Annotated in this window: 115 protein-coding genes (2 of these 115 cut by a window edge); 56 read left to right on the forward strand and 59 right to left on the reverse strand. The window is 69.4% G+C overall.

The genetic code is table 11. The features are described from left to right. Together DFR72_RS14445 and DFR72_RS14450 are read left to right on the forward strand one after the other, a co-directional pair. Positions 1-490, forward strand: the 3' portion of a protein-coding gene (locus tag DFR72_RS14445; RefSeq protein WP_090065650.1) for an ABC transporter ATP-binding protein/permease. 860 nt of this gene lie to the left of the window's left edge; 490 of the gene's 1,350 nt are visible here — the last part of the coding sequence; the start codon falls outside the window, past its left edge; its stop codon occupies positions 488-490. Beyond that, positions 487-1,788, forward strand: a complete 1,302-nt coding sequence (locus DFR72_RS14450) for an amino acid ABC transporter ATP-binding/permease protein (RefSeq protein ID WP_245982941.1) — start codon at positions 487-489, stop codon at positions 1,786-1,788. The genes DFR72_RS14445 and DFR72_RS14450 overlap by 4 nt, the downstream gene beginning before the upstream one ends. Here the strand turns inward: DFR72_RS14450 and DFR72_RS14455 are convergent. Then, positions 1,720-2,631 carry a glucosyl-3-phosphoglycerate synthase gene (locus tag DFR72_RS14455; RefSeq protein WP_090065649.1) on the reverse strand — a complete coding sequence of 304 codons (912 nt, stop codon included), beginning with the start codon at positions 2,629-2,631 and terminating at the stop codon, positions 1,720-1,722. The two genes, DFR72_RS14450 and DFR72_RS14455, sit on opposite strands and share 69 nt — an antisense overlap. Further along, complete coding sequence (locus DFR72_RS14460) at positions 2,631-2,969, reverse strand: hypothetical protein (protein ID WP_090065648.1); 339 nt, start codon at positions 2,967-2,969, stop codon at positions 2,631-2,633. The genes DFR72_RS14455 and DFR72_RS14460 overlap by 1 nt, the downstream gene beginning before the upstream one ends. A 116-nt stretch (positions 2,970-3,085) precedes the next feature. Here DFR72_RS14460 and DFR72_RS14465 point away from each other — a divergent pair, with 116 nt between their 5' ends. Together DFR72_RS14465 and DFR72_RS14470 are read left to right on the forward strand one after the other, a co-directional pair. Then, positions 3,086-4,582, forward strand: a complete 1,497-nt coding sequence (locus DFR72_RS14465; protein ID WP_090065647.1) for a CocE/NonD family hydrolase — start codon at positions 3,086-3,088, stop codon at positions 4,580-4,582. Between the two features lie 10 nt (positions 4,583-4,592). Further along, entirely contained in the window at positions 4,593-5,645 is a 1,053-nt protein-coding gene (locus DFR72_RS14470; RefSeq protein ID WP_170176267.1) for a winged helix DNA-binding domain-containing protein, read from the forward strand. On the opposite strand, the gene DFR72_RS14475 is transcribed toward DFR72_RS14470, so the two are convergent. From DFR72_RS14475 to dapE, 3 genes are all read right to left on the reverse strand, one after another. Then, complete coding sequence (locus DFR72_RS14475) at positions 5,616-6,149, reverse strand: LOG family protein (protein WP_090065645.1); 534 nt, start codon at positions 6,147-6,149, stop codon at positions 5,616-5,618. The genes DFR72_RS14470 and DFR72_RS14475 overlap by 30 nt on opposite strands. 88 nt (positions 6,150-6,237) lie before the next feature. Continuing rightward, the gene (locus tag DFR72_RS14480) at positions 6,238-7,020 is read right to left on the reverse strand and encodes an LOG family protein (RefSeq protein WP_090065644.1); all 783 of its coding nucleotides are present in this window, start codon (positions 7,018-7,020) and stop codon (positions 6,238-6,240) included. A 17-nt stretch (positions 7,021-7,037) separates the two neighbouring features. Then, on the reverse strand, positions 7,038-8,105 hold the full coding sequence (dapE, locus tag DFR72_RS14485; protein WP_090065842.1) for a succinyl-diaminopimelate desuccinylase: 1,068 nt from the start codon (positions 8,103-8,105) through the stop codon (positions 7,038-7,040). Between the two features lie 60 nt (positions 8,106-8,165). Between dapE and DFR72_RS14490 the strand changes: the two genes are divergently transcribed. From DFR72_RS14490 to DFR72_RS14500, 3 genes are all read left to right on the forward strand, one after another. After that, positions 8,166-8,579: a hypothetical protein gene (locus DFR72_RS14490; RefSeq protein WP_143086707.1), complete on the forward strand. Its 414-nt coding sequence runs from the start codon at positions 8,166-8,168 to the stop codon at positions 8,577-8,579. An 81-nt stretch (positions 8,580-8,660) separates the two neighbouring features. Beyond that, entirely contained in the window at positions 8,661-9,617 is a 957-nt protein-coding gene (gene dapD, locus DFR72_RS14495; RefSeq protein WP_090065642.1) for a 2,3,4,5-tetrahydropyridine-2,6-dicarboxylate N-succinyltransferase, read from the forward strand. A 79-nt stretch (positions 9,618-9,696) separates the two neighbouring features. Continuing rightward, positions 9,697-10,602: a hypothetical protein gene (locus DFR72_RS14500; RefSeq protein WP_090065641.1), complete on the forward strand. Its 906-nt coding sequence runs from the start codon at positions 9,697-9,699 to the stop codon at positions 10,600-10,602. Between the two features lie 2 nt (positions 10,603-10,604). Here the strand turns inward: DFR72_RS14500 and dapC are convergent, their stop codons facing one another. Beyond that, positions 10,605-11,696, reverse strand: a complete 1,092-nt coding sequence (dapC, locus tag DFR72_RS14505; protein ID WP_090065841.1) for a succinyldiaminopimelate transaminase — start codon at positions 11,694-11,696, stop codon at positions 10,605-10,607. A 2-nt stretch (positions 11,697-11,698) separates the two neighbouring features. Next, a complete protein-coding gene (gene fdxA / locus DFR72_RS14510; protein ID WP_030480843.1) occupies positions 11,699-12,025 on the reverse strand; it encodes a ferredoxin in 327 nt (108 codons plus the stop codon). A 161-nt stretch (positions 12,026-12,186) separates the two neighbouring features. Between fdxA and DFR72_RS14515 the strand changes: the two genes are divergently transcribed. After that, positions 12,187-12,900 (forward strand): GNAT family N-acetyltransferase, encoded by a 714-nt coding sequence (locus DFR72_RS14515; protein WP_425459892.1) that lies wholly within the window; start codon positions 12,187-12,189, stop codon positions 12,898-12,900. Here DFR72_RS14515 and DFR72_RS14520 read toward each other — a convergent pair. The 9 genes from DFR72_RS14520 to typA all read right to left on the reverse strand — a co-directional run bounded on the left by DFR72_RS14520 (position 12,876) and on the right by typA (position 25,504). Then, positions 12,876-13,355: a hypothetical protein gene (locus tag DFR72_RS14520; protein WP_090065639.1), complete on the reverse strand. Its 480-nt coding sequence runs from the start codon at positions 13,353-13,355 to the stop codon at positions 12,876-12,878. The two genes, DFR72_RS14515 and DFR72_RS14520, sit on opposite strands and share 25 nt — an antisense overlap. Before the next feature lie 110 nt (positions 13,356-13,465). Next, positions 13,466-14,302 (reverse strand): N-acetyl-1-D-myo-inositol-2-amino-2-deoxy-alpha-D-glucopyranoside deacetylase, encoded by an 837-nt coding sequence (gene mshB, locus DFR72_RS14525; protein ID WP_090065638.1) that lies wholly within the window; start codon positions 14,300-14,302, stop codon positions 13,466-13,468. A 77-nt stretch (positions 14,303-14,379) separates the two neighbouring features. After that, positions 14,380-15,372 (reverse strand): ABC transporter ATP-binding protein, encoded by a 993-nt coding sequence (locus tag DFR72_RS14530; protein ID WP_090065637.1) that lies wholly within the window; start codon positions 15,370-15,372, stop codon positions 14,380-14,382. Continuing rightward, positions 15,369-16,529 (reverse strand): ABC transporter ATP-binding protein, encoded by a 1,161-nt coding sequence (locus tag DFR72_RS14535; protein ID WP_090065636.1) that lies wholly within the window; start codon positions 16,527-16,529, stop codon positions 15,369-15,371. The genes DFR72_RS14530 and DFR72_RS14535 overlap by 4 nt, the downstream gene beginning before the upstream one ends. Then, complete coding sequence (locus DFR72_RS14540) at positions 16,529-17,461, reverse strand: ABC transporter permease (protein WP_425459889.1); 933 nt, start codon at positions 17,459-17,461, stop codon at positions 16,529-16,531. Before DFR72_RS14540 ends, DFR72_RS14535 begins: the two co-directional genes overlap by 1 nt. Further along, the gene (locus tag DFR72_RS14545; protein ID WP_090065635.1) at positions 17,454-18,452 is read right to left on the reverse strand and encodes an ABC transporter permease; all 999 of its coding nucleotides are present in this window, start codon (positions 18,450-18,452) and stop codon (positions 17,454-17,456) included. The genes DFR72_RS14540 and DFR72_RS14545 overlap by 8 nt, the downstream gene beginning before the upstream one ends. Before the next feature lie 93 nt (positions 18,453-18,545). Then, complete coding sequence (locus DFR72_RS14550; RefSeq protein WP_090065839.1) at positions 18,546-20,327, reverse strand: ABC transporter family substrate-binding protein; 1,782 nt, start codon at positions 20,325-20,327, stop codon at positions 18,546-18,548. A gap of 301 nt (positions 20,328-20,628) precedes the next feature. After that, entirely contained in the window at positions 20,629-22,290 is a 1,662-nt protein-coding gene (locus DFR72_RS14555; protein WP_090065634.1) for an ABC transporter family substrate-binding protein, read from the reverse strand. A 1,318-nt stretch (positions 22,291-23,608) separates the two neighbouring features. Continuing rightward, a complete protein-coding gene (gene typA / locus DFR72_RS14560; protein ID WP_090065633.1) occupies positions 23,609-25,504 on the reverse strand; it encodes a translational GTPase TypA in 1,896 nt (631 codons plus the stop codon). Between the two features lie 165 nt (positions 25,505-25,669). On the opposite strand from typA, the gene DFR72_RS45520 reads away from it, so the two are divergent. Then, positions 25,670-25,825 (forward strand): hypothetical protein, encoded by a 156-nt coding sequence (locus DFR72_RS45520; RefSeq protein ID WP_170176269.1) that lies wholly within the window; start codon positions 25,670-25,672, stop codon positions 25,823-25,825. A gap of 183 nt (positions 25,826-26,008) precedes the next feature. On the opposite strand, the gene DFR72_RS14565 is transcribed toward DFR72_RS45520, so the two are convergent. After that, positions 26,009-26,311 carry a YciI family protein gene (locus tag DFR72_RS14565; protein WP_090065632.1) on the reverse strand — a complete coding sequence of 101 codons (303 nt, stop codon included), beginning with the start codon at positions 26,309-26,311 and terminating at the stop codon, positions 26,009-26,011. Between the two features lie 182 nt (positions 26,312-26,493). Between DFR72_RS14565 and trpS the strand changes: the two genes are divergently transcribed. Then, positions 26,494-27,417: a tryptophan--tRNA ligase gene (gene trpS, locus DFR72_RS14570; protein WP_090065631.1), complete on the forward strand. Its 924-nt coding sequence runs from the start codon at positions 26,494-26,496 to the stop codon at positions 27,415-27,417. On the opposite strand, the gene DFR72_RS46865 is transcribed toward trpS, so the two are convergent. The 3 genes from DFR72_RS46865 to DFR72_RS14585 are packed head-to-tail and all read right to left on the reverse strand — an operon-like array spanning position 27,410 to position 30,147. Continuing rightward, a complete protein-coding gene (locus DFR72_RS46865; RefSeq protein ID WP_245982943.1) occupies positions 27,410-28,183 on the reverse strand; it encodes a (deoxy)nucleoside triphosphate pyrophosphohydrolase in 774 nt (257 codons plus the stop codon). The two genes, trpS and DFR72_RS46865, sit on opposite strands and share 8 nt — an antisense overlap. A gap of 9 nt (positions 28,184-28,192) precedes the next feature. Then, positions 28,193-29,449 (reverse strand): sensor histidine kinase, encoded by a 1,257-nt coding sequence (locus tag DFR72_RS14580; RefSeq protein WP_090065630.1) that lies wholly within the window; start codon positions 29,447-29,449, stop codon positions 28,193-28,195. Beyond that, entirely contained in the window at positions 29,446-30,147 is a 702-nt protein-coding gene (locus tag DFR72_RS14585) for a response regulator transcription factor (RefSeq protein WP_245982944.1), read from the reverse strand. The genes DFR72_RS14580 and DFR72_RS14585 overlap by 4 nt, the downstream gene beginning before the upstream one ends. Positions 30,148-30,314: 167 nt before the next feature. Between DFR72_RS14585 and DFR72_RS14590 the strand changes: the two genes are divergently transcribed. Genes DFR72_RS14590 through DFR72_RS14600 form a run of 3 tightly spaced genes read left to right on the forward strand, consistent with a single transcriptional unit; the run spans position 30,315 to position 33,198 of the window. Next, positions 30,315-31,388 (forward strand): LolA family protein, encoded by a 1,074-nt coding sequence (locus DFR72_RS14590; protein ID WP_090065628.1) that lies wholly within the window; start codon positions 30,315-30,317, stop codon positions 31,386-31,388. Next, positions 31,385-32,389, forward strand: a complete 1,005-nt coding sequence (locus tag DFR72_RS14595; protein ID WP_090065627.1) for an ABC transporter ATP-binding protein — start codon at positions 31,385-31,387, stop codon at positions 32,387-32,389. The genes DFR72_RS14590 and DFR72_RS14595 overlap by 4 nt, the downstream gene beginning before the upstream one ends. Then, complete coding sequence (locus DFR72_RS14600; RefSeq protein WP_090065626.1) at positions 32,386-33,198, forward strand: ABC transporter permease; 813 nt, start codon at positions 32,386-32,388, stop codon at positions 33,196-33,198. Before DFR72_RS14595 ends, DFR72_RS14600 begins: the two co-directional genes overlap by 4 nt. Here the strand turns inward: DFR72_RS14600 and DFR72_RS14605 are convergent. From DFR72_RS14605 to DFR72_RS14620, 4 genes are read right to left on the reverse strand one after another with little or no spacing between them, the layout of a single operon-like run. Further along, on the reverse strand, positions 33,195-33,950 hold the full coding sequence (locus DFR72_RS14605; protein ID WP_090065625.1) for an SDR family oxidoreductase: 756 nt from the start codon (positions 33,948-33,950) through the stop codon (positions 33,195-33,197). The genes DFR72_RS14600 and DFR72_RS14605 overlap by 4 nt on opposite strands. Before the next feature lie 11 nt (positions 33,951-33,961). Then, a complete protein-coding gene (locus tag DFR72_RS14610; RefSeq protein WP_090065624.1) occupies positions 33,962-34,915 on the reverse strand; it encodes an ABC transporter ATP-binding protein in 954 nt (317 codons plus the stop codon). Further along, entirely contained in the window at positions 34,915-36,534 is a 1,620-nt protein-coding gene (locus DFR72_RS14615; protein ID WP_090065623.1) for an ABC transporter permease, read from the reverse strand. The genes DFR72_RS14610 and DFR72_RS14615 overlap by 1 nt, the downstream gene beginning before the upstream one ends. Continuing rightward, complete coding sequence (locus DFR72_RS14620; RefSeq protein WP_090065622.1) at positions 36,498-37,499, reverse strand: thiamine ABC transporter substrate-binding protein; 1,002 nt, start codon at positions 37,497-37,499, stop codon at positions 36,498-36,500. The genes DFR72_RS14615 and DFR72_RS14620 overlap by 37 nt, the downstream gene beginning before the upstream one ends. A gap of 136 nt (positions 37,500-37,635) precedes the next feature. On the opposite strand from DFR72_RS14620, the gene DFR72_RS14625 reads away from it, so the two are divergent. Continuing rightward, positions 37,636-37,929: a 4a-hydroxytetrahydrobiopterin dehydratase gene (locus tag DFR72_RS14625; protein ID WP_090065837.1), complete on the forward strand. Its 294-nt coding sequence runs from the start codon at positions 37,636-37,638 to the stop codon at positions 37,927-37,929. Positions 37,930-37,988: 59 nt separating this feature from the next. Next, positions 37,989-38,972, forward strand: a complete 984-nt coding sequence (locus DFR72_RS14630; protein WP_170176270.1) for a glycoside hydrolase family 88 protein — start codon at positions 37,989-37,991, stop codon at positions 38,970-38,972. Here DFR72_RS14630 and DFR72_RS14635 read toward each other — a convergent pair. The 4 genes from DFR72_RS14635 to ychF form a co-directional block, all read right to left on the reverse strand. Beyond that, positions 38,889-40,103: a mannosyltransferase gene (locus DFR72_RS14635; RefSeq protein ID WP_090065620.1), complete on the reverse strand. Its 1,215-nt coding sequence runs from the start codon at positions 40,101-40,103 to the stop codon at positions 38,889-38,891. The two genes, DFR72_RS14630 and DFR72_RS14635, sit on opposite strands and share 84 nt — an antisense overlap. 279 nt (positions 40,104-40,382) lie before the next feature. Continuing rightward, complete coding sequence (locus DFR72_RS45525; protein WP_090007203.1) at positions 40,383-40,538, reverse strand: DUF6131 family protein; 156 nt, start codon at positions 40,536-40,538, stop codon at positions 40,383-40,385. Between the two features lie 63 nt (positions 40,539-40,601). After that, on the reverse strand, positions 40,602-43,340 hold the full coding sequence (locus DFR72_RS14640) for an AfsR/SARP family transcriptional regulator (protein ID WP_170176271.1): 2,739 nt from the start codon (positions 43,338-43,340) through the stop codon (positions 40,602-40,604). Between the two features lie 79 nt (positions 43,341-43,419). Further along, the gene (ychF, locus tag DFR72_RS14645; RefSeq protein ID WP_090065618.1) at positions 43,420-44,499 is read right to left on the reverse strand and encodes a redox-regulated ATPase YchF; all 1,080 of its coding nucleotides are present in this window, start codon (positions 44,497-44,499) and stop codon (positions 43,420-43,422) included. Positions 44,500-44,579: 80 nt separating this feature from the next. Here ychF and DFR72_RS14650 point away from each other — a divergent pair, with 80 nt between their 5' ends. Both DFR72_RS14650 and DFR72_RS14655 read left to right on the forward strand, forming a co-directional pair. Continuing rightward, entirely contained in the window at positions 44,580-45,866 is a 1,287-nt protein-coding gene (locus tag DFR72_RS14650) for a bifunctional transcriptional activator/DNA repair enzyme AdaA (RefSeq protein ID WP_090065617.1), read from the forward strand. After that, the gene (locus DFR72_RS14655) at positions 45,863-46,360 is read left to right on the forward strand and encodes a methylated-DNA--[protein]-cysteine S-methyltransferase (RefSeq protein WP_090065616.1); all 498 of its coding nucleotides are present in this window, start codon (positions 45,863-45,865) and stop codon (positions 46,358-46,360) included. Before DFR72_RS14650 ends, DFR72_RS14655 begins: the two co-directional genes overlap by 4 nt. Here DFR72_RS14655 and DFR72_RS14660 read toward each other — a convergent pair. From DFR72_RS14660 to DFR72_RS14670, 3 genes are all read right to left on the reverse strand, one after another. Beyond that, positions 46,357-46,851: a hypothetical protein gene (locus DFR72_RS14660; RefSeq protein WP_090065615.1), complete on the reverse strand. Its 495-nt coding sequence runs from the start codon at positions 46,849-46,851 to the stop codon at positions 46,357-46,359. The genes DFR72_RS14655 and DFR72_RS14660 overlap by 4 nt on opposite strands. A gap of 357 nt (positions 46,852-47,208) precedes the next feature. Continuing rightward, a complete protein-coding gene (locus DFR72_RS14665) occupies positions 47,209-50,085 on the reverse strand; it encodes an AAA family ATPase (RefSeq protein ID WP_090065614.1) in 2,877 nt (958 codons plus the stop codon). Beyond that, complete coding sequence (locus DFR72_RS14670) at positions 50,082-51,221, reverse strand: exonuclease SbcCD subunit D (RefSeq protein ID WP_090065613.1); 1,140 nt, start codon at positions 51,219-51,221, stop codon at positions 50,082-50,084. The genes DFR72_RS14665 and DFR72_RS14670 overlap by 4 nt, the downstream gene beginning before the upstream one ends. Positions 51,222-51,320: 99 nt before the next feature. On the opposite strand from DFR72_RS14670, the gene DFR72_RS14675 reads away from it, so the two are divergent. The 3 genes from DFR72_RS14675 to DFR72_RS14685 all read left to right on the forward strand — a co-directional run bounded on the left by DFR72_RS14675 (position 51,321) and on the right by DFR72_RS14685 (position 56,464). Continuing rightward, positions 51,321-52,232 (forward strand): DNA recombination protein RmuC, encoded by a 912-nt coding sequence (locus DFR72_RS14675; RefSeq protein ID WP_090065612.1) that lies wholly within the window; start codon positions 51,321-51,323, stop codon positions 52,230-52,232. 89 nt (positions 52,233-52,321) lie between these two features. Beyond that, on the forward strand, positions 52,322-53,044 hold the full coding sequence (locus tag DFR72_RS14680) for a DUF6542 domain-containing protein (protein ID WP_245982945.1): 723 nt from the start codon (positions 52,322-52,324) through the stop codon (positions 53,042-53,044). Between the two features lie 81 nt (positions 53,045-53,125). Beyond that, positions 53,126-56,464: an nSTAND1 domain-containing NTPase gene (locus DFR72_RS14685; RefSeq protein WP_090065610.1), complete on the forward strand. Its 3,339-nt coding sequence runs from the start codon at positions 53,126-53,128 to the stop codon at positions 56,462-56,464. Positions 56,465-56,554: 90 nt separating this feature from the next. Here the strand turns inward: DFR72_RS14685 and DFR72_RS14690 are convergent, their stop codons facing one another. Continuing rightward, positions 56,555-57,499: a 4-hydroxy-3-methylbut-2-enyl diphosphate reductase gene (locus tag DFR72_RS14690; RefSeq protein ID WP_177224544.1), complete on the reverse strand. Its 945-nt coding sequence runs from the start codon at positions 57,497-57,499 to the stop codon at positions 56,555-56,557. A 63-nt stretch (positions 57,500-57,562) separates the two neighbouring features. Here DFR72_RS14690 and DFR72_RS14695 point away from each other — a divergent pair, with 63 nt between their 5' ends. The 9 genes from DFR72_RS14695 to DFR72_RS14735 all read left to right on the forward strand — a co-directional run bounded on the left by DFR72_RS14695 (position 57,563) and on the right by DFR72_RS14735 (position 63,471). Beyond that, positions 57,563-58,093, forward strand: a complete 531-nt coding sequence (locus DFR72_RS14695) for a lipid droplet-associated protein (protein WP_090065608.1) — start codon at positions 57,563-57,565, stop codon at positions 58,091-58,093. Further along, on the forward strand, positions 58,086-59,336 hold the full coding sequence (xseA, locus tag DFR72_RS14700; protein WP_090065607.1) for an exodeoxyribonuclease VII large subunit: 1,251 nt from the start codon (positions 58,086-58,088) through the stop codon (positions 59,334-59,336). The genes DFR72_RS14695 and xseA overlap by 8 nt, the downstream gene beginning before the upstream one ends. Beyond that, positions 59,329-59,670: a sugar ABC transporter substrate-binding protein gene (locus DFR72_RS14705; protein WP_245982946.1), complete on the forward strand. Its 342-nt coding sequence runs from the start codon at positions 59,329-59,331 to the stop codon at positions 59,668-59,670. Before xseA ends, DFR72_RS14705 begins: the two co-directional genes overlap by 8 nt. Beyond that, positions 59,667-59,900, forward strand: coding sequence for an exodeoxyribonuclease VII small subunit (locus DFR72_RS14710; RefSeq protein ID WP_090065605.1), 234 nt, complete (start codon positions 59,667-59,669; stop codon positions 59,898-59,900). Before DFR72_RS14705 ends, DFR72_RS14710 begins: the two co-directional genes overlap by 4 nt. 67 nt (positions 59,901-59,967) lie before the next feature. Then, on the forward strand, positions 59,968-61,008 hold the full coding sequence (gene glpX / locus DFR72_RS14715) for a class II fructose-bisphosphatase (protein WP_090065604.1): 1,041 nt from the start codon (positions 59,968-59,970) through the stop codon (positions 61,006-61,008). Between the two features lie 131 nt (positions 61,009-61,139). Then, entirely contained in the window at positions 61,140-61,910 is a 771-nt protein-coding gene (locus tag DFR72_RS14720) for a S1 family peptidase (protein ID WP_090065603.1), read from the forward strand. Positions 61,911-62,044: 134 nt separating this feature from the next. After that, positions 62,045-62,587, forward strand: coding sequence for a L,D-transpeptidase (locus tag DFR72_RS14725; RefSeq protein WP_245982947.1), 543 nt, complete (start codon positions 62,045-62,047; stop codon positions 62,585-62,587). A gap of 9 nt (positions 62,588-62,596) precedes the next feature. Next, positions 62,597-63,004 (forward strand): L,D-transpeptidase, encoded by a 408-nt coding sequence (locus DFR72_RS14730; RefSeq protein WP_090065602.1) that lies wholly within the window; start codon positions 62,597-62,599, stop codon positions 63,002-63,004. Between the two features lie 56 nt (positions 63,005-63,060). Next, on the forward strand, positions 63,061-63,471 hold the full coding sequence (locus DFR72_RS14735; RefSeq protein ID WP_090065601.1) for a L,D-transpeptidase: 411 nt from the start codon (positions 63,061-63,063) through the stop codon (positions 63,469-63,471). A 41-nt stretch (positions 63,472-63,512) separates the two neighbouring features. On the opposite strand, the gene DFR72_RS14740 is transcribed toward DFR72_RS14735, so the two are convergent. Genes DFR72_RS14740 through DFR72_RS14750 form a run of 3 tightly spaced genes read right to left on the reverse strand, consistent with a single transcriptional unit; the run spans position 63,513 to position 65,739 of the window. Beyond that, complete coding sequence (locus DFR72_RS14740; RefSeq protein WP_090065600.1) at positions 63,513-63,941, reverse strand: hypothetical protein; 429 nt, start codon at positions 63,939-63,941, stop codon at positions 63,513-63,515. A 10-nt stretch (positions 63,942-63,951) separates the two neighbouring features. Continuing rightward, positions 63,952-64,698 (reverse strand): hypothetical protein, encoded by a 747-nt coding sequence (locus DFR72_RS14745; RefSeq protein WP_090065599.1) that lies wholly within the window; start codon positions 64,696-64,698, stop codon positions 63,952-63,954. Between the two features lie 57 nt (positions 64,699-64,755). Further along, the gene (locus tag DFR72_RS14750) at positions 64,756-65,739 is read right to left on the reverse strand and encodes a Glu/Leu/Phe/Val dehydrogenase dimerization domain-containing protein (protein ID WP_090065598.1); all 984 of its coding nucleotides are present in this window, start codon (positions 65,737-65,739) and stop codon (positions 64,756-64,758) included. Between the two features lie 109 nt (positions 65,740-65,848). On the opposite strand from DFR72_RS14750, the gene DFR72_RS14755 reads away from it, so the two are divergent. Next, positions 65,849-66,310 carry an Lrp/AsnC family transcriptional regulator gene (locus tag DFR72_RS14755; protein ID WP_090065597.1) on the forward strand — a complete coding sequence of 154 codons (462 nt, stop codon included), beginning with the start codon at positions 65,849-65,851 and terminating at the stop codon, positions 66,308-66,310. Between the two features lie 19 nt (positions 66,311-66,329). On the opposite strand, the gene DFR72_RS14760 is transcribed toward DFR72_RS14755, so the two are convergent. Further along, complete coding sequence (locus tag DFR72_RS14760; protein WP_090065596.1) at positions 66,330-67,298, reverse strand: NAD(P)/FAD-dependent oxidoreductase; 969 nt, start codon at positions 67,296-67,298, stop codon at positions 66,330-66,332. A gap of 63 nt (positions 67,299-67,361) precedes the next feature. On the opposite strand from DFR72_RS14760, the gene DFR72_RS14765 reads away from it, so the two are divergent. Both DFR72_RS14765 and DFR72_RS45530 read left to right on the forward strand, forming a co-directional pair. Beyond that, entirely contained in the window at positions 67,362-68,756 is a 1,395-nt protein-coding gene (locus tag DFR72_RS14765; RefSeq protein ID WP_090065595.1) for a class II fumarate hydratase, read from the forward strand. Between the two features lie 63 nt (positions 68,757-68,819). Continuing rightward, complete coding sequence (locus tag DFR72_RS45530) at positions 68,820-68,990, forward strand: hypothetical protein (protein WP_170176272.1); 171 nt, start codon at positions 68,820-68,822, stop codon at positions 68,988-68,990. A 112-nt stretch (positions 68,991-69,102) separates the two neighbouring features. Here DFR72_RS45530 and trhA read toward each other — a convergent pair whose 3' ends face one another. Continuing rightward, positions 69,103-69,774, reverse strand: coding sequence for a PAQR family membrane homeostasis protein TrhA (gene trhA, locus DFR72_RS14770; protein WP_090065594.1), 672 nt, complete (start codon positions 69,772-69,774; stop codon positions 69,103-69,105). 77 nt (positions 69,775-69,851) lie between these two features. On the opposite strand from trhA, the gene DFR72_RS14775 reads away from it, so the two are divergent. Further along, on the forward strand, positions 69,852-70,634 hold the full coding sequence (locus DFR72_RS14775) for an isoprenyl transferase (protein ID WP_090065593.1): 783 nt from the start codon (positions 69,852-69,854) through the stop codon (positions 70,632-70,634). Between the two features lie 55 nt (positions 70,635-70,689). Here the strand turns inward: DFR72_RS14775 and DFR72_RS14780 are convergent, their stop codons facing one another. Then, a complete protein-coding gene (locus DFR72_RS14780; protein ID WP_090065592.1) occupies positions 70,690-70,962 on the reverse strand; it encodes a hypothetical protein in 273 nt (90 codons plus the stop codon). 94 nt (positions 70,963-71,056) lie between these two features. Beyond that, complete coding sequence (locus DFR72_RS14785; RefSeq protein WP_245982949.1) at positions 71,057-71,350, reverse strand: hypothetical protein; 294 nt, start codon at positions 71,348-71,350, stop codon at positions 71,057-71,059. Between the two features lie 225 nt (positions 71,351-71,575). On the opposite strand from DFR72_RS14785, the gene DFR72_RS14790 reads away from it, so the two are divergent. Both DFR72_RS14790 and phoH2 read left to right on the forward strand, forming a co-directional pair. Beyond that, positions 71,576-72,826 (forward strand): DUF885 domain-containing protein, encoded by a 1,251-nt coding sequence (locus tag DFR72_RS14790; RefSeq protein ID WP_090065590.1) that lies wholly within the window; start codon positions 71,576-71,578, stop codon positions 72,824-72,826. Positions 72,827-73,214: 388 nt separating this feature from the next. Further along, the gene (phoH2, locus tag DFR72_RS14795) at positions 73,215-74,519 is read left to right on the forward strand and encodes an RNA 5'-3' helicase PhoH2 (RefSeq protein WP_372511259.1); all 1,305 of its coding nucleotides are present in this window, start codon (positions 73,215-73,217) and stop codon (positions 74,517-74,519) included. A 60-nt stretch (positions 74,520-74,579) separates the two neighbouring features. On the opposite strand, the gene DFR72_RS14800 is transcribed toward phoH2, so the two are convergent. The 6 genes from DFR72_RS14800 to DFR72_RS14820 all read right to left on the reverse strand — a co-directional run bounded on the left by DFR72_RS14800 (position 74,580) and on the right by DFR72_RS14820 (position 80,641). Continuing rightward, positions 74,580-75,350 (reverse strand): ABC transporter permease, encoded by a 771-nt coding sequence (locus tag DFR72_RS14800; RefSeq protein WP_090065588.1) that lies wholly within the window; start codon positions 75,348-75,350, stop codon positions 74,580-74,582. Continuing rightward, a complete protein-coding gene (locus tag DFR72_RS14805) occupies positions 75,347-76,300 on the reverse strand; it encodes an ABC transporter ATP-binding protein (protein ID WP_090065587.1) in 954 nt (317 codons plus the stop codon). The genes DFR72_RS14800 and DFR72_RS14805 overlap by 4 nt, the downstream gene beginning before the upstream one ends. Before the next feature lie 4 nt (positions 76,301-76,304). Continuing rightward, positions 76,305-77,744, reverse strand: coding sequence for a GuaB1 family IMP dehydrogenase-related protein (locus tag DFR72_RS14810; RefSeq protein WP_090065586.1), 1,440 nt, complete (start codon positions 77,742-77,744; stop codon positions 76,305-76,307). 48 nt (positions 77,745-77,792) lie between these two features. Further along, positions 77,793-77,915: a hypothetical protein gene (locus tag DFR72_RS47485; protein WP_256239010.1), complete on the reverse strand. Its 123-nt coding sequence runs from the start codon at positions 77,913-77,915 to the stop codon at positions 77,793-77,795. Positions 77,916-78,279: 364 nt separating this feature from the next. Then, positions 78,280-79,059 (reverse strand): GNAT family N-acetyltransferase, encoded by a 780-nt coding sequence (locus DFR72_RS14815; RefSeq protein WP_090065585.1) that lies wholly within the window; start codon positions 79,057-79,059, stop codon positions 78,280-78,282. Between the two features lie 52 nt (positions 79,060-79,111). Beyond that, a complete protein-coding gene (locus tag DFR72_RS14820) occupies positions 79,112-80,641 on the reverse strand; it encodes an ATP-dependent DNA ligase (protein ID WP_090065584.1) in 1,530 nt (509 codons plus the stop codon). A 90-nt stretch (positions 80,642-80,731) separates the two neighbouring features. Here DFR72_RS14820 and DFR72_RS45535 point away from each other — a divergent pair, with 90 nt between their 5' ends. Next, entirely contained in the window at positions 80,732-80,869 is a 138-nt protein-coding gene (locus DFR72_RS45535; RefSeq protein ID WP_170176273.1) for a hypothetical protein, read from the forward strand. On the opposite strand, the gene pdxR is transcribed toward DFR72_RS45535, so the two are convergent. Continuing rightward, positions 80,866-82,215 carry a MocR-like pyridoxine biosynthesis transcription factor PdxR gene (pdxR, locus tag DFR72_RS14825; RefSeq protein ID WP_090065583.1) on the reverse strand — a complete coding sequence of 450 codons (1,350 nt, stop codon included), beginning with the start codon at positions 82,213-82,215 and terminating at the stop codon, positions 80,866-80,868. The two genes, DFR72_RS45535 and pdxR, sit on opposite strands and share 4 nt — an antisense overlap. Positions 82,216-82,262: 47 nt before the next feature. On the opposite strand from pdxR, the gene DFR72_RS14830 reads away from it, so the two are divergent. Continuing rightward, on the forward strand, positions 82,263-83,237 hold the full coding sequence (locus DFR72_RS14830) for a DMT family transporter (protein WP_090065582.1): 975 nt from the start codon (positions 82,263-82,265) through the stop codon (positions 83,235-83,237). A 5-nt stretch (positions 83,238-83,242) separates the two neighbouring features. Here DFR72_RS14830 and DFR72_RS14835 read toward each other — a convergent pair whose 3' ends face one another. Genes DFR72_RS14835 through DFR72_RS14850 form a run of 4 tightly spaced genes read right to left on the reverse strand, consistent with a single transcriptional unit; the run spans position 83,243 to position 86,796 of the window. Further along, the gene (locus DFR72_RS14835) at positions 83,243-83,776 is read right to left on the reverse strand and encodes a hypothetical protein (protein ID WP_143086706.1); all 534 of its coding nucleotides are present in this window, start codon (positions 83,774-83,776) and stop codon (positions 83,243-83,245) included. After that, the gene (locus DFR72_RS14840) at positions 83,773-84,201 is read right to left on the reverse strand and encodes a hypothetical protein (protein WP_090065580.1); all 429 of its coding nucleotides are present in this window, start codon (positions 84,199-84,201) and stop codon (positions 83,773-83,775) included. Before DFR72_RS14840 ends, DFR72_RS14835 begins: the two co-directional genes overlap by 4 nt. 10 nt (positions 84,202-84,211) lie before the next feature. After that, positions 84,212-84,766, reverse strand: a complete 555-nt coding sequence (locus tag DFR72_RS14845) for a hypothetical protein (protein ID WP_090065579.1) — start codon at positions 84,764-84,766, stop codon at positions 84,212-84,214. Between the two features lie 56 nt (positions 84,767-84,822). After that, on the reverse strand, positions 84,823-86,796 hold the full coding sequence (locus tag DFR72_RS14850; RefSeq protein WP_090065578.1) for a thioredoxin domain-containing protein: 1,974 nt from the start codon (positions 86,794-86,796) through the stop codon (positions 84,823-84,825). Between the two features lie 55 nt (positions 86,797-86,851). Between DFR72_RS14850 and DFR72_RS14855 the strand changes: the two genes are divergently transcribed. The 4 genes from DFR72_RS14855 to DFR72_RS14870 are packed head-to-tail and all read left to right on the forward strand — an operon-like array spanning position 86,852 to position 92,023. Beyond that, entirely contained in the window at positions 86,852-88,189 is a 1,338-nt protein-coding gene (locus DFR72_RS14855) for a 3' terminal RNA ribose 2'-O-methyltransferase Hen1 (protein ID WP_090065577.1), read from the forward strand. Next, positions 88,189-90,657, forward strand: a complete 2,469-nt coding sequence (locus tag DFR72_RS14860) for a polynucleotide kinase-phosphatase (RefSeq protein WP_090065576.1) — start codon at positions 88,189-88,191, stop codon at positions 90,655-90,657. The genes DFR72_RS14855 and DFR72_RS14860 overlap by 1 nt, the downstream gene beginning before the upstream one ends. After that, on the forward strand, positions 90,654-91,268 hold the full coding sequence (locus DFR72_RS14865) for a nucleotidyltransferase domain-containing protein (protein WP_090065575.1): 615 nt from the start codon (positions 90,654-90,656) through the stop codon (positions 91,266-91,268). The genes DFR72_RS14860 and DFR72_RS14865 overlap by 4 nt, the downstream gene beginning before the upstream one ends. Continuing rightward, positions 91,265-92,023 carry a nucleotidyltransferase domain-containing protein gene (locus DFR72_RS14870; protein ID WP_090065574.1) on the forward strand — a complete coding sequence of 253 codons (759 nt, stop codon included), beginning with the start codon at positions 91,265-91,267 and terminating at the stop codon, positions 92,021-92,023. The genes DFR72_RS14865 and DFR72_RS14870 overlap by 4 nt, the downstream gene beginning before the upstream one ends. A 465-nt stretch (positions 92,024-92,488) precedes the next feature. Here DFR72_RS14870 and DFR72_RS14875 read toward each other — a convergent pair whose 3' ends face one another. Together DFR72_RS14875 and mca are read right to left on the reverse strand one after the other, a co-directional pair. Next, the gene (locus DFR72_RS14875) at positions 92,489-92,791 is read right to left on the reverse strand and encodes a hypothetical protein (RefSeq protein WP_090065573.1); all 303 of its coding nucleotides are present in this window, start codon (positions 92,789-92,791) and stop codon (positions 92,489-92,491) included. Between the two features lie 2 nt (positions 92,792-92,793). After that, a complete protein-coding gene (gene mca / locus DFR72_RS14880) occupies positions 92,794-93,663 on the reverse strand; it encodes a mycothiol conjugate amidase Mca (protein WP_114773675.1) in 870 nt (289 codons plus the stop codon). 94 nt (positions 93,664-93,757) lie between these two features. Here mca and DFR72_RS14885 point away from each other — a divergent pair, with 94 nt between their 5' ends. After that, entirely contained in the window at positions 93,758-94,180 is a 423-nt protein-coding gene (locus tag DFR72_RS14885; RefSeq protein ID WP_090065571.1) for a DUF4307 domain-containing protein, read from the forward strand. A 183-nt stretch (positions 94,181-94,363) separates the two neighbouring features. Further along, positions 94,364-94,861 (forward strand): transcription elongation factor GreA, encoded by a 498-nt coding sequence (greA, locus tag DFR72_RS14890; protein WP_090007240.1) that lies wholly within the window; start codon positions 94,364-94,366, stop codon positions 94,859-94,861. Positions 94,862-94,889: 28 nt separating this feature from the next. On the opposite strand, the gene DFR72_RS14895 is transcribed toward greA, so the two are convergent. Continuing rightward, on the reverse strand, positions 94,890-95,399 hold the full coding sequence (locus DFR72_RS14895) for an Lrp/AsnC family transcriptional regulator (RefSeq protein ID WP_090065570.1): 510 nt from the start codon (positions 95,397-95,399) through the stop codon (positions 94,890-94,892). A 74-nt stretch (positions 95,400-95,473) separates the two neighbouring features. On the opposite strand from DFR72_RS14895, the gene hppD reads away from it, so the two are divergent. Then, positions 95,474-96,655 (forward strand): 4-hydroxyphenylpyruvate dioxygenase, encoded by a 1,182-nt coding sequence (hppD, locus tag DFR72_RS14900; RefSeq protein WP_090065835.1) that lies wholly within the window; start codon positions 95,474-95,476, stop codon positions 96,653-96,655. Between the two features lie 215 nt (positions 96,656-96,870). Then, positions 96,871-97,113 (forward strand): hypothetical protein, encoded by a 243-nt coding sequence (locus tag DFR72_RS14905; protein WP_051771941.1) that lies wholly within the window; start codon positions 96,871-96,873, stop codon positions 97,111-97,113. 61 nt (positions 97,114-97,174) lie between these two features. Here the strand turns inward: DFR72_RS14905 and DFR72_RS14910 are convergent, their stop codons facing one another. The 3 genes from DFR72_RS14910 to DFR72_RS14920 form a co-directional block, all read right to left on the reverse strand. After that, positions 97,175-98,320, reverse strand: a complete 1,146-nt coding sequence (locus DFR72_RS14910) for a cystathionine gamma-synthase (protein ID WP_177224543.1) — start codon at positions 98,318-98,320, stop codon at positions 97,175-97,177. A 132-nt stretch (positions 98,321-98,452) separates the two neighbouring features. Further along, positions 98,453-99,511 (reverse strand): RDD family protein, encoded by a 1,059-nt coding sequence (locus tag DFR72_RS47490; RefSeq protein ID WP_090065567.1) that lies wholly within the window; start codon positions 99,509-99,511, stop codon positions 98,453-98,455. 90 nt (positions 99,512-99,601) lie between these two features. Continuing rightward, positions 99,602-100,972, reverse strand: coding sequence for a cystathionine beta-synthase (locus DFR72_RS14920; protein WP_090065566.1), 1,371 nt, complete (start codon positions 100,970-100,972; stop codon positions 99,602-99,604). A 119-nt stretch (positions 100,973-101,091) separates the two neighbouring features. Between DFR72_RS14920 and DFR72_RS14925 the strand changes: the two genes are divergently transcribed. From DFR72_RS14925 to DFR72_RS14935, 3 genes are all read left to right on the forward strand, one after another. Then, a complete protein-coding gene (locus DFR72_RS14925) occupies positions 101,092-101,964 on the forward strand; it encodes an SGNH/GDSL hydrolase family protein (protein ID WP_090065834.1) in 873 nt (290 codons plus the stop codon). Positions 101,965-102,055: 91 nt separating this feature from the next. After that, on the forward strand, positions 102,056-103,276 hold the full coding sequence (locus DFR72_RS14930) for an acetyl-CoA C-acetyltransferase (RefSeq protein WP_090065565.1): 1,221 nt from the start codon (positions 102,056-102,058) through the stop codon (positions 103,274-103,276). 163 nt (positions 103,277-103,439) lie between these two features. Beyond that, entirely contained in the window at positions 103,440-103,649 is a 210-nt protein-coding gene (locus tag DFR72_RS14935) for a hypothetical protein (protein WP_143086705.1), read from the forward strand. On the opposite strand, the gene DFR72_RS14940 is transcribed toward DFR72_RS14935, so the two are convergent. Both DFR72_RS14940 and DFR72_RS14945 read right to left on the reverse strand, forming a co-directional pair. Further along, on the reverse strand, positions 103,646-104,056 hold the full coding sequence (locus DFR72_RS14940) for a GNAT family N-acetyltransferase (protein WP_245982951.1): 411 nt from the start codon (positions 104,054-104,056) through the stop codon (positions 103,646-103,648). The genes DFR72_RS14935 and DFR72_RS14940 overlap by 4 nt on opposite strands. A 95-nt stretch (positions 104,057-104,151) precedes the next feature. Continuing rightward, positions 104,152-104,958 (reverse strand): Bax inhibitor-1/YccA family protein, encoded by an 807-nt coding sequence (locus DFR72_RS14945; protein WP_090065563.1) that lies wholly within the window; start codon positions 104,956-104,958, stop codon positions 104,152-104,154. 319 nt (positions 104,959-105,277) lie between these two features. Between DFR72_RS14945 and DFR72_RS14950 the strand changes: the two genes are divergently transcribed. The 3 genes from DFR72_RS14950 to DFR72_RS14960 all read left to right on the forward strand — a co-directional run bounded on the left by DFR72_RS14950 (position 105,278) and on the right by DFR72_RS14960 (position 108,595). Beyond that, positions 105,278-106,666: an MSCRAMM family protein gene (locus DFR72_RS14950; RefSeq protein WP_090065562.1), complete on the forward strand. Its 1,389-nt coding sequence runs from the start codon at positions 105,278-105,280 to the stop codon at positions 106,664-106,666. Further along, a complete protein-coding gene (locus DFR72_RS14955) occupies positions 106,651-107,370 on the forward strand; it encodes a class F sortase (RefSeq protein WP_245982953.1) in 720 nt (239 codons plus the stop codon). The genes DFR72_RS14950 and DFR72_RS14955 overlap by 16 nt, the downstream gene beginning before the upstream one ends. Positions 107,371-107,440: 70 nt before the next feature. Further along, positions 107,441-108,595, forward strand: a complete 1,155-nt coding sequence (locus tag DFR72_RS14960) for a polysaccharide deacetylase family protein (RefSeq protein ID WP_245982955.1) — start codon at positions 107,441-107,443, stop codon at positions 108,593-108,595. A gap of 29 nt (positions 108,596-108,624) precedes the next feature. Here the strand turns inward: DFR72_RS14960 and DFR72_RS14965 are convergent, their stop codons facing one another. Continuing rightward, positions 108,625-109,659, reverse strand: coding sequence for a PQQ-dependent sugar dehydrogenase (locus tag DFR72_RS14965; protein ID WP_090065560.1), 1,035 nt, complete (start codon positions 109,657-109,659; stop codon positions 108,625-108,627). A gap of 289 nt (positions 109,660-109,948) precedes the next feature. On the opposite strand from DFR72_RS14965, the gene pqqA reads away from it, so the two are divergent. The 5 genes from pqqA to pqqB form a co-directional block, all read left to right on the forward strand. Beyond that, positions 109,949-110,071, forward strand: coding sequence for a pyrroloquinoline quinone precursor peptide PqqA (gene pqqA / locus DFR72_RS14970; RefSeq protein WP_114773677.1), 123 nt, complete (start codon positions 109,949-109,951; stop codon positions 110,069-110,071). Positions 110,072-110,150: 79 nt separating this feature from the next. Continuing rightward, positions 110,151-110,846 (forward strand): pyrroloquinoline-quinone synthase PqqC, encoded by a 696-nt coding sequence (gene pqqC, locus DFR72_RS14975; RefSeq protein ID WP_090065558.1) that lies wholly within the window; start codon positions 110,151-110,153, stop codon positions 110,844-110,846. After that, positions 110,843-111,121: a pyrroloquinoline quinone biosynthesis peptide chaperone PqqD gene (gene pqqD, locus DFR72_RS14980; RefSeq protein ID WP_245982957.1), complete on the forward strand. Its 279-nt coding sequence runs from the start codon at positions 110,843-110,845 to the stop codon at positions 111,119-111,121. Before pqqC ends, pqqD begins: the two co-directional genes overlap by 4 nt. Further along, the gene (gene pqqE, locus DFR72_RS14985) at positions 111,114-112,193 is read left to right on the forward strand and encodes a pyrroloquinoline quinone biosynthesis protein PqqE (RefSeq protein WP_090065557.1); all 1,080 of its coding nucleotides are present in this window, start codon (positions 111,114-111,116) and stop codon (positions 112,191-112,193) included. Before pqqD ends, pqqE begins: the two co-directional genes overlap by 8 nt. Then, positions 112,190-112,809, forward strand: the 5' portion of a protein-coding gene (pqqB, locus tag DFR72_RS14990; RefSeq protein WP_090065556.1) for a pyrroloquinoline quinone biosynthesis protein PqqB. It continues 256 nt past the right edge of the window; only the first 620 of its 876 coding nucleotides appear in the window; it begins with the start codon at positions 112,190-112,192; its stop codon lies beyond the right edge, outside the window. Before pqqE ends, pqqB begins: the two co-directional genes overlap by 4 nt.

The raw sequence follows: 112,809 nt of genomic DNA on the forward strand, positions 1-112,809 counted from the left end.
GGACCTCGCCCAGGCCGAGATCGTGCTCGACGGCGTGAGCGTCCGCAGCCTGAAGAACTTCTCGCTGCGCATCCGGCCCGGCGACCGGATCGCGCTGGTCGGTCCGAGCGGTGCGGGCAAGAGCACGATCCTCGGGCTGCTGCTGGGGTTCGTGCGGCCCGACCACGGTCGCGTGCTCGTCGGCGGCGTCGACCTGCGGGAGATCGACCACGGGCAGTGGCTGGCAGCGCTGTCGTGGGTACCGCAACGCCCCACGCTCGTCCCGGCGAACCTCTCCTCCGGCGAGCAGCAGCGGGTCGCGCTGGCCAACGCCCTGGACCGGCGTCGGGCAGGGCTCTTCCTGCTCGACGAACCGACCGCACACCTCGACGCGGAAACGGAGTCACTCGTGCTGGAGGCGACCCGTGAGTTCACCCGAGGCCGGACCGCGGTGATCGTCGCGCACCGGCCCGCACTGCTCGGCGAGGTCGACAGGGTGGTGGAGGTGTGAAGCTCGCGATCGGAGTCGGCACGCTCGCCGAACTCGCCGGCGTCGGTCTCACCGCGACCGCGACCTGGCTGATCATGCGCGCGGCCGAGCACCCGCCGATGCACGCGCTGACGGTGGCGATCGTCGCGGTCCGCACGCTCGCGCTCGCCAAGGGCGCCCTGCGCTACCTGGAACGCCTGTCCAGCCACAAGGCCGTGCTCAGCGAGGCCGTCGAACTGCGCGGCCGGGTCTACGACGACCTCGCGCACCGCAGGCACGTCCCGTCCGGCACGGCGCTGACCCGCATCGTCACGAACGTCGACCAGCACCTCGACACCAGGCTCCGCGCCACCTTGCCGTGGATCACCGCCGCGCTGGTCGGCGCCGTCGTCGCGGTCGCCTCGGGCTTCTCCCTGCCGCTGGTCGCCGGTCTGCTGGTCAACCTCGCCCTGCTCCCCTGGCTCGCCGCCCGCACGCCGCGGGACCTCACCCCGTTGCGCGCCAGGCTGACCGAACAAACCACCGAACTGGTCCACAGCAAAGAAGAACTCATCGCCTACGGCCTGTTCGACGAGAAGCTCCGCACCGCCACCAGAACCGCGAAAGAGCTGTCCCGCAGGGAACGCACGCGAGATCTGACGCCGCTGGCGATCGCCGTCCAGTTCGGCGCGGCACTGCTGATGCTCGCCCAGCACGAACCGGCCTGGCTGGTCATGGCCGCCGTCGCCACGTTCGAGATCACCGTCCCGCTCGCGGCCCTGAGCAGGCCCGTCCCGGAACCCACCGACGAGCCCGAACCGGCCCACGAGCCGGAAACCGTGGAGCTGACCGGCAGAACGGCGATCGTCGGCCCGAGCGGTTCGGGCAAGACGACGCTCCTCAACGCCCTCGCGCGCAAGCTCGAACCGAGCAAGGGCGCGCTGGCCGACGCCCACGTCTTCCACACCACGGTCCGCACGAACGTCCTGCTGGCCAAGCCCGACGCCACCCAGGAGGAGCTCGACAGAGCAGCCGGGATCGCCGAGCTGGACCTCGACTGGGACCGGGTCGTCGGCGAACGCGGCGAGGAGATCTCGGGAGGTCAGCGACAGCGCCTGGTCCTCGCCAGGTCGGTGCTGGCGAACCCGGAGGTCCTGCTCCTGGACGAGCCCACCGAGGGCCTCGACCCGGAACAGGCCGACCGCGTGCTCGGCAAGGTCCTCGACGACTGCCAGGGCACCGCTCTGGTCGTCACGCACCGGGAGGAGCAGCTAGCCCTTTTCGATCACGTGCGTCATCGGGGGCCGATCGGCCACGAGCACGTCGGTCGAGTCGGGTAGCCATTCGCCGCCGACCTGCACGAACTGCGTCAGCGGGCCGGATTCGGCCTCGACCCCGCAGCGCGCCAGCGCCGTTCCCATGATCTGCGACGACATCGCGCCGAGCTGCAGCAGCGACCGGTTCCGGTGCTTGCGCACGCCCAGGTTCACCTGCGCCAGTGCGGAAAGCCCGTGCACCCGGTGCACGTCCAGCAACAGCCCGATCTCCACGCCGTACCCGGCCGCGAACGGCACGGACTCCAAAAAGGACCGGGTGGCCGCGTACTCGCCGCCGAGTGGCTGCACCACACCGGAGAGCTCGGGCCGCAACGTGTTCAGCAACGGCCTCGCCACCAGTTCGGTCACCCGCCCGCCGCCGGAGCTCTCCAGCCGCAACGGCCGGCGGTAGAACCCCTTCACCAGGTGCACGCCGCCGTCCAGCAGCAACGGCCCCAGCAACGCCGTGACGAACGCGGTCTCCGGGTCGACCAGGTCGGAGTCCAGGAACACGACCAGGTCCCCGGACGTCGCGGCGAGCGAGCGCCACAGCACCTCGCCCTTGCCCGGCAACGGTTCCAGCCACGGCACGACGTCTTCGCGCAGCACAACGCGCGCTCCTGCGGCGGAGGCGACCTCCACCGTCCGGTCGGTCGAGCCGGAGTCCATCACCACCAGCTCGTCCACGAGCGTCCCGAGCAACGGCCGGACCACGGAGACCACGTCCCCGACGGTCTCCTCCTCGTTCAGCGCGGGCAGCACGACGGACACGGTCCGGCCGCGCTTCAGCGCCACCAGTTCGGCGGGGGTCCACGACGGCTGCTGCCAGGTGTGCGAGGCGAACCAGGCTTCGACGGAGGGCAGCATCAGGCGAGCGCCCGCAGCGCCCTGGCCGGCGGACGGGTGCCCGTCACGCTCGCGACCATCTCCACGACCTTCCTCGCCTGACGCACGTCGGACGCACGAACGGCGCGTGCTCCGGACATCGCAGCCACTGTGGCAGCCGCGAGCGTGAAGTCCTCGTCCCCCGCGGGGATCGTCACGACGTCCAACGCCTCGGACAGCGACGGCAGTTCCAGCTCACCGTCGAACTCGACCACGTCGGCGCCGGCCTCGACCGCCCCGGCGAGGGCGTCCGCGCTGGTCAGATGCGCAACGACCAGCACGCGGTCTTTCGGCAGCTCAGTGACGCGGAATCGGTTCACGCCACCCAGCGTAGACAGTGAGCTGGCTCACAGCTTCTTGCTACTCATGAGTAGCCAGCTGCTTTACTCCCCGGTAACACCCTGTGTGATCTACGTCATGGTCAAGGAGGACCAGAGTGCGACGGTCACTTGTTCTAGTCCTGGTACTCCTCTCCACCCTGCTCGGTGCTCCGGCCGCCCTCGCGGTGGTCCCCGGACACCAGATCTCGTACCGGTCGATCCCCGGCGTCGGTGGCACCGCTCTGAAGGCCCTCGTCGTCGAGCCGACCGGACAGGGCGACGGCCCTTTCCCGTTGCTCGTCATGCCGTCCAGCTGGGCGGTTCCCAACATCGAGTACGTCGGCGCGGCGGCCAAGCTCGCCAAGCAGTCCGGGTACGTCGTGGTGAGCTACACCAGCCGCGGCTTCTGGGACTCCGGCGGCACGATCGACGTCGCCGGGCCCGAGACCGTCGGTGACGTCAGCTTGGTCATCGACTGGGCCATCGCCAACGCGCGCGCCGACGGCACCAAGGTCGGCGCGGCCGGGATCTCCTACGGCGCCGGGCAGTCGCTGCTGGCCGCGGCGAACGACAGGCGCATCAAGGCCGCGGCGGCGCTGAGCACGTGGACCGACCTGGCCCGCTCGCTCTACCCGAACAGCACGGTCAACAAGCAGGCCGTCGAGGTCCTGCTCGCGGCGGGCAAGGTCACCGGGCGTCCGGGACCCGTCCTCGTCGAAGCCGAGGACGCCTACCGCGACGGCAGGTTCTGGGAGGTCGTGCCGATCTCCGCCGAACGCTCGGCGGCGTCCAAGATCGCCCAGATCAACGCCAACGGCACCGCGGTCCTGCTCGGCAACGCCTGGAACGACGGCATGTTCGCGCCGGGCCAGATCGCGGACTTCTACGGCAGGCTGACCGGCCCGAAGCGGCTCATGCTCTCGCCGGGCGACCACGCCACCGCCGAACTGTTCGGCGCGGCCGGGCTGCCCAACGAGATCTGGGAGTCGGTCGGCCGCTGGTTCGACCGCTACGTCAAGGGCACGGCCAACGGCATCGACGCCGAACAGCCGGTGCAGCTCAAGCCCAACAACGGCGGCACGTGGAAGAAGTTCGGCGCGTGGCCCAACGGCAACGCGGACACCGTGCAGCTCGACGGCAAGAGGATCCACGCCGGCTGGGGCACCGTCGCCGACAGCGGCACGATCCTGCTCTCCGGTGCGCTGCAAGGGTTCCTGAACATCCCGACCGGGGTGTCGCTGCCGTTCGTCGACCGCAACGTCGCGGGCGTGTGGAGCGGGCCGCAGTACCCGAGGGGTGCGACGCTCGCCGGCACGCCGAAGCTCAAGCTCCAGGTCACACCGAGTGCGGAGACGACGACGTTGTTCGCGTACCTGTACGAGGTGGGGCCACTGGGCCTCGGCGCGTTGATCACGCACAAGCCGGTCAAGGTGACGGGTGCGGGCCGCACGCAGACGCTCGACGTGGAGCTGGAGCCGACGGTGTGGGACGTCGGCTGGGGCAACCGGCTCGCACTGGTGATCGACACGGTGGACCCGCGTTACCTGACGGAATCGACGCGTGGCTCAACCGTCACCTTCGGACCGTCGAGCCTCACGGTTCCGAAGGCGTAAGAATGTCCGGGTGGACCTCACCCGGGAACAGGTGCTCCTCCACCGGATCCATCAGCACGAACTGGACCGGCGGATCAGCGACGCGACCGAGCTGGCGGTGTTCTCCCTGGGCGTCCAGGACAACACCTCCGGCTCGGCCCTGCTGAGTCTCGCCGCCCGGCTGGACGCACCGTCGACCGACGACTTCACCGTGACCTGGTCCGTGCGGGGCGCTCCTCACCTGCACCGGGCCGGCGAGCTGAAGGCGTTCGCCCGCGCGCTGTGGCCGTGGAGCGACGCCGACGCCCGTGCCCGCGCCGCACGTCCGAAGGTGGACGACGTGCTGGCGTCCCTGCGGCACATCGCCACCGCCATGCGGTCGATCGTCACGAAGCCGATGACCAAGGGCGAGGTGAGCAAGGCCCTGACCCCGTTGGCGCCCAAGCAGACGATCGAACCGTGCCGGGGCTGCCAGACCGAGCACGTGAGCGACCCGATCTTCCGCCTCGGCGCGCTGCCGGCGGGTCTCCGGATCATCCCGGAGGAGAAGACCGTGACGTTCGAACGCATCCACGGCTGGCCGGGCGTGCCGCGCAAGACGGCGGGCTTCGACGAGCTGGTGCACCGGTACCTGACGCTGCACGGCCCCGCCGGACCGTCCGAAGTGGCCGGTTACTTCGGCACGTCGACCCGCGAGGTCAAGAAGCGGTGGCCGAAGGAGGGCCTGGTCGAGGTGACCGTCGAGGGCGAGAAGGCGTGGCTGCCCGAGGACGTGGAGATCGCCGAAGCCGAACCGCCGGAGATCAGGCTCCTGCCGCCGACCGACCCGTACCTCCAGGCGCGCGACCGCGACCTGCTGCTACCGGACAAGGCCGCGCAGAAGGACATCTTCCGCATCCTCGGCCGGCGCGGCGCTGTCCTGGTGGACGGCGAGATCGCGGGCTCCTGGCAGGGCAGGGTGGTGTCCGGCAAGCGGTTCGAGGTGACGGCGACGCCGTACCGCCCGCTGCCGGACCTCCTGCCGGAGGTCCAGGTCCTGGCGCGGGCGAAGGGGCTAGACGACGCAAGCGTCAAGAGCGACTGACACGTCGTCCGTGACGATCAGCGACTTCAGCGCGGCGTGCGAGACGAACCCCTTGTCCCGCAACTCCATCAGCCACTCGACGAGTCCCTTGTAGTGGTTGTCGACGTCCAGCAGCACCACGGGCTTGCCGTGCATGCCGAGCACACCTGCCGTCCACACCTCGAAGAACTCCTCGGCGGTGCCGATGCCGCCCGGCAGCGTCAGGAACGCGTCCGCCTTGTCGTCCATCATCTTCTTGCGCTCGCGCATGGTGTCGACGACGTGCAGCTCGGTCGAGTCGCGGTCGGCGATCTCCCTGGTGGCCAGGCCCTTCGGGATGACTCCGTAGGTGTGGGCACCACCGGCCCTGGCCTCCCGCGCCACCGCGCCCATCATCGACGTCTGCCCGCCGCCCCAGACGAGGTGCCAGCCACGTGCCGCGATCTGGCGCCCGACCTCGGCCGCGAGGTCGACGTAGCTCTGGGGAACGGTGGCGAGGCTTCCGCAGTAGACAGCGATGTACACGGTCTGAGGTTCTCACTTTTCTCGTTCGAAGGACCAAGGGGCCCGTGACGACGTCCGGGAAGTCGTCCGTGGCCCCTGAACACGGGCTTTAGTGCGCGTCCGCCCACGCCTTGTGCGCGTCCTTGACCACGCGCACCGCGTCGTCGATGTCGTCGGTGAGGTGCAGCAGCGCGAGGTCCTTCTCGCCGACCTTGCCGCCCGCGAGCACCGAGCTCTGGATCCAGTCGTAGAGACCCTGCCAGTACTCGGTTCCGAACAGCACGACCGGGAACTTCGTGACCTTCTTCGTCTGCACCAGGGTCAGCGCCTCGAACAGCTCGTCGAGCGTGCCGAAACCACCCGGCAGGCAGATGAACGCCTGCGAGTACTTGATGAACATGGTCTTGCGCACGAAGAAGTAGCGGAAGTTCACGCCGAGGTCGACCCACGGGTTCAGGCCCTGCTCGAACGGCAGCTCGATGCCGAGGCCGATCGAGAAGCCGCCGGCCTCCGAACAGCCGCGGTTGACCGCCTCCATCGCGCCGGGACCACCGCCGGTGATCGCCGCGAACCCGGCCTCGGCCAGCGCCGCGCCCAGGTCGCGCCCGGTCTGGTACTCCGGGTGGTCACGACCGGTGCGCGCCGATCCGAAGACCGTCACCGCGCTCGGCACCTCGGCCAGTGCGCCGAAGCCCTCGACGAACTCGGCCTGGATCCGCAGCACGCGCCACGGGTCGGTGTGCACCCAGTCCGAGGGGCCGCGGGAGTCGAGCAACCGCTGGTCCGTGGTGGTGGTGCGGTCGTCCTTGCGGTCACGCCGCTCCACGACCGGGCCACGACGCTTCTCCGACGGGCGCTCGTCGACGGCGCCGTTCTTCTTCTCTTCCGTCATCACTGAGATTCTAGTGATCAGTCCAACAGAAATCGCTTAAGCACGGCGAAACACTCGGTGATCTGCCGGACCGGCACGTTCTCCTCCTGGGTGTGCGCCAGCGTCGGGTCGCCCGGCCCGAAGTTCACGGCGGGCATGCCCAGCGCCGCGAACCGCGCCACGTCCGTCCACCCCAGCTTGGCCACCGGGGTCCCGCCGGCGGCCTCCACGAGCTCCTGTGCGGCGGGGGCGTTGAGGCCCGGCAGCGCACCGGCCGCGAGGTCCGTGACGGTGACGTCGAAGCCCTCGAAGACCTCGCGCAGGTGCTGTTCGGCCTGCTCCACCGTGCGGTCCGGCGCGAACCGGTGGTTGACCGTGAGCACGGCCTCGTCCGGCACGACGTTGCCCGCGACGCCGCCGCTGATCTTCACGGCCTGCAGGCCCTCGTGGTAGTGGCAGCCGTCGATCTCGGGCTGCCGCGGCACGTAGGCCTCGAGCCTGCGCAGCGCCTCGCCCAGGCCGTGGATGGCGTTGCTCCCCATCCACGCCCTGGCGGTGTGGGCGCGCTTGCCGGACGTCCTGATCTCGATGCGCATCGTGCCCTGGCAGCCGGCCTCGACCGTGCCGTTGGACGGCTCGCAGACGATCGCGAGGTCGCCCATCAGCCAGTCCTGCTGTTCGCGCTGGATCCTGGTGAGCCCGTTGCGCTCGGCCTCGATCTCCTCGCAGTCGTAGAAGACGAACGTGAGGTCGTGGCGCGCGTCCTGGCTCAGGGCCGCGATCGCGAGCATGACCGCGTCGCCGCCCTTCATGTCGACGGTGCCGCAGCCGTGCAGGACGTCGCCCTCGCGGCGGCTCGGGAAGTTCCGGTTGATCGGCACGGTGTCCAGGTGCCCGGCGAGCACCACCCGGCGCTCGCGGCCGAGGTTCGTCCGGGCCAGCACGGCGTTCCCCGACCGGGTGATCTCCAGGTGGGGCGCGTGGAGCTCCAGCGACCTCTGCACGAGGTCCGCGATCTCCGCCTCCTCCCCGGACACGCTGCGCACATCCACCAGCGAGGCCGTCAGGTCGATCGGGTCGGCGAACAGATCAAGGGTGTCGGACACGCGGCTCACCCTACCCAGGCGGCTTGGGCGCTGGGCCGTTCAGCCGATACCGTGCTCTGCGTGATCAAGCGCACACTCCTGGTCATCTCCCTGCTGCTCACAGCCACCGGCTGCGGCGAGGCTCCCGCCGCGTGCGACCGGCAGTGCGGCGAGATCCGGACGTTGTTCACCGCGCCGTGCGGCTCGCAGCACAGCTTCACCCCGGCCGACTGCGCCGCGTGGGTCGGCGACGTCAGCACCATGACCCGGCAGTTGGACAGGTCCCTGCAGGGCAAGCAGGTCCAGGAGGACGTCAGCGAGGTCCTGCCCCGCCTGATGACCGCCGTGGGCGACTTCGAGGCGCACCGCTGCGCCGAGGTGCGCGTCGACAACGTGTCCAGCACCGACGCGCGCCAGTCCAAGTGCAACGAGGCCCTCATCGCGACTCGCGGCGACCTGGGTTCGCTGTACTTCTCGGCAGAAGTGCCCGACTGACCGGTAGGACCTGTAGCGAGGTCTGCTCCGCGACAGCCGGACCAGACCTCGATACAGGCCCTCGGACTAAGCTCGGTAGCCGTGAGCACCGCATACGGCATCGGCTTGGCCACTGTGACCCCGGACGGCACCGTCCTCGACACCTGGTACCCGTCCCCCGCGCTCGGCGGGGAGGCAGAGCTGGGGACCGTCCGCGTGTCCTCCGCCGAGATCGCGGGGGCCCTGGGTGAGGCCGCCGCGAAGCTGCTCGGCGAGGACCTGGAGCGCGGCGTCGAGGTCGTCGGCGTCAAGGTCGGCGTCGACCTGGACGCGGCACCGGAGAACACCTATGACATCTGGCTCCGCCTGCACCTGCTCAGCCACCGCCTGATCAAGCCGCACGGCGCGAACCTCGACGGCATGTTCGGCCTGCTGACGAACGTCGTGTGGACGAACCACGGCCCGTGCGCGGTCGACGGCTTCGAGCAGACCCGCACCCGCCTGCGCGTGCGCGGCCCGGTCACGGTGATCAGCGTCGACAAGTTCCCGCGCATGGTCGACTACGTCGTCCCGTCCGGTGTCCGCATCGGCGACGCGGACCGGGTCCGCCTCGGCGCCCACCTGGCGTCCGGCACGACGGTCATGCACGAGGGCTTCGTGAACTTCAACGCCGGCACGCTCGGCAGCTCGATGGTCGAGGGCCGCATCTCCGGCGGCGTCGTGGTCGGCGACGGCTCGGACGTCGGCGGCGGCGCGTCGATCATGGGCACGCTGTCCGGCGGCGGCAAGCAGGTCATCAGCATCGGCGAGCGCTGCCTGCTCGGCGCGAACGCCGGCCTGGGCATCTCGCTCGGCGACGACTGCGTGGTCGAGGCGGGTCTCTACATCACCGCCGGCACGAAGGTGACGCTGCCCGACGGCGAGGTCGTCAAGGCGGTCACTTTGAGCGGACAATCGAACCTGCTGTTCATCCGGGACTCGGTGACCGGCACGGTGAAGGTCAAGCCCCGGAAGGGCACCGGCGTCGAACTGAACGCCGCGTTGCACGCGAACGACTGAGCAACTCGGTGCCGCGGGCCCGGTCTGCGCAGGCAGGCTGGGCCCTCGCCACCCGCAGGGCCGGCTCTAGGAGGTGCACGTGCTGAAACAGCGACTGGAGTTGAACGCTCGCGCCGCGATCGAGCGTGCCCTGGAGGGGGCGCAGTCCGAGGACTCCTTCGTGGAGTTCAAGACCCAGTGGCCGATCGACCACGGCAAGGCCGCCCGGCAGATCGCCGCGCTGTGCAACGCCGCGCGCGGGTCGGAGGCCATGTGGATCGTCGGCGTCGACGAGAAGGGCCGGTACGTCAAAGGCGCGCTGGCCGAGGAGCTCTCGAGCTGGTGGCCGCGCGTCGAGAGCCACTTCGACGGCGTGGCACCGGGTCTGACCACCGTCGCGTTCGACTGGGCGCGTGGCCGCACCGTCGTCGTCCTGAGCCTGCAGACCGACAACGCGCCGTACGTGTTCGTCACGAAGAAAGAGCCGTACAGCAGGGAAATCCCGTGGCGCTCCGGTGAGCGCACCCGGTCCGCCCGCCGCAGCGAGGTGCTGGAACTGCTGGTGCCCAAGCTGGACATGCCCGGCTGGGAGTTCGTCAGCGCCCGCGCGACGTTGAGCCAGCACTCGCCGACGCTGCGGTTCGAGGGCGACCTCTACCTGGAGACGAACCAGCCGCTGTCGTTGCCGCACCACAGATGCCACTCGTACGCGACGTACGGGCTCGACAGCGAGACGGTCGACCTGGCGTTCAGCTTCCGCACCAACACGCGGGACGTGCGGGCGGTCGAACGCGTCGTGCGCGTCGCGGAACCGGCCGTGCTGCACGTCAGCGCGGACGCCGACGTGGAGCTGGACTCGTTCGCCGACCTGTGGGACCTGCACTGGCACCTCGTGCTCGGCCTCGGCCTGAGCGGCGAGGAGATCAGCACGTCCGTGCGGCTCACGACGGATGCCGTGCCACCGAACCAGTTCACCCGCAGGGTCTGGTCGGCTCTCAAACCCTGAGATCAGACGCCGAGGCGCTCGGCCGCCGCGCCGATCCGTTCGTCCGTGGCCGTGAGCGCGACCCGCACGTGCTGGGCGCCCGCCGGTCCGTAGAACGTGCCCGGAGCCGCGAGGATGCCGCGGTCGGCCAGCCACGAGATCGTCTCCCAGGCGTCCTCACCTCGGGACGACCACAGGTAGAGCCCTGCCTCCGAGTGCGACACGGTGAACCCGGCCGCCTCCAGCGCGGGCTTCAGGACCTCGCGCCGGGCCAGGTACCGGGACCGCTGCTCGGCCACGTGCGCGTCGTCCTCCAGGGCGGCGCGCATGGCCTCCTGCACCGGCCGCGGCACGATCATGCCGGCGTGCTTGCGCAGTTCCAGCAGGCCCGCGACCAGTTCCGGGTCGCCGGTGACGAACCCGGCCCGGTAGCCCGCGAGCGACGACGACTTCGACAGCGAGTGCACGGCGAGCACCCCGTCGAACGAGTCCACAACGGACGGATGCAGCACCGACACCGGTGAGGAGTCCCACGGCAGCGCCAGGTAGCACTCGTCGGACGCCACGACGGCGCCGACCGCGCGGGCGGCGGCGACCGCGTCCCGCAACTGCCCGGCCGACAGCACGCGCCCCGTCGGGTTCGACGGCGAGTTGAGCCACACCAGCTTCGTGCCGGCGGGCGGCAGCTCCCCGTCGGCCAGGCGGACGACCTCCGCACCCGCCAGCAGCGCGCCCACCTCGTAGGTGGGGTACGCGACGGCGGGCACGGCCACGACGTCACCCGGCCCGACGCCGAGCAGGGTGGGCAGCCACGCCACGAGCTCCTTGGAGCCGATCGTGGGCAGCACCGCCGATGCCTGGACGCCGACGATCCCGTACCGGCGCTCCACCGCGGCGACGAAGGCCGCGCGCAGCTCAGGAGTGCCGTGGGTGGTCGGGTAGCCGGGAACGTCGGAGACCGACGACAGCGCGGACTGGATCACCGCGGGAACCGGGTCGACAGGCGTGCCGACCGACAGGTCGACCACGCCGCCGGGGTGCTTGCGCGCCTTGGCGGCATGGCCGGCCAGCTGGTCCCACGGGAAGTCCGGCAGCGCCGGGCCCCTGCGTGAGATGATCAATGCCCCTCAGCCTGCGGCGCGAGCACCTTCACGAACTCCGGGTCGGCGCTGACCTTGCCGACCTTCGACGCGCCACCGGGCGAGCCGAGTTCGTTGAAGAAGTCGACGTTCGCCTTGGTGTAGTCCTTCCACTCGTCGGGGACGTCGTCCTCGTAGTAGATGGCTTCCACCGGGCACACGGGTTCGCACGCGCCACAGTCCACACACTCGTCGGGGTGGATGTAGAGCATCCGGTCGCCTTCGTAGATGCAGTCGACGGGGCACTCTTCGATGCACGCCTTGTCGAGCAGATCCACGCACGGCTGGGCGATCACATAAGTCACTGCGCTCTCCAACTTCATCGGTCACACCGCGCAAGCCGGAGAGTACGCGGCACGTACGAGTATCACCCGGTCAGGCTTGCCTTAGCTGCACGGTGTGCCACGTCACAACCCCTGCTTGAAGAATCTCTTCCCAACCTAGTCAGGATGGACGCGTGCACACCGTGGATCACCTGGAATCACTCTGCGCGCGAGCATGGCCCGCCCTGGCAGAAGTTCCGCTTGGAGACTGGTTGATGCGTGCCGCAGCGGGCTTCACCGGCCGCGCCAACAGCACGCTGACCTGCGGTGACCCCGCGATGCCCATTCCGGACGCGTTGAGGGCCGTGCAAGGGTTCGCCCGCGAGCACGGGATCAAACCCACGGCGCATGTGGTCAACGGCTCACCTCCGGAACGCGCGATCGAGGCCGCCGGCTGGCGGGTCGATCTGGATCATCCGGGCGGCGCCGAGTCACTGGTGATGACGGGCCCGCTGGAGAAGTTCGCGGACGGCGTGGCCGAGAGTCGTGATCTTCCCGGATGGTGGGAACTCACGGCCGGATCCGAGGTGTCGCCCGCGCAACGGCACGTGCTGGGCAGCGGGAGCGGCGTCTGCTTCGCGAGCACCACCGACGGGGACACCGTGATCGCGGCTGTGCGTGGCGCTGTGGTCGAGGACGTGTTGCACGTCGCCCGGCTCGCCGTGCGGCCGTCACACCGCCGTCAGGGCCTCGCGAGGCGCCTCATGGGCGAGGTGGCGGGCTGGGGCCTGGCACAGGGCGCCACGACGTGCGCGCTGCAGGTGGCCGAGCACAACGACCCGGCGATCAGGCTGTACGAGGAACTCGGCTGCACCGAGCACCACCGCTACCGCTACTGGATCCCGGCGGGCTCGTAGAGGCCCGGCCGGTTCGCCGCGTTGCGCGCCATCACCGCACCCACGGCCACCGCGCCGGGGAACGCGCCGGCCGCGAGCATCAGCAGCCCGCGCCAGTCCTGCAGCAGCAGGACCGGAGTGCTGGCGTTGGAGCCGGGCTCCAGGTAGCCGAACACCATCAGCGTGAAGAACCAGACCAGCAGCGGCAGCGCGGCGGTCAGGACCCGCTGGGACAGCCCGGCCGCCCACGACACCAGCAGGGGCGTCGTGACACCGGCGACGATGATCATGATCGGGAACGGCCAGGCACCCAGGTCCGGCAGCAGCGTGCCGTCGAAGCGCAGGGGCAGGAACATCGTTTCGAGCACGGCGAGCACTGCTGCCTCGACGCACAGGAGCAGCAGGAAGACGACTCGCCAGCCAGTGCGGTGATCACCAACCGTCGCCGCGTTGTTCCGGTGGTCAGACGGGTGCATCGTGGTCCCACCCCCGCGTCCTCATGTCGGGCACATGGGGGCGCGGGGGTGGTACCGCGAGGTGCCCTGCTGAGCGCCGGAACAACCCGGCGGCGATTGTGGTCACCGCACTACCTGTCACCCAGTCCTCCGAACAGATCCGCGGCCGCACCCTCCGGCGAGCCCTTGGCGAGCACGTAGTACTCGGCACCGACCAGCGGCTGCGCGATGTCGTTCGACAACGCGTACCCGCCGTCCCACACACTGACCTGCGTCGAGTGTGCACGCAAAGCGCGGCGCTTGGCCGTCAGGTGCTCCGACACGTCGACAACCGTTGTGATCTCTTCATCCGGCGTCACCGGGAGCTCGCCGGCCTCGGGCAGCCGGAACGCCTCGGGGACGTTCTCCAGCGCGGCCACACCGGCGTTCGTGGCGTCGCGGGACGTCACGGCGTAGAAGACCCGCTCGACCTCGGAGACCTGGGCGCACGCGGCGACCGTGATCTCGTGCGCGCGGATGTGGTCGGGGTGGCCGTAGCCGCCGAACGCGTCGTAGCTCACGACGACCTGGGGCTTGACCTCGCGCAGGACCTCGACCAGCTGGGCGGTCTGGTCGTCGAGCGATCCCTGGACGAACGCGCGCGGCTTGGCGTTGGACGGCACGTCGACCATGCCGGAGTCGCGCCACCGGCCGATGCCGCCGAGGAACCTGTGGTCCGTCACACCGAGTGCGGCGCAGGCCGATCTCAGCTCACCCACCCGGTACCCACCCAGCTGATCGGCGGCGTCCGCGGCGAGGTTCGCCAGCGCGGGCGGGATGATCTCGCCCTCTTCACCCAGCGTGCAGGTGACGACGGTGACGTGCGCGCCGGCCGAGGCGTAGCGCGCGATGGTGCCGCCGGTCCAGAGACTCTCGTCGTCCGGGTGGGCGTGCACGAAGAGCAACCGTGGTGGGGCAGTCAGCGTCACTGAAACAGAGTAAAGGCCGCCCTCATCAGTTGATGAAGGCGGCCTTTGCTAACGGTCGCACTTGGTCGGGAAGATCTTTAAACCACGACTCGTTCCTCAGCGAAGTGGCACGCGGACAACGTTCCCTCTGGCCCACCACGCCTTTCCAGCTTCGGTTCCTCGGTGGCGCAGATGTCCTGGGCCTTCCAGCACCGCGTGCGGAACCGGCACCCGGACGGCGGGTTGACCGGCGAGGGAACGTCACCGGTCAGCACGATCCGCTGGCGCTTGCGCTCCGCCTTCGGGTCCGGCATCGGCACCGCGGACAGCAACGCCTGCGTGTACGGGTGCATCGGCTTGCCGTAGATGGCCTCGCGCTCGCCGATCTCGATGATCTTGCCGAGGTACATGACCGCGACCCGGTCCGAGATGTGCCGCACCACCGAGAGGTCGTGCGCGACGAACAGGTACGCGAGCCCCAGCCGTTCCTGCAGTTCCTCCAACAGGTTCACGACACCGGCCTGCACCGAGACGTCCAGAGCGGACACCGGTTCGTCCAGCACCAGGAACTTCGGGTTCAGCGCCAGGGCACGGGCGATGCCGATGCGCTGCCGCTGACCGCCGGAGAACTCGTGCGCGTAACGGCTGCGGTGCTCGGGGTTCAGGCCCACGAGCTCCATCAGCTCGTTGACCCGCCGTTGCACGCCGCCCTCGACACCGTGGATCACCAGGGGTTCCGCGATGATGTCGTTGACCTGCCACTTGGGGTTCAGCGACGCGTACGGGTCCTGGAAGACGATCTGGATGTCCTTGCGCAGCGGCCGCAACTGCTTGGTGCTCATGGTCGTCAGCTCGCGGCCCTCGAACTTCACCGAGCCCGAGGTCGGCTTGTGCAGTTGCAGGATCGCGCGGCCGGTCGTGGACTTGCCGCAGCCGGACTCGCCGACGAGGCCGAGCGTCTCACCGGGCTGCAGCGCGAACGACACCCCGGACACGGCCTGCACCGTGCCGGTGTTGCGCGGGATGATCCCCTTGCCGCGCACGGGGAACTCCTTGACGAGGTCGGTGACCTCCAGCAGTGGCGCGGTCACTTCGCCTCCTCATCCGTGAGCAGAGACCCGTGCACGGCGGTCACTTCGAGCGACTCGTCGGGGTTGGCCGCGGCGAACGCCGCCGGGTTCTCCACCGTGCCGATCTCGTCGTGCAGGAACAGCTTCTGCGGCGTCTCGATCGTCGCCAGGTGCTCCCAGCGGTGGCACCGCGTCTTGTGGTTCGCGGCGCCGGCCTCCTCCAGCAGCGGTTCCCACTCGTGGCACACGTCGGTGACGAGCGGGCAGCGCGGCGAGAACGAGCAGCCGCTCGGCAGGTTCACCAGCGACGGCGGCGCGCCCTTGATCGGGGTGAGTCGCTTGCCCAGGCTGGCCGGGTTCGGGACCGAACCCAGAAGTCCCACCGTGTAGGGCATCCGCGGGCGTTCGAAGACGTCGTCGACCGGGCCGGACTCGACCACGGTGCCGCCGTACATCACCTGCACGCGGTTGACCATGCCCGCGACCACGCCGAGGTCGTGCGTGATCATGACGATCGCCGCGTCGGTCTCGGCCTGCAGGCGCAGCATGGTGTCGAGGATCTGCGCCTGCACCGTCACGTCGAGCGCGGTGGTCGGCTCGTCGGCGATGATCACGCTGGGGTCGTTGATGATCGCCATCGCGATCACCACGCGCTGCCGCATGCCGCCGGAGAACTCGTGCGGGTACTGCGCCGCGCGCTTGTCCGGCTGCGGGATGCCGACCAGTTCCAGCGCCTCGACCGCCTTGGCCCACGCCGCCTTCTTGGAGACGTCGTGGTGCGCGCGGTAGGTCTCGGCGAGCTGCCACCCCACGGTGTAGACGGGGTTCAGCGACGTCATCGGGTCCTGGAAGATCATCGAGATGTGCTTGCTGCGGAACGGTTGCATCTGCTTGTAGGTGCGACCGTTCAGCTCCTCGCCGCGGTAGCGGATCGAGCCTTCGATGACCGCGTTCTTGGGCAGCAGGCCCATGATCGCCATGGAGGACACGGACTTGCCGGAGCCCGACTCGCCGACGATGCCCAGCACGTCGCCGGGGTTGAGGTCGAACGAGACGTTGCGCACGGCACGGACGTCGCCGTCGTCGGTCGGGAAGGTGACCGACAGGTCCTTGACCGAGAGCAGCGGCGCGGTGGTGTTGGAGGGCAGGAAGTCCTCCGTCAGTTCGGAAACACTCATCAGGCACGCACCTTCGTCTGCCTCGGGTCGAACGCGTCGCGCAGGCCGTCACCGATGAAGTTGACGGCCAGGGAGAGCGACACGAGCACGATGAACGGACCCCAGAACAGCCACGGGCGGTTCATGAACTGCCCGTAGTTCTCGAGCACGATGACGCCGAGCGAGGTGTCCGGGGGCTGGACGCCCAGTCCCAGGAACGACAACGCGGCCTCGGTCAGCACCGCGGCGGCGATCGCCAGCGTGGCGTTCACCGTGATGCTGCCGATCATGTTCGGCACGAGGTGCTTGAAGATGATGCGCGGCGTCGAGGCGCCACACGCCCGTGCCGCTTCGATGAACTCCCGCTGTGCCAGCGAAAGCGTCTCACCGCGGGTGATGCGGGCGATCGACATCCACGCGAACGCGGCGAGCACCAGCGCGACGACGTACCAGCTGCCGGAGAAGCCCTTGACGACGATCGCGGCGACCGCGATCTGCGGGATGATCAGCAGCAGGTCGACGAGGCGCATCAGCACCGTGTCGATGAAGCCGCGCAGATATCCCGCCAGGGCACCGAAGGTCACGCCGATCGCGGTCGCCAGCGCGGCCACGATCAACGCGATCTGCAGCGAGTAGGCCGTGCCGCGCATGAGCAGCGCGAGCATGTCCTTGCCGACCTGGGTGGTGCCGAGCGGGTGGGTGCCGCTCATCGGCTGGTAGGACTTGCTGGTCACGTCCTCGTAGTCGAAGGTCCAGATGAAGGGACCGACGAACGCGAACAGCACGAGGAAGACGAAGACGCCGAGGCTCACCATCGCGAGCCGGTGGCGCAGGAAGCGCCGCATCACGAGCTGGCCCTGCGTGCGGGTCTTGGTGGCGTCGAACTCGTGGGAACTGGACTCGGGAGCGCTGTTCACCACGCCGCCCTCGGACGCCAAGTTGATGTTAGCCAAGGCGAATCCTAGGGTCGAGGATGCCGTACACGACGTCGGCGATCAGGTTGAACAGCACGATCAGGGTCGCCGTGACGGCGAGCCAGCCCATCAGCATCGGCGGGTCGAACTGCCGCACGGAGTTGACCAGCAGCGTGCCCATGCCGGCCCAGCCGAACACGGTCTCGGTGATGATCGCGCCGGACAGCACGGCACCGAAGTTCAGCGAGAACAGCGTGGACACCGGGATGAGCGCGTTGCGGAACGCGTGCCTGAAGATCACACGGCTCTGCGAGATGCCCTTCGCCCGCGCGGTGCGCACGAAGTCCGAGTGCAGGATCTCCAGCATGGAGGCGCGTTCGAACCGGCTGTAGGCGGCGAAGCTGATCAGCATCAGCGCGACCGTCGGCAGCAGGAACGTGCCGGTGTACTTGAAGATCACCTCACCGAAGCTGCCGCTGAAGCCACCCGGCCGGGGGCCCGCGGTGGTGAGCCAGCGGTCCAGCCCCATCGACTCCAGGACGTTGTTGAACTGGATGCCGTAGTTCTTCACGATGACCGCGACGCAGAAGATCGGCATCGAGAACATGAGGAACGCGGTGCTGGTGGCGAGGTAGTCGAAGATCGAGTACTGGCGCACGGCGGCGAGCACGCCGACCGAGACACCCAGGGTGAGAGCGAGGAGCTCGGCGCCGATGACGAGGCGTCCGGTGGTCCACAGCGCGTCGGTGACGGCCGGGAAGACAGCGGTCTTGGCCTGACCGAGGGCGATGCTCTGACCCCAGTCGCCGGACAGGAAGTCGGCGAGCCAGTTCCAGTAGCGGATGAAGACCGGCTTGTCCAAGCCGAGAGCCACCTCGGCCGCCTTGAGGTCGGCTTCGGTGACGCCGGGCCGGAATCGCATTTCCGCCAAGGGGTTTCCGGCGGTGGCGACGAGGACGTAACAGGCGAAGCTGCCGATCAGCAGGATGGGTATGGAGATCAGCAGCCGTCGGATGATGTAGCGGATCACGGCGAGCTCCTAGGGGGCAACCCGGCTCGGGCGGGGCCGGACTCGTGGTCCGGCCCCGCCCGGTCAGGCGTAGCGCACTTCAGCTAAGACGATTTACTTGGTCTGCCACTCGTTGGCGTTCCAAAGCGCGCCGTAGTAGCTCTGGAAGTACACGCGGTCGAGCCCCTTGAAGGCCCACATGTTCGGCATCTGGAAGAGCGGGAGCGAACCGTAGGCGTTCGCGATCTCCTCGTCGGCCTTCTGGAAGTACTTGAGCGAGTCCGCGATCGACGTCTGGGACACGGCCGACTTGAAGGCCTCGTCCGCGGCCGGGACGGTCAGGTTCTGCCAGTTCTGGCCACCGCCCGTCTCGTAGATCGACTTCTTGTCGCTCTTGGTCGGGCCACCGGACCACGCGAACAGCGCGACGTCGTAGTCACCCTGGCTCACGCGCTCGTCGAGGAAGTTGGGGTCGGTGTCGTCCTTGATCTCGATACCGGCTTCCTTGCACTGGCCCTGGACCAGCTCGACAGTCTGCTTGCGCCGCGGGATGTCGGTGTGGCTGATCCGGAAGGAGGCGCGCACGCCGTCCTTCGCGAACACGCCGTCCGCACCCTGCGTCCAGCCCGCGTCACTGAGGATCTTCTTCGACGCGACCGCGTCGCCCTTGGCCTTCTCGGCGTAGAGGTCCTTGTAGCCCTCGTCCTTCGGGAAGAAGATCAGGCTGCCGAGCGGCTTCGCGTCGGCCTGCACCTCGGAGATCAGCTTGTCGATGATGTCCTGGCGCTTGACGCACATGAAGAACGCCTTGCGGATCTCTTCCTTCGAGAGCACCGGGTGCTTCATCTGGATGTCGAAGTGCTCGAACGACAGGCCGGGGCCCGCGCCGAACGTGATGCCCTGGGCGCTGAGGCCCTTCAGCTTCGTCGCCGCGTTCGCGTCGGGCTGGGCCATGGAGTTGACGGCGACCTCGCCGTTCTCCAGCGCCTGCGCCTGCGCGACGGGGTCCGGGACCGCCTTGAGGACGATCTTGGACGGGCCACCGGGCTTGCCGACCCACTTGGGGTTGCGCTCCAGCGTCACCGACTGGTTCGGCTCGAAGGCCGTCAGGACGTAGGGGCCCGCACCCGGCATGAGCGCCGCGGTGAAGCCGTTCCACTTCTCGTTCCAGAAGTCGGCGGCCTTCTGGATGTCAGCGGCCGCGCTGTCCTTGTTCAGCTTCGTGATGTCGGCGACGCCGGCGTTCTTCTCCAGGATGTGCGCGGGGAGAACGTCGTTGTTGAACAGGCCGATGTAGTCCGGGTACGGGTCGGCGAACGAGCCGACGAACGTCTGGTCGTCCTTGCACTCACCGGTCATCAGGTCGTACCCGGTGCTGCCGGCCGGCTTGAAGTACTTGCTGCCGTCGGCCTTCTTGGACGAGTTGCTCTGGGTGAACCACGCCATGTAGAAGTCGTCGCAGTCCCAGGCTTCGCCGTCGGACCAGCTGACGCCCTTCTTCAGCTTCCACGTCACGACCTGCGGAGACTTCGAGGTGACCTCGACGCTCTCCATCACGTCCTTGTTGACGCTGTACTTGTTGTTGCCGTTCAGGATGTGCGCACCCGGCTGTGTGAGAACCAGGGCGAACGTGTTGTAGGACTGGTTGGCGTCCTCGGTCGCGTTGTTGTACGCGGTGAACGCCTTGTCCGTCGACACCACGATCTGGTCGCTCTGCTTCGTCTCCGGCGCGGTGTAGCCGTCCGCGGACTCGCCGCGTGCGACGGCCATCTCCGCCACGGTGGCGTCGCCACCGTTCGCGTCGCTGCTCCCACCACCGCCACCACCGCAGGCACCCAGCACGAGAGACGCGCTGGCGACCAGCGCGATCGCCGGAAGTGCTTTGGTTCTCCTCATCGACACGTGCCCTCCTAGCACTGGGCGGCTGTGGCCTGGTCGGCCAGCACGCCCATAACCGTGATGTGCCATACGCGCCCCGAACCGGCACATCGTGGGCAGCACGGTAAGAACCCGTTGAGGCGGCGGTCACTACCTGGGAGGGGGATCGTGACCCAATGGAAACAGGTTGTAGCAGGCCGCAATGGCCCGATTACCGGGCGAATGCGTTCGTTGACCGGGCGCACGGAATTCTGTCAACGAGAACGGCCGAACGTAGCAACGCGAAAAGTGCGCGCGCAACGCAATTTCGACCCCTCGACTACTTGTCGAGGCGCCGCCATTCGGGTGCACCGCTGAGCACGCCCGCCAGGGGTGCCCCGGTGTCGACACCCGAAACCGTCGGAAGCACACCAAGTAGGTCGACTACTTGGAACAACGGCACCGACACGGCCTGGGCGGCGATCAACGGCTCGACCCTCGCCAGCACGTCGGACACGAGGACCTTGCCGTTGAGGGCGGCCTCGACGTCCGCCTGGATCGCCGGGTCGCAGAAGCCGGCGGCGTTCTGCGGGCTGGGCGTCGCCCCGTCCGGAACGTTCCCGGCACACCCGAACTCACTCGCGAGCGCCGCCGCCGTGTCCCCCGCGTCGACGCGCGGCACGACAGCGATGTCGACGTCCTTCTCGGTGAGCTGCGTGCTGAAGAGGTCCTCGGCACTCGGCGTGACGACCTCGGAGTCGATCCCGCGTTCCTTCAGCTGGACCTTGATCCGGTTCGCGATGGAGACGTACGGCTCGGACTTCTCGGGCGCGGCGATGCGGAGCTTGAGCGCCTTGCCCGCCTTCTGCCACTCGGTGCCGGCCTTCGAGTAGCCGGCCTCGGTCAGCAACTGCTCGCTCGCCGCCGCGTCCAGCGTGTTCCCGTTGATCGTCCTCACGTACCCGGCACGGCTGGGCGGCACCACGTACGAGTCGGCCCGGAACGAGGCACTGGGCCCGCTCTGCGTCCCGGAGGCGATGAGCGCCTCGCGGTCGAGCGCGGCCACGACCGCCTTGCGCGTCTTGACGTCCGCCAGCCGCTCACTCGCCGGCCGCAGCAACACCTGCACGACCTCGTTGCGCGGCACCGGCTTCGTCGTGAGCTTCTCGATCCCCTTGAGCAGGTTCACATCCGCGGCGTCCGCACGCAGGAGCGCGGCCTGGTTGTCGCCTTTGGACAGTGACTCGGCCATCGCGCTGTGCGTGGCCCTGCGGATGACGACCCGGTCGAGCGTCGTCGGCGTTTCCCAGTACCGGTCGCTGCGTTCGAGCACGACCTCGCCACGCGGCTCGTCGAGGCTGCGCACCTGGAAAGGCCCTGCCGTGGCCGGGAACCCGGTGGCGAGCACGTTCGACCACGTACCGGGCGCGTCCTTGAGCAGGTGCGCGGGCAACAGGTTCGAGAAGAGGCTCCGCCACCCGGGGAACGGCTTGCCGAAGACGACCTCGACGACCTTGCCGCCCTCACGGGAACTGACGTTGTTGACAAGCCGGTAACCCGCCGGATCCACAACACCGGGCTCGGCCCGCATACGCTGCCACAGGTAGTAGAAGTCCTCGGCGGCGATCGGAGCGCTGTCCGACCAGCTGGCGTCCTTGCGAATCGTGTAGGTGACCGTGAACGGCTCGGCCTTGGTGACCTTCGCGCTCACCATCAGGTTCCGGTCGAGCTGCGGCGCGCCGTCATTTCCCGGCCTGAACGGACTCGGCAGCAGCAGCGAACTCAACGCGGTCGTGATGGGACTCTGCGCGGCGAGGGCGTGCGGGTTGTAACCGCCGGCCACGTCGTCCACGCCCACCACGATCTCCGTGACCTTGGGCCCCGTGGTGGTGATGACAGGTGCCTCGGACTTCGGGACCAGGGGCGGAGGCGGCGCGTTCGTGCACGCCGCAGCTGTGCCGCACAGGACGGCAGCAGCAAGCACTCCCCCGAGTCGCCTCATGGTCCTCACATTGCCAGAAGGTTGGTGGTGGCGTTCGGGCAACCCAGGTTTTGTCACCCGCGCCACTTGAGGGACGTGCGGTGGTTGGGGCGGGTTGCTCGTTCGGTTAGTAGTACGGCTCACCTGGTCGTGTGGTTCGGCTGGTGTGGGGCGGTGTTGGGCTCGGTTGGTGCTGGGCTGGGACTGGGTGGCGCCTGCCGGGGCCGGGTTGGCAGTGCCGGGCTGGGCGACGGGCTGGGCTGGGACTGGGTGGCGGGGCCGGGGTGGGTTGGTGTTGCCGGGCTGGGGTTGGGCCTGGGTGTCGGGCTGAGCCTGAGCAACGGGCTGGGCCTGGACTGCGGGCTGGCCTGGCAGGTGGCGGGCCAGATACCGAACGGGTCGGCTTGCGCTGGCTGGCGCCGGTTCCAGCGGAGTGCTCACCTGCCGTGCGAGCGGTCACCTTGCTTGAGCGGGTGGGTTGGCAGTGCGCAGGTCGGCTTGCGTGGGCTTGTCGCGTTCCAGCGGGGTGGTCGCCTGCCGTGCGGGCGGTCGCCTTGCGTGGGTGGTTGCTCAGGCAGGACCGGGCCGGTGCGGGTCATCGCCGCTGCGCGTCGATAGCGATTGGGGCTTGACCTTGAGCCTCTGGCGGGATGCTTAAACGGCCGGAAAAGGCCGGGCAAAAAGCGCCCGGCCGTGCCCATGAGGGGAGCATCCCGCCCACTCAAGGTAAAGCCCCAATCGCACAGTGCGTGGGTCACCACCGCTTCACCAGCCCGAAGCAGTTCACACGCCTCGGCTTCGCCATCGCGATTGGCGGCACGGCGGCTCGGCTTCGCCGTTGCTCTGCACGCAGGGAGGGACGCCTCGGCTTCGCTGTTGCGTCGGGCGGCAGGGTGGCTTGCCTTCGGCGTTGCCCTTGCTGCGCGGTTTGAGTTCCACAGCGCCTCGCTCTCAGACCTCGCCTCTGGTCACACCAACCCACCCCCGCATCGGCCGCATCCCGCCATCCAATCGACCCCCGCCAGCTGCCGCTTCCGCCCTCCAGACCGGCCCCGATCGCCTTCCAGCTGCTCCCGCCATCGGCGCCGTCTCTGGCTCACGCCCCACCCGAGGCATTCCTGCCATCTCCGCTACCCGGCCCCGGTCCTTCTGCCGCTTTCGTCATCCGCGCGGCCTCGACCTCGACCTCGCCCGCCAGTCGCTCGGCTCCTCAAGCGCGGCTCGGCCCAGATCACCCCTCCATCGCGCCCGGTCTGCCCCCTGCCAGGCCCCGGACACGACGAAGGGCGGCCGGGCCGGTGGCCTGGCCGCCCTTGTCAGGCGTGCTTGCGTGCTGGTGTCAGCCGCGTGCCTTGAGGCGCGAGCGCTCGCGGCCTCGCAGGTTCGCGTCCAGGGTCACCTTGCGGACGCGGATGACCTCCGGGGCCACCTCCACGCACTCGTCGGAGGCGCAGAACTCCAGCGCTTCCTCCAGCGAGAGCTTGCGGGGGCGGGCCAGGGTCTCCATCACGTCTGCCGTGGAGGAGCGCATGTTCGTGAGCTTCTTCTCGCGGGTGATGTTGACGTCGAGGTCCTCGGCGCGCGGGTTCTCGCCCACGACCATGCCCTCGTAGGCGTCGGCGCCCGGCTCCACGAAGAACGTGCCGCGGTCGGCCAGCTGGATCATCGCGTAGGCGGTGATGGAGCCGGTGCGGTCGGCGACCAGGGAGCCGTTGTGGCGGGTGCGGATCTCGCCCGCCCACGGGGCGTAGCCCTCGGAGACGGCGTTGGCGATGCCGGTGCCGCGGGTCTCGGTGAGGAACTCCGTGCGGAAGCCGATGAGGCCTCGTGACGGGACCACGTAGTCGAGCTTGATGCGGCCGGTGCCGTGGCCCGACATGTTCTCCATGCGGCCCTTGCGGTTCGCCAGCAGCTGCGTGACGGCGCCGAGATGCTCCTCGGGGCAGTCGACGGACAGGCGCTCGAACGGCTCGTGGACCTTGCCGTCGACGGTGTGCGTGACGACCTGGGGCTTGCCCACGGTCAGCTCGAAGCCCTCGCGGCGCATCTGCTCGACCAGGATGGCCAGCGCCAGCTCGCCTCGGCCCTGCACCTCCCAGGTGTCCGGGCGCTCGGTCGGGAGCACCTTCACGGACACGTTGCCGACGAGCTCGGCGTCGAGACGCGCCTTGAGCACGCGGGCGGTGAGCTTGGTGCCGCCGTTGCGACCCGCCAGGGGCGAGGTGTTCACACCGACGGTCATCGAGATGGCCGGCTGGTCGACCGTGATCCGGGGCAGCGCCTCGGGGGTCTCGGCGTCGGCCAGCGTGTCACCGATGGTGATGTCCGAGATGCCGGCGATGGCGACCAGGTCACCCGCACGGGCGAACTCGGCCGGGACGCGGTCCAGCGCCTCGGCGATGAGGAGCTCGGTGATGCGGACCTTGACGGGCTCGCCGTCCTCGCGGCACCAGGCGACGGTCTCGCCCTTGCGCATCGTGCCCCGGTGGATGCGGCACAGCGCGATACGACCGAGGAACGTCGAGGCGTCGAGGTTCGTGACGAGCGCCTGCAGCGGGCCGTCGACGTCGACGTGAGGAGCGGGGATGTGGTCGAGCAGCACCTGGAACAGGACGTCCAGGTTCTCCTCGTCCGGCTGGCCGCCGTCCTCGGGCTGGTTCAGCGACGCGCGACCGGCGCGTGCCGAGGCGAAGACGACCGGCAGGTCCAGCACGGACTCGTCGGCACCTACCTCGGTCGCGAGGTCGAGCAGCAGGTCGTGGGCTTCCTCGACGACCTCGGAGATCCGGGCGTCGGGGCGGTCGACCTTGTTGACCAGCAGGATCACCGGCAGGCCGGCCGCGAGCGTCTTGCGCAGCACGAAGCGCGTCTGGGGCAGCGGGCCCTCGGACGCGTCGACCAGCAGGACGACGCCGTCGACCATCGACAGCGCACGCTCGACCTCGCCGCCGAAGTCGGCGTGGCCGGGGGTGTCGACCACGTTGATGATCACGTCGCCGTCCGGCGTGTGCCTGCGCACAGCCGTGTTCTTGGCGAGGATCGTGATGCCCTTCTCCCGCTCGAGCTCGCCCGAGTCCATGACCCGGTCGACGAGCTCGGCACGCGCGGAGAAGGCGCCAGACTGGCGCAACATTGCATCGACCAAGGTGGTCTTACCGTGGTCGACGTGCGCGACGATCGCGACATTTCGCAGGTCAGTTCGCGTCTGAAGGACAGACGCGGTGGCCGTGGGCACGCAGAACTCCTAGAGCTTCGAAGGCGTTGGAGGGGCTCGCGCCGGACACTTCGATGCGCAGGGCCACTACTGATACTACCGGCTGCGTCGCCATTACCACACAAGAGTGCCAGTGAACTGAGCCTCACCTACTCTAGCGATACGTGGCGGAGTGGAGTTCAACCAGTGGGCAAGAAGCTCAAGAAGAAGTGCTGCCGGTCGAAGCCCCAGTGCAAGCGCTGCCCGGTTCCGTTCCTGCTCAAGGAGCGTGACAAGGCCAGGAAGAAGGCCGCGAAGAAGGCTGAGAAGGCGGCCAAGAAGGCTCTGAAGAAGGCCGTCTGAGGCCCTCCGGAGGGCCGTCGTGCGCGGGTACGGCGGCAGGTCTTCTCCAGCGTCGCTCGACCGCCGGGCGGCCCGCGCACAGGTGTCGAAGCTCACCCCAACAACACGATCGCCGGGTCCGAGGCGCACGGTGCCACCCCGGTCGCCCAGCGCGGCGATCGAGTGGCCGGCCTCACCGGAGCCCTAGGACTGCAGCACGGCCTCGTTCAGCTTCAGGAGTTCGGGCGCCGTTCGCGTCGCCTCGAACTCGCAGATCTCGTACTTCACCAGCTTCTGCTCGGCCCACGGGTCCGTGGCGAGCAGCGCCTCGAGCTTGCCCCGGGGCATGGGCCGCGTGATGATCACGCCGCCCGTCCTCGGCACCTGACGCCCCGAAGCGAGGAAGAGACCTCGCTCGTACTGCTCCTCGACCCAGTTCCGGTGGTCGGGGAGGGCGTAGTCGATCTGTTCCAGTGGCGCGGCGTACTTCAGCAGCACGATGAACATGCGTTGACGGTAGACCTATACTCACCATCGTGCGCACGACGAACGCCTTCTGGTGGGCCGCTTTCAGGCGGCCGGAGTAGCTGCGCGCAGACACCACCACTGACGCGTGCACAGGCCGCCCGGACGGGCGGCTTTTTCGTGCGTGTCGTCCGAGGCGGTCCTTCACGAAAGGACCACTCATCATGATCCGGCTCTCCGCCATCACGCCCTCCGGCCAGGTGCACCTGGGCAACTACCTCGGCGCGCTGCGCACGTGGGCCCGTGAGGGCACCGACGACGACGTGTACTTCATCAGCGACCTGCACGCGATGACGTCGTCGCACAACCCGCAACGGCTGCGATCCATGACGCGGGAGCAGCTCGCGGTGCTCATCGCGTCCGGCATCGCCCCTGCCAGCGTGTGCGTGCAGAGCGATCTGATCCGCGAGCTGGGAGCGCTGAACTGGGTGCTGGAGTGCACCTGCACCTACGGCGAGGCCGCGCGGATGATCCAGTTCAAGGAGAAGTCGCTCGGCCGCGAGTCGGTGCGGCTGAGCCTGCTGACCTATCCGGTGCTGATGGCCGCGGACATCCTGCTGCAGGGCACCGCGGAGGTGCCGGTCGGCGAGGACCAGCTCCAGCACGTCGAACTGGCCCGTGCGCTCGCCCGGCGGTTCAACCACGCCTACGGCGACGCGTTCATCGTGCCGACCGCGGTGGTGCCGAAGGTGGGGGCGCGCATCAAGGACCTCTCCGACCCGGCGCGCAAGATGGACAAGTCGGCGCAGAACTCCGCGGGCGTCGTCTTCGTGCTCGACGACCCGGACCTCGTGCGGCGCAAGGTCCGCAGGGCCGTGTCGTCCACCGAGGGCATCGCGAACCTGACCGAGGTCCTCGCCTCCTGCACCGGCAAGGAGCCCGAGGACTACACGAGCAGGTTCTCCGACCTCAAGAACGTCGTGGCTGAAGCGGTGATCGAGGAGCTCCGTCCCGTGCGCGACCGCACGCTGGAGCTGCTCGCCGACCCCGCCGAGCTGGACCGGATCAGGGCGTCCGGCGCGGAACGGGCCCGTGAGCGCGCCCAGCACCGGCTGAACGCGGCCCTGCGCCTGTCCGGGCTCAGTTGAGGAGATCCTGAAGGGCCGGCACCAGCACGCGATCGGCGGGCAGCCAGTCCAGGCCGGGAAGCTCGCCGGCGGTGAACCACCGGACAGCGTTGTGCTCCAACGCTTCCGGCTCACCTCCGGCGAGCTCCGCGGCGAAGATCCGCAGCACCAGGTCCTTCTTCAACGGCACGTCCGGCCCGACCTGCTCGCCGACGACGACGGGAACGCCCAGCTCTTCCACGCACTCGCGCACCAGCGCGTCCGCGGGCTTCTCCCCCGGCTCGACCCGCCCGCCGGGCAGTTCCCACTGCCCCGCATGACTTTCCGGGAATGAACGCTGCTGCGCCAGCAACCGTCCACCCCGGACGATCGCCGCGCCCACCACGACCCTGGCCGCACGCAGCTCCTCGCACCGCCGGGCGAGCAACGCCGAGCGCTTCTCCAGCACCCGCAACGCCATCCCGCGCCCGACCGCGACGTCCGCGAACCGGCCGACGACACCGCGCACCGAGGTCCACGAGACCCGGTCGACCACCATCGTCCCGGCGCCGGTCGTCACGAGATCCGTGTGCAGCTCCAGGAAGTCACCGGCCGCGGACACCCCGGACAGGTCGGCGCGCGTGACCGTCAGCCGCACCCCGAACGGCCCGGTGAGCACGTCTCCCAGGCACAGCAGCGGGCCCGGGACCCCCACCCCGAACCCCGCGATCAGCGAGGTGTCCAGCAGGGCACCCGCGACGACGGGGACGGGCGCGTCGACCAGCGCCGACGCTCGCAACTCAGGCACCAGAGCTTGCTACCAGGACGGCCAGCGGATCTCCAAACGCGCACCACCGGCAGGTGACTCCGCGGCACGGACCGTCCCGCCCCTGCGTTGCACGAGGTGCGACACCAGGGCGAGGCCGAGACCGAAACCCCCGGACCGGCGGCCGCGGTCCTCCTCCACCCGGTAGAACCGGTCGAACACCTTCGCGCGGTGCTCGGCGGGGATGCCGTGGCCGTCGTCGTCCACGAGCAGCCGCACGTCCCGCCCGACCGGCACCAGCGTGAGCGTGATCGTCGAGTACGCGTACCGGGCGGCGTTGCGCAGCAGGTTGTCCAGCACCAGCTCGACCTCGGAGCGCCTGGCCGACACCAGGCACGCCGACGGCGGGGCGGTCAGCCGCACCAGCAGCTCCGTGTCCAGCCGGGAGATCGCCGCCTCGGCCTCCAGCACCAGGTCCACGGCCTCGGCGCGCGGTGGTGCCGCCGTGTCCGCGCGGGCCAGAATCAGCAACGACTCCACCAGGGCGCTGAGCCGGATCGACTCCTCGACCACCGACTCCAGCACCTCGATGGAGAAGTCGGGGTCCGGGTGCGCCACCGCGACCTCGGCCTGCGCCCGCACGGACGCGACCGGCGACCTCAGCTCGTGCGCCGCGTCCCCGGTGAACCGCCGCAACCGGTCCGAGGCCTCGTCGCGCCGGGCCAGCAACGCGTTCAACGCCTCGGCCAGCGCCTGCAGCTCGTCACGCGACGGCGGCACCGGCAGGCGTTCGCCGTGCGGCAGCTCCCCCGCCGCGACCCGCATCCGTTCGACCGGCCGCAACGACGAGCGCACCGACAACCAGGTCGCGATCCCCACCAGCCCGGCCACCAGCACCGCCGCGACGGCCAGCCAGCGCGAGCCGAGCGTGTTGGCCTTCCCGTACCCGAGCAACGTGCTCGCGTAGACCTCCAGCCGGGGCGTCCCGTCCCCGGAGAACACCACCTGCCCCCGGAACCGCAGCGCGGACTCCCCCTCCAGCCGCAGCACGGGCTCCCCGGACCGCAGGGCCCGGATGTCCTGCGCGGTCAGCGGGAGCGGCGGCTTGCCGTCCACCGGCACGCCCGCCACGTCCAGCACCCGAGGCGGCGACTTCTCCAGCTCCTGGTCGACCGCGGTGATCTGGATCAGCCCGATCAGCGAGGGCGCCAGGCCCGTGAAGGCCAGCAGGCACAGCAACGCGACCCCGGTGGCCACGACGGTGATGCGGAAGCGCAGCGAGCGCCGCAGCCACCAGCCAGGGCTCACCTGTTGCCCAGCGCGTTGTCCAGGTCCGGCGTGGACGCGATGTACCCGTGCCCGCGGATGGTCCGCACGACCTCACCGGCCCCCACGGCGTCCAGCTTGCGCCGGAGGTATCCCACGTAGACCTCGACGGCGTTGCGGGTGGCGGCCTGCTCGTCTCCCCAGACGGTCCGCAGCAGCTCGTCCTTGGTCACCACGGACCCCGCCCGGGACGCCAGCACGTCGAGCACCGCGTACTCGCGCGGCGACAGCGACACGTCCTGCCCGGCCCAGCTGACCTCGCGCAGCCCGCGGTCGATGACCAGGTGCCCGAGCGTCAGCTTCCGGCGCGCCCCGCCACCGCGCCGCAGCAACGCCCTGACCTGGGCCACCAGCACGACGAAGCTGAACGGCTTGACCAGGTACCCGTCGGCGCCGAGGTCCAGCCCGTCCGCCTGGTCGACCTCGCCGTCCTTCGCGGACACCATCAGCACGGGCGTCCGCACCCCGTCGGCCCGCATGCGTTGCAGCACGCGGTACCCCGACAGCCCGGGCAGCATGATGTCGAGCAGCACCACGTCGAAGGCCCCCGTCAGCGCCACCCGCAGCGCCGTGGGCCCGTCGGACGCGGTGACGACCTCCATGCCCTCAGCGGAAAGTCCGCGCTCCAACGCCCGGCGCACGCCGACTTCGTCGTCCACGACCAGCACTCGAGGCTTCACGGGTCACAGCATGACGCGCTCGGCTCTCAGCTGCGCGCAAGATCTCAGCCGTCTCTCAGAAACCGTCATCGCTCAGGCACAAAACCGCAGGTGGGAGTAGTCTCAGCACCATCTCAGCAACCCACCACCAAGCTATGGGTACAAGCCCTTGGAGGAGGGGACCACTGATGAACAAGCGAAAGGTGACCCTGGCCGCTGCGGCGGCCGGTGTGATCACCGGCGTGGCAGGGCTCAGCCTTGCCGCCATGCCAGCGGGTGCGGGCCAGCCGCCATCACTCCCGGACGTGTCCGCGGAGTCACTCGTGCACCAGGTGCTGACGAGCAAGCCGGGTGCTTTCGGCGGAACGGTGGAGGTCGACAACAAGCTCGGCCTGCCGTCGCTCGCCGAGATCCCGCAGCTCGCCGACGGCAAGCACAGCGCGCGGATCTGGACGGACGGCAACGGCAAGTTCCGCGCCGCCCTGCCGAACGGCCAGTCCGAGCAGACCATCGTCAACGACGGCAAGACCACCTGGTCTTGGAACTCCGCGGACAACGAGGTCACCAAGGCCGAGCACAAGGCGGACCAGCCGAAGCCCGACGAGCAGAAGGCCCAGTCGGTCGACCCGGCCGCCGCGGCCAAGCAGGTCGTCGGCCTGACCAAGGAGTTCAGCGACATCACCGTCGACGGCACCGCGCGAGTCGCGAACCGTGCCGCCTACGAGCTCGTGCTGACCCCCAAGGCCAGCGAGAAGACCCTGATCCGCGAGGTGCGGATCGCGGTCGACGCCGAGCTGAAGATGCCGTTGCGCGTGGCCGTGCTGACCAACGGCGCGAGCGAGCCCGCGGGCACGGTCGGCTTCAAGGAGATCAACGTCGGCGCGCAGGACCCGAAGCTCTTCGAGTTCACGCCGCCGGCCCAGGCCAAGGTCACCACGCCGGAGGCCAAGGAGGAGAAGGGCCGCGACCGCAGGCCGGAGCTCGGTGTCGAGCAGGCGTTGCAGGGCAAGGACCCGCAGATCTTCGGCACGGGCTGGGACACGGTCGTCGGCGCACGCATTCCGGCCGAGGCCATGACCCAGGTTCCCGCCGAGGCGCAGGGCCTGGTCGACAAGTTCACCAAGAAGGTCAGCGGCAACTGGGGTAGCGGCCAGGTCTTCAACACGAAGGTCGCCACGATCCTGATCGCGGACGACGGCCGTGTCGTCGCGGGCGCCGTGCCCGAGCAGGTCCTGTTCGACACGATCGGACAGGTGAAGTGACCACCTCGACCAGCGCGCCGGTGACAGCGCCCAGCAAGACCGCTGTCGCCGCGCGGACCAAGGGTCTGCGCAAGGAGTACGGGAGCACGGTCGCCGTGGACCGCGTCGACCTCGAGCTGCCGGAAGGTGCCGTGCTCGGCATGCTCGGGCCCAACGGGTCCGGCAAGACGACCACGATCCGGATGCTGCTCGGGTTGGTCCGCCCCACGCAGGGGGAGATCGAACTGCTCGGAAGGCCGCTGCCAGAGGGAGCCGAGCAGGCGCTGCCGCACGTGGGCGCGCTGGTCGAGGGTCCGGGGTTCCACCCGTTCCTCAGCGGACGGGAGAACCTCGTCAGGTGTGCCGCGTTCGAGCCGCTGCTGCCTCGCAAGGAGATCAAGCAGGCAGTCGAGGACGCCATCGAACGCGTCGGGCTCGCCCAGGCGGCCCACCGCAGGTACCGGGGGTACTCGCTCGGCATGAAGCAACGTCTCGGCCTGGCCGCGGCGTTGCTCGTGCCGCGCAAGCTCGTCGTGCTCGACGAACCGACCAACGGCCTCGACCCGGCCGGTACGCGGGAGATCCGCAAGATCATCGCGGAACTGCACGCGGCCGGCAGCACCGTCCTGGTCTCCAGCCACCTGCTGAGCGAGGTCGAGGCCACCTGCACGCACGTCGCGGTGCTGCACCGCGGCACCGTGGTGGCGCAGGGAGAACTGACCGAGCTGCTGCAGGCGGGCGGCTCGGCGCTGCAGGTGATCACCCCGGACGTCGAGACGGCGCTGAGCGCGTTGCGGCAGGCCAAGATCTCCGCCCGCCCGCTCGGCGACGGCCTCCGGGTCGAGCTCGCCGGGACGAGCGCGCCGCAGGTGATCGAGACCCTGGTGCAGGGCGGTGCCCGCGTCTTCGAGGCGACGCGCTGGAAGACCGGTCTGGAGGAGCTGTTCGCACGGCTCACCGAGGCCGAGGAGGCCGAGCGCGGGATGTCCGCTGTGGACACCCTGGACGGGGGACGGCGATGATCACGCGGCAGTTCGGTTCCGAGGTGCGCTGGATGCTGCGCAGGCCGCGGACCCTCATCGGGTTGTTCGGCCTGGTCCTCGTCCCGATCATCATCAGCTTCGGCATCTGGACCGCGAGCGACGAGGGCGAGGGCGGCGGCGGTCCTCCGGGTCTCGGCGCGATCCTGCAGGGCAACGGCATGGTCGTGCCGATCTTCACGCTGTTCCTGTCGCTCAACCTGCTGCTGCCGCTGGTGGCGTCGATCTGGGCGGCGGACGGCCTCGCGGGCGAGGCCCAGCACGGCACGTTGCGCGGCCTGCTGGTCGCACCGGTGTCGCGCGTGCGGCTGCTGTTCGTGAAGCTCTTCGGCCTCACCGCGATGTCGCTGTTCGCCGTCACGCTGATGGCGGTCGTCGGCATCATCTCGGGCACGGCGTTCCTCGGCAACGACGGCATGATGACGCTGTCCGGCACCACGCTCTCGACCGCAGAGGGCCTGGTGCGCATCGGTTTGTTCATCCTGCTGGTGACGTTCCAGATGGTGGCGATCGGCGCGGTCGCCCTCGCCGTCTCGTCGACCACCGAGCACCCGCTCGTGGTGCAGGCGGCGACGATGACGACGATCATCGTGTTCCAGGTGCTGGGGCAGTTCACGTCACTGGACTGGCTGCACCCGTTCCTGATCACGACGGGCTTTCCGGGGCTGATCGACGTGATGCGCGACCCGATCCCGTGGGAGCAGATCGGCGACAGCACACTGCTCGCCGGGTGCTACCTGCTGATCGGCACGGGCCTGGCGGCCATCCGCCTGGTCACGAAGGACAGCTAACGCCGGAAGCCGCCTTCGCTGTTGATCACCTGACCGGTGATCCACGCGGCGTCGTCGGTGCACAGCCAGGAGATCAGCCGGGCGGCGTCGTCCGGCTGACCCCAGCGCTTCGACGGCATCCGCTCGTTCACGAACTCCTCGAGTTCGGGCCCGGCCCAGCCGGTGTCGGTCGGACCGGGGTTCACCGCGTTGACGGTGATGCCCCGGTCCGCCAGTTCGTGCGACAGCGTCGCCACGATCGCCGCCAGCGCGCCCTTCGACGCCGCGTACGCGATCTCACCCGGCATCGGCCCGAGGTTCTGCCCGGACGTCATGAACACGATCCGTCCGCCGTCAGAGCCGTTCCACTGGCGGGCAAACGCTTGCGCCAGCAGGATCGACGACCGCGTGTTCACCGCGTAGTGCTCGTCGAGCATCGCGGCGTCCAGCGAGCCCAGCGGACCGTCACCGCCGGACCGCGCGTGATTGCACACCAGCACGTCGACGCGACCGCAAGCCTCAACGGCCGCGGCCATCAACTCGTCCGGTGCCTCGGGGCGAGCGAGATCCACGCCCAGCCCCACAGCGCCGACGTCCGCGAGCACCTCGTCCACGGCGTCGGCGCCCCACGGTTGTGCGGCGTCGTGCGCGACGTGGTGCTGCACGAACAGATCGGCGCCCAGCCCACGAAGCCGGGATGCGATCGCGTACCCGATGCCCTGCCGCCTGCTCACGCCCGTGACGAGCGCGACCCGTCCTTCGAGAGATCCCATAGGACCCACAGCTAACCGATGCGGGCGACCCCGTCCAAGTCAATTTCGAGCCGGACCCGGTCCCCGACCTCGGACATCGGGCCCACGGCCTCGTACTCCTCGCCGTCGATCGCGACGAGCAGCCGCACGTGGTCGCGCCGGTGGACCCGCTCCACCACCGTGCCCTCGATCAGCCCGTCGGAGTCGACCCGCAGCGCCGTGGCCCGCAGCCCGACCCGTTCCACGTCCAGGCCCACGAACGAGCCGGGCACGAACTTGTTGCAGCCCAGGAACTTCGCGGTCTCCACGTCGACCGGCGACGACCACACCTCGGCCGGCGGGCCGACCTGGACGATCCGGCCGCGCGACATGATCGCCACCCGGTCGGCCAGTGTGAAGGCCTCGTCGTGGTCGTGCGTCACGACGAGGGCCGTCGTCGCGGCCTCGCGCAGCAACCGCGCCAGGTCGACCGCGAGCTGTTCGCGCAGCGCCCTGTCCAGCGCCGACAGCGGCTCGTCCAGCAGCAAAAGCCGAGGCGACGGAGCCAGGGCCCGCGCCAGTGCCACCCGTTGCTGCTCGCCGCCGGACAGCTGCGTCACCCGGCGATCGGCATAGCCTTCGAGCCCGACCAGTTCCAGCAACGACAGCACGCGCTTGTCCCGCGCCTCGCGCTCGACCTTCTTCATCCGCAGGCCGAACGCCACGTTCCCGGCGACCGTCCGGTGCGGGAACAGCTGCCCGTCCTGGAAGACGAGACCGAACCCGCGCCGGTGCACCGGGACGCCGGCCAGGTCGGCGGTGTCCCAGGAGACGGACCCCGAGGTGGGCTTCTCCAGCCCGGCCACCGTGCGCAGCAACGTCGACTTGCCGCAGCCCGACGGCCCGAGCAGCGCCACGACCTCGCCGTCCGCCACCGACAGCGACACGTCCGACACCGCGGGCGTCCGTCCATAGCGGACGGTGATCGAGTCCAGTTCCAGCGCCATCAGAACTCCCCGCTGCTCGGCACGCGCAACCGCTCGATCAGCAGCACGCACCCGACCGTCACGACCATCAGCAGCGCGCACGCCGCGTAGGCCATCTGGCTGTTCAACTCCCCCGGCCGCGACATCAGCCGCGCGATCACCACCGGCAACGTCGGCGCGTCCGGCCTGGCCAGGAAGCTCGTGGCCCCGAACTCCCCCAGCGCCACGACGTACCCGAACCCGGCCGCCGCCACCAGGGACCGCCCGACCAGCGGGAGGTCCACCTCGCGCCACACCCGCAGCGGTGAGGCGCCCAGCGTCGCCGCCGCCTGCCGCAGCCGTTCGTCGACGGCCCTCAGCACAGGCAGCACCATCCGCACGATCAACGGTGTCACCACCAGCGCCTGTGCCAGCGGCACCAGCATCGGCGACGTCCGGAAGTCCCCCGGCAGCGCGTCCATCGTGATCAGGTACCCGAAGCCGACCGTCACCGCGGACACGCCGAGCGGCAGCATCAACGCGGTGTCCAGCACCTCGGCGAAGCGGGCGCCCGACCGCCGCAACCCGACCAGCACGACGGCCGAGAACACCCCGACCACCAACGCCACCAGGGTCGCGTCGAACGCCGTCCGCAGCGAGTTGACCGCGGCGTCGACGCCGGTGACCGCCAGCGTGCCGCGGTCGCCGCGGGTGTTCAGCGCCACGTAGCCGGCGAGGCTCCAGCCGTCCCTTGTGGACAGTGAGCGAGTCACCAGTCCGACGACCGGGGTCAGCAACGCCACCACGACGGCGAACGCGGCGAGGACCACGTACCACTCGCCACCGGACGGCGGTCGCGCCAGCTCTTCCCTGTCCCGCAACGCCAGCGCGGTCTCCCGCCGGCGCCGGGCCAGCGCGCCGAGCCCCAGCACCGCCAGCACGGCGGCGAACTGCAGCAACGACAACGCCGCCGCCCCGGACAGGTCGAACAGCTCGACCGTGCGCAGGTAGATCTCGGTCTCGAGCGTCCGGTACCGCGACCCGCCCAGCACCAGCACGACACCGAAACTGGTGGCGCAGAACAGGAACACGACCGCGGAGGCCGACCCGATCGCCGGCGCCAAGGCGGGCAGCACGACCGACAGGAACGCCCGCGGCCGCGAAGCACCCAGTGCCCGGGCCGCGTCCTCGGCGCGTCGATCCGTGTGCGCCCACAGCCCACCGACGGTCCGCGCGACCACGGCGACGTTGAAGAACGCGTTGGCCAGCACGATCGGCAGCACCCCGCCGTCCGGCCAGAACGTGCGGAAGGCCAGGCCCACCACCACGGTCGGCAGCACGAACGGCACCATCACGGCGGCCCTGATCAGCCCGAGGCCGCGAATCCGGCACCGTGCCAGCACGAACGCCAGCGGCATCCCGGCGAGAACCGCCACGACCGTCGACGCCAGCGCCTGGCCCAGCGTGAAGCCGACCAGTTCCCAGGTGTCGCTGTCGGCCAGCGCCGACAGCACACCGCCTTCGCGCAGCCCGAGCGACACGATCGCCAGCACGGGCCAGGCGAAGAAGAGGGCCAGGAAGGCCAGCGGCAGCAGCGCCGCCGCCGACCAGCCCGTACGGGAACTCAGCCCTGCACGAGCTTGCGCCACTGCTCGACCCATGCCTCGCGGTTGTCCTTCACCTTGTCCGCGGGAAGCGACTGCGGCGAAGACGGCAACGGCGCGTCCTTGGCCCACGACTCGGGCAGTGCGACACCTTCACGCGACGGGTAGACGTACATCTGCTCCGCCACCTGGGCCTGGAACTTCTCGCCCAGCAGGAAGTCGAGGACCTTCTTCGCGTCCTCGGGGTTCTTGGCGCCGGACAGCACGCCCGCGTACTCGACCTGGCGGTAGCAGGTGTCCAGCACGGCCTTGGTCTTGCCGCCCTCGGCCGACGGCGACGACGCGTAGGACACGACGATCGGCCGGTCGCCCTTGGTGGCGGAGAACTCCTGGTTGTAGGCCTCTTCCCAGCCGCTCACGACCTTGACGCCGTTGGCCTTGAGCTTGGTCCAGTAGTCCTGCCAGCCGTTCTCGCCGTACTTGGCGATCGTGCCGAGCAGGAACGCGAGACCGGGCGAGGACGTGGCCGGGTTCTCGACGACCAGCTTGTCCTTGAACTTCGGGTCGATCAGGTCGTCGTACGACCTGGGCTCGACACCGCCGAGCTTGGCCGGGTCGATGTTCAGGCACACGTCACCGACGTCGACGGCCTGCAGGCGGTTCGAGTCGTCGGCCTTGTAGCGCTGCGCGCCCTTCGAGGCCTCCGGCGAGGCGTACTCGGCGAACACGCCCTCGTTCAGCGCCCGCGAGGCGAACGTCGAGTCGACGCCGAACGCGACGTCGCCGATCGGGTTCGACTTGGTGAGCACCAGCTTGTTCGTGAGCTCGCCCGCGTCACCGCTCGCGAGCTGCTTCACGGTGATGCCCGAGGACTTCTGGAACTCCTCCAGCACCTCCGGCTTCACGGCGAACGAGTCGTGCGTCACCAGCGTGACCTCGTGCGACTGCGGTGCCGTCGAAGTACCGGCCGAACAACCGGTCAACGCCACAGCGGTGACGACGGCAGCAAAAATCCTTCTCACAGCAACCTCTCCCTACGCCGGTATGACCCGGATCAGGTGGACGGTCGAGGGCTTGCGAGCCCTCCTCTCAGCCCGGCGCTTCACCGGACTCCCGTGGTAACGCGCAGCCTACGTGACGTGGTGGGACGATCAGGACATGGCCGAGCTGTTGAGCGACGATCAGTTGGACCACATCCTGCCCAAGCTGCCCGACTGGTGCCCCCAGGACGCGGCGCTGGTCCGGACCGTGGAACTGCCGAGCTTCTCCCAGGCGATCATGGTCGTGAACCGGATCGCGGAGATCGCGGAGAACGACAACCACCACCCGGACATCGACATCCGTTACAAGACACTGACATTTCGCCTGAGCACGCACTACAAGGGAGGAATCACCGCGCTCGACGTGTCCCTCGCCGAGGAGATCGACGGGGTCCTGGACGCGATGAGCTGATTCGGTCAAGATGTGCGCTGCCGCCGCCCGCGGAAATGAGAGGGAACACCCTCATGCGGATGCGCACACCACTTTTCGTCGTAGCGCTGGCCGGCGGTCTCGTCTTCGTCCCCGTCACGGCTCAGGCCGTGCCCTGTGCCGTGACGGACACGATGATCAAGGCCAGCGCGGCGTGGGTCACCAGGGGTCACGACCTCGCGGCGAACAACTGGTCCAACGCGAACTTCCACGTCGGCAACCTCGCCCAGGTGCGGACCACCGGCATCAGCAACCACAAGACGTGGCCGTGGGTGCAGGCGAACTCCTACCTGCTGCCGGTCGACCCGGCGAACCCCTTCGCCCCGGACGCGCAGGCGACCGGTGAGCCGTACCTCGACGTGGCGTACTTCCACCCGGAACCCGAGGTGCTGCAGCCGTTGCGCGACACCCTGCGCGCCCAGGTGCAGGACGGGAGGACGAACCACTGGAAGTCACCGGACGCGCTGAACATGGCGCTGCCGTCTTTCACCCGCATCGCCGTGGCCGACCAGGACCAGGCCATGCTCGACTACTCGTTCAAGTCGTACCGCAGCCTGAAGGCCCGGACGTTCAACGAGTTCACGGGCCTGTGGAGCCTGAACGTGCAGACCGGTGGCTGGGCCGTGCAGGGCCTGGCCAAGGCGGTGCTCGCGCTGCCGGCCGACCACCCGTACCGCGCCGAGTACGCCAAGACGCTGCGCGAGAGCGTGCAGACCCTGCGGCTCCTGCAGCGCCACGACGGCTTCTGGGGCGCCACGGGCAAGGACTCGGCGGCCACCGCGATGATCACCTACGCCATCGCGGCCGGCATCAACGCGGGCGTGCTCGACCGCGAGACCTACCTGCCCCACGCGCGGAAGGGCTGGCGGGCATTGCTGACCGCGCTGGACGCCGACGGCCTGCTCGGCTGGACCGCCGGCCGCAACTCGTGGAAGCCCGCGTCAGCGGGCGACTCGGCTGGGTTCGCCGTCGGCAGCTTCCTCGTCGCCGGGCAGCAGCTCGTTCCTCTTACGCCGGGTTGCTAGCCCGATCGCGACCAGCGTGAGCATGCCCGCGGCCGGATAGCCCCAGCCGAGCAGCACGAAGTACCAGGGCCGCGGGAAGTCCCAGATGTTCGGCTGGGCGAGCAGCAGGAACGAGATCAGGTAGCCGCCGGTCAGCAGGACCCACAGGCCGGCGGTGATCTTGCACAGCAGGTGTCCGCCCTCGTAGATCAGCCACAGGAGGGCGGGCACCATCCACACCCAGTGGTGGCTCCACGAGATGGGCGAGACCAGCAGACCGAGCATCTGGACGCTGACGATCAACGCCAGCGCGTCCTTGGTCTTGCTGACGGCGAACCACGTGAGCGCGGCCACGACGAGGACGGCGACGATGTAGATCGGCCCGGTCTTCACGTCGTAACCGACCGTGCGGCTCAACGCACCGCGCAGTGACTGGTTGATCGCGCTGCCGACCGGCCCGACGCGGCTCGCGTCCCCGAGCAGCTGGAACCAGAACTTGTCCGACTGGGACGGTGAGATGGCCCAGCCGATGCCGTACACCGCGACAAAGGCGACGAACGACCACACGGCGGCCATCCATCGGCGCTGAATGAGGAAGTACAGCCCGGAGATCGCGGGCGTGAGCTTGATGCCGGCGGCGAAACCCACCCCGGCGCCGCCGACCCAGTTCCGCGCGCTGGCGAGCGTGCCGATCAGGATCGCGACCAGCACCAGGTTGATCTGGCCGTAGTTGAGCGTGGTGCGGACCGGCTCGATCCACAGCGTCAGCGCGGTCCACATCATGGCGCGGCGCGGGTCCTGCAGCTTCAGCAGCTTCAGGCTGGTGCGCACGATGAAGTAGAGGCAGCCCAGGCAGAGCAGCTGCCAGATCCAGCGTGACGCCTCCCACGGCACCCAGCTCATCGGCGTGAAGATCGCGGCCGCGAACGGCGGGTAGGTGAACGGCAGCGGGAACACGTCCGCGTACTGGTCGAGCCGCCACTCGTAGAGGTCGCCGGAGAACAGGTGCGGCGACCCGTTGCGGTACACCAGCAGGTCGATCATGGTCATCTTCGCCTGGAAGGCGACCATGAACAGGTGCCCGGCGACCGACAACGCGAGCAACCACGGTGCTACGGAGAGCACACGCGCTTCCACAGCACGGAGTTTCACCCCGAAAACGTTACCCGAGGCAACGAAACGGGGTACCCCGGCGTCATTAGGAACGGGAGAGATCGCAAGAGGGAGTTTTTCTGATCATGTCTGTTGATCTTGTAGTTGCCGCTGTCGCCGCTCTGGCCATGCTGGGGGTCGCGTTCGGAGTGTTCGCCGCTGCCGCACGCACGAAGAACAACGTGTAAGCCGTTCTGAGACATGAAGAAGGGGCAACCTCCCATGTGGAGGTTGCCCCTTCACCGTCTCCGAGGGGGGAACGGTGTTTTGGTACGGCGTTTAGAAGTAGTGCGCCCGGCCGCCGATCGGCTTGCCGACCGCGCCCAACACGGCGAGAATCGCGCCGATCACCAGCAACACCACGCCAAGCGTCGTCAGGATGCTGATGCCAGCAAGCCATCCGACGACGAGCAGGATCAGTCCGAGGACGATCATGACACCTCCAGGTGGGGAATCCTGTTCTAGGGCTACCCCACCGCGGTAGGTACAAACCTCGCTTCATACATTTGTCACCGATAGAAGCATCTTCCGCGCCTGCCGCACTCCCTCGCTGCTGAAATGCTCCGCATCCCGCGTGGCGTCGACGACCTCCAGCGCCTCGGTGAGGACGTTCCTCGCGCGGCCGTGGTCCCCCGCGGCGATGAGAGCCTTCCCGAGCTTGATGAGGCAGTCGGCGACGTTGGTCCCTCCCCGCATCGAGTGCCACACCTCCAACGCCCGCTCGTAGCTGTCGACGGCCTCGGCATGACGGCCGAGAGCGAGGTGGATGTCGCCCAGCGTCTCCAAGTTCCCGGCCGGCCCCTCGTCCTGGCCGTTGTACTCGGTCTCGGCGAACTTCCCGGCCGCGCCCAGGCAGAGTTCGAGCGCACGGGCGCCTTCACCCACGTTGTGGTGGGCTCTGCCGAGTGCGGCGAGGTGACGTCCCACTTCATAGCTGTCGCTGTGGCCCTCCATCCTCGGGTGGACCTCCGCCAGCACGTCGAGCGCCTCCGCGAGGCGGCCCTGCTTCTCGTAGGTGAACGCGAGGCCGCGCCGCAGGTGCGCCTCCGCGAGGACGTCGCCTGCGGGCTGTGCGCACCGGATCGCCTCCCGCAGGTGGAACTCGCCGGCGTCGAAGTCGTTGAAGCTGATCAGCGTCGCGCCGAGCCTGCGGTGCATGAGGCTCTGCGCGTGGAAGTCGCCGAGCCGCTCCGCCGCGGCCAGCCCGAGGCGGTGCCCGGACGCGATGTCGTAGAGGTACCCCTCCCTGGAGAGGTACCCGTGCATCACGAACATCACCTTCCAGGTGAAGTCGTCCGCCCCCAGCTCTCCCGCTCGCCTGGCGGCGGCGAGCATCACCCGGTGCTCGGCGGTGAACGTGGTCCACGCCGTGTCCGCGTCCGGGATCGGGTTGAGGACCACACCTCCCGCGGGCGGTTCCGTGACGATCGGCGGGGAGTTGAACTGCAGTTGCTGCCAGCACGCGTGCGCGGTGTGCAGGTAGTGGTCGAGCATCCGGCGCACCGCCGCACGCCTCTGTTCGCCGGGCAGCTCACCCACGCGTTCGGCGGCGTAGTCCCGCAACAGGTCGTGCAGCGAGAACCGCCCGGCGTCCGTCGCGGTGACGAGGCTGCCCGCGACCAGTTCGAGCAGGGCCTTCCGCGCCTGGTCCACCGGTAGCGCGGTGAGGCTCGCGGCCGCCTCCATCGCGAAGTCCGGGCCCGGATGCAGCCCCAGCAGCACGAACAGTTCGGCCGCCGGAGCGCTGATGGACCTCAGCGACCAGGAGAAGACGGGGCGGACACCGGTGGCGGGGTCGTCGATGTCGAGCGCGTCGAGTCGTTCCCCCTCCAACTCGTCCGCGAGCACGCCGAGAGGGTCGCCGTAGGCCGCACGGGCGGCCACGATGCCCAGTGCCAGCGGCAGGCCCGCACACCGCTCGATCAGCCGCGACACCGCGTCCGGCTCGGCCTCGACTCGCCTCGCGCCGATCCGTTCGACCAGCAGGTCGGTCGCGGCCTGCTCGTCCATGACGTCCAGCGCGACGGGCCGAGCACCTTCCCGCACGACGAGCCCGCTCAGGCGGTTGCGGCTGGTGACCAGCACCAGGTTGCCGGCCCCACCGGGCAGCAACGGCCGCACCTGCTCCACGTCCCGGGCGTTGTCCAGCACCACGAGCACCCTGCGCCGCGCCAGCATCGACCTGTACTCGGCGATCACCGCGTCGTCGGACCAGGTGTGCAGCGTCGACGGGAGCAGACCGAGTGCCACGAGGAAGTCGCGGATCACCGCGATCGGGTCGAGCGGATCGGCGCGGAGGTCGAACCCGCGCAGGTTGACGTGGAGCTGGCCGTCCGGGAAGCGGTCGGCCATCCGGTGCGCCCATTGCACCGCGAGCGCCGTCTTGCCGACGCCACCGATGCCGTTGATCGCAGAGATCAACACGAGTTCGCCGGAGCGCGACCCGGCCATCTCGGTCAGCCGCGCCAGCTCGTGCTCACGGCCTGCGAAGTGCGGATGGGCGGGTGGTAGCTGACGGGGTACGACCGGCGAAGCCGGCACCTCGCCGCTGAGAACCTGCTCGTGCGCCTTGCGCAGCCGTTCGCCGGGATCCACGCCGAGCTCGTCCGCGAGGCGCCCGCGGACCTCCTGGTAGACCGCGAGCGCCTCCGCCTGCTGACCCGCGCGGTGCAGCGCGAGCATCAGCTGCGCCCAGAACGTCTCGCGCAACGGGTGCTGCCGCACCAGCGACCGCAGTTCCGGCACCAGCACGTCGGTGGTGCGGGCGAGGTCCTCGTCGATGCGGCGTTCCAGCGCGACGACCTGCTCCTCCACCAGCGGCGGCACGTCCTCGCGGTGCAGCGACTCCGACGTGACGTTGCCGAGCACCGGCCCGCGCCACAGCTCCAGCGCCGCGCGGTACTCGCCCTGCGCGATGAGCTCGCGGAACCGGGCGAGATCGAGCTGACCGGGAGCGACCTCGGCCGAGTAACCGCGCGACGACGTGCGGACGCAGTTGGCCGCGCCGAGCGACTGCCGCAACCGCAGCACGACGGTCTGCAACGTCTTGTGCGCGCGGTCGGCGGCGGGCGGCTCGCCGTCCCACACCCGTTCGACGAGCTCGTCCACCGACACGAACTCGTTGGCGCGCAACAACAACGTGGCGAGCAACACCCGGCCGCGCCCAGCAGGGACAGCCACGGGTTCCCCGTCGAGCAGTACCTCGAGCGGCCCCAGTACCCGGTACTCAACTCTCACGAACTGGAAGTCTAGGTGCGCGGAGTGGGATGGCGAAGGCCCCTTCCCAGGTGGGGAGGGGCCTTCGCCGTGCACTGCGTCAGACGTTGAAGCGGAACTCCACCACGTCGCCGTCGTTCATGACGTAGTCCTTGCCCTCCATGCGGACCTTGCCCGCCGCCTTCGCGTCGGCCTTCGAGCCCGAGGCCACCAGGTCGTCGAACGACACGACCTCGGCCTTGATGAAGCCCTTCTCGAAGTCGGTGTGGATCACGCCGGCGGCCTGCGGGGCGGTGGCGCCCTGCGGGATCGTCCAGGCGCGCGCCTCCTTCGGGCCCGCCGTGAGGTAGGTCTGCAGGCCGAGGGTGTGGAAACCGGCGCGGGCCAGCCCGTGCAGGCCCGGCTCGGCCTGGCCGATCGACTCCAGCAGCTCCAGGGCCGACTCCTCGTCGAGTTCGAGCAGCTCCGACTCGACCTTGGCGTCGAGGAACACGGCGTCGGCCGGGGCGACGAGCTCGCGCAGTTCCTTCACGCGGGCCTCGTCGGTCAGCACGCCCTCGTCGGCGTTGAAGACGTAGAGGAACGGCTTGGTGGTGAGCAGGGAGAGCTCCCGCAGCAGTTCACCGTCCACTTCGGACTGCGCTGCGAACAGCGTGCGGCCCGCATCGAGGATGTCCTTGGCCTTCTTCGCGTTCTCGAGGACGGCGCGGCGGTCCTTCTGCATCCGCGCCTCCTTCTCGATCCTCGGAATGGCCTTCTCGAGGGTCTGCAGGTCGGCGAGGATCAGCTCGGTGTTGATCGTCTCGATGTCGCTGGACGGGTCGACGCGGCCGTCGACGTGCACGACGTCCGGGTCGTCGAAGACGCGGATGACCTGGCAGATCGCGTTCGCCTCGCGGATGTTCGCGAGGAACTTGTTGCCGAGACCTTCCCCTTCCGAGGCGCCCTTGACGATGCCGGCGATGTCGACGAACGACACCACGGCGGGCACCTCGCGCTCGGAGCCGAAGATCGCGGCCAGCTTGGAGAGACGCGCGTCCGGCAGCGGCACGACGCCCACGTTCGGCTCGATCGTCGCGAACGGGTAGTTCGCGGCGAGCACGTCGTTGCGCGTGAGCGCGTTGAACAGGGTGGACTTGCCAACGTTGGGCAGGCCGACGATACCGAGGGTCAAACTCACGGGGAGCGAGTCTACGGCAGCCGACGGTCGTGTCCGATTTCCGCGAGCCATTGCTCGTTCCCGCTGGCAGGATCGATGGCATGGTCATTGACGAAGAACACGCGTACCGGGTGTGCTCCGCACGTGACGCCCGTTTCGACGGGTGCTTCATCCACGCGGTCCGCACGACGGGCATCTACTGCCGGCCGTCGTGCCCCGCGGTGACCCCGAAGCGCCGCAACAGCCAGTTCTTCCTGACGGCCGCCGCGGCCCAGTCGGCCGGTTTCCGCGCCTGCCGCCGCTGCCTGCCCGACGCCGTGCCCGGCTCCCCCGAGTGGAACCTCCGCGCGGACCTGGCCGGGCGGGCGATGCGCCTGATCAGCGACGGCATCGTGGAACGCGACGGCGTGACGGGCCTGGCCACCAGGCTCGGCTACTCGGAACGCCACCTCACCCGCGTGCTGACCGCCGAACTGGGCGCCGGTCCGCTGGCCCTGGCCCGAGCCCACCGCGCCCACGCCGCCCGGCTGCTGATCGAGACGACCGAACTGCCGTTCGCCGACATCGCGTTCGCCGCGGGCTTCGCGTCGGTGCGCCAGTTCAACGACACGATCCGCATGGTGTTCGCCTCGACCCCGTCCGACATGCGGGGCCGCGGCAAGGCCCCGGTCGGCACACCGGGCCGCATCGTCCTGCGCCTGCCGTACCGGGCGCCGTTCGACGCCACGGGCCTGCTCGCCCACTTCCGGACGCACGCGCTGCCCGGCGTGGAGGAGGTGACCGCCGACTCCTACGCCCGGACGTTGTCGCTCCCGCACGGCGAGGCCACGGTCCGGCTGACGTTCCCGGCCGACCACGTCCTGTGCTCGCTGCGCCTGGCCGACGTGCGGGACCTGGGCGCGGCCGTCTCCCGGGTCCGCCGCCTCCTGGACCTCGACGCCGACCCGGCGGCCGTCGACGAGTTCCTGGGCCAGGACCCGATCATCGGTCCCCTGGTCCGCGAGACGCCCGGCATCCGCGTGGCGGGCAGCGTCGACGGCGCCGAGACCCTGCTGCGCCTGGTGGCACCGTTCACCGGCGTCCCGCTGCAGATCCCGGACGGCGACCTGACCCACCTCTACGCGGCCGGGGACCACCCCGTCACCGAGGCGCTGGCGAACGGCAGACTCGTCGTGGACGTGGGCCGTTCGATCGAGGACCTGACCGAGGAACTGACCCCCTTGGCCGGCCCGGCGGTGGCCGACGAGGTGGCCATGCGCGTGCTGGGCGCACCGGACGTGCTGGTGCTCCCCCGAGCCTCACGACACCTGACTTCCCACGGCCCGGACTGGCGGCCGTGGCGCTCCTACGCCGGAGCACACCTGACCAGGAAGGCAACGACATCATGACCGTCGCGCACACGTCCACTGTGGACACCCCGGCGGGGCCGTTCACCGCGATCGTCGCACCGGACGGAGCAGTGCTCGCCAGCGGCTGGACCGCCGACCTGGCCCTGCTGACGCCCCAGATCCACGCCACCCTGATGCCGTCCGAGATCACGACACGACCGGACCTGGGCGACGTCACGAAGGCGACCATCGCCTACCACGAGGGCGACCTGACGGCGATCGACGCGATCGAGGTCCGCCAGAAGTCGGGCCCGTTCCTCCAGCACGCGTGGGACGTCCTGCGCACGGTGAAGGCGGGCGAACCCGTCACCTACTCCGAGTACGCCGAGCTCTCCGGCCGCCCGTCCGCGATCAGGGCAGCGGCCTCGGCCTGCGCCCGCAACTCCGCGGCCCTCTTCGTCCCCTGCCACCGCGTCATCCGGATCGGCGGCAACCTCGGAGGCTTCCGCTGGGGCCTCGACGTGAAGCGCTGGCTCCTGGCCCACGAGAACTAACCGACGAGGTCGATCTCCGGCACGGCCGCCACGGACACCAGCTCAGTCCCGCACCGGGGACAAGCCCTGCCCGCCGGAGCCGCGCCGGACTTCAAGTCCCCTTCGATGCCAAGCCACTCACCAACCCCGTTGTCACGGCACGTGTGACAACCAACGCGGTAGTGGAGCCGCACCCACGGCTCCGCGGTCAGCTCCGAAGCCTGGACCTCAGGCTCCGCCGAGTCGCTGAACGGCGCCCACCACGACGTGATCCGGCACCGCAACCGCCGCTCGGCACCGTGCTCGGCCGCATCGAACGCGCTGACGCGCACCGGGGCCGGATGCTCGTCACCGGTGCACAGCCCGTACGGCATGCCGTGCTGCAACTGCACAACCCGCCCGACCCGCAGGCAGACAAGGCAGTCGTGGACGAAGTCGAGCCGGTTGGACCACACGAAGTGGGCGGCCGGGGTGACGGTGACACGAGCGGTGACTTCCACGTGGGACAGCACGAACCGAGGTTAAAGCCGCCGGCCACCCCCGTCCACACAGGACCAGTGCACAACAGGACAACGGCGGAACCGAGCCACCCCGCCCGCCAACGCGATGGCGGAGCCGAGGCGTGTGAACCTCTTCGGGCCGGGAAGCGGTGGTGACCCACGCACTGTGCGATTGGGGCTTTACCTTGAGTGGGCGATGCCCCGCACCGGCCTGGCACTGCCCACCCGCACAAGGTGACCTGAGCGCATCGGTGACCGCCCCGCTGGAACGGGACATGCCCACGGAAGCCGACCCGCACGGTGCCCACCCGCCCGCCCTCGCACGCTGACCTCTCGCACGGCAGGCGCGAGCCGACCCACCCGGCCCCATCACCCCAGCGACATCTCCAACGTCGACCCGGTCCGAGCCTTCCGCACCCTCAACCGGGTGGGAATCCGCTGCCGCAACTCCTCGACGTGCGACACCAGCCCCACGACCCGCCCCCCGGCACGCAACTCGTCCAACGTGTTCATGACGATGTCGAGGGTGTCGGAGTCCAGCGTCCCGAACCCCTCGTCGACGAACAGCGTGTCCAGCAACGCCCCACCGGTCTCGTTGGCCACCACGTCGGCCAGCCCGAGGGCGAGCGACAGCGAGGCGAGGAACGACTCCCCGCCGGACAACGTCTTGGCGGGCCGGGCCCGACCCGAGTAGTCGTCCAGCACGTCCAGGTTCAGCCCGCCGCGCGTCCCGCGGGCCCCGGCCGAGTCGGAGTGCACGAAGCTGTACCGCCCCTGGCTCATCCGGTGCAGCCGGGCGGAGGCGGCGACCGCGACCTCCTCCAGCCGCGCCGCCAGCACGTACGACCTCAGGGTCATCTTCTTGGAGTTCTGGCCGCGCCCGTTGATCACGTCGGTCAGCGCGTCCAGTTCGGCGTAGGCGGCTTCCAACGGCTCCAGGGACTTCCACTCGGCACGCAGCCGCGCGGCCAGTTCGCCCACCCGCTCGAACGCCGCACGGGCGCGGGCCAGTCCGGTGGCGGCCGACGAGGCCGCGGACCTGGCCGAGGACGCCGCCGCCGTCACCTCGTCGAGGTCGACCTCGGTGGCCGGGTCGATCCCGGCCAGTTCTTCCAGCGTCGCCGAGGCGGAGGCACGCGCGCGCTCCCAGGCCGCGATCCTGTCGTCGAGCGCCTGCAGCTTGATCGCGGGACGGGCGGCGGCCAGGGCGGCGTCGACGTCGGCGAAGCCCGCGGCGGTGGCCTGGCTCGCGACGAGGCTCTGCTGTTCCTCGATGCGGGCGTGGGCGGCGTCTCGGGCCGCACGACGGTCTGCCAGTTCCACCAGGGCCTTCGACAACCGGAGCAGGTGGTCGCGGCGGGTCAGGACGTCGTCGTGCTCGCCGCGGGCCTTGTCCAACCGGGCTCCACGTTCCTCGACCACCGTCACCAGTGACGCGTGCTCGGTGTGCAGGCCCACCAGTTCTCGTTCGACCTGGGCCTTCTCCTCGCCCAGCTGGCGGGTCTTGGCCTCCAGGCCGACGAACTCGTTCTGCCGCTGCGAGCGCGTGCGGGCCAGTTCCAGGGCCGCGCGGTACTCCGCGATGGCGACGGCCGGGTCGTCCGAGCCCAGTGCCTCCCAGCAGGCCTGGATCCGCAGTTCGGCGGCGTGGGCGGCGCGTTCCGCCTCGTTGCGGCGGTCCAGGGCGGTCTGTTCCTCGTGCGCCGCGTCTTCCTCGTCGGTCGCGCCGACGCCGCCGAGCATCGGTTGCGCGGGCGCGGGGTGGGACGGTGAGCCGCAGACGGCGCAGGGCTTGCCGCGCTTCAACGCCGCCGCGAGCTCGATGGCCATGTTCTCCAGTCGCTGGTGGCGGACCTGCTGGAGGACGTCCTTGGCCTTCTGGTGGACGTCGATCGCCTCGTGCAGCTGCTTCTTGGTGCGCTCCAACGCTTCCCCCGCCTCCGGCAGGGCGAGGGCGGCGTCCGCGCGGGACTTCAGCGACTCCAGGCGGGCCGAGGCCTCCGCCGCCGCGTCCAGCTGCAGACGGCACTGGGCGAGGCGTTCGGGCAGCACGTCCAGTTCGGCGCCGAGCGCCAGCAGCCGGCGTTCTACCTGGTAGGAGGAGTTCTTCAGCACCGACAGCCTGCGCACGTCGGCCTGCTGGCGTTCGGCTTCGGCGGCCAGTTCGCCCAGGCCGCCCGCCTCCTCGCGGTAGCGCTCGGCGTCCTCGCGCAACGACGAACCGGTGTAGCCCAGGCGCTCCAGCGACCCGAGGGCCTGGGCCTCGTCGCGGACGGCGAACTTGTAGGTCTCCTGCAGCTTCGCGATCTCGTGGAACGCCGGCACCACGGGGATGGCGCGGCGGGCGGCGTCGCGTTCGGCGAACCACGACGCCGAGTCGGCGGCTTCCACACGAGCGAGCAACTCGCGGGCCTCACGCACGCGGCGGATCTGGTCGGCGTGCACGCGGGCCTGGGCCAGCAACGCGTCCGCGCCGTCGGCCACGCCCGCCGTCTCCTCCGACAGCGCACCGGCCTCGGTCACGGCGGCGGACAGGCGCTCCAGCACGGATTCCAGCCAGCCAGGCTCGCACGACGGCTCGCCACCGGCCGCTTCCGCCACGCGGTGCATGAGCTCGTCGGCGCCCTTGCGGCGTTCCTCCAGCACCCGGCCGGCGGCGACGCGCCGGTCGCGGAACCACTTCTCCACGTCGAGGAACCGCTCGGTGCCGAAGAGCTTCTCCAGCAACACCTCGCGTTCGGCCGTGTCCGAGCGCAGGAACCGGGCGAACTCACCCTGCGGCAGCAGCACGACCTGGAAGAACTGCTCGTACGACATGCCCAGCATGTCCTCGACCGCGCGCGCCACGTCGTCGATGCGGGTGATGCCCTCGCCGTCCCAGCCCTCGAGCCAGGTCAGCGTGCACTTCGCGGGCTGCGTGGTGAAGCCGCCGCCGCGCTTCTTCGGGCGGTCGAACTCCGGCGAGCGCACGATCCGGAAGCGCCGCGACTGCACCGTGAGCTCCAGCGACACCTCCGTCGGCACCTGGGGGTCGGCGTACTCGCACCGCAGCTTCTTCACGTCGCCGCGCGCGCCCGGCACGCGGCCGAACAACGCGAACGCCGCCGCGTCGAGCAACGTCGTCTTGCCCGCGCCCGTGTCGCCGTGCAGCAGGAACAGCCCGTCCGCGCCCAGCTCGTCGAAGTCGACGGCCTCGGGCTTCGGGTAGGGCCCGAACGCCGTCAGTTCCAGGCGGTGCAGTCTCATTGCTCCTGCTCCCTCGCCACGGACGCGAACGCCTCGCACAGCAACGCCATCTCCGCCGTGGAAGGCTCGGAGCCGCGGGCGTCCGACACGAAGCAGCAGGCCACTTCCTCGTCGGAACGACCGCGCACCCGGTCCGCGTAGGTCATGTCGTGCTGCAGGCCCTGCTCGGGCCGCCACTCGACGTGCACCGCGTGCTCGAACCGCTTCTGCAACTGCCGCAACGCGTCCATCGGCCGCACGTGGTCCGTCAGCACGACCGACAGGAAGTGGTCTTCCAGCGGCGTGTGCGCCGGGTCCTCCAGCACCTCGGCCAGCGTCCCGCTCACCACGGCCAGCTCCCGCGGCACCGGCAGGTCGCGCCTCTCCACGCCGACGAGCCCGCCCTCGTCCAACTCGACCAGCCACACCGACTTGCGGTGCCGCGCCTCGGAGAACGAGTACGCCAGCGGACTGCCCGAGTACCTCAGGTTCTCCGCCAGCGTCTGCGGCCCGTGCAGGTGCCCGAGGGCCACGTAGTCGACGCCGGAGAACACCTGCATCGACACGTCCTGGACGCCGCCCACCGCGATGGTGCGCTCGGACTCCGACGGTGCCCCGCCCGTCACGAAGGCGTGCGCCAGCACCACGGAACGGGAATCCCGCGACGCCAGGTCGGCGCGAATGCGCCGCATCGCCTCCCCGAGCACGGGCGCGTGCCCCTTCTCCGGCACCCCGAGCACGTGCCGCGCGGGCTCCGGCTCCAGGAACGGGATCCCGTACACCGCGACGGGTCCGTGCTCGTCCTCCAGCTCGACGGGCTTGTCCAGCAACGAGATCTGCGTGCGCAGGTACAGCCCGCCCGCCGCCGCGAACTCCCCGAACACCCCGATCCGCGCCGCCGAGTCGTGGTTGCCCGGCGTGATCACGATCTTCGCCCCGGCCGCCCGGATCCTCATCAGCACCCGAGCGCACAACGCCACCGCGTCGGCGGACGGCACCGCCCGGTCGTACAGGTCGCCCGAGATGACCACGACGTCGACCTTCTCGGAAGACACCAGGTCAGCGAGGCCGCCCAGCACCGACTCCTGCTCCACGAGCAGGTCGCGGCCGTGGAAAGTGCGCCCCACGTGCCAGTCGGAGGTGTGCAGGATCCGCATGGCCCCAACCGTAGAGACGGGGTCCGACAAAACTCCGGGAGGGTTCCCGGCGTGTCACCCGATCGAGTTCAACATCTCTGGTGGAGCATCATCGGTGCCGTGACCGCAGTGATCATCACCGCCTCGCTCGTCCTGGCGCTCGTGTGCGCCGGGGCGCTGGTGTTCGTCTACCGGCTCTACCAGGACAGCGTCCGGCGCACCGACGAAGCGCTCCAGGCCATCGGCTCGGAACGCGCGCGCTATGACGCCCAACAGGTCGCCCTGCAACGCTACGAAGTGGCGTTCTCCAGCGTCAGCGGACGCGGTGAACTGGGCGAACAGGTGCTCGTCGAAACGGCGCGCGCACTAGGCCTGAGGGAAAACCTCCACTACACGCTCCAGACGGACGTGGCGGGCGGCGGCGCGGTCCGGCCCGACATGGTGCTGAACGTCGGCGGCGGCCGCGCGGTGCCGGTCGACTCGAAGATGTCCATGGCCACCTGGGCCGAGGCCGTCGAGACGGACGACCCGCAGGAGCGCCAGGACGCGCTGCGGGTGCACGTCCGCAACATCCGCTCCCGCGCCGCCGAACTGGCGGGCAAGGGCTACCAGCGCTGGGCCGACGCCATCTACGGCACGATCATGTTCGTCCCCAACGACGGCGCGGTCGTCGCGGCGCTCGACACCGATCCCGAACTGCTGCGCTGGCTGCTCGACCGCCGCGTGTTCCTGTGCGGCCCGACCGGGTTCGCCGTGATCGCGTCGAGCGCGATGTTCGCGGTCACCGAACGCGCGCTGGCCGACGACGTCGAGCAAGTCAGGCTGCAGGCCGGCCGCGCGAACCGGGCCGCGGACACCGCCATCGAGGCCGTCAACCTCTCCACCACGCACCTGCAGCGCTTCCTGAGCGCCCGGCGCAGGGAGCTCGACGCGCTGGAGGGGTTCCGGGCGAGCGTGGAACCGCTGACGGACGCCTCCGCCACCCCTACGCCCCTGCCGCTCGTCCGAAGGGCGGACGAACAGTCCGCTTGAAACGCACGCAGTGTGCCCGCAGGTTGCTTCTGGGTGAGAAAGCAGCGGACTGACGAACACCGAATGGCCGAACGGCTACCGTGTGCGTCGTGAGTGAGTTGCGCGAGCGTTCAGCAGCTTTCGATGACGACGACGTCGAAGACTACGACGCGGTTCCGTGGAACTACCGGGCCATCTTCGGGGAGTTCAAGGGCATCCCGTGGTGGGCGGCGATCCTCGCTGCCCTCGTCCCGGCGTTCATCGGCGCTTTCATCGACATCAACTCCAGCAAGACCGTCGGCTGGACGTTCTACGTCGTGTTCTTCGTCGGCGCGCTGGCCGCGATCCTGCTCGTGCAACGCCGCAGCCTGTTCGGGCCGATGGTGCAGCCGCCGCTGGTCCTGGCCGCGACGGTGCCCACCCTCGTGCTGCTGACCGGCGAGACCGACAAGGGCGGCCTGTCCGCCATGGCGCTGGGTCTGGGCAAGCCGCTGATCGACAGCTTCCCCGTCATGGCGCTCACCACCGCCGTCACGGTCGGCCTGGGCATCCTGCGGATCTTCCTGCAGAAGAACCCGAACCGGCCGAGCAAGGACGAGGTCCGCGAGGCCAAGGCGGAGATCAAGGAACGCTCCAAGCCAGTCCGCAGGCCCCGCGAGGAGCCCGAGGAGGACGAGCGCCCGCGCCGTCCCCGCCCGGAACGCTCCGAGGGCACCCCGGCCCGCCGCCCGCGTCCCGAGGGCGCTCCCGCACGTCGTCCGCGCCCGGAAGGCGCCCGCGCCGAACGTCCCGCCGGTCAGCGCCGTCCCCGCCCGCCGCGCGAAGACCGCTAGCAGGTTGTTCGCGGCCACTCCCCGAACCGCGAACAACGAGGTCGGAACAACGAGCAGGGAAAACGGCAGCACTCTGCCAGCATGAGCTCGATGCCTAGGGGAGAACGTCCACTGGACGAGGGCGACAGCCCGCTGCTGCGGTTCGCGAGGGATCTGCGTCAGCTCCGCGCCGACGCGGGCACCCCGACCTACCGGGAGCTCGCCAGACGCGCGCACTTCTCGGTCACGACGCTGTCCGACGCCGCCGGCGGGCGGAAGGTGCCGGGCCTGGACGTCACGCTCGCCTACGTCCGGGCGTGCGGCGGCGACGAGCAGACGTGGGCGCAACGCTGGCACGAGGTCGACGAGAGCTGGGCGCTGTCCAAGGTCAGCCCCTCGCCGTACGTGGGTCTGAGCGCGTTCACGAGAGAAGACGCAGACCGCTTCTTCGGCCGCGAGAAACTCACCCACGCGCTGAAGAGCCGCCTGGAGACGCACGACTTCCTCGCGGTCTTCGGAGCGTCCGGCGAAGGCAAATCCTCCCTGCTCAAGGCGGGCCTCGCCCAGCACTACCGCAATCCGGTCTGCTGCACGCCCGGCACCGATCCGGACGCCGCCATCGCCGCCGCCCTGGACCACGATCCCGACCTGCTGGTCGTGGACCAGTTCGAAGAGCTCTTCACCCTGTGCGACGACCCGGTGCGGCGCGAGGCGTTCCTCGGCCGGCTGCTCGGCACGGGCCGCAAGACGGCGATCGCGGTCAGGTCCGACTTCTACCCGCACTGCTCGCAGCACGCGGCCCTGGCCGAGGCGCTGACGGACGCTCAGGTCCTGATCGGCACGCTGACGCCGGACGAGCTGCGCCGGGCGATCACCCAGCCCGCGGCCAAGGTCGGCTGCACCGTCGAGGGCGCCCTGCTGACGACGCTCATCGCCGAGGCGAGCGGCCGCAGCGGCGTTCTCCCGCTGGTCAGCCACGCCCTGGTCGAGACCTGGCACCGCAAGCGCGGCAACATCCTCACCGTCGGCGCCTACGAGGCGGCCGGCGGCATCGACGGCGCGCTGGCCCAGAGCGCCGAGACCGCGTACGCCCAGCTCACCGCCGACCAGCAGCACCTGGCGCGCCAGCTCCTGCTCAGACTCGCCGCGGACGGCACGAAACGTCCCGTCCCCCGCAGCGACGTGATCAGCGACGAGGTGCTGGACGTGCTGGCCGGCGCCCGGCTCGTCACCGTCGGCGAGAACACCGTCGAGGTCACCCACGAGGCGTTGTTCCGGGCCTGGCCGCGCCTCACGGCCTGGCTGGACGAGGACCGCGAGGGCCTGCGGACCCACCGCAGGCTCACCGAGGCCGCCCGCCTGTGGGAGGAGCTCGAACGGGACTCCGGCGCGCTGTACCAGTCCGTCCGGCTCGCCGAGGTCACCGAGTGGGCCGCCCGCACCGACGCCGCCCTCACCAGGGGCGAGGAGGCGTTCCTGACCGCGTCGAAGAACCTCGCCCGCCGCCGCACCCGCCGTCTGCGCGCGGCGGCGGCCGTGCTGGTCACGCTCGTCCTCGTGGCGAGCATCAGCGCCGTCACCGCCACCCAGCAACGCCGCGAGGTCGAGCGCCTGGGCCTGCTCACGCAGTCGCAACAGCTCGCCGCGCTCTCCGCCGCGCTGCTGCGGAGCAACCCGGACGAGGCGGCGCGCCGGGCCGCCGAGGCGTACCGGACGGCACCGACCACCGAGGCCCGCAGCCAGGTGCTGAGCGTCGCGGCCGGGCGTCAGCGCGACACCCGGCCCGTCAACGGCCTCGGGGTGAAGGCCGGCAACGGGATCATCGGGGTGCAAAGCCCGAACGGCGCGGCACTGTTCGACGGAACCACCCTCGCACCTCTCACCGTCCTGCGGCCCGACGACCGGGTCACCGAACTGGACCTCGCTCCGGACGGCTCCGTCGTCGTCACCGGCGTGCTGGGACGCGTCACCGTCCACTCCTCCCCCACCGCGGACCCCGTCGTCCTGTGCGAGACGAAGCCGTGGACCAGCGTCAACTTCATCGAGAACGGTCGCGCGGTCCTGGTCGGCGGCCAGATCTGGGACGTGGCCACGCGCAGGATGCGGACTCAGCTGGCCCACAGCGAGGACTGGTACCAGTTCGACGTGGCCGGCGACGTCATCGCCGGCTTCAGGGAGAACTCCGTGTCCGTGTGGAGCCTCGCCACCGGGCAGCGCACCGCGCGGTTCGACGTCGGCACGCACTCCGGTTCCGCGGTGCTGCTGCACGGCGGTCTCCTCGCGGTGGGCGAGACCGGTGGCGAGGTGCGGATGTGGAACACGGCAACCGGCGCCCTGGTCAGGACCCTGCCACCCCACAAGGGCTGGGCGGGACTGGCCGCCAGCGCCGACCGGACTGTGCTCGCCAGCGCGGGGAGCGAGGACACCGAGGTCAGGGTGTGGGACGTCGTGCACAGCACCACCCTGCGGCCGATCCAGGTCGGCACCACGACCTCGAGCATGGCCTTCACCCCGGACGGCAGGCTCGCGGTGTCCAACGGCAGCGCTCTGCGGCTCCTGCCGCGCAGCGCAGTGCCCGTGGCGTCCGCGCATCCGTTGCGGGCGCTCTCGATCGCCCCGGACGGCAGCATCCTCACCTTCGACGACGCGGGCGTGATCGAACGCCGCGACGCCTCCCTGCGCCGCCTCGGCCGCGTCGAGACCGGAGCGGCCGGCCGCACCCTCGCGCGTTTCAGCCCGGACCACGGCCTGCTCGCCACGTCGGGCGCCGGCGAGCAGGTGGCGGTGCGGCGGACCTCCGACGGCAGCCTCGACGCCACGCGGAACGAGGACCTCCCGCCCGCCGCACTGGCCTTCGCGGGCGACAACCGGCTGCTCTCGGCCGGGGGCGACAGAACGGCGACGCTGTGGACGAGCGGCCCGAAGACGATCGACACGCACAACAACGGCACCCCGACCGCGGCCACGTTCGGCCGGAACGACCACGAGGTCGTGCTCGGTTCCGACTGGGGACTCGTGGTCGTCTGGAACCTGGAGACCGGGAAGGACTTCAACCTCGGCGCGGTGCACGAGAGCCCGGTGCGCGCGCTCGTGATGTCCCCCGACAAGCGCACGCTCGCGACCACGGGCGACGACGGCCTCATCTTGTTGTGGGACACGGCCACGTGGAAGAAGAAGGGCGAGTTGCGCGGGCACACGGGCACGATCGGGGCGCTGGAGTTCAGCCCGGACTCGTCACGGCTCGCCAGCGGCGGGAACGACAAGAACGTCGTCATCTGGGACATGAACACCCTGCAGGCGTGGGCGACTCTGCGCGGCCACGCCGAGAGCGTCACGCACGTCGCGTGGATGCCCGACGGCCGTGCGGTGGTGTCTGCCGCAGCCGACGCGTTGCTCGTGTGGCAGCTCGACGTCGAGAAGGCGCTCCAGGCGCTCGGCTGATCCGCCAGACCGGCGAGCTGCGCGGCCACAGCCAGCCGGTCACGCACCTGGCGTGGGCCTGGCCGTGGACCAGGCCCTCGACGCGATCGACTAGCGGACCAGGTCCTTGCGGAGCTCCCGCGGCAACGAGAACGTGATGCGCTCGTTCGCCGTGGTGATCTCCTCGACCTCGCCGTAGCCGTGGGACTCGAGGAACTTCAGCAGTTCCATCACCAGCAGGTCCGGCACCGACGCGCCCGACGTGACGCCGACGGTCTCGACGCCCTCGAGCCACGCCAGGTCGACCTCCTTGGCGTAGTCGATCAGGTAGGAGGCCTTGGCGCCGTGCTGCAGCGCGACCTCGACCAGCCGGACCGAGTTGGAGGAGTTCTTCGAGCCCACGACGAGCACCAGGTCGCACGACGGCGCCATCGTCTTCACCGCGGTCTGGCGGTTCGAGGTGGCGTAGCAGATGTCGTCGGACGGCGGGTCCTGCAGGTCCGGGAAGCGGTCCTTGAGCTGGCGGACGCGCACCATGGTCTCGTCGACCGACAGCGTCGTCTGCGACAGCCAGATCACCTTGGAGGGGTCGCGGACCTCGACGGTCGCGGCGTCCTCGGCGGTGTCGACGAGCTGGACGTGGTCCGGCGCCTCACCGGCGGTGCCCTCGACCTCCTCGTGACCTTCGTGGCCGATCAGGAGGATGTCGTAGTCCTCCTTGGCGAACCGCACCGCTTCTTTGTGGACCTTCGTCACGAGCGGGCAGGTGGCGTCGATGGTGCGCAACGAGCGCTGCTCGGCCTCCTCGTGCACGGCCGGCGACACGCCGTGGGCCGAGAACACGACGAGCGCGCCCTCGGGAACCTCGTCCGTCTCGTTGACGAAGATGGCGCCGCGGTCGGACAGCGTCTCCACGACGTACTTGTTGTGGACGATCTCCTTGCGCACGTAGACGGGAGCGCCGTACTTCTCGAGGGCGAGCTCGACCGTCTCGACGGCACGATCAACGCCCGCGCAGTAACCACGCGGCTTCGCCAACAGGACTCGCTTGGGCATGGCCCCAGGGTACCCAGGCCCGGTCCTAGGCATTTCAGACGCGGTTGCGGCAGGCTAGTGCGCATGAAGCCACTGCCACTGGGTGTCCGCATCGCCGCCGGCCTGGCGGTGACCGCCCTCGAACAGGCCCGCAAGCTGCCACAGCAGCTCGCCGGACTCCCGTTGACGGTGGTCAGCGAGGCGATGCAGCTGTCCATGCGCGTGCAGCAGCATGTGACCGAACTCGCCATCAAGGGCGACGACGTCCTCTCCGGACTGCGTCCGGTGGAAGAAGAACCGGAGTGGGCGACCTTCGACGAGGAGGAGACGCCCGTCACGACTTCTCAGGAAAGTCCCGCCGAAACTCCCGCCGACGACCCGTGGGAGGAAGAGGAACGGGCGATCGTCGCCGAGGTTCCCGCGTTCCTGCCCGTGTACGACGAGCTGTCGATCGCCCAGCTGCGCGCCCGCCTGCGCAACCTCGGCGTCGAGCAGCTCGACGAGTTGCTGCGCTACGAGAAGGCCCACGAGTCGCGGCCGGAGTTCGTGGGGATGCTCAACCGGCGGATCCGAACGGTGAGCGCCCCCGAAGGGATCAAGCAGAGTCGTGAGTGAAGCGAAATCCACGCCGGAGAACCCGTGGCCGGTGCGGACGGTCGCCCGCAAGCTGCTCGACTGGATCAACCGGCTCGGCGACGTGTGGGTAGAGGGTCAGGTCACGCAGCTCAACGCGCGCAGTTCCACCGCGTTCCTGACGTTGCGCGACCCGAGCGTCGACATGTCCATGTCGATCACCTGCAACGCCTCGATGATCCGCGAGCTGCAGCTCACCGAGGGCAGCAGGGTGATCGCGCACGGGAAGATCAGCTTCTACCCGAACCGGGGCACGCTGTCGTTGCGGGCGGACGACATCCGCGCCGTCGGCATCGGCGAGCTGCTGGCGCGCATGGAGCGGCTGCGCAAGCTGCTGCACGCCGAGGGCCTGTTCGACCCGCGCCGCAAGCGCCGTCCCCCGTTCCTGCCGAACAAGATCGGCCTCATCACCGGCCGGGCGTCGGCGGCGGAGCGCGACGTGCTCACGAACGCGCGGAACCGCTGGCCCGGCGCGCACTTCCGCGTCGTCAACGTCGCCGTGCAGGGCCCGACCGCGGTGACCCAGGTGATGACCGCACTGTCCACCCTGGAACGCGACCCCGAGTGCGATGTGATCATCATCGCCCGCGGTGGCGGCAGCGTGGAGGACCTGCTGCCGTTCTCCGACGAGGCGCTGTGCCGCGCGGTCTCCTCGTGCCGCACGCCGGTCATGTCGGCGATCGGCCACGAACCGGACACCCCGCTGCTCGACCACGTCGCTGACGTGCGTTGTTCGACGCCGACCGACGCTGGCAAACGGGTGGTTCCCGACGTCGCTGAAGAGAGTGAACGCGTCCGGCAGATGCGCGACCGGGGCCGGCGCGCGCTGCACGGCTGGGTCGACCGGGAGCGGAAACTGCTCGACTCGCTGCGGTCTCGACCAGTACTTTCGGACCCTTACGGCCCGCTGGAGCGCCGTTCCGAGGAAGTGAAGCGTTTTCGCGACCAAGCTCGCCGGGCCGTGACGCAACGACTCGATCGGGAGGACGTCCACCTCTCGGGGACGAAAGCGCGCTTGACGACCCTCGGACCAGCCGCCACGCTGGCCCGCGGATACGCCGTTGTGCAACTCGTCACACCTGACGGTCCCGACGGCGTGTTGCGTTCTGCCTCAGACGCGCCGAGCGGAACACAGCTGCGGGTACGCGTCGTTGACGGAGCAGTGCGGGCCGAGGTCACCGGTCCGGAAACCGACCAGGAAGGGGGAGGTACCGATGATGCGTGATGCCGTGTTCCTGCCCCTCACCATGGAGGCCGCCGGTTCCTGCGCCTCCGGCCTGCGCACGAAGGCCGAGGCCGCGAACCGCGCCGCCTCGGAGTGCTGGACGGCCATGGTGGGCGACTGCGACACCACGAGCCGCCGCACGCTGATCCTGACGTTGCACGACCTGAGCGAGACCACCGCCGGCACGGTGCAGTACCGGCGCGTCGCGGAGGCCGAGGCGCTCATCGACGAGGCGGTGCGAGAGGGTGACGGCGAGGAGTTCGCGGAGGCCCTGGTCGGCTACGACCTGGCCGTCGCGACCGTGCTGAGCCGTCTGAGGAGTCAATCCGCGTGAGTTCGGAAACCGTCCGGCAGGACACTGCACCGGGTTACGAAGCCGCCCGTGACGAGCTGGTCGACGTCGTCCGCAAGCTGGAGGCCGGTGGCCTGTCGCTGGAGGACTCCCTGGCGTTGTGGGAACGCGGTGAGGCGCTCGCCAAGACTTGTGAGCAGCATCTCGCCGGTGCGCGCGAGCGAATCGATGCAGCTCTCGCTGTGGTCGAGGAGGACGTTTCGGACGCGTGATCCCGTGCAAGGATTCAGCTGCCGATCACAAAATCCGGCACGCTGAGTAGTCGCATGGAGGCGCGCAATGGTGAACACCCCCGCGGAACGACGTCGCGAAGCCCCCGACCGGAACCTGGCACTGGAGCTCGTGCGCGTCACCGAGGCAGCGGCGATGGCCGCGGGCCGCTGGGTGGGTCGTGGCGACAAGAACGGCGGCGACGGCGCGGCCGTCGACGCGATGCGCAAGCTCATCCACACCGTCTCGATGAGAGGCGTAGTGGTGATCGGCGAGGGCGAGAAGGACGAGGCGCCCATGCTGTTCAACGGTGAGGAAGTGGGCAACGGCGAGGGCCCCGACTGCGACGTCGCGGTCGACCCGATCGACGGCACCACGCTGATGGCCAAGGGCATGCCGAACGCGCTGGCCGTGCTGGCCGTGGCCGAGCGCGGGGCGATGTTCGACCCGTCCGCCGTGTTCTACATGGAGAAGCTCGCCGTGGGCCCGGAGGCGGCCGACGTCATCGACATCACCGCGCCGCTCGCGGAGAACATCCGCCGCGTCGCGAAGGCCAAGCACAGCGACGTGTCCGACGTGAACGTCTGCATCCTCGACCGCCCCCGGCACGAGCAGATCGTGCGGGAGGTGCGCCAGGCCGGCGCCCGCATCCACTTCATCTCCGACGGTGACGTGGCCGGTGCGATCGCGGCCGCGCGCCCCACGTCGGGCGTGGACATGCTCGTCGGCATCGGCGGCACCCCCGAGGGCATCATCGCCGCCGCGGCCCTCAAGTGCGTCGGTGGCGCCATCCAGGGCCGGTTGTGGCCGAAGGACGACGAGGAGCGCGAGAAGGCGATCGGAGCGGGCCACGACCTGTCCCGCGTGCTCACGACGAACGATCTCGTCAGTGGCGACAACGTCTTCTTCTGCGCCACGGGCGTGACCGACGGCGACCTCCTGCGCGGCGTGCACTACCGGGCGGGCGGCTGCACCACCCAGTCGATCGTCATGCGCTCCAAGTCCGGCACCGTGCGCATGATCGACGGCTTCCACAGCCTGCACAAGCTGCGCGAATACGCCTCGGTGGACTTCGACCTGCCGGAGGACGTGCAGCAGCCGCTGCCGTAGCCCGGTGTGAATCTGTGAACCGTTAACGGAGGGTCACCCTCCGAGTGACCCTAGTGACGGAGTCACTTTCGTCCTTAGTTTCCGACCTGACCCCGGCAACCCTGCGCCGGGTTCAGGAAAGGAACTCAACGATGAGGGCACGTTCGTTGTTCTCCGCGGTCGTCGTGGCCGCCGGCGCTCTGCTCGCCACGGTCACCGCGGCCACCGCGGCTCCGGCTCCCACCGCCGACGGCGAGGTCACGCCGATGATCGTCGGTGGCACCAACGCCTCCCAGGTCTACCCGTTCATGGTCTCCCTGCAGAGCACCTCGGGCAGCCACTTCTGCGGCGCGTCGCTGGTCAAGGCCAACTGGGTCGTGACGGCGAAGCACTGCGTCCAGGGCTCTTCGGCGTCCTCGATCCGCACCCGGATCGGCACCACGAACCGCACCAGCGGCGGCACCACGACCGGTGCGTCGCGCATCATCCTGCACCCGTCCGCCGACCTGGCGGTGGTGCAGCTCAACACCTCGGTCAGCCAGGCCCCGATCACCATCCCGACGTCGTCGGGCGCGGTCGGCACCGCGACCCGCATCATCGGCTGGGGCCAGACCTGCCCGGTCCGCGGCGCGTGTGGCGCTCCGGTGACCCTGCAGGAGCTCAACACCTCGATCGTCGCGGACAGCCGGTGCTCCGGCATCAGCGGTGTGTCGGAGATCTGCACCAACAACACCGGTGGCAACAAGGGCGCCTGCTACGGCGACTCGGGTGGCCCGCAGGTGAAGTCGGTCGGCGGCCGCTGGGAGCTCATCGGCGCCACCAGCCGCTCCGGTGGCGGCGCGAACTGCGCCCAGGCCCCGTCGATCTACGTCGACGTCGCGTACTACCGCTCGTGGATCAACTCGAACGTGGGCGGCCTGTAACCCCTGCGGTCCGGTAAACGCATTCCGAGGGCCCGTCTCCCATTCGTTATGGGAGGCGGGCTCTCGCCGTTGCAACCTGAGCACTCCTCCCGCCGTCTACTTCGGCAAGGGATGGATCAACCAGGGGGTACGCGATGCGGATGCTGCTCGTGGCGGTCGCGTTGATGTCGGTGGCGGGGTGCGCGCAGGGGGCTGTGCACGCCGAGACTCCAGCAGCCCCACCACATTCGGCGTCGCCTTCCGCGCCGCCTTCTTCCGAGGCGCCGCCTTCCACGCCCTCGTCGACGCCTGTCCCGCCGCCTCCGCCTCCGCCGCCGCCGGTGAAGCCGACGCCGTGCACCATCAGCGACGGCGCGTGCATCCAGCTCTCCACGAACCAGTCGTGGGTCGTCCGGGGCGACAAGATCGTCTACGGCCCGACGCCGATCACCCACGGCCGCAAGGGCTTCGAGACGCCGCTCGGCAACTTCCCGGTGCTGCGCAAGGTGAAGGACGAGTGGAGCCGGCCGTACAACGCGGCGATGCCGTGGTCGACGTACTTCACCGAGAGCGGCATCGCGTTCCACGAGGGTTCGCTGACCGATCCGTCGCACGGCTGCATCCACCTGGACCCGCCGTCGGCGAAGTACTACTTCACCAACCTTTCGATTGGCGACACCGTCCAGGTGGTCTCATGATCATCAACCATGAGAGCCCTGGCCATAGCGGCCTTGTTCCTGCTTAGCTCCGCGTCGCCGGCGCAGGCCTCCGGCTGCACCGTCCACAACGGAGCCTGCGTGCAGAAGCACACGAACCTGGCGTGGCTCGTCTCCAACGGCGTGACGAGCTACGGCCCGGTCCGGATCAGCCACGGCAAGCCCGGCTTCGGCACACCCGTCGGCGACTTCCCGGTGTTGCGCAAGGTGAAGGACGACTGGAGCGTCCCCTACAACGGACCGATGCCCAACGCGGTCTACTTCACCACCGACGGCGTCGCGTTCCACCAGGGCGACCTGAACTCCCAGTCGCACGGCTGTGTGCGCCTGACCTGGCACGACTCCGAGGTCTTCTACGACAACCTGTTCCCCGGCGAACGCGTCCAGGTCCTTCCATAAGAAGATGATTCAAGTCACCCGGTAGTGGCTACTCCATTACAGAGGGGTGATGCGAGATGCGAGTTCTGATCGCGACGGTGCTCCTGATCCTCGGCTTCGCTGTACCCGCACAGGCTCAGGCGGGATGCACCGTCCACAACGGAGCGTGCCTGGAGAAGCACACGAACCAGGCGTGGCTGGTCTTCAACGGCAGAACGAGCTACGGGCCGGTGACCATCAGCCACGGCAAGCCGGGGTACGAGACCCCGGTGGGCACGTTCTCGGTGCTGCGCAAGGTGAAGAACGACTGGAGCGTCCCCTACAACGGCCCGATGCCGAACGCGGTGTACTTCACCACGACCGGTATCGCGTTCCACCAGGGTGACACTGCCGTCCAGTCCCACGGGTGCATCCGGATGCCCATGGATGCGTCGCTCGTGTTCTACGACAACCTGATGATCGGCGAGCAGGTGCAGGTACTGCCCTAGTTCGCCCGTTGGAAGGCCTGACCGGCTCCCGGTCGGGCCTTCTAGCAGGTCGCGCGCTTCTTCGCGAAGTCGTCCGCGGTGAGGTAGTCGCCGTCGTAGCTGACCTTGCCGTCCTTCAGGCCGTCGAGCGTGAACTCCACGACGGGCGTGCTGCCGTCGTGGAGTTGCACGGACAGCCGGAGCGGTTCGGCACCGTCCGGCCGCTGCCAGGCGACCTCCTCCTCGGCACCGCCTGGTTTCTGGCCCACGGTGAGCTCGCGGACCTCCGCCGGCTGCGCGAACCCGATCCGCCAGACCTCCTTCTCGCCGGCCTGGACCCACATGGCCCTGACGCCCGGCCCACCGCAGCCGGCGTCGACGAACTGCGGCAGCCCGGTCGGCGTGAGTTTCGCGGCCCAGGTGTGCTCCGAGGAGCATCCGCCGAGCACGGTGACCGCGGCGAGCACCGCGATCGTCTTCCACCGGGTCATTCCGCTCTCCTCAGCCGACAGCCGCCCACCAGCACCCATCATCGCGTCCCATCACCGAGACGCGGGCGGCGAGACCGTTCGGCAACCACCCCGTGAGCCGTTCGAGTTCCTTGCCGGCCACGACCAGGGCCGTCCCGGGGTCGGCGGACAGGTCGTCGAGCAGCACGGGCACGTCCACCGCGCTGAAGTCCACATCGGACACCGGCCGCCCGGCGGGCTCGTCGTTCGCCCGCACGATCCGCCAGCCCTCGTACCCCTCCCACTCGACCTCGGCCGCGTTCAGCGTGGCCACGAACTCGTCCAGGCGCGCGTGCGGCGCCACGAGCGCGATCGTCCCACCGAACCGCCCGGCCAGCGCGCTCAGCCGCAACGGGTGCTCCAGGCTCGCGGGCTCGGCCTTCGTCCGCGCGTACGGCACCCCGAGCCGCCGCGCGACCCGTTCGACCGTCGCGTGCACCCCGTCCTCCAGCGCCGCGACGACCAGCTCGACGTCCCGCGACCGGTTGAGCGCCTCCGGCAACGCGAGCTGCGCGACGGCGAACCCAGGTAGCACCGCGACGTCCGGGCTCAGCAGGTCCGGCACCGTCAGCTCGACCAGCACGTCGGAACCCCAGCCCGACGTGCTGGTCGAGGCGTTGACCCGCCGCTCGACGAGGTCGGACAACGGCTGCCAGTACACCGCGCGCGGCCGGCGCGCGACGGGCCCGGCCCACCACGGGATGCCCGGCACCATCTCAGCCCAGTAGACGTGAATCACGAGATCCCCCAGGGTTGCGTCGGTGCGCGTCCCCCTGACACGCGCAACCCAGTGCGTTCAGATGCCCATGTTAGCGACGGGCACCGACGTCCCGCTGTCGTCTCGCTGACGCGCGAGGAGCCTCTCGACCGTCGCCTCGATGGCGTCGACCCGCTTCAGCGCGGTCTCGTGGTCCACCCCGTCGTCCTCCCTGGCCAGCGTGTAGATCACCCCGCCGGCGCTCGCCACGTGGTCGGGCACCCACACGATGCCGCGCTCCCGCAGCAGCGCGGCCACCCCGTCGTCGGTGAGCTGGTTGTTGGCCGGCCCCACGACCAGCCGGACATCCAGCCGTGCCACCGTCTCCGGGCTCAGCACCCCGCCCACCGCGGCGGGCACCAGCACGTCCGCCTCGACCTCGTACGCCTCGTCCGGGTGCACCCAGCCGAACTCGCCCGTCCGCCTGCTGCCGTCCACATCGGACACCGTGATGTCCGCGCCTTCGAGCCCTCTCGCGATCAGCTCCCCCACCGACCCGAACCCGCTGATCACGACCTTCCTGCCGGTGAGGTCCGGCGTGCCGAAGGTGTGCCGCGCGGCCGCCCTCAACGCCGCCAGCACTCCCCGCGCCGTCGGCCCGCTCGACGATCCCGTGCCGCCGTTCTCCTCGGGCAGGCAGTAGGCGTGCGGCGTGAGCTCCCTGAGCACCAGCATGTCGGCCGGTCCGGTCCCGACGTCCGGCCCTGCGCGGTAGGAGCCGCCGAACTCGTTGATCAGGTCCGCGTGGTCGAGCAGCACGGCGCGCCTGCGTTCCGGCGTGAGTTCGCGGTCCACCACGATCACGCTCTTGGCTCCCCCGTGCGGAATCCCGGCCGCCTCGCACTTCAGCGTCATCGCCCTCGACAACCGCAGCACGTCCGTGACGGCGTCGGTGATCCGCGCGTACGGCTTCATCCGGCACCCGCCGACCGCCGGTCCCGCCTCGGTCGAGTGCAGGGCGACCATGGTGGTCATCCCAGAGCGCTTCCCGGTGCGGACGACGAGTCGTTCGTGCTCCCACATCTGCGTTCCTCCCGAACATCGGTCAGGTATCGACCTCGAAGTTAGGGTGAAGGGCAACGGTTGATGCGCGCCGCCGAACGTTGTTCGGCTCGACGGCCTGGGGAGCGCGATGGATGAACTTGATTCGGCGATCGTGCGCGAACTGCAGCGCGATGCCCGGCAGTCGAACCGCGACATCGCCCGCAAGGTGGGCGTCGCGCCGTCGACGTGCCTGGAGCGCACCCGGCTGCTGCGCGAGCGGGGCGTGATCCGCGGCTACCACGCCGACATCGCGCCGTCCGCGCTGAACCGGGGCGTGCAGGCGCTGGTGTCGGTGCAGGTCCGCCCGCTGAGCCGCACCGTGATCGACGCCTTCAAGGCCTTCGCCGCGGGCCTTCCCGAGGTGACGGCGGTGTTCGTGATGGCGGGCAGCGACGACTTCGTGATCCACGTGAGCGCCCAGGACAACGACCGCCTGCACGCGTTCCTGGTCGACAGGCTGAGTCAGCGCAAGGAGATCGTCGGCTTCCGCACGTCGATCATCTTCCAGCACCTGGCGAAGCACGACCCGGCGCCGCTGCCGGGGGCCTGACAGACCCCCGGCGCGCGTGTCAGCTGCCGTCGCTCGAATGCCCCGGGAACAGGTGCGCCGAGGGGTTGAGGGCCACCGCGATGTTGTTCACCGCGGTCGCCGCCTCCCCGAACCCGGTCGCGATGAGCTTGACCTTGCCGGGGTACTGCGCGACGTCGCCCGCCGCGTAGATCCTGTCCAGCTTGGTCTTCATCGTGGAGTCGACGAGCACGGCGCGGTGGTCGAGCTCGAGTCCCCACGACTCGATCGGCCCGAGGTCCGCGGTGAAGCCGAGGGCGGCCACGACCGCCTGCGCGGGCAACGTCCGCGCGTCGCCACCCTTGACCTTGACGTCCACTTCGGACAGTGGTTCGCCGCGCAACGCCAGCACCTCGGCGTCGGTGATGATCTCCACGCCGAGCTCGCGCACCTGCCGCACGGTGGCCGCGTGCGCGCGGAAGTTGGCCCTGCGGTGGACGATCTTGACGCTCGCGGCGATCGGGTGCAGCGCCAGCGCCCAGTCGAACGCCGAGTCGCCACCGCCCACGATCACCACGTGCTGCCCGGCGTGTTCGGCCAGCACCGGCACGAAGTGCACCATGCCGCGGCCCAGCCAGCCGTCGCCGGCGGGCAGCGGACGCGGGTTGAACTCGCCCATGCCGGCCGTGATCAGCACGGCCTTGGTGGTGATCGAGGAACCGTCCGCGAGCCCGACCCGCAGACCGTCCTCAGTGGACTCGCAGGTGCGTGCCTGCTGGCCGAGCAGGTAGGTCGGCTTGAACTGCGCGGCCTGCTCCACCAGCCCGTTGACGAGGTCACGTCCCCGCACGGCGGGGAACCCGGCCACGTCGAAAATCATCTTCTCCGGATACATCGCCGTGACCTGGCCACCCGGTTCTGGCAGAGCGTCGACCACTGCGACGTTCATTTCCCGGAAGCCTGCGTAGTAAGCGGCGAACAACCCCGTGGGACCAGCTCCCACGATGAGGAGGTCGACGTCACGCTCCATGAGTGGTGCCCTTCTGCCAGTGGTGGGTGGCAGTGCTGTGATCGACGATAGAGACTCGGAGGTATGTCTGAACAGGAGTACCGCGTCGAGCACGACACGATGGGTGAGGTCCGCGTGCCGGTCGACGCATTGTGGCGCGCCCAAACACAACGCGCGGTGGAGAACTTCCCGATTTCCGGTCGAGGCCTGGAACGCGCCCAGATCAGAGCCCTGGGCCTGCTCAAGGCAGCGGCGGCCCGGGTCAACGCCCGCCTCGGCGTTCTCGACGCGGACCTCGCCGACGCCATCGCCGCGGCGGCCGACGAGGTGGCCGCCGGCCAGTGGGACGCCCACTTCCCGGTCGACGTCTTCCAGACGGGTTCCGGCACGTCCTCGAACATGAACGCCAACGAGGTCATCGCCACCCTCGCCACCCGTGCACTGGGCAGCGACGTGCACCCGAACGACCACGTCAACGCCTCGCAGTCGTCCAACGACACGTTCCCGACGACCCTGCGAGTGGCCGCCACCGAGGCCGTGGTGACCGACGTGATCCCGTCGCTCGAGCACCTCCTGGGCGTCCTGGAGTCACGCGCTCTCGAATGGGCGGACCTGGTCAAGTCGGGCCGCACGCACCTCATGGACGCCGTCCCGATCACCCTGGGCCAGGAGGCGGGCGCCTGGGCGGCCCAGGTCCGCTACTCCGTGGAGCGCCTGCGGTCCTCTGTCCCGCGCCTGGCGGAACTGCCGATCGGCGGCACCGCGGTGGGCAGCGGCCTGAACGCCCCCGAGGGCTTCGGCGCGGCGGTCGCGGCAGAACTGGCCAAGACCACCGACCTGCCGCTGGTGGAGGCCCGCGACCACTTCGAGGCCCAGGCCACCCAGGACGGCGTGGTCGAGATCTCCGGCCAGCTCCGCGCGTCGGCCGTGGCACTGTTCAAGATCGCCAACGACCTCCGCTGGCTGGGCTCGGGCCCCCGCACCGGCCTCGGCGAACTGGCACTGCCCGACCTCCAGCCGGGCAGCTCGATCATGCCGGGCAAGGTCAACCCGGTGATCTCCGAAGCCACGATGATGGTCGTGGCGCAGGTCATCGGCAACGACGCCACCGTCGCGTTCGCCGGCTCGCAGGGCAACTTCCAGCTGAACGTGATGCTGCCGGTCATCGCCCGCAACGTCCTGGAGTCGTCCCGCCTGCTGGCCGCCGTGGCAAGACTCCTGGCGGACAAGGTCCTCGCGGGCACCGAACCGCAGGTGGCGCGGATGAGCGAGTACGCCGAGTCGTCCCCGTCCATCGTCACGCCGCTGAACCGCTTCATCGGCTACGAGGAGGCGGCGTCGATCGCCAAGCAGTCGCTGAAGGAACGCAAGACGATCCGCGAGGTGGTGCTGGAACGCGGCCACGTGCCGGGCAAGCTCACCGAGGAACAGCTGGACGCGGCGCTCGACGTGCTGCACATGGCCCGCGGCGGCCGCTGAGGTCGGGGTTCCGGTGCCGGGGCTTCCCGGCACCGGGCTCGAACGAGCTGACTCGGCGTTACCGTGAACTGGTCGCGACCGCCCGCCGTCGCGACGTACGAGGGCCGAGTCGAGACGGTGACCAGGTCCCGCCCACTCGCGTCGGCGTGGCGGGAGAAGATCTCGCAGCCCACCTCGACCTCGAACGGATGCACCGCGTCGAGCCACGCGTCGTCGTCGGCGTCGAAGACGTAGAACTTCTCGACGAAGCTCCAGACGGCGCCGTCAGCGTCGGTGAGCTGAACTTCCACCACACCCGGCCGAGGTTCGTCGCTCACCCAGCGCACGGCCTGGCACCGGCCCCGCGTCAGGAGTACATCGCGAGCCAAATCGCGATGTAGTGGCAGATCGCCGCCACCACGGTCGCGGCGTGGAAGAACTCGTGGTACCCGAACACCTGCGGCCAGGGGTTGGGCCACCGGGTCGCGTAGAACACCGCGCCGACCGTGTAGAGCGCCCCGCCCACCAGCAGCAGCACGAGGGCGGCAACCCCGGCGTGGTGCAGCAGCTCGGGCAGCACGAAGATCGCGACCCACCCGAGAGCGATGTAGATCGGCACCCCGAGCCACCGCGGCGCGTGCGGCCAGGCCAGCTTCAACGTGACACCGAGGATCGCGCCGACCCACACCACGGTCAGCACGACGCGTCCGGTGCCGGGATTCATCGCCAGCAGCGCGAACGGCGTGTAGGTGCCGGCGATGAACACGAAGATCATCGAGTGGTCCATGCGCTTCATCCACGTGCGCACGCGGTCGGACGTCCACGTCACGCGGTGGTACAGCGCCGAGACGCCGAAGAGGCCCAGGACGGTCAGGCCGTAGACGGAGGTTGCCAGGGCAGCACGCGCGGACACCGTGGACGCCGCGAGAGCGATCAACGTCGCGCCTGTCGCCACCGAGGCGATGAACGACCAGAAGTGCAGCCATCCACGCAGGCGCGGCCGCAGTCCGGGCTGGGGAGGAACGGTCGCATTGGTCACGAGGTCCTAGGTTACGCGACCGTAGGTTTCCGACCAGTACTCAGTGATGAACCTTGCACGGCGTACGCTGTTCGGACGTGGCACTCCGCACCCGTGTGAAAGACGTCGCTATCCACCTCTACGAGTGGATTCTCCGCCGCGAACTGAGCACGACGCCACAGGCGCCCAAGCACGTCGGCGTGGTCCTCGACGGCAACCGCAGGTGGGCCAGGGAAGCCGGCTTCACCGATGTCGCGCACGGGCACAGGGCCGGCGCGCGCAAGATCCTCGAACTGCTCGACTGGTGCGCTGACGCCGATGTCGAGGTCGTCACCCTCTGGATGCTGAGCACCGACAACCTCAACCGCGACAACGACGAGCTCGCGCCGTTGCTCGACATCATCGCGGACATCACCGACGAGCTGGCCGGGGACGGCAAGCCGTGGCGCGTCCGGCACGTCGGCGCCATCGACATGCTGCCCAAGGAGCACGCCGAGCGCCTCACGAACGCCGCGGCCCGCACGAGGAACCGCACGGGCATCCAGGTCAACGTCGCCGTCGCGTACGGCGGGCGGCAGGAGATCGCGGACGCCGTCCGGAAGCTCCTGCAGGCGCACGCCGAGCGCGGCGGCACCATCGAGGAACTCGCCGAGGTGCTCGACGTCGACCACATCGCGGAGCACCTCTACACGTCCGGGCAGCCCGACCCCGACCTGATCATCCGCACGTCGGGTGAGCAGCGGCTCTCCGGCTTCATGCTCTGGCAGTCGGCGCACTCGGAGTTCTGGTTCTGCGAGGCCTACTGGCCCGGTTTCCGGCGCACCGACTTCCTGCGGGCCATGCGCGAGTACGCCAAGCGCCACCGCCGTTACGGCAGCTGACGCAACGCCGAAGGGGCGCCCACCGCGAGGTGAGCGCCCCTTCGGACCGAGAACGTCAGCCCTCGACGTTGACGTCGTCGCCGTCCACGACGCCGCCCGCGGCGCAGGTCTCGGTGAGGCTCGGGGAGTTGATCGGCACCGCAGCACCCAGCACGCCGACGTTGTTGCCGCAGGCGCCGACAACGGCGTTGACGTTGTTGCCGTTCAGCACGCTCAGCACCGAGCCGTTGGTCTGGTGGAAGTCAGGTGCCGCGGACGCCATCCCGGTGGCGCCGAACATCATGAGGCCAGCCGCAGCGACCGTGGCGACACACGCCTTCTTCAGCATTTCTTCTCCTTGTAGACAGGTACTAAATATCAGAAAGAGCCCAGGGACGCCCTGAAATGACGTCCCTGGACCATGAATCAACTGCGAGCGAAAATCAGCCGTCGACGTTCACGTCGTCGCCGTCCACGATGCCGCCGGCAGCGCAGGTGTCGGTGATGCTCGGGGAGTTGATCGGCACCGCAGCACCCAGCACGCCGACGTTGTTGCCGCAGACGCCGAGAACGGCGTTGACGTTGTTGCCGTTCAGCACGCTCAGGAGCGAGCCGTTGGTCTGGTGGAAGCCGTGGTAGTGGTGGTGGTGATCGTCGTCCCCTCCCGCCATGGCTGCCGGGGCGAACGCGAGCGACAGAGCAGCAGCGGCGGCGACCACTGCGAAAGTCCTCTTCACGTCATTCTCCTTCATGTCGGGTCATCCCCGTCATTTCCGGAGTCTTCGGGGATCTCCGGACTTGGGGTCCTCGTGCGAAAGTTACCCGCGCCCGTTCAGCTTGATGCGCCCATTAGCCCCATTGTGTGACGTCAAGATCAACGACATTCCCCGATCAGGTGGTCGTCGTTTCACGATTCGGTCGCGAGTAAGGCGCTGTGGTAGACGCCTTAAGCTCTCCGACTCATGGACGCCAACGAGCTGGTGCGCGGATATCTGGTGCTGGGGCTGCGGCTCGGGCGCCTGGTGTCCGGGTTCGTCGACTCGTTCACCGGCGACCCGGCCCTGAGCCGCGCCGTCGACAACGAGCCGCGCCTGCACCCGAGGGCACTGGGCGACCACGCGCGGTCGCTGCGCCGGGAGATCCCCGGCAGTGACCTCACTGAGCAGCGCAAACAGTTCCTCGACGCGCACCTGCGGGCGTTGGAGTGCACGGCCCGCAGGCTCGACGGCGAGCGCATCTCGTTCGTCGACGAGGTCGAGCGGTACTTCCAGGTCCGCATCCGCCCCGGCGACGAGGACGCGTACGCGCAGGCCCACCGCAACCTCGACGTGGCGCTCGCCGGGCCGGGTTCGCTCGCGGACCGCCTCACGGCCTTCCGCGCGGCCGACGAGGTGCCCGCACGCAGGCTCCAGGGCGCCGTGCAGGCCCTGTCGAGCGCGCTGAGGGACCGGGTGCGCCAGAAGTACGCGCTGCCCGAGCAGGAGATCGTGGAGTACCGGGTCGTCACCAACAAGCCGTGGAGCGGCTTCAACTACTACCTGGGCGGCTACCGCAGCAGGGTCGCGATCAACGCCGACATGGGTCACCGGATGGCGAACCTGCCGCACCTGGTCGCCCACGAGTCCTACCCGGGCCACCACACCGAGCACTGCCGGAAGGAGTCGGGCCTGGTCGCCAAGCGCGGCCACGCGGAGCAGTCGATCTTCCTGATCAACACTCCGCAGTGCCTGATGGCCGAGGGCATGGCGGACCTCGGCCTGCACGCCGCCGTCGGGCCTGGCTGGGGCTTGTGGACGGAGCAGATCTTCCGCGACCTGGGGTTGCGAATGGACGGCGAACTGTCCGAAAAGGTCGAGGCGGCGGCATCGGGCCTGCTCACGGTCCGGCAGGACGCCGCTCTGCTGCTACACGATCGAGGTGCGGACCAGGATGACGTGGTTGCGCATCTGCGCAGGTGGCTGCTAGTTCCAGAGCGTCGCGCACGGCAGATGGTCCGCTTCCTGGCCGATCCGCTGTGGCGCGCGTACACCACGACTTACGTCGAAGGGGTGCGTCTCGTACGGGCCTGGCTCGACGTCCGGGCGCCCGGCGAATCGCTCGACTCCCGCTATCTGAGACTTCTCGACGAGCCCCTCGTGCCGAATTCACTCGAATCCCAGGTCAGGGACGGCTTGTCGTGGTTGGCGCGCAACACCCACGAGAACAGCATGTGACCAGCGGAAACACGGCTGCGGTCACGTTTCGGGATGTTTTCGGGCAGATGACAACTCGGGATTCACCTGTGTGGCTTCGTGCAGATGGGGCACTTCCGCAGGTAACTTCGAAAGCGGCGGGACGCGACCACTGCGGACCGCGCAGGGAGGCTCTGATCGTGGCAGACAACGTCGCGAGGGGGCCGGCACCCGGCCCTCGTGGTCGACCTGCCTGACGCCACACCGGCGGACGGCGGGACGATCAATCAGGGTGGTGCCTGGCCCAGCGAGGAGCGGACGCGGGTGCCGCGTTCGTGAGGGAGTTGCCGTGAACGCACGACGTCCCGCGAGCCGTTCCTCAGGCTCATCGCGCAGTTCTTCCTCCCGGCGCAAGTCCGCCGCCCCAGCCATCACGACATATGTGCTGGACACGTCGGTACTGCTGTCCGATCCTCTCGCCGCCACCCGTTTCGCGGAGCACGAGGTCGTGCTCCCGCTCGTGGTGATCAGCGAGCTGGAGGGCAAGCGCCACCACCCCGAACTGGGCTGGTTCGCGAGGGAAGCACTGCGACTGCTCGACGACCTGCGCTTGCGGCATGGTCGCCTCGATTCGCCGATCCCCATCGGGGATCTGGGAGGCACCTTGCACGTCGAGCTCAACCACTCCGACCAGGAGGTGTTGCCATCAGGTTTCCGAACGGACTCCAACGACGCCCGAATCCTCGCCTGCTCCCTCAACCTCGCTGCTGAGGGACGCAACGTCACCCTGGTGACCAAGGACATGCCCCTGCGGGTCAAGGCCGGATCGGTCGGCCTGCAGGCGGAGGAGTACCGGGCACACGACGTCACCCTGTCAGGCTGGACGGGGATGTCCGATCTGGACGTCCCCCAGTCCATGGTGGACAGCCTGTTCAAGGAGAACGTCGTCGACCCCACCCAGTACGAGGACCTGGAGCACATCGCGGAACTGCCCTGCCACACCGGAATCCGGTTGCTGGCGGGTACCTCGAGCGCTCTGGGCCGGGTGACCGCGGACAAGCAGATCAAGCTGGTGCGCGGAGATCGGGAGGCGTTCGGACTGCACGGGAGGTCCGCCGAACAGCGGATCGCCCTGGACCTGCTGCTGGACTCGGAGGTCGGCATCGTCTCGCTGGGCGGGCGTGCCGGCACCGGAAAATCGGCACTGGCGCTGTGCGCCGGTCTCGAAGCGGTGATGGAACGCAGGCAGCACCGCAAGGTCGTGGTGTTCCGGCCGTTGTACGCGGTCGGTGGCCAGGAGCTCGGCTACCTGCCGGGTAGCGAGAACGAGAAGATGGGGCCGTGGGCGCAGGCGGTGTTCGACACCCTCGGCGCGCTGGTGAGCCAGGCGGTCGTGGAAGAGGTGATGGACAGGGGCATGCTAGAGGTCCTGCCCCTCACCCACATCCGCGGCCGCTCGCTGCACGACTCCTTCGTGATCGTGGACGAGGCGCAGTCGTTGGAGCGCAACGTGTTGCTGACCGTGCTGTCGCGTCTGGGCAGCAACTCGCGGGTGGTGCTGACGCACGACGTGGCGCAGCGCGACAACCTGCGGGTCGGCCGGCACGACGGCGTGGCGGCGGTGATCGAGAAGCTGAAGGGCCACCCGCTCTTCGCCCACGTCACCCTGACGCGCTCGGAGCGTTCGCCGATCGCGGCCCTCGTCACCGAGATGCTGGAGGACTACGCCTCGTAGCAGTGATGTGAAACGGCCCCGCGCAGCTTTCGTTGCGCGGGGCCGTTTTCCTGTGCGGGTCTAGTCGAGCGCGCGCTTCATGAAGCCGCGCAGACCGAGTCCGCCGAAGCCCGCGATCGCGACGACGAGCACGACCAGCACGATCGGCAACGGGATGTGCGGGACGTCCGGCACGAGCTCCGCGCGCATGCCCTCGCTCACGTAAGTCAGCGGGTTGAGCGCGCAGACCACCTTGAACCACAGCAGGTCGTCGCTCAGCGACCGCCACGGGAACTGCGCGGAACCCGTGAACAGGATCGGGGTGAGGATCACCGCGAACATCACGTTGACCCGGCGCGCGGGCACCGACGTGCCGATGACGAGGCCGACGCTGCCGCCGGCGAGACATCCGAGGACGATCACCAGCAGTGCGCCCGGGATTCCCGACCACTGCCACGACACGTCGAGCATCACGAACCCGACGGGCACCATCAGCACGGCCGCGAAGAACCCGCGGACCGCGCCGAACACGATCTTCTCCACCGCGACGAGCGGGATGGAGATCGGCGCGAGCAGCCGGTCCTCGATCTCGCGCGTCCAGGAGAAGTCCAGCACCAGCGGGAGCGTCGTGTTCTGCAACGCGCCCAGGAACCCGTTCATCGCGATGATGCCGGGTAACAGCACCTGCGCGAAGTCGTCCTGGACGTACCCGATGTCCCCCAGCACCTTCGCGAAGATGAAGAGGATGAAGAACGGCTGGATGATCACCTGCGCGAGGAAGCTCGGCAGTTCGCGGCCCGTGACGAAGACGTCGCGCCACAGGATCGCCTGGAACGTCCTGAGTTGGCTCACCGGAGCTCCCTGCCGGTCAGGTGGATGAAGACGTCTTCCAGGCTGGGCTTGCCGATCGCGACGTCGCTGACCGTGACGTCGAGGTCCCGCAGGACGTTCAGCACCGCCGGCAGCGTGACCGAGGTGTCTGCGTCGGTGTAGACGCGGTACGTGCCGTTGAGCTCCTCGACGCGCTGGGCGCCGTCCACTTCGGACAGAGCTTGGGTGATCTTGGCGATGTCGTGGCCGTTCGGGCTCACCGTGACGCTGACCGTGTTGCTGCCGGGCAGGGTCTTCGTGAGCTCGTCCGGCGCGTCCAGCGTAAGCAGCTTGCCGTGGTCGACGATGCCGACCCGGTCGCACAGCTTCGTGGCCTCGTCCATGTCGTGCGTGGTGAGCACGACCGTGACGCCGTCCGCGTGCAGTGCGGCGACGCGCTCGTGCACGAAGAGCCTGGCCTGCGGGTCGAGGCCGGTGCTCGGTTCGTCGAGGAACAGCACCTTCGGCCGGTGCATCAGGGCGCGGGCGATCATCAGCCGTTGCGCCTGACCGCCGGACAACGTGTCGACGAGCGCGTTCTGGTGGTCCTTGAGGCCCATCCGCTCGAGGATGTCGTCGGCGAGCTTCTGCCGTTCCTTCGGCCCGATGCCGTGGTAGGCCGCGTGGAACAGGAGGTTCTGCCGCGCGTTGAGAGACCGGTCGAGGTTGTTGCGCTGCGGCACGACGGCGAGCAGCTGCCGTGCGCGCTTGGAGTCGGTCACCACGTCGACGCCCTCCACGAGCGCCTGCCCCGAGGTGGGGCGGACGCGCGTGGTGAGGACACCGACCGTGGTCGTCTTGCCCGCGCCGTTGGGCCCGAGCAACCCGAAGACCTCACCCCGGCGGACGTCGAAACTCAATCCGTCCACCGCGGGTTTTTGGCCCGTTTTATAGACTTTGCGGAGATCTCTTACCGAGACCGCTTCGTCCACTAGTTCACCATCCCCCTGGCAACGGCCTTCCTTCCGCGAATCCAGCGGCGGACTGGATGCCGAGCACAGCCTTGTCGTGGAATTCCTCCAGCGAGTTCGCACCGGCATACGTGCAGGCCGAGCGAACGCCGGACGTTATCGCATCGAGCAGGTCCTCCACGCTCGGGCGCACCGGGTCCAGCTTCATCTTCGAAGTGGAGATGCCCTCTTCGAACAGCCCCTTCTTGGCCCGGTCGAACGCGTTGTCACTACGCGTCCGCGCCGTGACAGCACGCTTCGACGCCATTCCGAAGGATTCTTTGTAGAGGTTCCCGCGCTCGTCCCGCTGCAGGTCCCCGGGCGACTCGTACGTGCCGGCGAACCAGCTCCCGACCATCACGCTGCTGGCCCCGGCGGCCAACGCCAGCGCCACGTCCCGCGGATGCCGCACACCACCGTCGGCCCACACGTGCTTGCCGAGCTTCCGAGCCTCCGCGGCGCACTCCGCCACGGCGCTGAACTGCGGCCGCCCCACCCCGGTCATCATCCGCGTGGTGCACATCGCGCCGGGCCCGACACCGACCTTGATGATGTCCGCGCCGGCCTCGACCAGATCCCGGACGCCCTGCGCGGTGACGACGTTGCCCGCCGCGACCGGCACACCCGGGTTGGCTTCCTTGAGGGCCTTGAGCGCCGCGAGCATCTTCTCCTGGTGCCCGTGCGCCGTGTCCACGACCAGCACGTCGACCCCGGCCTTGATCAACGCCTCGGCCTTGGCCCGCACATCCCCGTTGACCCCGACAGCAGCCGCGACCCGCAACTTGCCGTCGTCGTCAGTGGCGGGCTTGTAGACCTCGGCCCTCAACGCGGTCAGCTCCGTCAGCACACCACGAAGCCTCATCGCCTCGTCCACACCCAACGCGATCTTGTGCGCGCTGTGGTGGAGCTCGTCGAACACGTCCTGAGGCCGCGAGTCGAGCGACAGCTTCAACACGTCGGTGTTCATCACGTCGCCAAGCCGCGCGAACCGGTCAACCCCGGTGAGCGCCGCCTCGTCGACAACGCCAAGGGGCCGCCCACCGTCGTCCACGACGACAACGGCCCCATGCGCCCGCTTGTGCAACAGGTTCCACGCGTCCGCAACCGCATCACCCGTGGTGAGCGTCAACGGCGTGTCCCAGACGGGATGCCGCTCCTTGACCCAGGCGATGATCTCGGCGACGGCTTCGGTGGGCACGTCCTGCGGGATGACGACAAGCCCGCCACGCCGCGCGATGGTCTCCGCCATCCGCCGCCCGGCCACGGCCGTCATGTTGGCGACGACGATCGGGATCGTGGCCCCGGTACCGTCCGAAGTGGAGAGGTCGACGCCGAACCGCGACTCCACGGCGCTTCGGCCGGGGACGAGGAACACGTCGTCGTAGGTCAGGTCGTAAGAGGGTCGATGCCCTTCGATGAACCGCACGTGCTTCCACGATACCCGCAGCGTCTCGCTTGGGCAGCTACGCGGACGTCACGTCGGCTTGCGGTCCGCGTCCGCCCTGCTCCACGCCCTGGCCCGGCTCGCGATCCGCGTCACCTCACGCCCTGGTCCGGCACCGAAGCCCGATTCGATGAGCCTGCAGCCGGTTCTCACGGCCCGGTTCTCACGACCCGGTTCTCACGACCCGGATGCGACCGAACCGGCTGTCCGGACTCACCTGGCGACGCAGTCCGAATCGGACGGACTCGGAGATCCCAGCTCGGCGACCTCGGACACAGCAGCCCCGTGCCTGACCGCTCCGCCCCGCCCCCGCGCTTCCTTACCTTGCGGAACGATTGGAATTCGGTTTCGGTTCCCCGCTATCCACAGCTTATCCAGCCACACGTTTCCGCAGGTCAAAGCTTCGCGATCTGGGGACAACTCGAGATCTTGACCGAAATGCGCGCGCCGCCCCCGGAATCGCCGGTTCGCGAGCGGCGGGTTCCAGCGAACTGTGGGCTTTCAGTGCGTGTGAGCGTCAGCTCGGGTTCCACGCGTACCCGGTCGTCGTGGTGACCGCCACGAACCCGAGCCGCTCCAGGATCGGCCGGCTGTCCTCGGTCGCGTCGACCTGGAGGTACTTGATGCCGCGCTCGACGGCGAGGCGGGCGCGGTGTGCAACGAGCGCGCGGTAGATGCCCTTGCCTCGCCACTCGGCGAGGGTGCCGCCGCCCCACAGGCCCGCGAACTCCGTGCCGGGCACGATCTCGATGCGCGAGGACGAGACGACCTTTCCATCTGCCTCCGCGATCACCGCGATGACGTTCGGGTCGTCCTTCTTCTCCATCAGGCGGTCGACGAGCCAGCTGTGCTCGCGGCCGAACACCTCGGTGGCGGTGGCGGCCAGGCTGTGCACGTCGGCCTCGTCCACGGCCTCCCGGATGACGATTCCGTCCAGTTGCACCGGTGCGGTCATCTCCTCGGCGAGGCCGATCAGCACGGTTTCCCGGCCTTCCGACTCGAAGCCGGCCGCGACCAGCCGTTCGGGCAGGTCGGTGGGGGTGTCGTGGCTCCACGTCTTCCACTCGACGCCCTGGTCGCGTGCGGTGAAGAAGTCGCGTTGGCGGGCGATCAGCTCGTCCAGTTCGGGGCCGGTGACGCCCAGGTCGGGCGGGCCGCCGACGAAGCCTCGCCGGCGTGGCCAGTGCACCCGGAACACCGGGCCGTCGCGGTGCACCTCGGCTCCGGGGTCGAGGATCGTCCACTCGGCTGGGCGGGCTTGGTCGTCGAACGCGCTGAGCAGCGCGGCAGCGGTCACTGGCCTGACGGTATTGACAGGCGCTGCTGGTGCGCACTCGATTTTCGGGGCGTCAGCCCTTGGGGTTCGGTTGTGCGGTGGGCAGGAGTGCCCTCACCTCCTCGATCGTGGTCGCTTCCGACGGGTCCTTGTCCGGGCGGTAGCGGACGACGCGGGCGAACCGCAGCGCCACGCCGCCTGGGTAGCGCGGGGAGACCTGCACGCCGTCCAGTTCGATCTCGATCACCAGCTCCGGGCGGACCATGACGACCCAGTCGTTCTGTTCGGTGACGATCTCCTGCAGTGCTTTGGTCTGCCACTTCAGCAGCTCGTCGGTGAGGCCCTTGAAGGTCTTGCCGACCATCACCGGCGGGCCGCCGTCCGGGTCGCGGGCGCCCAGGTGCAGGTTCGACAGCCAGCCTCGGCGGCGGCCGCTGCCCCACTCGACGCCGAGCACGACCAGGTCGAGCGTGTGCACCGGCTTCACCTTCTGCCAGGCGCTGCCTCGGCGGCCTGCCGCGTAGGGCGAGGCCAGCGACTTCACCATCACGCCCTCGTGGCCTGCTGCGAGCGACGCAGTGACGACGGCCGCCGCTTCCTCCGGCGACGGGTCCAGCACGCCCGGGATGACGTGCTCGCCCGCCACCTGCCTCAGTGCGGCGAGGCGGTCGCGCAGCGGCTCGTCGAGCAGGTCCTTGCCGTCGAGGTGCAGGCAGTCGAAGAAGTACGGGTGCAGCAGCAGCTCACGTTCGTCCTGCGCGCCGAACCTGCTCATCGTCTCCTGGAAAGGGCGGGGTCTGCCCTCGTCGGTCAGCGCCAGCGTCTCGCCGTCGAGCACCACCGACGCGCACGGCAGGCCGCGGACGAGCTCGACCAGCTCCGGCACCGTCTTGGTGATCTCGCGCAACGTGCGCGTGTAGATGTGGACCTCGTCGCCTGAGCGGTGCACCTGGATGCGCGCACCGTCGAGCTTGTGCTCGACCACGCAGCTGCCGAGCTCGACCAGTGCCTCGTCCAACGACTCCGCCGGTGACGCCAGCATGGGACGCAGGGGGCGCCCGACCTCCAGCCGGAACGCCTCCAGCACGGGTGCGCCGCCCTCCAGCGCGGCCACCGCGGTCTCCGGCAGCCGGCCGGACAGCATGAACGCTCGCCGCACCGTCTCGCCCGGCACGTCCGCGGCTGACGCGATCGCGTCCAGCATCACGCCCTCCAGCGCGCCCTGGCGGAGCTCGCCGGTGAGCAACCTGCGTAAGAAGTCCTGCTCCGCCTCGGTCGACCGCGCGAACAGTGCAGTGAGCAGGCCGGCCCGGCGCTGCGCCGAGCCCTTGCCGGACGTCGCCGCCACCTCGGCCAGCGCGGCGTCGACCTCGGCGATCGTCAGTTCGGCGTGGGCGGCGGGTGGCACGGACAGGTCGAGAACAGTCCGCCAGCCCGCGCCGATGCGCCCCTGCCGCGGCGTGCCTATGAGGAACGACACCACCGCGACCACCACGTCCGCCGTCGCCGCGTGCAGCAACGCGGACAACGCCTTGACCTTGGCCAGGCGTGACCGGGTCGCCGCCACCGCGGCTGACGTGTCGACCACTTCGGAGAGGAGCACGGTTCTATGGTGCACCCGAGCACTGACAATTTCTGGAGGCTCGGGTTAGGCTGACCGGGTCAACCGTTCTACCTGGGGGTTTACCGCACCATGCGTGCATTCATCGCTGCCGCCCTGCTCTTCGCGGCCGTCGCCGTCACGTCCTTCGCCGGTCCCGCCACCGGGGACCGCGAGCACATCCTCGGCTCTGACGCCGACGTGAGCGCCCAGCGCGAGCACATCCTCTAAGCGAAGACGTCGGCGATCTCCCTGACCGCCTCACGCAGGCGGTCAGGGGTCAGCGACGCGTAACCGAGCACCAGACCGGGCCACATGGGCGTGCGCGTGTACTGCGCCAACGCCCAGACGTGCACGCCACGCTCGGCAAGCCTGCTCTTCAACGCGAGGTCGTCCGTCCCGTCGGGCATGCGCAGCACGACGTGCAACCCGGCTGCGACGCCGATGGGCTGCCATGTGGGCAGATGCTCCGCAACGGCCTCCAGCAGCGCGTCCCGCCTCTTCCGGTAGAGCGCGCGCGTACGGCGTAGATGCCGGTCGTAGCCGCCCGTCCGCAACAGGTGCGCGAACGCGGCCTGCGGGATCGTGCCGGTGCCCATGTCGTTGTACTGCTTGCGTTGCACGATGCCTTCGCGCAGACGTTCGGGCACCACGAGCCATCCGAGGCGCAACGCGGGCGCCAGCACCTTGCTCGTCGTGCCTTGGTACACCACGTGTTCGGGCGCGAGGGCCTGCAACGCCCCCAGGGCCGGCCGGTCGTACCGGTGTTCGGCGTCGTAGTCGTCCTCGATGATCAACGCGTCCCGCTCGCGCGCCCACTCGACGAGCGCCCGCCGCCGTTCGGGATGCAGCACCATGCCCAGCGGAAACTGGTGCGCCGCAGTGACCAGCACCGCTTTGCAGTCCGTTTTGGACAGAAGGTCGACGCGGATGCCCTTGTCGTCCACCGGAACCGGCACGGTGACGAGGCCGTGCGAGCGCAGCAGGTCTTCGCCGCCGAAGTGGCTGGGTTCCTCGATCGCGATGCTGCCGTTCAGCATCCTGGCGGTGAGCTGCAAGCCGTCCGCCGCGCCGTTGGTGATCACCGCGTCCTTCGCGACCACGGCCCGGACGCGGGCGAGGTAGTCGACGATCTCCTTGCGCAGTCCCAGAAAACCGGCAGGGTCGGGGTAGGCGAGGTCGTCGTCGGGGAGCTCGGCGAGCGCCGCCCGATGAGCCGCCACCCACTCGGCTCGGGGGAACGCGCCCAGTGCGGGCAGGCCGGGCCGCAGGTTGTACCGCCACCGCTGCGGCGGCTCGGGCACGCCGCACGCGCCGGCCGGCCCGAGGCTCGCGACCGTCGTCCCCGATCCGCGCCGCGTCGTGAGGTAGCCCTCCGCGACGAGCTGCGTGTACGCCGACGTCACCGTGCCGCGCGCCACCCCGAGTTGCGCGGCCAGGTCGCGGCTCGACGGCAGCCGAGTGCCGGGCAGGAGCCGCCCGTCCCGGACGGCCCGGCGCAGTTCGGCCTCCACTCCGCGACGCCGCTGGTGCTCCGGCAGCAGTAGTTCGCGAAAAGTGGTCCAGTTCGTGGTCATTGAAGTGGAGCTTAAACCTGGACCAGTTCGACGCAAGGCTCTGAAGCATGAAACTTGGGGTGGCCGCGGGAGCGACAGCGGCAACGATCGTCGGCGCTTCGGTGCCGATCACGGGAATGCTGGACGGCTACCCGGTCCTGACCGGACAGGCAATGCGCTACGCCCTCGGCGCGGCCGTGTTGCTGCTGGTGGCACGCCGTTTGCCGATGCCCGCGTGGCGTGACGTTCCGCCGTTGCTCGGGGTGGTCGTCACGGGCATGCTCGGCTTCAACGCCGTGCTCATCGCCGCCCAGCAGTACGCGGAACCGGGCTTCGTCGCCGCCGTCATGGGCGGTGCGCCCATCGCACTGGCGCTGCTCTCGCGCCAACGAACCGCATCCGCCATGGTGGGCGCCGTAGTGGTGGCGGCAGGCATCGTGCTGTTGTCCGGCGGCGGCTCGTGGCACGGTCCTGGCCTTGCGCTGGCGTTGACCACGATGGCCGGTGAGGTCTGCTTCACCTTGTTCGCCGTGGGAGTCGTACGGCGCCTTGGCGTGCTCGGCGTGGCGACCTGGACGTGCATCTTGGCGACGGTGATCGGCGCCGTGCTCGGCACGTTCTTCGGCGGCTGGCAGATGCCGAACGCCCGGCAGGGCTTCTCGCTCGCGCTGCTGGCCGTGGTGGTGACCGCGCTGGCCTTCGGGCTCTGGTACTTCGCCGTGAACCGCCTGGGCTCCGACCGCGCGGGCGTGCTCATCGGCCTGATGCCGGTGTCCGGCCTGGCGACCTCCGTGCTGCTGGGCGCGCAGGAACTCTCTCTCGTGTCCGTCATCGGCGTCACCACGGTCGCACTCGGGTGCGTCATCGGGCTCCGGCGCGGAACGCACGAACCGTCGGGAACGCACGATGCAGAGGGAACACACGACGTCGAGGGGACACACGACGCAGCGGGCGCCCACCACACACACGACGCGGGCCGGGTACCCCCAAAATCAACAATAGCGAACGGGTCTGACACTCCGGCCGAAGTTGTTGCGCCGTAACGGTGTCAGGATTTGGCGACCACGACCGCCATCTGCCGGACGATCGCCCGGGAGTTGCCGGGCTGGGCACAGACCCGGTCGAAGATCTCCCGCTGCTCTGCCGTGAACCGCCCTCGCTCCAGCAGCGCAACGGCGAGGCTGTGCACGTCGACGTCCGCGGAGTCGCCCTTCGAGTACCAGACCCACACGGCGTGAAGGGCTCCCTCACGCGGTGCGCCGTACCAGTGCGACGGCTGGTTCGGGTTGGGCGCGGACGGGTGCGGCCTGCGGTACCCCAACCGCTTGGCATGACGGCGAAGCACGGCGTAGGCACGAAGTTCGGCCTGCCAGGCGGTGTAACTGGAGGTCAGCAGTTCCATCGCTCTCGGCAACGCGGCCGGGTCACGAGTGAAGTCACCTGCCACGAACCGAAGAAAGCTCAACGACGCGTGGAAGCCGATCGGGCTGTAGCGCTCCAGGCAGTAGCACAACGCCGTGACGCGACGACCCAACGGAAGGGAGTCGTCGAGAACTTTCCTCGTGTCACTGGAAAAGCTCACGAACTGACCTTCTCCGACCACGGAGAGGCTTCGTCAGCGGGCAGCACGCGAGCAACGTCGACGAGAGGCGTCATCATCGGGTAGATGCGGCCAGCGTTCCACGACCGCAGGTACGGCGGCGGGTCCAGCACGACGACCCGGCGGCCCTCGAACAACGGGATGGGTTCGAGGTCCGGGCCCACGGACGCCGTCTCCACCCACGACTCCAGCGGCGGTTCGAGGTCCACCACCATCAGCAGGCCGTACAGCCACGAGTCAGCGGGCGCGGCAGCCAGAAGGCGCTCGCGGTGCGGCAGGCCGACGCGGACAACACCAGGGCCGCCGCCGATCTCGTCGGACGAGCGGCCCTGGGCCTCGTTGACGAACGTTTCGAACGCGCCCGGCTCGCCCCGGACGACCGCTGCCGCGACCGACGTCAGATCCACGCGCAGGACACTAGGCCAGATCAGGCCCCTGCGAGCGGAGATCGTCCACCTTGGACATGGCATCGCGCAGCTCGCCGAGCCACGTGTCCGCGTGCTCGCCGACCAGGCGCACGGCCCATGCCAACGCGTCTGCGCGTGAGCGGGCCACGCCGGCGGCGACCAGTGTGTCGAGCACTTGGCGTTCTGGCTGACGCAGGCGCGTCATGACCGGAACGGCCAGGTGCGTGAACAGTTCGCGCGTGCTGCCCAGGGAAGCGCCCCAGGCGACCTTGCGGCCGTAGCGGTGCTCGGCCTGCCGGGCGATCTCGATGCGTTCGTCACGCGTTTCCTCGCGCCAGCGCGAGATGCGGCCCGACTCGGCCGCGGAGCGGGAGGCGTCGTCGAACTCGCCCTCCAGCGGGGCGAGCGTGCCGACGACGGTGATCTCCTCGCGGTCGACGATCACCTCCGCGGCGCCGGTGAACCAGCCGTCCGGGAGCCTGCCCGCGAACCACGCCGCCGCGTCGTCGGCCGAGGGCAGGTCAGCCTGCTGCCACCCGCCTCGTCCTCGCCATCCACGTCCCATTACAACCACCTCTGATTACATGATTACGTTGTAACCGACGTTACGCTCGCAATCAGTCAGGCGGTGTTCGCCGTCAGCGAAGTGACCAGGGCGTCTACCGACACGACGGGCCGGTCGCACACGTAACCGCGACACACGTAAGCCGCAGGACCTTCGTCGACCAGCGGGCGGTCTTCGAGCAACGGCACGGACGCCGGCTCTCCGGCCACGACGACGCCGCCTCCGGGCACATGGGCGACCGCCGCCGCCCACAGCGACGCACGGCGCGAGTCGTCGGCACCCACCACCGCCACCTGCAACGGGCCCGCGACCAGCGCTTCGGCGGCGGTGAGCCAGTGGCCGGCGAACCGGGGTGCCCGCGCGGCCAGCAGACCGGCCCGCGTCACCGCCTCCGAAGCCGCGGTGAAGTAGTGCGAAGAACGATCGGCGCCGGACAGCAGGGAGGCCGTCAGCAAGGCCGAGGCCAGCGAGGACGCACCGGAGGGTGACGCGTTGTCGGTCGAGTCCGCGGGACGCCTGACCAGCGCCTCGGCGTCGTCGGCGGTGTCGTAGTAGGCGCCGGGAGAGTCCGGCACGGCAAACCGCGCGAGAGCGGTGTCGAGCAGGCCGCAGGCGAGGTCGAGCCACCGGATCGAGCCGGTGACCTGGTGCAACGCCAGCAGGCCGTCGGCGAGGCAGCCGTAGTCCTCCAGCACGCCGAACGACGGCCCGGCGACGCCGTCGCGCGAGGTCCGCAGCAGCCTGCCCTCGACCAGGTGCACCGAGGCCAGCAGCGACGCCGCCTCGGAGGCCGCCGAGATCCACGACTGCTCACCGAAGAACGCGCCCGCCTCGGCCAGCGCGGCGATCGCCATGCCGTTCCAGGAGGCGATCACCTTGTCGTCCCGGCCGGGCTGTGGCCGCAGCGCGCGCTTCGCCAGCAGTTCGGCCCGCACCTGCTCCCCCGGCTCCGACACGAACCGCAACGTCGACTTGCCGTCCTCGAAGTTCGGCTCCGGAGTCACGCCGAACGCGGCAGCCGCCGACCCGAGTTCCTCGAACGACCACACGTACGTCGAGCCTTCTACACCCTCAGTGTCCGCGTCGAGCGATGCCGCGAACCCACCTTCGGCCGTCCGCAGGTCCCTCAGCAGGAACGTTGCCGTGTCCCGCGCGACCCGCTCGTAGCGCTCCGAAGCCGTCACGCGAGTGAGGTGGGTGTAGAAGCGGAGCAGCAAAGCGTTGTCGTACAGCATCTTCTCGAAGTGCGGCACCACCCACGAGGCGTCGACGCTGTAGCGCGCGAACCCGCCGCCGAGCTGGTCGTACAGGCCACCGTTCGCCATCGCGTCGGCCGTCGCGGTCGCCATCGACACGGCCTCGACCGAGCCGGTGCGTTCGTGGTGGCGCAGCAGGAACTCCAGCGCCATCGACGGCGGGAACTTCGGCGCGCCACCGAACCCTCCGTTGCGCCGGTCGAACTCGCCGAGCAGCGACACCACCGCGCCCGCGAGCACATCCGCGTCCACAGTGGACGGGGGCAACGGTGCGGCGTGGCGTGAGATCTCCTCCACCACAGCGGAAGCCGACTCCAGGATCTCGCCGGGTTGCGCGGCCCAGGTCGCTGACACGGCCTCGATGAGCTGCCGGAACGACGGCATGCCGGGGCGGGGAGCCGGCGGGTAGTAGGTACCGGCGTGGAACGGCCGGGCGTCCGGGGTCAGGAACACCGTCATCGGCCATCCGCCGTGGCCGGTCATGGCCTGCGTGACCTCCATGTACACGGCGTCGACGTCCGGGCGTTCCTCGCGATCCACCTTCACCGACACGAAGTGCTCGTTCAGGAACGAGGCGACCTCGGCGTCCTCGAAAGACTCGTGCGCCATCACGTGGCACCAGTGGCAGGCCGCGTATCCGATGGACAGCAGCACCGGCACGTTGCGCCGTCGTGCCTCCTCGAACGCCTCCTCCGTCCAAGGCCACCAGTCGACCGGGTTGTCCGCGTGCTGCAGCAGGTAAGGGCTGGTCGCGTCCGCAAGCCGGTTAGTCATGCGAACCACACTAAATGAGCAGCGCAGAGGCCGAATCTCGATCAGACTCACGCTCGTGTTGCTCACCATGACCACGACGCACCAGCCGGCGACCGACCTGGGCCACCTGCTGCACAAGCATCCCGACCGGGCTCAGTCCTTCACGACGAGCTCGGGTGTCGCGCACGTCTTCTACCCGAAGGCGACGAACGAGGAATGCACGGTCGCCCTCCTGCTGGAGGTCGACCCGATCGCGCTCGTCCGAGGTCCTGGCAGCACGCTCACCCAGTACGTCAACGACAGGCCGTACGCGGCCGGGTCGTTGCTCACGGTCGCGCTCGGCAGCGTGTTCCGCACGGCCATGAACGGCCGCAGCGACAGCTACCCCGAACTCGCCGCGACGCCGATCCCGCTGGTCATCCGCATTCCCGCGCTGCCGCACCGGCTCGCGGACCGGCTGTTCACGCCCCTCGGCTGGACCGTCGAGACGACCGGGCACGGCGATTCGCGCTTCGGTGACGTGACGCTGACCGGCACCGTGAGGCTCAGCGACGCGCTGAAGCACCTCTACGTGCTGCTGCCCGTGCTCGACGGCGGCAAGCACTACTGGGTCGCGGCCGACGAGGTCGACAAGCTGCTCAAGGCCGGTGACGGCTGGCTGGCGGCGCACCCGGACAAGGAGCTGATCACCACCCGGTACCTGGCGCGCAAGCGACCGTTGATCACCTCGGCCCTGGAACGCCTCGCGGACGTCGACGAGGTCGAGCCCGAGGAACTCGACAACGCACTGGCCGAGCCGAAGATCTCCCTTGCCGCACAGCGCAAGGAGGCCGTGGTCAAGGCGCTCAAGGACGCCGGGGCCAAGCGCGTGCTCGACCTCGGGTGCGGTGGTGGGGCGCTGTTGCGCGCGCTCGTCAACGAGCCCGAGTTCACCGAGATCCACGGTGTCGACGTGTCCGCGAAGGCGTTGCAGGAGGCCGCGCGCAAGCTGCACCTGGACCGCATGGGCGAGCGCCAGCGCGAGCGGATCACGTTGCGGCAGTCGGCTCTGACGTACGCGGACACCGAACTGGCCGGGTACGACGCGGCGGTGCTGATGGAGGTCGTCGAGCACGTCGACCCGTCGCGCCTTCCCGCGCTGGAACACTCCGTGTTCGCCGTGGCACGCCCGGCGACCGTGCTGGTGACGACGCCGAACGTCGAGTACAACGTGCTGTTCGACACTTTGCCGGAAGGCCAGCTGCGGCACTCCGACCACCGTTTCGAATGGACTCGTCAGGAGTTCCAGGACTGGGCCGGCGGCGTCGCCGAACGCCGTGGCTACGCGGTGCGCTTCGTGCCGATCGGGCCGGAGGACGCCGAACGCGGCGCGCCGACCCAGATGGCCGTGTTCAGCTCGAAGGACGTGAACTGATGGAACTGAAGATCCCCGACCTCTGTCTGGTGGTGCTCGTCGGCGCCTCCGGTTCCGGCAAGTCCACGTTCGCACGCAAGCACTTCCTGCCCACGCAGGTGTTGTCGAGCGACTACTTCCGCGGGCTCGTGGCGGACGACGAGAACGACCAGTCGGCGTCCGTGGCCGCGTTCGACGTGCTGCACTACGTGGCGAGCAAGCGTTTGGAGGCAGGCCGCGTCACCGTGGTCGACGCGACCAACGTGCAGCCGCAGGACCGTGCCCGGCTGGTCGAGGTCGCGCGCAGGGCGAACGTGCTGCCGGTCGCGATCGTGCTCGACACCCCGACCGCGGTGTGCCTCGCCCGCAACGCGCAGCGACCCGACCGCGACTTCGGCGCGCACGTCGTGAAGCGGCACCGGGCGGCGTTGCGGCGCTCGCTGAAGTTCCTCGGCAAGGAGGGGTTCAAGCGCGTCCACGTGCTGCGCTCCGAGTCCGATGTGGACAACTCGACGATCGTGTACGAGCGCCTGCTCAACGACCTCAAGCACGAGACCGGCCCGTTCGACGTGTTCGGTGACGTGCACGGCTGCCGCGCGGAGCTGGAGGAGCTGCTCACCGAACTCGGCTACACCCTGGTGCGTGACGACGAGGGCCGCGCGGTCGACGCCGTTCCGCCGGGCGACCGCAAGGCCGTGTTCGTCGGTGACCTCGTGGACCGCGGCCCGGACACTCCTGGCGTGCTGCGTCTCGTGATGGGCATGGTCGCGCGCGGCCACGCCTTCAGCGTGCGCGGAAACCACGAGGAGAAGCTCGTGCGGGCGATGCGCGGCCACAAGGTGACGGTCCGGCACGGGCTGGAGAAGTCGCTGGAGCAGTTCGCGCACGAGCCGGAGGAGTTCCGCCTGGCCGCGACGAAGTTCTGCGACAGCCTGGTCGCGCATTACGTGCTGGACGGCGGAAAGCTCGTCGTCGCGCACGCCGGGCTGCCCGAGCGCTACCACGGCCGTGCGTCCGCGAAGGTCCGCAGCTTCGCCCTGTACGGCGACACGACCGGCGAGACCGACGCGCACGGACTGCCGGTGCGCCTGCCGTGGGCGAACGACTACCGCGGCTCGGCGATGGTGCTGTACGGGCACGTCCTGACGCCCGAGGCCGAGTGGATCAACAACACCATGTGCCTGGAGACGGGTGTGGTGTTCGGCGGCAAGCTGACCGCTTTGCGCTACCCGGAGAAGGAGCTCGTCTCCGTCAAGGCGCACCAGACCTGGTACGAGAACGACGCACCGTTCCCGCCGAAGGCCGTCGAACGCGCGCCGGACGTGCTGGCGCTCACCGACGTCACGGGGACGCGCCGCATCGACACGTCGCTGATCGGTGCCGTGACGATCCGGGCGGAGCAGTCCGCCTCGGCCCTGGAGGTCATGAGCCGGTTCGCGATCGACCCGCACGAGCTGCTGTACCTGCCGCCGACGATGGCACCTGTGGCGACCTCGCAGCGCGACGACGTGCTGGAGCACCCCGAGGAAGCCTTCGCGGAGTACAGGTCGGCCCGCGTCGAGCAGGTGATCTGCGAGGAGAAGCACATGGGCTCCCGCGCGGTGTTGCTGGTGCGGAAGGTTGGTGGCGCGATCTACACGCGCACCGGCCGTGCGTTCTTCGACGGCGCGCTGGGCACCGAACTGCTCGACGGCGTGCGTTCGGCTTGTGCGGGGCTGTTCGAGGAGCTCGCCACGGACTGGCTGCTCATCGACGCCGAGCTGATGCCGTGGAACGCCAAGGCCTCCGGGCTGATCCGCGAGCAGTACGCGGCGGTCGGCGCGGCGGCGAACGGCGCGCTTCCGGTCGCGGTCGACGCACTGGCGACTGCCGCTTCGCGCGGTGTCGACGTCACGGAACTGTTGGCGCGCACGACTCAGCGCGCCTCGAACGCCGCTGCCTACAGCGCGGCGTACGAGCGTTACTGCTGGCCCACCGACGGGCTGGAGGGCGTGCGGATCGCGCCGTTCCAGCTGCTCGCCGCGGAGGGCCGGACGTTCCACGACCGTTCACACCTGTGGCACCTGGAGACGCTGGGCAAGCTCGAAGGACCGTTGTTCCAGCGGACCCGGCACCTCGTGGTCGACGTGAACGACCCTGCGCAGGTGGCCGCCGGCGTCCAGTGGTGGCAGGACCTGACCGGGGCCGGCGGTGAGGGCATGGTCGTGAAGCCGCTGGCGAACCTCGGCGGACGCGTGCAGCCGGGCGTGAAGGTGCGCGGGCGCGAGTACCTGCGGATCATCTACGGCCCGGACTACACGTCGCCCGAGAACCTCTCGCGGCTGCGCAAGCGTTCTCTTGGACGCAAGCGCGGACTCGCCCTGCGCGAGTACGCCCTGGGCATCGAGGCCTTGGAACGCCTCGTGCGCGGCGAACCCCTGTGGCGGGTGCACGAGTGCGTCTTCGGCGTGCTCGCGCTCGAGTCGGAACCGGTGGACCCGAGACTGTGATCCTCGAAACCGTGATCGGCTCGCACGCCTACGGGCTCGCGAGCGCGGAATCCGATGTGGACAGACGCGGGGTGTTCGTCGCGCCCACGGAAGCGTTCTGGCGCCTGGAGAAACCCCCGACCTCGCTCGTGGGACCAGATCCGGAGCAGCTCAGCTGGGAGGTCGAGCACTTCTGCAGGCTGGGCCTCAAGTCGAACCCGACGGTGCTCGAGACGCTGGTGAGCCCGCTGGTCGAGATCAGCACGCCGATGGGGGAGGAACTGCGGGACCTGCTGCCCGCGTTCCTCTCCCGGTACGCCGTGCGCGCCTTCACGCGCGCGACGGAGATGCAGCTGTCGCGCGCGGGCCGCAACCTCAAGCCGAAGCAGCTCATGCACGTCGTGCGGTTGCGGTTGGTGGGGCTGAACCTGCTGCGCACCGGCCGTTACGACATCACGGCGGACCGCTCGTTGCTGAAGATCCGCGACGGCTCGATGCCGTGGGACGACGCGGTGGCGTGGGCGCATCAGCTCGGCGACGAGATCGCGTGCGCTGAGGGCCCGCTGCCGGAGGAGCCGGACCGGGTGCGGGTGGAGGACTGGCTGGTGTCGGTGCGCAGGAGGATGTTGTGAGCTACGAAGTACCCGACCTGAGCGCCGTCGTCGCCGAGCAGTCGCACGGCCTGCTGTTCGCGACCGTGTCCGGCGCGCACCTGTACGGCTTCCCGTCGCGCGACTCGGACGTGGACCTGCGCGGCGTGCACGTGCTGCCGCTCGCCGAGGTCCTCGGCCTGCGGCGCGGCCCGGAGACCAAGGAACGGATGTGGGTGCGCGACGGCGTCGAGATCGACCTGGTCACGCACGACGTGCAGAAGTTCTGCCGGCTGCTGACCCGCCCGAACGGCTACGTGCTGGAGCAACTGCTCTCGCCGCTGGTCGTGCACACCACGGAGGCGCACCGCAAGCTCGCCGCCCTGGCCGCTGGGTGCCTGACCTCACGGCACGGGCACCACTACCGCGGGTTCGCCGCCACCCAGTGGCGGCTGTTCGAGAAGACCGGCGAGATCAAGCCGCTGCTCTACACGTTCCGCGCTCTGCTGACCGGCGTGCACCTGCTGCGCACCGGTGAGGTGAACGCGCACCTGCCGACGTTGCTGGAGGAGCTCGACGGTCCGGACTACCTGCCGGGGCTGATCGAGGCGAAGATCCTGGGCGAGCACCGGGCGCTGGCCGGGGTGCCGGAGAGGCCCGCTCCCGAACGGCTGGAGGCGGACCTCGCGCACTGGCACGAGGAGTTGCGGCAGGCTCGGGAGATCAGCGATCTGCCGTTGGAGCCGCCGGCCTTTGAGGAGGTCCACGACTTCGTGGTCTCGACGCGGCTGGCGTGAGCCGGGGCCTCTGTGCTTGCTGGCCTGGCGTCGGGTCGATCACCCCGGGCTGACGTCGGGTCCACCGCGCTCACCGGCCTGACGTCGAGCCGACCGCGCTCACCGGCCTGGCGCTGGGTCCACCACGCCCGCCGACCTGGCGCTGGGTCCACCACGCCCGCCGGCCTGGCGCTGGGTCAACCGTGCTCACTGGCGCCGACCACGCGAGCCTGGCTCGGCCGTGACCCACGGCTCGGCCGCCATGACACTGAAAGATCTGACCTGGCCGGGCTCTCACCCTGGCCTGTCCTGACCCTCGCCCCCGCGCTTCCTCCTCCTGCGGAACGAAGGAAACGCGTTTTGCGTTCCCGCCTATCCACAAGCTACCGCGCCCCAGCATCTCCGCAGGTCAGCAAGCTGCAACCTGTGGACAACTCGCGATCATGACAATCCAGCGAGCCAAATGACCGCCGCGGCAAGGCGAAGTCAGTCCTTCTTCTTCGCAGCCTTCGAGGAAGCAGGCGCCGCGGGCTCGACGGGAGCGTCCTTGGCCGACTCGGCAGGCTCGGCCGGCTCGTCGAACGATGCGGGCAAGCCCTTGATGTGCTTGTTCATCGACTTGACGAGGAAGAACACCGCGATGAAGAAGACGATCAGCAGGACGAGGCCGACCGGGGAGGACTTGCCGAAGTCCTCGCCCTGGCCGCCCTTGTCGTCGTCGTTCGTGTTCGACGGCTGCACGGCGACGAGCGCCACCGTGCTGCCGACGGAGAAGTCTGGGGAGAGCACCCCTAGACCTTAACTCCGGCGAACAGGTCGTTCTCCGGCAGCGTCGAGTCGACCTGCGAGCGGACGAGCTCGTACTCCTCGGTCGGCCAGATCTCCCGCTGCAGCTCCATCGGGATGCCGAACCAGCGGCTGGTCGGGTCGATCTGGGTGGCGTGGGCCTTCAGGGCCTCGTCGCGGACGTCGAAGTAGTCCGCGCATTCGACCTGGGTGGTCACGCGGTCCATGACGTCCGGGCGGTCGGTGCTCCAGTTCGAGAGCCACTCGGTGTACGGCGACTCCACGCCGCGGGCTTCCATCGCCTCGTGGAACGCGAGGATCTTGGCGCGGGAGAAGCCGTGGCCGTAGTAGACCTTCTGCGTTTCCCAGGCTTCGCCCAGTTCTGGCTGGTAGGCGGGGTCTGCGGCCGCGTCCAGGGCGGCCATCGAGATCTCGTGCGTGCGGATGTGGTCCGGGTGCGGGTAGCCGCCGTTCTCGTCGTAGGTCACCACGACGTGCGGGCGGAAGTCGCGGATCGCCTCCACCAGGGACGGCACCGACTCCTCCAGCGGCACGAGGGCGAAGCACCCCTCGGGCAGCGGTGGCAGCGGGTCGCCCTCGGGGAGGCCCGAGTCCTTGAAGCCCAGCCATCGGTGCTGGATGCCGAGGATCTTGGCCGCGCGGGCCATCTCCTCCCGGCGAACCTCGATGATGTTCTCGAGCACGTCCGGCCTGTCCATCGCCGGGTTGAGGATGCTGCCCGCACCACCGTCGGTGCAGGTCACGACCATCACGTCGTGCCCTTCGGCGATGTAGCGAGCCATCGAGGCCGCGCCCTTGCTCGACTCGTCGTCGGGATGTGCGTGCACTGCCATAAGGCGCAGCTTGTCGGCCATGACCCCCGTGGTCCTCCTGTGAGAATGGTCCTGCGACACTCATCAACTGAACGCCGGGCACCATTGTTCCCCAGAGGCCGAGGAGGACGCGGAAGTGGCACAGCGCGTGCTCCCCGAGGGGCGCTACAGCAGGCAGAGCCGCAAACCGCTGGCCACCTGGGCGCGGTGGGCGTTACTCGCCGTAGCCGTCGCGGTAGGTGCCGTCATCGCCTTCGTCGGTTACCGAAATCTCGGCACAAAGCCGATCGAGGCGAAGCAGACCGCGTTCATCCTCCTCGGCGACGACCAGGTGAAGGTCAGTTTCGAGGTTTCTCGCGATCAACCGGAGCGTGCAGCCGTCTGCATCATTCGGGCCCGGTCCAAGGACGGGGACGAAGCAGGCAGACGCGAAGTTCTGGTACCGCCGGGAAATGACGTCGTCGTGGAGACAACCGTTCTACGCACCTCGAAGCCGCCGGTCACCGGCGAGGTGTTCGGGTGCTCCTACCAGGTTCCCCCCTACTTGTCCACGAGCTAGCGGCCAAGCGGGTGATCTGCGGTTTAAACGGCGAGATGGGGAACAAATCGCCGTCGCTGAACGTTGTCTACGTGTTACTATTGCAGCTCAAGCACGGCCCCGGCGCGGGCCGTGTTTTTCCGTTCCGGGCCACGGCCCGGGAACTATCTGGGGCACACGCGTGCGCCGGAGCAAGACGAGGAGTTGGTGACCGTGAGCGACACCCAGGTGACCTGGCTGACCCAGGAGGCCTACGACCGGCTCAAGGCTGAGCTGGACGAACTCATCGCGTACCGCCCGGTCATGGCTGCCGAGATCAACGCCCGCCGCGAGGAGGGCGACCTCCGTGAGAACGGTGGCTACCACGCGGCTCGCGAGGAGCAGGGCAAGCAGGAGGCGCGCATCCGCCAGCTGCACGAGCTGCTCCAGGCCGCGAAGGTCGGCGAGGCTCCCACCACCAAGGGTGTCGCGGCACCGGGCACAGTGCTCACGATCCGCTACGAGGGTGACGACGAGACGGAGACCTTCCTCCTCGCCACCCGCGAAGAGGGCGCGCACGGCGAGATGGAGGTCTACTCCCCGCTTTCGCCGCTCGGCAAGGCCCTGAACGGCGCCAAGGACGGGGAGACCGTGTCCTACGAGCTGCCGAACGGCAAGCAGCAGAAGGTCACGTTGATCTCCGCTGTTCCTTACCAGTCGTAGTCACGCCACAAAACGTTCGAAAGGGCGGTCACTTCGGTGGCCGCCCTTTCACGCGTTCCAGCAAAGGCCGCACACGTGGGGGCACCGGAGTCGACAACGCAATGGAAGTCGACAGCCTTCGGACGTGTGGAACGTCGACGATGTGATCTACCACGCGTTGCAGGTCCGCATTCGATCTCGCGACCATTCGCACGAACAGATCTCCTTGGCCCGTCGTCGCGTGCACCTCGCACACTTCACTGATCGCGGCCAGCCCTTCGCACACTTCGGCCCGGCGTCCCTGCGCGATCTCCACCGTCGCGAACGCCGTCAGCCCGTATCCCATCGCGCCCAGGTCGAGTGCCGGCGGGAACCCGGTGAGCACTCCGCGCTCGACGAGCCTGTCCAGCCGGGCCTGCACGGTCCCCCGCGCGACGCCCAGCCGGCGGGAGCATTCGAGGACGCCCAGGCGGGGCTCGTCCGTCAAGAGCAACAGCAGCTTCGCGTCGAGTTCGTCCACGGGCTGGTCAGAGTGCTCACTCTGCTGATCCGAAGGCATAGATCACTATACAAATTGTCCTGTGAATTCGCTGACTATTGCTCACCATGTCGGGTCGAATCATGCTGATGGGCATGACGCAGCAGCTTGACGACGTGAGCTACGACCAGCTCCGGCAGCTCGTGGGGTTGGTCGACTACGACGCGACCAAGGACCCCTTCCCCGTGCGCTCCATGGACGCTGTGGTGTTCGTCGCGGGCAACGCCACGCAGACCGCGTGGCTCTACCAGGTGGCGTTCGGCATGGAGCTCGTGGCCTACGCGGGCCCCGAGACCGGCCAGCGCACCCACAAGTCGTTCGTGCTGAAGTCGGGATCGGCCCGCTTCGTGATCCACGGCGGCGTCACGCCCGGCTCCGAGCTCCTGGACCACCACCGCCGCCACGGTGACGGCGTGATCGACCTGGCGCTGGAGGTCGGCGACGTCGACCAGTGCATCAAGCACGCCCGTGAGCAGGGCGCCACCGTGCTGGAGGAGCCGCACGACGTCACCGACGAGCACGGCACCGTCCGTCTCGCCGCGATCGCGACGTACGGCGAGACCCGCCACACGCTCGTCGACCGCTCCAAGTACACCGGCCCCTACCTGCCCGGTTACGTGGCGCGCAGCTCGTCCGTGAAGCGCCCGGAAGGCGCCCCGAAGCGCCTGTTCCAGGCCGTCGACCACTGCGTCGGCAACGTCGAGCTCGGCAAGATGGACTACTGGGTCGAGTGGTACAACCGCGTCATGGGCTTCGTGAACATGGCGGAGTTCATCGGCGACGACATCGCCACGGACTACTCCGCGCTCATGTCGAAGGTCGTCTCCAACGGCAACCACCGCGTCAAGTTCCCGCTGAACGAGCCGGCGATCGCGAAGAAGAAGTCGCAGATCGACGAGTACCTCGAGTTCTACGAGGGCGCGGGCGTCCAGCACATCGCGCTGGCGACGAACGACATCATCAAGACCGTCACGGCCATGCGCGACGCGGGCGTCGAGTTCCTGGAGACCCCGGACTCCTACTACGACGACCCGGAGCTCCGCGCCCGCATCGGCGAGGTCCGCGTCCCCATCGAGACCCTCAAGGAACACCGCATCCTGGTCGACCGCGACGAGGACGGCTACCTGCTGCAGATCTTCACGAAGCCGATCGGCGACCGCCCGACCGTCTTCTACGAACTGATCGAGCGCCACGGCTCCCTGGGCTTCGGCAAGGGCAACTTCAAGGCGCTTTTCGAGGCGATCGAGCGCGAACAGGAGCGACGCGGCAACCTCTAGTGGTGTGGCTCGGCACGTTGCCGGTGCATCCGCGGTCAGACGGGTGCATCGTGGTGCCGCCCCCACGTCCTCGTACTGGTCGTACGGGGTCGTGGGGGCGGCGCCGCGAGGCGCCCTGCTGAGCGTGGATGCGCCGCCGACGTGCCGAGTCACGCCACTGGTGGCGATCCCCCGGTAGGCTGCCTCACGGGGGACTCACATCGGGTGGAGGTGGCATGGCATTCGCGCGACGCGTGGCCGCGGTGATTCCGCTGGTCGGAGCCGTGACCACGGCTGCGGCACTGACCGGCGCGGCGTTCTTGACAGTGGCGCACGCGGGCTGTGACGAAGCCGGCCGCTTCGTCCGCACCGGCGAGACGATCCAGTTCGTCGGCGGCTGTGTGAACGGCGCCGACCTACCGTCGGCTCCGACGGCCGAAGTCGAGAACGTGGACAGGTTCGGCTCGAAGAAGCCGTGAGGTTCTGAGACGTGGAAGGCCCCTCCCGCACGGGAGGGGCCTTCTGCGTTGCCGGGAGAACTCAGCCCAACGCCGCCAGCAGGTCGGCCACCAGGTCGTCACCGGACTCGATACCGACCGACACCCGCACCAGGTCGGCAGGCACCTCCAGCATCGACCCGGCCGTGGAAGCGTGCGTCATCTTCCCGGGGTGCTCGATCAACGACTCGACCCCGCCGAGCGACTCGGCGAGCAGGAACAGCTGGGTCCGCGCACAGACTTCGAGCGCGGCCTCCTCGCCGCCTTCGACGATGAACGACACCATCCCGCCGAACCGGCTCATCTGCTTGGCCGCGACGGCGTGCCCGGGGTGCGACTCGAGGCCGGGGTAGATGACCTTCTTCACGCGCGGGTGCCTGGTCAGGGCCTCGGCCACCAACTCGGCGTTGTCGGAGTGCTTCTCCATGCGCAGCTGGAGGGTCTTGATGCCGCGCAGCGTCAGGTAGGCGTCGAACGGCCCGGGAACGGCACCGGCGCCGTTCTGCAGGAAGCCGAACGCCGCGTCGAGCTCCTCGTCGGAGGTGATCAGCGCGCCGCCGACGACGTCGGAGTGGCCGCCGATGTACTTGGTGGTGGAGTGCAGCACCACGTCCGCGCCCAGTTCCAGCGGGGTCTGCAGGGCCGGGGAGGCGAAGGTGTTGTCGACCACGAGCTTGGCGCCGGCGCCGTGGGCGACCGAGGCGATCGCGGCGATGTCGCCGATGTTCAGCAGCGGGTTGGTGGGCGTCTCGATCCAGACGAGCTTCGTCTCGGGACGGATGGCCGCGCGGATGGCGTCGACGTCCGAGACGGGGGCCGGCGAGTGGGTGACGCCCCACTGCGAGAAGACCTTGTCGATCAGGCGGAACGTGCCGCCGTAGGCGTCGTTCGGGATGACGATGTGGTCGCCGGGCTTGAGGAACGTGCGCAGCGCGGCGTCGGTCGCACCCATGCCGGAGGAGAACGCACGGCCGTAGCGGCCGCGTTCGAGCGACGCGAGGCACGTCTCCAGTGCACGGCGGGTGGGGTTGCCGGTGCGCGAGTACTCGAAGCCCTCGCGCAGGTTGCCCACACCGTCCTGGGCGTACGTCGACGTGGCGTAGATGGGGACGTTCACCGCACCCGTGGTCGGGTCCGGGTCCTGACCGGCGTGGATCGCCCTGGTGGCGAAGCCGTATGGGGTGCTCATGTTCGAAGGGTACTCACCCATCTGGCCGCCGACCGCAAGAGTCCAAGCAGTGAAAACGGACCAGCCCCCGGCCGAGGTGGCCGGGGGCTGGTCGAGGTCGTGCACAGGGCGTGCATCGACGCCCTTGGGGCTTTACCAGCCCTGCTGCTGACCGCCGTAGCCCTGCTGCGGGGGCTGGCCGTAGCCGCCCTGCTGCGGGGGCTGCTGCTGCGGGTAGCCGCCGGTGCCGGGCTGCTGCGGGTAACCGCCGGTGCCGCCGTAGGGCGAACCGGTCTCCGGGGCGTTGACCACGATGGACTTCATGATCTTGTCGGCCCAGGTCTGCTTCTTCGGCTCCCACAGCGGGGCGAAGAAGCCCGCGTAGCAGGGCAGGCCGTCGACGATGTGGCACAGGTAGCGCACGAACGTCGTACCGCCGCCCAGCGGCTGCTGGGTCTCCTCGCCGAGGAGCCTGATCTTCGCGACCTTCTTGCCGAGCGACTGACCGGTCTGGCCCTGCTTCACCACCGTGTTCCAGATGATGAAGCCGAAGTTCGCGATCCAGATCGGGAGGGCGAGCAACGTGAGACCGGGGGCGTCGGAAGCGATCGCGATGCCGATGACCACGTAGTAGAGGATCACCGTGACGACGGTCGGTGCCGCGTAGTCGATCAGGCCGCCGATGAAGCGCGAGCCCCACTCGGCGTAGCCGGTGGGAGGCGGCGGGGCCATGCCGTAGGCGGGCTGGCCGTAGCCACCGGGCTGGCCGTAGGCCTGCTGCTGCGGCTGGCCGTACGGGTTCGACTGCGGAGCACCGTAAGGCTGCTGCGGAGCGCCGTAGGGCTGCTGCTGTTGCGGCTGGCCGTACGGGTTGGACTGCGGAGCGCCGTAAGGCTGCTGCTGAGGAGCACCGTAGGGCTGCTGCGGAGCGCCGTAGGCCGGCGGCTGGGCGGGGAACCCGCCGGAGCCGGGTCCCTGTGCCGGGAAACCACCCGAGGCGGGCGGCACCTGACCGGGGCTGACGACCTGGGTGGCGTCCGCGTTCTGCTGCGGTGCGGCAGGAGACTGCCCTGGCGAGACGACCTGCGTCGCGTCCGGGTTCGGGTTCGCCGCGGACGGCTGGCCACCCCCCGGGACGATCTGCGTTGCGTCCGCGTTGGGCTCCTGCGGCTGACCGCCGAACGGATTTCCTGGCGGCTGCGGAGCGTTCATCCGGTTTCCAACCCCCTTGGCTGGGCCGTGTACGAGTGAGACAGGTGTTGATCTGGGGCGTCACGCTATCGGACGCACCGGCTTCTACGCTCAGCGACCAGCCAAGAACCCCAGAATGTCCTGTCGGGTGACGACTCCGGCGGGCTTTCCGTCCTCCAGGACGAGGGCGGCGTCGGCGTTCGAGAGCGCGTTCATGGCGATGCCGACCGGCTCACCGGCGCCGAGCGTCGGCAACGGCGGTGACATGTGCTTGTCCAGGCGGTCGGACAGCTGGGCCTTGCCGGTGAACAGGGCGTCGAGCAGGTCGCGCTCGTTGACGGCGCCGGCGACCTCGGCCGCCATGATCGGCGGTTCGGCGTTGACGACGGGCATCTGCGAGACACCGAACTCGCGCAGGATCGCGACGGCGTCGCCCACGGTCTCGTTGGGGTGCGCGTGCACGAGGTCGGGGAGCATGCCGCCCTTGCGGCGCAGCACGTCGCCGACGGTCGCGCCGGTCGAGTCGGGCGGGAGGAAGCCGTAGGACGCCATCCAGCGGTCGTTGAAGACCTTGGACAGGTAGCCGCGGCCGCCGTCCGGGAGGATCACGACGACGACGGCGTCCTCGGGCAGGTCCTTCGCGATGCGCAGCGCCGCGGCGGCCGCCATGCCGCAGGAGCCGCCGACGAGCAGGCCTTCCTCGCGGGCGAGGCGGCGGGTGGTGTCGAACGAGTCCGCGTCCGAGACCTCGACGATCTGGTCGCAGATGGTCTTGTCGTAGGCCTCGGGCCAGAAGTCCTCGCCGACGCCCTCGACCAGGTACGGGCGGCCGGTGCCGCCGGAGTAGACGGAGCCTTCCGGGTCCGCGCCGATGACCTTCACGGCGCCGTCCGAGATCTCCTTGAGGTAGCGGCCGGTGCCGGAGATCGTGCCGCCGGTGCCGACGCCCGCGACGAAGTGCGTGATCTTGCCGGCGGTCTGGCGCCAGATCTCGGGGCCGGTCTGGTGGTAGTGGCTCGCCGGGTTCTCCGGGTTGGAGTACTGGTCGGGCTTCCACGCGCCGGGGATCTCGCGGACGAGCCGGTCCGAGACGTTGTAGTAGGAGTCCGGGTGCTCGGGCGCGACGGCGGTCGGGCACACCACGACCTCGGCGCCGTAGGCCTTGAGGACGTTGCGCTTGTCCTCGCTGACCTTGTCCGGGCACACGAAGACGCACTTGTAGCCCTTGCGCTGGGCGACCAGCGCGAGGCCGACGCCCGTGTTGCCGGAGGTCGGCTCGACGATCGTGCCGCCGGGCTGCAGCTCACCGGACTTCTCGGCGGCCTCGACCATCCGCAGCGCGATGCGGTCCTTCACGCTGCCGCCGGGGTTCAGGTACTCCACCTTGGCCAGCACCGTGGCCTTGATCCCCGTGGTCAGGGAGTTGAGCTTGACCAGCGGCGTGTTGCCGACCAGATCGACGACGTGCTCGACGTACTCCACCGGTATCTACTCCCCTGCTCCCACTCTCCGAGATAGCGGGACGAAGCGTAGCTCTAGTCGCGGCAGAGGTTGATTCGAACGGCGAGGCCGACGATTCCGGTGGGAAGGGGGTGCCGCGGATGATCGGACTGCGGACGCTGCGAGCGGTGGCGATGACCGCCGCGACTCTCGGAGGTCTCTCGGGCGCGGTGGTCGGTCTGCTCACTGAGCAGGGACGACGTGCTCGTGCGGCCATCGGCGTGCTGGAGCACCTCTGGCCCGCGCCGGACGGCGTGTACCTCGACGACGGCGGTGATCCGGTGCGCCTGGCGGTGCTCGGCGACTCGATGGCGGTGGGTGTCGGTGTGACCCATCCCTCGCAGATGCCGGGCGTGTTGCTGGCCGAGGCGCTGGCGGCGGAGGCCGGCCGGCCGGTGCGCCTGTCGACGTACGCGATCAGCGGCTCGACCACGCGTGATCTGGTGCCGCAGGTCGACGCGGCCGTGCGGGACGTGCCCGAGGTCGCGTTGATCATCATCGGCGCGAACGACGTGACGTCGCGGCTGGGCACCGCCGAGTCCGCCCGGTTGCTGGCGGAGCAGGTGGGCAGGCTGCGCGCGGTCGGGTGCGGCGTGGTCGTCGGCACGTGTCCCGATCTCGGGATCGTGCGGCCGATCCCCCAGCCGTTGCGGATGGTCAGGCGCCGGTACAGCCTGCGTCTCGCGGCCGCGCAGACCGCCGCGGTGCGCCGGGCGGGTGGTGTGCCGGTGCCGCTGGGGAACCTCCTGGCGCCGGAGTTCACGGCACGGCACACCGACATGTTCAGTTCGGACCGCTTCCACCCCAGCGCGATCGGCTACGAGGCCGCGGCCGGTGTGCTGCTGGCGCCGTTGTGCCAGGTGGCGGGGCTGTGGCCGGGCTGGGTCGCCCCTGTCGTGCGGCTGCCGTCCGCGGCGGCGCTGGCGGTGCGGCCGTCCCGCGTGCCGGCGTGGCTGCAGAAGCGGCACGCTTGAGTTTCGGAATTCTCGTCACTCGCGCTGGCCGTGGTGAGCGGGCGTTAACTAGGCTCGAAGGCAACCTTGACTCTCAACGAGGAGTTTCGTGATGCCTGAGGCCGTGATCGTCTCCGCCGCCCGCTCCCCCATCGGCCGTGCGGGCAAGGGTTCGCTGAAGGACGTTCGGCCCGACGACCTGGTGGCGCGGATGATCCGCGCGGCACTGGACAAGGTGCCGCAGCTCGACCCCGCGCAGATCGACGACCTGATGCTCGGCTGCGGCCTGCCCGGCGGTGAGCAGGGCTTCAACATGGCGCGCATCGTCGCCGTGCTGCTGGGTTACGACAACCTGCCCGGCACCACGGTGACCCGGTACTGCGCTTCGTCGCTGCAGACCACGCGCATGGCCCTGCACGCCATCAAGGCGGGCGAGGGCGACGTGTTCATCAGCGCCGGCGTCGAGACCGTGTCGCGGTTCGCCAAGGGCAGCTCCGACTCGTGGCCGGACACGCACAACCCGCTGTTCGGCGAGGCCGAGGCGCGCACCGCCTCCGTCGCCCAGGCCGGTGCCTCGGAGTGGGTGGACCCGCGTTCGGTCGACGTCGTGCCGGACGTCTACGTCCCGATGGGTCAGACCGCCGAGAACCTGGCTCTGCTCAAGGGCGTCTCGCGCCAGGAGATGGACGAGTTCGGCGTCCGCTCGCAGAACCTCGCCGAGAAGGCCATCGCCGACGGCTTCTGGGCCCGCGAGATCACGCCGGTCACGCTGCCCGACGGCACCGTGGTCTCGACCGACGACGGCCCGCGCGCCGGCGTCACGTACGAGGCCGTGTCCCAGCTCAAGCCCGTCTTCCGTCCCGACGGCCGCATCAACGCCGGCAACTGCTGCGCGCTGAACGACGGCGCCGCGGCCCTCGTGATCATGTCCGACACGAAGGCCCGCGAGCTCGGCCTCACGCCGCTGGCCCGGATCGTGTCGACCGGTGTCTCCGGCCTGTCCCCCGAGATCATGGGCCTCGGCCCGGTCGAGGCCTCGAAGCGCGCGCTGGCGCTGGCGGGCCTGTCGGTCTCCGACATCGACCTCGTGGAGATCAACGAGGCGTTCGCCGCCCAGGTCATCCCGTCCTACCAGGACCTCGGGATCGACCTCGACCGCCTGAACGTGAACGGCGGCGCCATCGCGGTCGGCCACCCGTTCGGCATGACCGGCGCGCGCATCACCACGACCTTGATCAATTCGCTGCAGTTCCACGACAAGCAGTTCGGTCTGGAAACGATGTGCGTCGGCGGCGGTCAGGGCATGGCGATGGTCATCGAGCGCCTGAGCTGATCTTTCGCTCAAGATCTGCAAATTGACGCTTGCAAGTGGCTCCGTATCACCCGAACGGAGCTACTTGCCTGCACCCTTCCTGCCGATGAGATGAATCATCGCGCAATGGCGTCATCAGGCGAGGGGAAGTCCGTCCCTACCGATGAGCAAGGAGGGGTCGGACATGCCCTACGTGTGGTGGCAAAGCGAATATGACCTGCAATGCCATGCTTTCCCGCTCGACCAAGCCGATGGTCCCCGCAGCTTTTACGAAGCCGTCTGCGAACATTCGGTGCCCGACGAGCGGGTGTCGCGCGCGCAGGCGGGTGCTCTCTGCATGAACTGCCTGATCAAGGTGGGCACCGAACTGCCGGACGTGCGCTGGCGGGCTTAGCGCCGCCACATCCCGATCGAGCCCGGTGCGCTCTCCACGAAGCCATGTCGTGCGTAGAGGCGGCGGCCGGGCGGATCGGCGAGCAGACTGACCTGAGCGCCCGGAGAGGATTCGTAGATCCTCGCCAGCAGGGCGGTCATGATCGCGTCGCCGATGCCTTTGCGTTGGTGCTCGGGCAGCACCGCCATGTCGATGATGACGAAGTACCAGCCGCCGTCGCCGAGCACCCGGCCCATGCCCGCGGTTTCACCTGATTCCACGTGAATGGCACTGGCGCTGGCCCATGCGCCGTTGATGCCTTTTTCGGCTTCTTCGCGAGTTCGCGCGCTCAGCCCGGATTCCTCGCGCAAGCGCAGGTAGTCGTCGACTGACGGCGGTTCCATGACGAGCCGATATGCGGAGTCCACGCATTCCCCCCGAAGTTGAATTCCCGGTGCTTCCCCGCAGAACGCCGAAGGGGCGCCCCGCCGCGGCGGAACGCCCCTCCAGCACACCCGAAGCGTCAGTCCGAGTTGAAGTACGACAGCAGGCGCAGGATCTCGGTGTACAGCCACACCAGGGTGACCGTGAGACCGAACGCGATCTGCCACGCGAACTTGGCCGGCACGCCGGCGCGGATCGCCTGGTCGGCGGCGTCGAAGTCGATCAGGAAGCTGAACGCCGCGAGGCCGATGCAGACGAGGCTGAAGATGATCGCGAGCGGGCCACCGCTGCGGAGGCCGAGGCCGCCGTCGGTGAAGAAGCTCATGACCAGGTTGAAGAGCATGAGGATGCCGACGCCGATGATCGCGCCGACGATCCACTTGGTGAACTTCGGCGTGACGCGGATCGCACCCGTCTTGTAGACGACGAGCATTCCGAAGAACACGCCGAGCGTGCCGATGATGGCCTGACCGATCATCACGACACCCTGACCCGGGTTGCCGGTCATGCGGTCGACCATGTTGCCGATGATCCCGCTGAACGCGCCGAGGAAGACACCTTCGACGGCGGCGTAGGCGAGGACGAGCGGCGGGCTCGGCATCTTCTTGAACATGATGACGAGGGCGAGCACCAGACCGATGATCGCCGCGGGGAACAGCAGACCCCACGCCTTCATGAGGTACGTGATGACGGCCGTCGTGGCGACCAGGGCGAGCGTCATGCCCGTCTTGGTGACCACGTCGTCGATCGTCATCGGCCGCTCGCTGGTCAGCGGCGGCGGGGCCTGCTGGTAGCCAGCCTGCTCTGGCTGGCCGAAGCCTGCGTAGCCTCCGTACCCGCCGCCGGTCGGCAGGTTGCGGAAGGCCGGGTTGCTGCTCGAGCGCACCTGATCCTCCTGTGGCGTTGCTTTACGCCGTCACTGGGTTCAACGAGCACGCTCGGTGCCATGTTCCCCATCGGTAAAGGCGACTTTACCCCCGACGACGATCACACGTGCGCAAATACTGCGCCAACTCCAGAGCGTTATACGACTACGGCGTGTCGCGGCGTGTCCGACCCGAACTGCGTAAGCCGCGTCACATTCCAATCACGTTCACACGCAGAGTAGCGAGAGACTTCCCCCTCGTGGCGGCTTGTCCCCGGTGTGGGGGACCGACAAGCTCGCACGCGGGATAATCCGCAGGTCAGAGGGGATCAAGATCCAAATGGGCTGGAAACGTCTGGCCGCCGTGGCGATGGTCTCGGGGCTCGCGCTCCTGACCGTTCCCGCGACGGCGTCAGCGGTCGGCGTCAAGGGCATCGGCCACAACGCGTCAGGGCTCCAGCCCAACGCCACACCGGGCAGCGAGTGGCACGGGTCATACATCTGGCAGGACAAGCAGGTGTGGTGCGTGCAGTACGCACTGCCCGCGCCCGACAGCGGTGTCGGCTACCGCGAGGGCGACGAACTGCTGACCAAGGCCGGCAAGAAGCTCGACGCCGGCGTCGCGGCGAACATCTCCTACCTGCTGCTGCGCTACTCCACGACCAAGTCGCCGGAGGAGGCCGCCGCGCTCGCGCACCTGCTGCACAGCTGGACGTCGGTGCCCGACGGCGCGGTGCGGCTCGACACGACCGACCCGAAGTTCCTCGCCTACGACGCGCCCTTCTACGCCGCGCGGCTCCCCCAGCCGGTCCTGGACACCGTCGCGCGCCTGAAGGCCGACGCCGAGGCGAACCGCGGGCCGTGGACGCTCAGCGCGACCGCGCCGAAGGAACCGCTGATCATCGGCACCGAGTCGGCCTGGACGCTCGCGCTGCTCAAGGCCAACGACAAGGGCGTCACGAACGCGCCCATCAACTTCACCCTGACCGACGCCACGCTGGCCGACGGCAAGACCAGCGGCACGGCCACCACGGGCGCGGACGGTCAGCCGGCGACGGTGAAGATCGTCGCGACCGGGCCGAAGCCGTCGATCGCGGCCGTCGCGGACTCCCCCGCCGACCGGCCCGTCGTGCACTTCCCGATCCAGACGGACGACATGCAGCGCATGGTCACGACCGGCGGCGAGAAGAAGCTGAACGCCGCCGCGAACGCCCAGGCCAAGACCGCGCCCGGCGCCGTGAAGATCACGAAGATCGACTCCGAGACGAAGAAGTCCATCCCGGGCGTCGCGCTGCGCGTCACCGCCAAGGACCAGACGTCGGCGGCGAAGAAGCAGGACGACACCGACCTCGTCGGCACGGACGGCAAGCCGCTGGTGCTGCAGACCGGCCCCGACGGCACGGTCGAGGTGCCGGACCTGCGCACGCCGCAGGAGATCTGCCTCGTCGAGGTGGCCGCTCCCAAGGGTTATGAGGAGTTCTTCGACCCGAAGGCGCCGCCGTCCGCGTGCGGCACGCTCGCCGCGGGTCAGACGCTCGCGCTCGAACTGGTGAACAAGCCGAACAAGCCGGTCGTGCCGAGCACGATCCCCGCCGGCGCGGACGGCCAGACGCCGGTCGCCACCGCGTCGTTCGACATGGCGCTGCGTCCGGGACTGATGCTGACGGTGGGTGGCCTGGTGCTGCTCGGCGCGGCGCTGGCAGGCTTGCTGGTGTGGCGCAGGCAGTGAGTCCCAAGGCTTTTCTGACCGGTGCGCTGGTGGCGGGTGTGGCCGCCGCCAGCGTGCTGGTCACCACGTCCGAGACCGACGTCCTCCCCGGACGCGCGGTCGCGGACGAGATCCCGGTGGTGGGACCGGGGCCGGTCGCGGACAGCCTGAGCACCGGCCGCGGCCCCGACCTCACCGGGTTGATCGGCGGTGCGAACACGGCCAACGCCAGGCCCGCCGACCCCACTCAGCAGCAACCGCAGCAGCAACAGCCCGCGCCGCCCAAGGCCGGTCCGGGCTCGGTCCGGCTGCCCGCGGGCGGTTCCGCGACGCTGGTGCGCAAGGAGGTCGAGGACGGCGTGCTGCCGGTGCCCGACGGCATCGGCGAGGCGACCTGGTGGGGCACCGAGCTCGCGGGCGCCGAGGGGGCGACGGTGCTGGCCGGGCACGTCGACTGGAAGGGCGCGAAGGGCCCGTTCGCGGAGCTGTGGCAGGCGCAGAACGGCCGTGAGGTCGTGATCGCCGACAGCGCGGGCAAGGAGTTCAAGTTCCGCATCAGGCAGATCGAGACCATCCGCAAGGAGGAGCTCCCGGCGCGCGCCGTCGAGTTCTTCGGGCCGCGTGGACCGCACCGGCTCGTCCTGGTCACCTGCGGTGGCACGTGGGTCGGCGGTCAGCAGGGGTACGAAGCGAACCGAGTGGTCATCGCCGAACCCGTTCAGTGACCAATCGCGCACCTCGCGCAACCCGTTCGGGTAATCAGTCGTCTCCTAAGGTGTGAAACGGTGGGGATGGTTGACCACGGGCCTTGCTCTGGGACTGGTTCTGGCGGTGGTGATGACGCTGGGGTCTCACGAGGGCCCGGCGAACCAGGCGGACTCCGGCCCGTTGCCGATGGCACCGCGGCTGCCCGCTCCCAAGGACGCGGGACCGACGCCGACGGTCCCCGCACCCACACCCGAGCAGGTGCAGAAGCAGCCGTGGATGCACAAGCTGACGCCGGGTGAGAAGCCACCGCAGTTCGTGCTCTTCTCGTTCGACGGCGCGGTGTCGAAGCAGCACTGGGACAAGGTCCTGCCGATCGCCAAGTCCAAGAACGCGCACGTGACGGGTCTGCTGTCGGGCGTCTACATGCTGGCGGACCCGGACAAGAGCCAGTACCAGCCGCCGGCGGGCCTCAAGCGCGGCCTGTCCGACATCGACTTCGGCGGCACCAGGCAGGACGTCGCCTCGCGGATCGGCTACCTGAACCAGGTGATCGCCGACGGCCACGAGATCGGCACGCACTACAACGGCCACTTCTGCTCGAACGGCACCCAGCCGTCGGTCGACAAGTGGGACACCGCGGCCTGGAACGCGGAGCTCGCCCAGTTCAAGCAGATCGTCGACAAGTCCCGCGCCGCCGGGCTCAACCTGCCCGCCGACGCCGTCCGGGGTGGACGGACGCCATGCCTTGAAGGCAACTGGGACCAGGCTTTCCCGGCGATGGCCGCGAACGGGCTCGTCTACGACACCAGCAAGGTCGCGCTCGGCGTGCAGTGGCCGACCGTCCAGAACGGACTGTACGAGTTCCCGATGCCCGAGGTCCGCGTTCCCGCGCTGGGCAAGCAGGTCGTCATGATGGACTTCAACCTCTGGTACTCGCTCAACCAGGCGAAGAACGAGCCCTGGCGCGCGGCCGACTTCGCCCAGATCGTCCTCGACACCTACAAGTCGGTGCACCAGGCCGCGTTGAACGGCAACCGCGCGCCGATCGTCGTCGGCAACCACTTCAACGAGTGGAACGGCAACGCTTTCTCGACGGCGATGGAGCAGTTCATGGAGTTCGTGTGCGACAAGCCGGAGACGGTGTGCGCCACCTACACCGAGGTGATCCAGTGGATGCAGCTGCAGGACCCGGCGGTGCTGGACCAGCTCCGCCGGATGCCCGCTGCCCGCAACTGGCAATGACTTCTGGCAATGACCTCTGGCAACGACCTCTAGCCGTCGGTCGAGATGATCCGGTCGTCGTTCGCGCCGGGTGAGCCGTTGGCGTCCTGGTTGGACGTGCCCAGCCACAACGTGCCGTCCGGCGCCGGAGCCACCGCGCGCACGCGGCCGTAGCTCGTGAACACCGCCTGCGGGGTGCCGAGCGTGGTGCCGTTCACCGGGATCTTCCACACGCGCTTGCCGGTGACGGCGCCGACGTACAGGGCGTTCTTGTAGAACGCGATGCCGGTCGGGCCGGCCTGGCTGGTGGACCACGTCTTGACCGGGTTGGTCATGCCCGCCGTGTTGCAGTTGCCCTCACACGTCGGCCAGCCGTAGTTCTTGCCGGCCTCGATCCGGTTGACCTCGTCGGTCCTGCTGTTGCCGAACTCCGTGGCGTACGCGGTGTTGCCGATCCACGTGATGCCCTGGACGTTGCGGTGACCGATCGAGTAGACGACGCTGCCGGCGCGAGGGTTGCCGGCAGCGGGCTTGCCCGTCGCGTCGAAGCGCAGGACCTTGCCGCCCAGCGAGTTCCAGTCCTGCGCGAAGGCGGTGTTCTGGCCGTCGCCCGTGGTGGCCCACAGGAAGCCGTCCGGACCCCATTCGAGGCCGCCGCCGTTGTGGTAGCGGTTCTTGGGGATCCCGGTGACGATCGGCTGCGGCGTGCCACCGAGCTGGAGCTTGGCGACGCGGTTGTCGCTGGCGGTCGAGTAGTAGATGAAGACCGAGTTGTCGGTCGCGAAGCTCTTCGACACGGCGAGGCCGAGCAGGCCGCCCTCACCACCGGTCAGCTGGGCCTGTTCCACCGTGTCCAGTTCGGTCACCGTGGTGCCCGAGATCTTCTTGATCTTCCTGGTGTCCCGCTCGGTGAAGATGCCGCTGCCGTCCGGCAGGAACTCGATGTCCCACGGGATGTCCAGCTTCGTGGCGAGCGTCCGTTCGGCGAGGACCGAGGGATCGTCCTGTGCCGATGCGGGCAGTGCGCAGAGGGATGCGGCAAGGGCAGTGCAGGCTGCCGCTGCTGCGATACGACGAGCACGCATGTGCTCTCCTTCGGGTCCGCTCGTAGTTGTCTGCGGCGGCGGTGTTGCAGGGCGTGCTTAAGCAATCACACATCGCATCGGCCCGCAACAGTGGTCCGATGTACCGGGATTCCCGGCCTCCCGGAGGACGAAACGAGGGTTCATCCCTCCGATGACTTCGGGCAACTTTCTGTACGGTCTAGACCGTGGCGGCACGGACCACCTACCGTGTGGTTCGCCGCCGCGCCCCAACGGAAAGCGCTTGCACGCCCAGTAGGGCATGCGGGCCGGACACCCGAGGAGTTGCGCCATGAACGTTGCCGTCACCACCAGCGAGACGAAGCTGCCCGAGGTCAGGCGCGAGTGGGTCAAGCCCGACTTCCGCGACTTCGAGACGCCGATGGAGGTCACCGCCTACGCGGCCCGCAGCTGACGTCAGGCATCGCGCCGGGGTTCCTGGCAGGCTGCCGGGAACCCCGGCCCCGCGCGCGTTCCTGGAGGAGTTCCCGCCCATGTCTGCCGTCGCCCCCGCGGAGTTCGTCGCCGAGCTGCGCGCCCTCGCACCCCGGTACTGGGACAGCCACCCGTTCCACCTGCGCATGCACGCCGGACAGCTGAGCAAGCACGAGCTGCAGGCGTGGGCCGCGAACCGCTGGTACTACCAGCGTTGCATCGCGCAGAAGGACGCCGCGATCCTCTCCAACTGCCCGCTGCCGGAAATTCGCCGCCAGTGGCGTGAGCGGATCGTCTGGCACGACGGAACCCGGCCGGGTGAAGGCGGCGCGGAGAACTGGATCCGCCTCGCGGAGGCCGTCGGGCTGACGCGGGAGGAGGTGCTCGACGAACGGCACGTGCTGCCCGGCACGCGCTTCGCCGTCGACGCCTACGTGAACTTCGCGCGTACGCAACCGTGGGTCGTCGGGATCGCCTCCGGTCTCACCGAGATGTTCTCGGGTGCGTTGATGCGCAAGCGTTTGGCGGCGCTGCGGGAGCAGTACCCGTGGATCGCCGAGGAGGGTTTCGCCTACTTCACCGACCGGATCCAGGCGATCGCCGGTGAGGGACGGGCCACTTTGGACATCGTGGTCGAGCATTCGACCACCCGCGAGCAGCAGCTGGCCGCGGTGTCCGCGCTGTCGTTCAAGTGCGACGTGCTGCGGGCCGCGCTGGACGCCGTCGACTACTACTCGGGCAAGGGAAAGCCGTGACGACGGCCGTCGCGCTGGACGCCGTGCCGCGGATCCGGCGCGGTGTGAAGTGCACCTACGACCAGATCCGTTCCGCGCACGTGGTGCTGTTCCCCGAGGGCGTGCTGGTGCTGAACGAGACCGCGGCTTCCGTTGTGGCGCTTTGTGACGGCGTTCGATCCGTCGGCGACATCGCCGTGGCACTGGCCGACGAGTACGACGGCGTCGAGCCGGGGGACATCGCTTCGCTGGTCGGCCGCATGGTCGAACGAAGGGTGGTGGACGTCGATGGCTGAGGCACCTTTCGGCCTGCTGGCCGAGCTCACGCACCGGTGCCCGTTGCAGTGCGGCTACTGCTCGAACCCGCTGGAGCTGGTCCGCCGCGACGCCGAGCTGCCGACCGAGGACTGGCGGCGCGTCTTCGACCAGGCGCGGTCCCTGGGGGCGTTGCAGATCCACCTGTCCGGCGGCGAACCGTTGCTGCGGCCCGATCTGCCGGAGCTGGTGGCACACGCGAACAGCCTCGGCTGTTACGTCAACCTGGTCACTTCGGGAGTCGGTCTCTCGCGCGACCGGTTGCGTTCGCTGGCCTCCGCGGGGGTCGACCACGTGCAGCTCTCCCTGCAGGACGCGACGCGGGAGGGCAACGACCGGATCGCGGGCATCAAGGCGTTCGACCGGAAGGTGGAGGCCGCGGCCCACGTGCTCGACGAGGGCCTGCCGCTGACCGTGAACACGGTGCTGCACCGGCAGAACCTCGACAACATCGCCGGCATCATCGCGATGGCGGAGCAGATGGGCGCCGAGCGCCTGGAGCTCGCCAACACCCAGTACTACGGCTGGGCCCTGCGCAACCGCGCGGTGCTGCTGCCGACCCGTGCCCAGCTCGCCGTCGCCGACCCGGTGGTGGCCGCGGCGCAGGAACGCCTGCGCGGGCGGATGGAGATCGTCTACGTCATCGCGGACTACCACGAGGCCCACCCGAAACCCTGCATGTACGGGTGGGGTGCACGGCAGCTGACGGTGGCACCGAACGGCGACGTGCTCCCCTGTCCCGCCGCCACGGTCATCTCGTCACTGGAGATCGAGAACGTGCGCGACTCCTCGTTGCACGACATCTGGCACCACTCGCCGTCGTTCAACGCCTTCCGCGGCTTCGAGTGGATGCAGGACCCGTGCCGCTCCTGCCCGCGCAAGGAGATCGACTTCGGCGGCTGCCGATGCCAGGCGTTCCAGCTGACGGGGGACGCCGCCGCGACCGATCCCGTCTGCTCCCTGTCACCCGAGCGGTCCACTGTGGACCTGATCCTGGAGAACGAGATAGCGCCGTCCGAGGTGCCCTCGATGGCGATGAGGAAGATGCGGTGAAGGCGGTCCTGCTCGGCACGACGGCAGGGGGCGGGTTCCCGCAGTGGAACTGCGCCTGCCCGCTGTGCGTGCGCGCCCGTTCCGGCGAGTTGCCCTCGCGGTCGCAGGACTGCCTGGCGATCAGCGGCAACGGCACCGACTGGTGGCTGGTCAACGCCTCCCCGGACATCCGGTCGCAGATCGCCTCGTGTTCGTTGCTGAACCCTGGCCCTGGAGCGCGCGACACGCCGTTGCGCGGCGCTCTGTTCACGGACGCCGAGCTCGATCACACGCTGGGGCTGCTGACGTTGCGGGGCGGTGCGGGCCTGACGGTGTGGGCACCGGGCACGGTCCTGCACGCGTTGAAGGACCAGTTCGACCTGCGCACCGTGATCGACGGCTACGCGCCGGTGGCGTGGCGTGAGGTCGACGAGACCTTCGAGGTCGGTGGGCTGCGGGTCTCGGTGATCCCGATCAGCGGCAAGCGCCCGAAGTACGCCCGGTCGTCCACCGTGGACGGCCATTGGGTGGTCGCCTACCGCTTCGAGGATCCCGTTTCCGGCGGCGTGCTGGTGTACGCGCCCTGCCTCGCGTCGTGGCCCGCCGGGTTCGACGAGGTGGTGGCCGGTGCCGACTG

It is taken from the genome of Lentzea flaviverrucosa (assembly GCF_003350445.1).
GTDB lineage: Bacteria > Actinomycetota > Actinomycetes > Mycobacteriales > Pseudonocardiaceae > Lentzea > Lentzea californiensis.

Excerpts from the sequence above, each read along its gene's own strand:
- DFR72_RS14845 (WP_090065579.1), bottom strand. The coding sequence starts at position 84,766 with ATGGGACGTGGATGGCGAGGACGAGGCGGGTGGCAGCAGGCTGACCTG.
- DFR72_RS14605 (WP_090065625.1), bottom strand. The coding sequence starts at position 33,950 with ATGGGATCTCTCGAAGGACGGGTCGCGCTCGTCACGGGCGTGAGCAGG.
- DFR72_RS14655 (WP_090065616.1), top strand. The coding sequence starts at position 45,863 with ATGACCGTCGCGCACACGTCCACTGTGGACACCCCGGCGGGGCCGTTC.
- DFR72_RS45535 (WP_170176273.1), top strand. The coding sequence starts at position 80,732 with ATGCGTGCATTCATCGCTGCCGCCCTGCTCTTCGCGGCCGTCGCCGTC.
- DFR72_RS14760 (WP_090065596.1), bottom strand. The coding sequence starts at position 67,298 with ATGGAGCGTGACGTCGACCTCCTCATCGTGGGAGCTGGTCCCACGGGG.
- DFR72_RS14755 (WP_090065597.1), top strand. The coding sequence starts at position 65,849 with ATGGATGAACTTGATTCGGCGATCGTGCGCGAACTGCAGCGCGATGCC.
- pdxR (WP_090065583.1), bottom strand. The coding sequence starts at position 82,215 with ATGACCACGAACTGGACCACTTTTCGCGAACTACTGCTGCCGGAGCAC.
- DFR72_RS14930 (WP_090065565.1), top strand. The coding sequence starts at position 102,056 with ATGCCTGAGGCCGTGATCGTCTCCGCCGCCCGCTCCCCCATCGGCCGT.
- DFR72_RS14895 (WP_090065570.1), bottom strand. The coding sequence starts at position 95,399 with ATGCCTTCGGATCAGCAGAGTGAGCACTCTGACCAGCCCGTGGACGAA.
- DFR72_RS14860 (WP_090065576.1), top strand. The coding sequence starts at position 88,189 with ATGGAACTGAAGATCCCCGACCTCTGTCTGGTGGTGCTCGTCGGCGCC.
- DFR72_RS14565 (WP_090065632.1), bottom strand. The coding sequence starts at position 26,311 with ATGTTCATCGTGCTGCTGAAGTACGCCGCGCCACTGGAACAGATCGAC.
- DFR72_RS45525 (WP_090007203.1), bottom strand. The coding sequence starts at position 40,538 with ATGATCGTCCTCGGACTGATCCTGCTCGTCGTCGGATGGCTTGCTGGC.
- DFR72_RS14725 (WP_245982947.1), top strand. The coding sequence starts at position 62,045 with ATGCGGATGCTGCTCGTGGCGGTCGCGTTGATGTCGGTGGCGGGGTGC.
- DFR72_RS14740 (WP_090065600.1), bottom strand. The coding sequence starts at position 63,941 with ATGACCCGGTGGAAGACGATCGCGGTGCTCGCCGCGGTCACCGTGCTC.
- DFR72_RS14625 (WP_090065837.1), top strand. The coding sequence starts at position 37,636 with ATGGCCGAGCTGTTGAGCGACGATCAGTTGGACCACATCCTGCCCAAG.
- DFR72_RS14780 (WP_090065592.1), bottom strand. The coding sequence starts at position 70,962 with ATGCTGAAGAAGGCGTGTGTCGCCACGGTCGCTGCGGCTGGCCTCATG.
- DFR72_RS14705 (WP_245982946.1), top strand. The coding sequence starts at position 59,329 with ATGCGTGATGCCGTGTTCCTGCCCCTCACCATGGAGGCCGCCGGTTCC.
- DFR72_RS14965 (WP_090065560.1), bottom strand. The coding sequence starts at position 109,659 with ATGCGTGCTCGTCGTATCGCAGCAGCGGCAGCCTGCACTGCCCTTGCC.
- DFR72_RS14555 (WP_090065634.1), bottom strand. The coding sequence starts at position 22,290 with ATGAGGCGACTCGGGGGAGTGCTTGCTGCTGCCGTCCTGTGCGGCACA.
- DFR72_RS14455 (WP_090065649.1), bottom strand. The coding sequence starts at position 2,631 with ATGCTGCCCTCCGTCGAAGCCTGGTTCGCCTCGCACACCTGGCAGCAG.
- DFR72_RS47490 (WP_090065567.1), bottom strand. The coding sequence starts at position 99,511 with ATGAACGCTCCGCAGCCGCCAGGAAATCCGTTCGGCGGTCAGCCGCAG.
- DFR72_RS14730 (WP_090065602.1), top strand. The coding sequence starts at position 62,597 with ATGAGAGCCCTGGCCATAGCGGCCTTGTTCCTGCTTAGCTCCGCGTCG.
- DFR72_RS14735 (WP_090065601.1), top strand. The coding sequence starts at position 63,061 with ATGCGAGTTCTGATCGCGACGGTGCTCCTGATCCTCGGCTTCGCTGTA.
- DFR72_RS14535 (WP_090065636.1), bottom strand. The coding sequence starts at position 16,529 with ATGAGTGTTTCCGAACTGACGGAGGACTTCCTGCCCTCCAACACCACC.
- DFR72_RS14520 (WP_090065639.1), bottom strand. The coding sequence starts at position 13,355 with ATGCACCCGTCTGACCACCGGAACAACGCGGCGACGGTTGGTGATCAC.
- DFR72_RS14935 (WP_143086705.1), top strand. The coding sequence starts at position 103,440 with ATGCCCTACGTGTGGTGGCAAAGCGAATATGACCTGCAATGCCATGCT.
- trpS (WP_090065631.1), top strand. The coding sequence starts at position 26,494 with ATGATCCGGCTCTCCGCCATCACGCCCTCCGGCCAGGTGCACCTGGGC.
- DFR72_RS14850 (WP_090065578.1), bottom strand. The coding sequence starts at position 86,796 with ATGACTAACCGGCTTGCGGACGCGACCAGCCCTTACCTGCTGCAGCAC.
- DFR72_RS14600 (WP_090065626.1), top strand. The coding sequence starts at position 32,386 with ATGATCACGCGGCAGTTCGGTTCCGAGGTGCGCTGGATGCTGCGCAGG.
- DFR72_RS14670 (WP_090065613.1), bottom strand. The coding sequence starts at position 51,221 with ATGCGGATCCTGCACACCTCCGACTGGCACGTGGGGCGCACTTTCCAC.
- DFR72_RS14480 (WP_090065644.1), bottom strand. The coding sequence starts at position 7,020 with ATGACGGAAGAGAAGAAGAACGGCGCCGTCGACGAGCGCCCGTCGGAG.
- DFR72_RS14910 (WP_177224543.1), bottom strand. The coding sequence starts at position 98,320 with ATGAGCACCCCATACGGCTTCGCCACCAGGGCGATCCACGCCGGTCAG.
- DFR72_RS14765 (WP_090065595.1), top strand. The coding sequence starts at position 67,362 with ATGTCTGAACAGGAGTACCGCGTCGAGCACGACACGATGGGTGAGGTC.
- DFR72_RS14905 (WP_051771941.1), top strand. The coding sequence starts at position 96,871 with ATGGCATTCGCGCGACGCGTGGCCGCGGTGATTCCGCTGGTCGGAGCC.
- DFR72_RS14720 (WP_090065603.1), top strand. The coding sequence starts at position 61,140 with ATGAGGGCACGTTCGTTGTTCTCCGCGGTCGTCGTGGCCGCCGGCGCT.
- DFR72_RS14750 (WP_090065598.1), bottom strand. The coding sequence starts at position 65,739 with ATGTGGGAGCACGAACGACTCGTCGTCCGCACCGGGAAGCGCTCTGGG.
- DFR72_RS14950 (WP_090065562.1), top strand. The coding sequence starts at position 105,278 with ATGGGCTGGAAACGTCTGGCCGCCGTGGCGATGGTCTCGGGGCTCGCG.
- mca (WP_114773675.1), bottom strand. The coding sequence starts at position 93,663 with ATGGCCGACAAGCTGCGCCTTATGGCAGTGCACGCACATCCCGACGAC.
- DFR72_RS14695 (WP_090065608.1), top strand. The coding sequence starts at position 57,563 with ATGAAGCCACTGCCACTGGGTGTCCGCATCGCCGCCGGCCTGGCGGTG.
- hppD (WP_090065835.1), top strand. The coding sequence starts at position 95,474 with ATGACGCAGCAGCTTGACGACGTGAGCTACGACCAGCTCCGGCAGCTC.
- pqqE (WP_090065557.1), top strand. The coding sequence starts at position 111,114 with ATGGCTGAGGCACCTTTCGGCCTGCTGGCCGAGCTCACGCACCGGTGC.
- DFR72_RS14615 (WP_090065623.1), bottom strand. The coding sequence starts at position 36,534 with ATGGGTCGAGCAGTGGCGCAAGCTCGTGCAGGGCTGAGTTCCCGTACG.
- DFR72_RS14685 (WP_090065610.1), top strand. The coding sequence starts at position 53,126 with ATGAGCTCGATGCCTAGGGGAGAACGTCCACTGGACGAGGGCGACAGC.
- DFR72_RS14630 (WP_170176270.1), top strand. The coding sequence starts at position 37,989 with ATGCGCACACCACTTTTCGTCGTAGCGCTGGCCGGCGGTCTCGTCTTC.
- DFR72_RS14650 (WP_090065617.1), top strand. The coding sequence starts at position 44,580 with ATGGTCATTGACGAAGAACACGCGTACCGGGTGTGCTCCGCACGTGAC.
- pqqC (WP_090065558.1), top strand. The coding sequence starts at position 110,151 with ATGTCTGCCGTCGCCCCCGCGGAGTTCGTCGCCGAGCTGCGCGCCCTC.
- DFR72_RS14550 (WP_090065839.1), bottom strand. The coding sequence starts at position 20,327 with ATGAGGAGAACCAAAGCACTTCCGGCGATCGCGCTGGTCGCCAGCGCG.
- DFR72_RS14610 (WP_090065624.1), bottom strand. The coding sequence starts at position 34,915 with ATGGCGCTGGAACTGGACTCGATCACCGTCCGCTATGGACGGACGCCC.
- DFR72_RS14925 (WP_090065834.1), top strand. The coding sequence starts at position 101,092 with ATGATCGGACTGCGGACGCTGCGAGCGGTGGCGATGACCGCCGCGACT.
- DFR72_RS14590 (WP_090065628.1), top strand. The coding sequence starts at position 30,315 with ATGAACAAGCGAAAGGTGACCCTGGCCGCTGCGGCGGCCGGTGTGATC.
- DFR72_RS14790 (WP_090065590.1), top strand. The coding sequence starts at position 71,576 with ATGGACGCCAACGAGCTGGTGCGCGGATATCTGGTGCTGGGGCTGCGG.
- DFR72_RS14830 (WP_090065582.1), top strand. The coding sequence starts at position 82,263 with ATGAAACTTGGGGTGGCCGCGGGAGCGACAGCGGCAACGATCGTCGGC.
- pqqA (WP_114773677.1), top strand. The coding sequence starts at position 109,949 with ATGAACGTTGCCGTCACCACCAGCGAGACGAAGCTGCCCGAGGTCAGG.
- glpX (WP_090065604.1), top strand. The coding sequence starts at position 59,968 with ATGGTGAACACCCCCGCGGAACGACGTCGCGAAGCCCCCGACCGGAAC.
- DFR72_RS14690 (WP_177224544.1), bottom strand. The coding sequence starts at position 57,499 with ATGCCCAAGCGAGTCCTGTTGGCGAAGCCGCGTGGTTACTGCGCGGGC.
- DFR72_RS14665 (WP_090065614.1), bottom strand. The coding sequence starts at position 50,085 with ATGAGACTGCACCGCCTGGAACTGACGGCGTTCGGGCCCTACCCGAAG.